Genomic DNA, 107,612 nt, shown 5'->3' with positions numbered 1-107,612 from the left:
AGCTCGCCTGATTTTTTTGCACGCGATCGTGGCCCAACGCCCTTCCCCTCCTCCCTCACCACAGGCACGCCGCCAGGCTCATGTCCTGTCCCTGCGTCAGGCCCTCGCTCAGCGGGATCGCTTGGGGGTTGATGGGCTGCTCGGGCAGTGGGTCCATCGCCATGGTGTCGATGGCCTCGAGCCATTGCTTCAAGAGCTAGAGCAGGACGATCCCGAAGGCCTGAGCTGGTGGCGTCTTGGTGAGCCGAAGCCGGAGCCAGAGCCCAAACCTGAACCGGCATCGGAACCTGAGCCTCTGGTCACGGCGGACCCTGCGCCTGCGCAGCTTGATCCCATTCCTCTGGTCGTTGCCGAGAGGGAGCTCGTGCCAGAGGAGAGCGCTCCAGAGCCCATCCCTGAACCGGTGTCAGAACCTGAGCCTGCGGTGACGGCGGCCCCTGCGCCCATCGCCAAGGAGGCGCTGAAGCGCTCCGTGCGTCGTCGCCCTGGCACACCCCGTCCTGCTCCTGCCCCGAGTCATCCAGCCCTCGCTGAGTTGCGCTCTTGGCTCCCGAGCTCGGAAGACTCCCGTGCTGCCTGATTCCTCCCAGCTTCGGGCTGGCCTGATCGTTTCTGTGCAGGCTCCTGAGGGTTCGCCGATGCGCGATCCGCAGGTCATAGCGGCCATGGCCGAGGCCAGTCTGAACAACGGCGCGGTGGGTGTTCGCTTGGAGAGCCCAGAGCACATTGGGGCGGTTCGCCGCCGCTGCCCAGAGGCCTTGATCATTGGGCTTTGGAAGCGCACGTTCCCCGATAGCTCCGTCTACATCACCCCAGGCTGGAAGGAGATTCAGGCCGTCTGGGCAGCTGGTGCCGATGTCATCGCCCTCGATGCCACGGAACGGCGTCGTCCTGATGGAGCGCAGTTGTCCGTGTTGCTTCAGCGGGCCAAGCAGGAGCTCGGTGCATGCTTGATGGCTGATGTCGACAGCTTGGACAACGGTTTGCGAGCCGCAGAGCTCGGCTGCGATTGGGTTGGCACCACTCTCTACGGCTACACCGAGGCCACGGCTTCTCTTCGCCCTCCGGCCTGGTCAGTGCTTCGCCCCTTGCGGGAGCGTTTGCCAGCGGAGGTGATGTTGATCTGTGAGGGGGGGATCGCCTCGGCCCAGCAAGCTCGTCAGGCCCTCGATGGGGGCGCCGATGCTGTCGTTGTAGGCACGGCAATCACCGGCGTGGATCTGCAGGTGGCGGCCTATCGCCGCACCCTGGAGTCCTAGCCACCAAAAAGCTTTCTGAAGGAGCGAGACCTGGGGCCCAGGCTGAGACAAGCTGAGCATGTCTCAGTGGTCTCAAGTGGGAGGAAGGCTGATGGGCTCCCAGCGTGCGCTGCCGATTTTTTCTGTGGTGGTGGGCGTGACGCTATTGGCCACGCCCATGGCGGGCTTGCCCATCGTTGAGCTTGAAGCGCTGAATCGGGAGTTGGGTCGCCTCTGCAGCAACCCGCCCCGAGAAGCCCTGGCCGTTTGCCGGATTCACGCCCGCTTGATTCGGGCGATGTAGGCCGGCATCACATCATGCCGGGCATGCCCATGCCACCCATGCCGCCCATACCACCCATTCCGCCCATGCCACCCATGGGATCCATGCCACCGCCACCCGGTGCGGCAGCAGCAGGCTCGGGTTTGTCGGCGATCACCGCTTCGGTGGTGAGCAGCAGCGATGCGACTGAGACGGCATCCTGCAGGGCCAAACGGACCACCTTGGCGGCATCGAGAATGCCTGCGGTTAGAAGGTTTTCGTAGGTACCGGTGGCCGCGTTGAAGCCGTTGCCGCTCGAGGCGACTTGATCGGCCACCACGTTGGGGTCGTAGCCCGCGTTGGCAGCGATCTGATGCAGAGGGGCAGAGAGGGCGCGCTGCACAATCTCAACGCCTGTGCGCTCATCGCCTTCGAGTTGGGCTGCAAGGCCGTCCAGGTTGGCGGCGAGCTGGACCAGGGTGCTGCCGCCGCCAGCGACGATCCCCTCTTCCACGGCGGCGCGGGTGGCGTTTAGGGCGTCTTCGATGCGCAGTTTTCGGTTGCGCAGTTCCGTCTCGGTGGGGGCGCCCACCTTGATCACGGCCACGCCGCCGGCCAGCTTGGCGATGCGCTCGGTGAGCTTCTCGCGGTCGTACTCCGAGTCGGTGTTGTCCAGTTCACGCTTGATCGCAGCGACCCGGTCTCGCACGGCGGACTGGTGGGCGTCGCTGGCCACGATGGTGGTGTCGTCCTTGCTGATCGTGATCCGGCGCACGCTGCCCAGATCCTCCAGCCCCACTTGCTCCAGCGCCATGGCGCGGTCTTCGCTGATCAAGGTGGCACCGGTCAGGATGGCGATGTCCTGGAGCATGGCCTTGCGGCGATCACCAAAGCCCGGGGCTCGCACGGCGGCCACCTGAAGGACACCGCGGTTCTTGTTGACCACCAGGGTGGCCAGGGCTTCGCCTTCGACTTCCTCCGAGAGGATCACCAGCGGTTTACCGGCTTTTGAGACGGCCTCGAGCACGGGGACGAGGTCGTTGATCGCACTGATCTTGCGGTCGGTGACCAGCAGGAGCGCGTCCTCGAATTCGCAGACGCGACGGTCGTTGTCGGTCACGAAGTAGGGGGAGCTGTAGCCCCGATCGAAGGCCATGCCTTCGGTGATTTCCAGCTCGGTCGCGAGGCTCTTGCTCTCTTCAACGGTGATGACGCCATCGACGCTCACCTTGTCCATGGCTTCGCTGACCATCCGGCCAACTTCCTCATCGCCACCGGAGCTAACGGTGGCCACCTGGCGTATGGAGTCGCCCGCCACAGGGGTGGAGCGTTCTTGGATGCCCGCGACGACTTGGGCGGTGGCTTTCTCCATGCCCCGGCGCAGGCTCACGGGGCTAGCGCCAGCGGCGACGTTCCGTAGCCCTTCGCGGGTCATGGCCTGGGCGAGGACGGTGGCGGTCGTCGTGCCGTCACCAGCCTGATCCTTGGTCTTGGTGGCCACTTGCAGGAGCAGCTTGGCGCCGAGGTTCTCGAAGGGATCTTCCAGCTCGATGTCCCGGGCGATGGTCACGCCGTCATTCACGACATCGGGGGCCCCGAATTTCTTCTCGAGAACCACGTTGCGGCCCTTGGGCCCGATGGTGACCTTCACCGCATCGGCAAGGGCGTTTACGCCGCGCTCCAGGTAGGCGCGGGATTCATCGGAGAAGGAGAGCAGCTTGGCCATCGCGGAGGCTGATCGCGCTGTAGTGGCCACAGGCTCCCATGGGGAGGTGGCCATTGGCTTGTGGGGAAAGCCGAATGGATCGGAGCTCACCCCTGTCGCTGGCCGTTGCTGCTCGATAGGGTTCCGCCCATGGAGGACAGCATCAGCGACGCCCTGGTCGAGGGGCTGAATGGGCCCTTGACCGAGGCCTTGGCCGACCCAAGCGCCGGCAGCAACGTGATGGCCTTCCTGATCGTGGCCGGCTTGGGCCTGGGGATGGCCTTGATCTACGTCCCCCTGCGGATCTTTCTCACGGCCACGGCACGCAGTCGCCGGTTACGCCTGTTGCAGCGCATCCGGCGCTTGCGTGAGGAGCTCACCCAACCCGTCGAGAGTTAGGGCTCAGCGCATCACCATGCCGCCATCCACCTGCAGGACCTGACCGGTCATGTACGCGGCTGCGGGGTCAGCAGCCAAGAACCGAACGGCACCGGCGACTTCAGCCGGTTGGCCCATCCGCCCCAGGGGGATGGCTTTGAGGATCGGCTCCTTGTCGAGTTCCGCGGTCATGTCGCTTTCGATAAACCCAGGGGCCACCGCATTCACGGTGACCCCGCGGCTGGCGAATTCCGCGGCGCTGCTGCGGGTTAGGCCAATCACGCCTGCTTTTGCGGCGCTGTAGTTGGCCTGGCCAGGGTTGCCCATGAGTCCCACCACCGAGGTGATGTTGATGATTCGGCCGCTGCGGGCTTTCAACATCGCTCGGCTCACCGCGCGGGTGCAGAGGAAGACGCCGCTGAGGTTCAGGTCGATCACGCTTTGCCAGTCGGCGCTCTTCATGCGCATCAGCAGTCCATCACGGGTGATACCCGCGTTATTGACCAGCACATCGAGGCGACCTTCCTTCTCCAGGACGGCCTTCACTAGGGCCTCAACCTGCTCTTCATCGGCCACGTTGGCCTGGTGGGACCAGGCCTGTCCGCCAGCCGCCTGAATGTCAGCCACCACCGCTTCGGCCGCGGCGGGAGAGCTGGCGTAGTTCACCACCACGGTTGCCCCGGCTTGCGCCAGTTCGCGGGCAATCGAGGCCCCGATGCCTCGGCTGGCCCCGGTGACCAGCGCAACCTGACCGGCAAGGGGGGTGCTGTCCGCCATGGAGAACGCAGAAAAGTCGGCCCAGGCTAGGCGGGCATGTTTTTCACGTCGGCCAGGGCTGGGCCCAGAAGGTCACCAAAGCGCTGCAATTGGTGTTTGCTGCCCATCACCACCAGCAATTGGCCGGGGCCGAGGCGGACATCACCGCCAGGATTGGCGATCAGTGGTTCCGGGGCCCCAGTGCTGAGTTGACTGGCAGCTGGGTTGCGGATCGCCAAGACCAGGGCCCCACTCCGGCGTCCCAACTGCAATTCCGAGAGGCTGGCGCCGTTGAGGTCCCCGAGGTCGTCGGGCCGCTCACTCAGCAGAAATTCATCCACCTCGCAATCGCTGCCAGCCAGAAGGTCCATGAAGGTCACTGCCAGGGGCCTGAGGGCGGTGGCCGCCATGGCACGGCCTCCGGCAACGTAGGGACTGACCACCTGGTCGGCCCCGGCTAAGCGCAATTTGCCTTCGGCTTCTTCGCTGTCGGAGCGAGCAATCAGGCGAGCGCCCGGCGCCAACCCCCGCGCGCTGAGGATGACGTAGAGGTTGGAGGCGTTGCTGGGGAGTGCGGCCACCAGCGCCCGGCAGCGATGGATACCGGCTTCCTCAAGGGTTTCATCGAGCGTCGCGTCGCCCTGGAGGACCATCAGGCCTCGTTGCTGGGCTTCTTCGATGCGATCGCTGTCGTTCTCAACCACCAACAGCCGGATGTTCTCTCCAATGAGTTGGTCCGCGATTTCGCGGCCCATCCGGCCGTAGCCGCAGAGGATGACGTGCTGATTCATCGATCGCTGCAGCTGTTCGCGGTAACGCCGCTGGCGGATGCGGCGAAAGTAGCCGGAGTTGGTTAATTCCAGCAGTTTTTGGATGGTTTGCTGGACCACCACCAGGCCGCCGACCAGGAGCAGCGCCGTCACGATGCGGCCACCGGTGTGGATCAGCTGGGTGTGCTCATCGCTAAACCCCAACGTGCTGAGGGTGATTAGCACCATCCAGTAGCAATCACCCCAGTCCCAGCCTTCGGCGAGCCGGTAGCCAACCGCGCCGGCATTCACCACCGTGGCCAAGGCCAGGATCGGACCGGCCCAAGGGCGCTGGGCCACGTGCGAGCGAATGGGGCTGAAGAGGCCGCGTCCGCGGGGCAGTGAACGGGGTCGCTGCCGCATTGGAGTCATCCCAAACCGAGGGCTTGTAAGACCTCGGTGACGCTGAGGTTGTGTAGAGCTCCTGCCTGGCCCACCACTTGAACCCCAGAACGTTGCGGCAGGGAAGTCGGGTCCTGGCCTAAGGCCACCAGAGGCATCCCGCTGAGCAGGGCCAGTTGGGTCGTGATGGGATCACTGCTGAGGACCACGTCACAGCTGGCCAGTTGCGCGGCCCGCTGCAGCAAATTGGCTCCACCGGCCTGGATGACCCGCAGGTCAGGCAGCTTGCCGCGGATGGCCTCCGGCAGGGCTCTCCAGTGTTCGTCAGGCCAGTCCTGACGGTCGCCTGAGGGGGCCAGCAGGAGAGCAGGACCCTGACCGTTTGGCATGGAGGCCGCGGCTTGCTCCAGCGCTCCTTTGGGCAAGGACAGGCGAAATTGGCTCGCCTCCAATTCCACTCCCAGTTGGCGCAGGAAGGGGGCGAGCGCTTGTGCTCCCCATCCAGTTTCCGGGGTCACGGTCGAGGTCGCCGAGAACCCTGAGGCGGCCACGCGATTGGGGATGTGACTCATCGACAGCATTAGATCGACCTGCCGTCCGCTGGCGAGGTTGATGCAGGCTTGGAAGTCGGGCTCGCGCACATTGCCGAGCAGGTTGGCCCAATCGGCCAGGCTGGGGCCGTCATCAAAGGCGAACGGAATCACCTTTTCCACTGCCGGAAGCAGGGACCAGGCGGCCGCAGCAGCAGGGGCACAAGCGACTTGCACCTGGGCCTTGAGGTCTTGTGCGACCTGGGCTGCCGCTGGAATGGTTTGCAGCTGCGCACTGACACCACCCGGCACCAAAAAGAGGACTCGCATGGACGCGCGGGTGTGAAGCGGATCGCTGGCTGATTGTATGTAGGTCGGATTACTTAGTCCTCAGGAGCGCGCCATGCATCTGCTGATTGCCTGTGCCGGGAGCGGTCGGCGGATGGGGGCGGAGCGCAACAAGCTGCTGCTTGAGGTCAGTGGGCGGCCCGTCTTGGCGTGGACCTTGGACGCAGCTCTGGCCTCAAGCAGCGTGCGCTGGATCGGCGTGGTGGGCCAAGAGATTGACCGTCCCGACATTGAAGCCCTGGTGAAAGCAGCGAAGCCCGACCGGCCTGTGCAGTGGATTCAAGGAGGAGACACCCGTCAAGATTCGGTCTGCAACGGCCTGGCGGCGCTGCCTTCGCAGGCCCGCTCGGTGTTGATCCATGACGGCGCCCGTTGCTTGGTGGATCCAGCCTTGATTGACCGTTGTTCCGCCGCGGTCGACTCCGGTGCTGCCGTCATTGCTGCGGCGCCGGTGACCGACACGATCAAGCGGGTCGATGCCGATGGGGTGATTCAGGACACCCCCGATCGCTCCGTCCTCTGGGGCGCGCAAACCCCCCAGGGTTTTCCGGTGGAGCAGTTGCGCCAGGCCCATGCTCAGGCGCGACAGGAAGGTTGGAGCGTGACCGATGACGCCTCATTGTTTGAACGCCTGGGATGGCCCGTGCGGGTGATGGAGTCATCCCCCTCGAACATCAAGATCACCACCCCCTTTGATCTGACGATCGCTGAAGCGGTTCTCTCGTCCCGCTAGAGCAGCTGCAGCTCTCCCGTCGTCCCGTCCAGATGCCCCATGCGTCCGATGGGGATTGCGGCGTTGCCGCAGCGATGACCAAACGGCAGGTCGGCGATCACTGGGATTCCGAGGTCACCGCAGCGCTCCTGCAGCACTGCGTTGAGACCAAAGGACCGTTGGGGGTCGCGGGCGTCCTCCTCATCCGCCTCACAGTCGCTGAAGCTGCCAAAACCAATGCCTGCGACTTGCTGGAGGGCTCCACTGAGGCGCCAGTGGGAGAGCATCCGATCGATTCGATAGGGAGCCTCACCGACGTCTTCGAGGAGCAAGATCGCTCCGCGCAGCTCCGGCAGGTGGGGTGTGCCCAGCAGGTGCGTGGCCACGGTGAGATTGCCGACCAGGCAGGGGCCCCTCGCCTGACCTTCGCTCCAGCTCGTCCCCTTCAGAGCAGGAAGAGGCTCCCCAAAGAGCAGGGCCCGCAGACGCTCTTGGCTCCACTCGGGTTCTGCGCCCAAGGTGGTGAGCATCGGTCCATGGACGCCGCCTGGAATGCCTGCAGCCTGACGGGCCCAGAGCAGGGAGGTCACATCGGAGAAGCCCAGCAGCCAGTGGGAGGAGGCTGCCCCCAGCAGGTCATCCATCAGCGGATGCTCCAGCAGTCGAGCCGAGCCCCAGCCGCCTCGAATGCACGCCACCAAAGGAGCGCAGGCCTGCAGGTCAGCCAGGCGTTCCTGGTCCGTGCCGGCGTAGTAGCCCCAGTGCCGCTCAAGGTTGTGATGGCTGCTGACCTCGAGGCCCCAGTGCTGAAGCACGGCGATCCCCGCTTCCAGACGGCTGATGGCCTCGCCCTGGAGGGCGGAACTGGCGGCGGCAAGCTGAACGCGATCCCCAGACTGAAGCGGCTGGGGCCAGGGGCGCTCGTTCATGCCCAGATCCGCCCAGCGACCAGGCCGAGAAGCAAGAGCGCACCCAGGAGCACTTGGTGTTTGAAGTGCCGGCCGTAGGCCGAACGCGGCAGTTGCGGCTGCTGCAACGCGAGGGCCTCCTTGAGCTGACCGAGGACAACGACGATCCAGAACAGCCAGAAGAAGGGCTGAACGCCCTGCAGGCCTGAGGCGATCGCTAACAAAACACCAGCGCCTGCGTAGCAAAGGGCCACAGCCAGGGGGGCCCGCTCGCCCAGGCTCAGAGCGCTGCTGCGGACCCCGACAGTGCGGTCATCCTCCCGATCTGACATGGCGTAAACCGTGTCAAAGCCGAAGGTCCAGAGCAGGGTTGCGAGCCAGAGACAGAGCAGGGGCCAGCCTCCCTGGAGGCTGCCTCGGGCGGCGGCCCAGGGGATCAAAACCGCAAAGCCCCAGCAGAGGGCCAGGACCGCCTGTGGGTAGGCAAACCAGCGTTTAGCGGATGGGTACAGCAGCACTGGAGGGAGTGCCGCGATCGCCAGCTGCAGACACAGGGTCCGGTGGGCCGCAGGGAGGCCCCAAAGCACCACGGCTAAGGCGGCGATTAAACAGATGAGCAGTAGGACCACGGCTCCCATGACACCGATCTGCCCACTGGCGAGGGGGCGTTGGCGGGTCCGCTCCACCTGAGGATCGATCCGCCGATCCCAGAGGTCATTGGCGACACAACCGGCGCCACTGACGGCCAAGCCCCCGATCACGATGGCCGCCACCAAGTTGATGCTGGGAGGGCTCTGGCCTTGAAGCCACAGGCTCCATCCGGCGGGGATCAACAAAATCAACCGTCCGCTGGGCTTGTCCCAGCGCAGCAGACCCAGCCAAGCCCGGAGCAACGATCCAAGGCCCTTGCTGTCGGCAGGCACGTTCAGCAGGGGAAAGATTCTTTGCACCCTAGGGCTGAAGGGCAGTGCCAAAGTGGCTCAGCTCCAGAGATTGGACTGTGAGTGAGCCCCGCATTGGTGCCCTACGCCCCGTGGCAGGCATCGACATCGGCACCAACTCGATCCACCTGTTGATCGCCAGCGTCGATCCCGACTTGCGTAGCTTTTCGGTGGTCCTGACTGAAAAATCAACGACTCGCCTGGGCGAGCGTGATCCAGTCAGCGGCGACCTTTCCCCGGAAGCGATTGAGCGGGCCTTCACGACCCTTCGCCATTGCAGTGAACTAGCTGCTAGCCATGGTGTCGCCCCTGGGGATGTCGTCACGGCCGCCACCAGCGCGGTTCGTGAAGCACCCAATGGCCGGGAGTTCCTGCAGTCGATCCAAGAGCAATTGGGTCTGGCGGTCGACCTGGTCAGCGGTCCGGAAGAGGCTCGCTTGATTTATCTGGGCGTGCTCTCGGGCATGTCCTTTGGGGATCAGCCCCACGTGATCATCGACATCGGGGGCGGCTCCACCGAGTTGGTGCTTGCCGATGGCTCCGACTCCCACGCCCTGACCAGTACCCGCATTGGTGCAGTCCGTCTGCAGCGGGATTTCGTTCAGGACGACCCGATGCCTGCCAAGCGGGTCACCTTCCTGCGGGCCTTTATCCAGGGGGCGCTTGAGCCTGCGGTGCTGAAGGTCCGTGAAGGACTCAAGCGTTTGGGTCATCAGCCGGTGTTGGTCGCCACCAGCGGAACGGCCATGGCGGTTGCGGCGATGGCGGCAGCGGAGGATTCACGTCCGCCCTTGCGAATGCAGGGTTACCGCGTCTCCCGGCAAAAACTGGATCAGATTGTCGATCGCCTGTTGGCGATGACCCCGGCCGAGCGGAGGGCACACCCTGCGCTGAATGAACGACGGGCTGAAATCATCGTCCCCGGCGCGTTGATTCTGCAGACGGCGATGGGGATGATCGGCGCTGAGGAATTAGTGATCAGCGAACGAGCCCTCAGAGAAGGCCTGATTGTTGATTGGATGCTGCGCAACGATTTGATCGTTGATCGCTTTGCTTTTCAAAGCAGCATTCGTCAACGGACGGTGTTGCATCAAGCCCAGCGCTATGGCGTGGATGTCCCCCGGGCCGAGCGGGTCGCTTCCCTAGCGATTCGCCTCTACGACCAAAGCCAAGGCCTGCTGCATCAAGACGATGGTCTGGGGCGTCAGTTGTTGTGGGCCGCGGCGATGCTGCATAGCTGCGGTCAGCACATCAATGTCGGTGCGTATCACAAACACACCTGGTATTTGATTCGCCACGGCGATCTCTTGGGCTATTCCCAAAGCGAGCATTTAATGGTCGCTGCAATCGCTCGCTATCACCGCCGCTCCCTGCCGAAAAAACGCCACGAGTCCTGGCAGCTGATTGAAGCTCGTGACCAACGCCGCACGGTGTCCGCGATGGCTCTGCTCTTGCGTCTGGCAGTAGCGATGGATCGTCGCCCCCAGAAGGTGATTGCCGATTGTGTTCTGAAAGGCCATGGCGATGGTGGCCTTGCGATCCAGCTCATGCCGCTCACCGCAGAGGTGGACCTGAACTTGGAGCGCTGGAGTTTGCAGGCCTGCCAGAGCTATGTCGAAGAGGCCGTTGGTTTGACCTTGAGCGTCAGCTAAGGATCTCCACGCAAAATTCAGGGTTCCAACAACAAAAAGCCCCCACCTTTCGGTGGGGGCTTCTGATTCAACCGTCCTCGAGGTTCGAGAAGAAGCTGAATCGTTGGTTGGGTTCAGCCTCAGCCGATGGCGGGAGCTTGCAGAGCCACAGGAGTGGACTCAGCAGCAGCCAGGTCGAGGGGGAAGTTGTGAGCGTTGCGCTCGTGCATCACTTCCATACCGAGGTTGGCGCGGTTCAGCACGTCAGCCCAGGTGTTCAGCACACGACCCTGGGAATCCAGGATCGACTGGTTGAAGTTGAAGCCGTTCAGGTTGAACGCCATGGTGCTCACGCCCAGGGCGGTGAACCAGATGCCAACCACAGGCCAGGCAGCCAGGAAGAAGTGCAGGCTGCGGCTGTTGTTGAAGGAGGCGTATTGGAAGATCAGGCGACCGAAGTAACCGTGGGCAGCCACGATGTTGTAGGTCTCTTCCTCTTGGCCGAACTTGTAGCCGTAGTTCTGGGACTCGCTCTCGGTGGTTTCACGCACCAGGGAGGAGGTCACCAGGGAGCCGTGCATGGCGGAGAACAGGGAACCACCGAAGACACCAGCCACACCAAGCATGTGGAAGGGGTGCATCAGGATGTTGTGCTCAGCCTGGAACACCAACATGTAGTTGAAGGTGCCGGAGATGCCGAGGGGCATGGCGTCCGAGAAGGAGCCCTGACCGAAGGGATACACCAGGAACACAGCGGAAGCAGCAGCCACGGGTGCGCTGTAAGCAACGCAGATCCAGGGGCGCATGCCGAGGCGGTAGGAGAGTTCCCACTCACGACCCATGTAGGCGTAGATGCCGATGAGGAAGTGGAAAACAACCAGCTGGAAAGGACCGCCGTTGTACAGCCACTCGTCGAGGCTGGCAGCTTCCCAGATGGGATAGAAGTGCAGACCAATGGCGTTGCTGCTGGGGATGACAGCGCCAGAGATGATGTTGTTGCCGTAGATCAGGGAGCCGGCAACAGGCTCACGGATGCCGTCGATGTCGACGGGGGGTGCTGCCACGAAGGCAACGATGAAGCAGATGGTGGCGGCCAGCAGGCAGGGAATCATCAGAACGCCGAACCAACCCACATAGAGGCGGTTGTCGGTGCTGGTGACCCACTCGCAGAACTGGTTCCACGCAGAAGCGCCTTGGCGCTGCTGGATGGTGGTCGTCATGAGTACGGGTAAGAGATGCCTTGCGCGAGCGCTTGGCGGTTTATGAAGAGCTGGAAATGTCCAGCAATGAAACTTTAGGCGTTTTTCGCTGCACCGAAGGCGTTCTGGGATCTAAGCCGCTGATGACCTCGATCAGCCAGGCTTATGACCCGTTGCTACTGGCTTGGACCATCAAAAAGCCGGACGCAAAGAAGCGCCCGGCCAAGGGAATCAAATAAGTGGGCGATACTGGATTCGAACCAGTGACCCCTTCCGTGTGAAGGAAGTGCGCTACCGCTGTGCTAATCGCCCGCGTGCGCTCTTCGCTCGCGCTAGCTGAGCTTAGATCATGGCCTGCGCGGCAGAGCTACTCGGCACCCCCGCGGAACAAGTGGTTGTGGCTCAACGAATAGAGCTTGGATCGGGCCTCCCCAGGGGCAGCAAGCGCCGGGCTCACCACATAGAGGGTGGTTCGAATCAGCTCCCGTTCACGGCTGACCCGATCCATCTCTTTCAGAGGAACCACGCTGATCCACTCATCAGGCCAGCTGACGCGATAGCCAATCGCCACAGGGGTCTCCGGTGGGTAGTGCAGGAGCAGTTCCCGTTGAACCTCCTCCACGTGGCGAGCGCTGAGATACAGGCAGAGCGAAGCCTTCAATGACGCCAGTCGCTCAAGGGCTTCGGTCTCAGGGACTCCGGTTCGACCGCCAGCGCGGCCAATCACGATCGTCTGAACCAGGCCCGGAATGGTGAGCTCACTTTTTAACCGAGCGGCAGTTGCTTGATAGGCGCTCAGTCCGGGGACGACCTCCACCTCCACTTCGGCATCGAGCAAGCGGCAGAGCTGCTCGTTGAGAGCGCTGTACAGGCAGGTGTCCCCATCGTGGAGTCGCACGACCCGCTTGCCTTCTTTGACTCGGGCGAGCATCACACCCATCACCTCTTCCAAGGTCAGGGTGCTTGTGCGGATCCGCTCGCAGCTCTCAGGAGCCATGCTGGCCAGCTGCGGATTCACCAGCGAATCGGTCCAGATCAAGACCTCGGCTTGCTCAATCGTTCGCGCTGCCCGCAGGGTCAGCAGATCGGGAGCGCCTGGGCCAGCTCCCACGATCCAGACTTTGCCCTTCATCTCGCTCATGGGGTCACTCCGCTTGGATCCGGTAGGGGGCGCTTACGGCCGTACAGCCAATAGAGGCCAAGGCCGCCAAGGGCGATCAAGGCCAAGCTGATCAGCTGTGCCATCCGCAATCCACCTGCGCAGTAGGGCGGGGTTCCCATCAGGCAGAGCGGATCGATGCGTAACCCTTCAATCCAGAGGCGGCCGCAGCTGTAGCTAATGAGATAGACGCAGCTCAAGGCGCCTGCAGGGAGCCTGATTTGTCCGTTGATCCCCTTTCGAAACAGCCAGAGCAGCAGCAGCAGAACCCCCAGGTTCCAGATTGATTCGTAGAGAAAGGTGGGGTGAAAGGTCGATTGATCGATGAATTCAACCGGCCGGTTCGAAAAGGGGATGGTCAATCTCCAAGGCAGGTCAGTTGGAAGACCGAAGGCCTCGGAGTTGAAGAAGTTTCCCCAGCGCCCGATGGCCTGGCCCAGGGCTACCGATGGCAACAGGACATCCAGCAGGTTCCAGAAGGCAATCTTGCGCCAGCGGGTGTAGAGGATGACCGCGAAGGTCCCTCCGATGAGGGCGCCGTGGATCGCGATTCCCCCACGCCAGATCGCTAGGGCATCGAGCCAGTTGAAGCGGTACTGACGCCATTCAAAACTGACGTAGTAGATCCGTGCTCCGACCACGGCCGCCAGGACCAGCAGCGGTAGGAGATCGGCAATCAGCGTCGAATCGATCCCTCTTTCCTTGCCGAGACGTGTGGCCAGAGCAAGGCCGCAGAGCACCGCAATGGCGATCAGCAGTCCGTACCAACGCAAAGAAAAGGGCCCCAGCTGAAAGAGCAAGGGGCCCGGAGAGGTAAACACAGCGAGGGACATCAAACGCCTTCGGCGGCCTGCACCTTTTCGATTTGCCTCTTCTTGAGAACCAGCATGATCTGGGCGAGGGCCACGGCGGCGAAGAAGGCCAGCAAGCCGTAGATGCGCACGGGGTTCTGCAGGACGACTTCAGCGTCGAGCTGTCCGAAACCACCGACATTGGGATCGTTGGTCAGGGCAGCACCAGCGGCCACCACATCACCGACCTGGGCGATCACGGTCGGACCAGCGGGAATTGTGTCGCTCACGCTGTTGCCGTCGGCGGTTTTGATGACCACCACTGAGGCTCCGGCGTCACCAGCGTTGATGGATTCAACGGTGCCAGCGGCAGAAGCGTTGTAGACGCTGTTGTTGCTCTTCTCACCGGTGGGATACACCTGACCGCGGCCGCGGTTGCCGCCTACGTGCAGCTGGAACTTGCCGAAGTGGATGTTGCTGTCGGCAGCGGGGTCAGGGGAAAGGATCGGGAAGACGATTTTCTGGTGGTCATCACCGGGCAGAGGACCCACCAACAGGATGTTGGGATTCTCTTCATCCCAGGTGGTCACATAGACACCTTCGGTTTCTTCCTTGAGCTCGTCGCTGAGGCGATCAGCGGGAGCCAGTTGGAAACCATCGGGGAGCATGACGACAGCACCGACGTTCAGGCCTGTGGGAGAGCCATCGCCAGAGACCTGCTGGACGTCAGTGTCGTAGGGGATTTCAACCTCGACTTTGAACACCTCATCGGGGAAAACCGCCTGAGGCAGCTCGACATGGGTGGGCTTTTTCGCCAAGTGGCAGTTGGCGCAGGCCAGTTTTCCGGTGGCTTCCCGTGGGTAGTCGTATTGCTGTTGAGCCCAGAAGGGATAAGCCCAGCTGGCCTGTGGGGCAAAGAACAGGGCGCCGAGAACCAGAACCGAACTCAGCAGCAGGGAGAAGGAGCGACGCATGGGGCGTATTGGCGAGAGGGGAACGGTTGGGGAGGAGATCAGACCCACCAGGGCTTCTCGCCGGTGCGGAAATCGGTTTCGGTCCACTGGCTCAGGAACACGTTGTCGTTTTCAACCGAGACGTGTGCCAGGGCCAAGGAGAGGGGTGCGGGGCCGCGAACCACCTTGCCGGTGGCGTCGTACTGCGAGCCGTGGCAGGGGCACATGAATTTGTCAGCCGCGGCGTTCCAGGGCACAACGCAGCCCAGGTGGGTGCAGATGGCGTTGATGCCGTAGCTACCAATGGCGTCACTGCCTTCGACCACCAGGTAGGTGGGATCGCCTTTGAGGCCCTGAACCAGGTTGCGGTCACCTTCGCGGTGCTCGCTCAGCCAACCGCTGGCGGTGACAGCGTTGCCGAGTTCGTCTTTGGCGGCAGTACCACCACCGGAGCCTGCAGCCTTCGGGGGGATGAAGTAGTTGGCAACCGGGTAGAGGGCGCCAAGGGCAACTCCGGTCACCGAGCCGAAGGTCAGCAAGTTCATGAACTGCCGGCGACCCATTCCGGGGACATCACTGTTCGAGGCGCTCGCTGGAATTTGGGTCATACGGGGCGGCCGGCTGCCACAACGACGTGGGGGCCATTATGGACCTTGTCGTTCCCACAACGGGCCCGAACTGCAGGCAGGTGGTTGAAGCCTGCAACATGCTGTTGCGCGGTTCGTCTGTCTGCCTTCCTGTGACTGAGTCACCAGCTGCTCCTCTGGCTAGCGCAGAGATCCTCGAGACCCTCCGCAGCCGTTGGCAGGCCTCCTATGACCTGCAGCTGACCTCCCGTCGGGGCCGTCTCTACCTCCAGGTGATGTGGGCCTATCTGGAGCAGCAATCCTTTCCCCTGGATGCTGACCAGTACGTCGCCAAGTTGGATGAGCTCGTGGCCACCTTGAACGGTCTGGGGGTGGCAGGGCAGGTTCGTGAATGGCTCACCACCACTCACGACAAACCTCGCTTGGGTAAGGCGATGACTCTGCCGCTGGAGCTTCCCGAAGGCCGAGCTAGCGAGTTTCTCCTTTAGATCAGGCAGGACGCTGGACGACCCGAGCGAGCCCAACGCCAACGAAATAGAGGGCCGTGATAGCTCCGCTCAGCAACAGCATCGTGATGGGGTCCGTTGAAGGCGTCAGCACGGCCCCAGCCAAAGCCGAAGCCATCACCACAAACCGCCAGGCCGAGAGCATGGCTTCGGAACGCACCAGCCCCAGGGCTGCCAGCAGCATCTGCAGGACTGGGAGCTGGAACGCCAAGGCCGTGGCCACCATCAAGAGCAGCACGAAGTCGAGATAGCGCTCGATGGACCAGAGCGGTTCAACAACATCCGCTCCGTAATTCACCAGGAAGTTCAGGGCGGCTGGAACCAGCGCCCACCAGGCAAAGGCCAGTCCCGCCATAAACAGCACGGCTGAGCCGGCCACCGCCGGTGCCACCAGCTTTTGTTCTCTGCGGGTCAGTCCCGGTAGAACGAAGGCCAGGCCCTCGTAGAGGACGTAGGGGAGCGCCAGGGTGAGCCCCGCATATCCCGCCACCTTTAAGGAGACCAGCAGGAATTCCCCCGGGGCGAGCTGCAGAAAGTGGATGCCATGGGCGGGCACCTCCAGCATCCGCACCAGCGGACGCACGAAGAGCAGGCAGGCCGCTGCCCCGATCACTACCGCAAGCAGGCTTCGCAGGACGCGGCTACGCAATTCCTCGAGGTGGCCCACCAGGGTCATTTCCACCTCGGAGGGGAAGTCCTCTTGGGTCTCAGCAGCCTCGGTCTCAAGCGAGGCCGCAGGAATTTTGATGGGCGGAGGCGGCGCTAACCCGGCAGGGCTTTGGGTGCCGTCCGAAGTGGAGCGATCGCCTTGGCCCGGGGGTTGATCGCTCATGGCTCTAGATCCCCGTTGAGGCTAAGGGGTTCTCCGCGCAGTAGCGCGTCAGCGCTCTCAGGATTGGCCCAGAGGACTTCCCCTCCGCGGTGCCTGACGGTTCCCGGACCCGCTCCAGGGATCCGTTGCAGCTGCTCACACGGGGTCATGACCACCGCAACTTGGCGATTGCCGCGGGCACGGCTGAAGTGGGCCGCCAGGCTGGCCGCCGCCTGGAGATCGCTGTCCTCCGCCGGGGCGACTGAACTCTTCAGCACCACATGGCTACCGGGACACTCCTGGGCGTGAAACCAGAGGTCACCTTTACGGGCTTGCTGAAGGCTGATCCATTCGTTTTGGCGGTGGTTGCGTCCGACCTGGATCGTCAGGCCACGCGGGCTGCTCAAGGTCAAGGGTGTGGGATCCCCTTGCTGGCGTCTGCGTTCTTTGCGGTTACCGAGTTGGCGCTGCCAGAGCCGTTCGCTGTCCTCCTCGAGGGCCTGCAGTTGCTGGAGCCCGCTTTGGGGGTTCCATTGGTATTCGAGTTGGATGAGCTCCAAGAAGGTCAGGCTTCCTTCCAGCTGCTCGATCTGTTGCTGGTGCTGGGCCAGCCTGGGGGTGATGGCGGCAACGGAGCGCCGCAGGCGCCTGGCCTTTTTGTAGAGCTTTTGCGCCTCACTGATCGTGTCCCGGCTGGGGTTGGCTTGGCAGAGCAGCGTGTCGGCCTGCTCCTGCAGTCCATCGCTGTTCTCGACTTGATCCAGGAGCCCTTGTTGGTGCTGCTGTTGTTGGCGTTCGCGCTCGAGGGCTCGCTCCAGCCGCTGTTTGAGGGCCTGTTGCCGCTGGTTGAAGGTCCTGGCTTGCAGCCGGCTGTGGTGGTACGACGCCAGTTGGGCGTTGAGGCTGGTGGATGGGGCGTTGCTCGAGGCGTCAGCCCAGCAGCAGTAGCCCCCGTCCTCGTCCAGACGGAAACCAAAGCGTTCCTCCTCTAGGGCTTCCAGCCACTGCTGCCAGCGCTGCCAGAGCTGTTGCCAGCTCGCCCCGCTGAGCTCCTGGGCGGGTTGGTTGAGCAGGTCATCAGCGAGCCCCTCCACCAAGTGGCGCGCCAGGGCTGGGCTGACGCCTTGATAGGCGCTCGGCAGGGCGCGTTTGAGCGGGAGGGGGAGTAGTTGAAGCTCCCCTTTCCAGTGCTCGAAGCTTTCCGTGCGGCTGGGACCACGGCCGCCCATGGGCGGCGGGGGGACGTAGATGTCGCCCGTGCTGATGGGGCGCAGGCGCGATTGGCTCTCCCGGACCTGCCTGGCCACCGCCACCACCCTGCGGTCTTGATCCAGCAAGAACAAATTGCTGTGGCGGCCCATCAACTCCAAGACCAGGCTCCGTTGGGGAGGCTCTCCAGGTCGGGGGGCGAACTCCAGCTCCACCAACCGCTCCCATCCCTCTTGCCGGAGTCCAGTCAGAGCGAGACCGCTGAGTCCGTGTTGAAGCTGTTGGGCCAGGGTGCTGCCATCGCCCAGTTTGGGCGGCGCTGGAATTTCCAGCAGCCGGGGTGCTTCAGCAAGCCAGCTCAGCTCAATCCATAGCCGCCGCTCCAGCGTGCGGAACCCCAGATGGATGGTTTGCCCGTCAGCCTGCTGCGCTTTTTCAAAGCGACTGGGAACGAGTTGCGGTCTTAGTTCAGCCAGGACCGCGCGAAGGCTGGTGAGATCCATGGCCTGGAGGTGCTGGGCGGCCATGGTCTGCGCGGGTTCGCTGCGGAGGCACTCTTACTCTGCAGGTCCATGGTTGAGTCCCAATGGCGGAAGAGCCCTCCTCCAGCGGCAGGTTGTTTCTGATCACAGGTCCCAGTGGAGTGGGCAAGGGGACCCTGGTCAGTGCGCTCTTGGAGCGTCATCCGGACATCTGGCTCTCGATTTCAGCAACAACCCGTGCCCCCCGCAGCGGTGAAGTCGACGGCACGAGCTACTTCTTCCTGGAGCGATCTGAGTTCGAGGCCAAGGTGGCCCAGGGCGGCTTGCTCGAGTGGGCTGAGTTCGCCGGCAACTGCTATGGCACCCCTCGCGAGCCCGTTGAAGAGCAGCTTCAAGCGGGCCGGCCGGTCCTTCTCGAGATTGAGCTGGAAGGGGCTCGTCAGGTGCGCCGCACCTTTCCCAGCGGCTTTCAGATCTTTATCGAGCCCCCGTCCTTTGAGGAACTGGAGCGCCGGATCCGCGGCCGGGGCACCGATAGCGAGGAGGCCATTGCCAGGCGCTTGGAGCGGGCCAAGGTGGAATTGCAGGCCGCCTCTGAATTTGACGCCGTGATCGTCAATGGCGAGTTGGCTGAAGCGTTGACGCAACTGGAGCAGTTGATGGGCCTCAGCTGAAGCGCCCGATGGGTGGACATCAAAAAAGGCCCCTTTCGGGGCCTTTTCTTTGGCGACTGCCGATCACATCGGGTGGAAGAGGAGATCGGGGTAGAAGCGGTTGAATTCGATCAGGATGCCAGCAGTGACGGTGAACCAGATCGCGGCGAAGACCGGTGCAGTGGTCAGGAACTTTTTCATCGGAAAAGCGTTGAAAGAGTGGAAGTAACCCGCCGCGATCAGCGAGGGGAAATGGTGATCTTGTCGTCGGATTCGGTCAGCTTGCCGCCGCTCAATTCAGCGAAAGCCGCGATGGGCCAGGTGGCAGCAGCCAGGGTGCTCTTGAAGGCCAGAGACAGATCGATCTGGATTTCCTTCATGGCGGCATCCTTGCTGCCGCGGATCGCCATCAGGTAGTTGCGACCGGCCCAGCCGATGCAACCAGCGATGTAGAGGAAGGCGATGCCGGGGATGATGAAGTCACCAGCGTGGCTGAGGCGACCATCCACGATCAGGTGGGGAAGGCCATCAGCGCCACAGGAGGCCTGGCTGTACATCTCGAAGCGCGCCTTGGCCTGGGGGGTGGAGGCGGCGGCGGCACGGGATTGGAAGCGTGCGCTTTCAGCGCAGGGGGTCAGACCTGCGACATCAGCCTTCGCCACGGGGGCGAAGCCGAAGATCAGCAGGGCAGAAATGAGAACTGCAAAAAGGCGGCGCATCGTCAGGTCCAGCTGCTGCACGGCAGGATGTCACAAACGGACAGTAAGAGAGTCCTCAAGACCTGATGCCCACGTTGCTGGCCCTCGAAACAAGTTGTGACGAGTCAGCAGCCGCTGTTGTGCGTGATCAAACGGTCCTCGCAAGCGCTGTAGCGACACAAATTGAGGAGCACGCCCGTTGGGGTGGAGTGGTCCCCGAAATTGCATCCAGGCGCCATGTCGAGGCCCTGCCCCATCTGATTGAACAGGTGATGGCTGAAAGCGGCGTGGGCTACTCCGAGCTCGATGCCATTGCGGCCACCGCCGCTCCTGGTTTGGTCGGTGCGCTCTTGGTGGGATCGGTGACTGGGCGAAGTTTGGCCCGTCTCCATGGCAAACCCTTTGTGGGTGTCCATCACCTCGAGGGTCACCTCTGCTCTGTGCAACTGGGTGAACCCTTGCCCCCAGGGCCTTATCTGGTCTTGCTCGTCAGTGGCGGGCACACCGAGATGATTCGTGTGGATGGTCCTGGCTCCTATTGCCGTTTGGCCCGCAGCCGCGATGACGCCGCAGGGGAGGCCTTTGACAAGGTGGCCCGGCTTCTTGGTCTGGGGTATCCCGGAGGCCCCGCCGTCCAGGCTGCCGCGGTCAGTGGTGATCCCAAGCGTTTCAACTTGCCGAAGGGCCGGGTGTCTCTGCCCCAGGGGGGCTTCCATCCCTATGACTTCAGTTTCAGCGGGCTGAAGACAGCTGTGCTGCGTCTGGTGAATCAGTTGCGGGCGGACGAGGCGGCTGGCGGGGAGCCGTTCCCTTTGGCCGATGTGGCGGCCAGTTTTGAGCAGGTGGTGGCGGATGTGCTGGTGGAGCGCACCACCCGCTGCGCCCGCGACCAGGGCTTGGCCACCATCGTGATGGTCGGTGGTGTCGCGGCCAATCGTCGCTTGCGGGCTCGGCTGGAGGAGCGTTGCCAGGCCCTTCAACTGGAGTGGCGGGTTGCGCCTTTGGCCTATTGCACGGATAACGCGGCCATGATCGGCGTCGCGGCGGCGCAGCGCTTCAGTGCTGGCGGTCAAAGTTCGATCCGACTGGCTGTTACCCCCCGTTTACCCCTTGAGGAGGCCCCGGTTCTCTACGAACCCCAGCCACCCTTCTGAGGTTCGTAGGCTGGACTCAGTTAGAGGGCAGAGGCGATGGCCACTGCAGACCCCACTCCCACCCCCGACCAGGTGGTCGAAGCCGCTCCTGAAGAGCTGAACGAGTGGAAGCGTGGATTCACGCCTCAGGCTGAGATCTGGAACGGCCGGATGGCGATGGTCGGCCTCTCCGTCGGTTTGAGCGTGCTTTTGATCGCTCGCCTTGCCGGCAAGGTTTGAGGTTTCGCCGCTAATTGGAGTCCTTGCCACGCAGGGCCTGGGCGAGTTCGTTGGCTTTGAGGCTCTGGGCCAGAGCGGCCTCGCCTGTGGCCCTGCCCTGTTCGACCAGGGCGATTAAGGCTTGATTGACGGTCTGCATGCCATCAAAACCGCTGCGGGCCATGATCGATTCGATTTCTTCGAGCTCACCGCGCTCGAGGTAGTCCTTGCAGGCATCGGTGTTGATCAGGATGTCGTGGAAGGCGGCTCGTTTCCCGTCGGTGGTTTTGATCAACCCCTGGGCAATGACCCCAAGCAGGCTTTCTGCCAGGGAGCGTCGCAGGCTGCCTTGGTCTTGGGCCGGGACCATGCCCAGAACACGTTCAACGGTTTTGACTGCTGAGATGGTGTGCAGGGTGCCAAAGACCAGGTGACCGGTCTGCGAGGCCTCCAGGGCGGTGGTGAGGGTCTCGCCGTCGCGAATCTCCCCGATCAGGATCACGTCGGGGTCTTCCCGCAGGGCCGCTCTGAGGGCGTTGTGAAAGTGCTTGGTGTGCTGCCCGACTTCGCGGTGGCGAATCAAGGACTGCTGGCTGTGGTGCACGAATTCCACCGGGTCCTCAATCGTGAGGATGTGACAGGACCGGTTGCGATTGATCCAGTCGATCATCGCGGCGAGGGTGGTGCTTTTCCCTGATCCAGTGGGGCCTGTGATCAGGACGAGACCTTTGGGTTTGGAGGCGAGCTCCTGCAGTACGGGGGGGAGCTGGAGCTCTTCGAGGCTGGCGATGGTTTGAGGAATGAGCCGGAGCACCATCGCTGGTCCCCGCAGGCAATCCATCAGGTTGATCCGCACCCTGACAAAGGGAAAGGAGTGGGACCCGTCGAACTCTTTTTCCCGCTGGAAGGCATCCACCTGGGCGGGGCTCAGCAGTTCCCGGAGCCAGCTCTGGAACCCCGCGGCGTCGGTGACGGGCCAACCGGTGCGGAGCATCTCGCCGCGGTCGCGGTAGCGGGGTTCTTCGCCAACGCCGAGATGGACATCGGAGAAGCCCTGCTCAGCGGCGAGTTTGACGATGCCCTGAAGCGAACTGGGTTGGCTGCCCTGCAGTGAGCCATCCAGCGGTTGCGGTTGGGAGATGGGAGTGGCTTGGGCGGCTTTCCCTTGCTGCGGGAATAGCCCGATTGGGAAGGGCGAACTGTTGCTCACTGCCCCGCAGCCTCGCTGCCGCCACTGTTGCGGCAAAGCGAATCAAGAGCAGCTTTTCTGCCCGCCATCTTTAGGATCCAATCGACTGCCCGTGGCCCCTCGAGTGAGCGCTCCCCACAACGTCTGCATCGTGTTGGGAACTCGTCCGGAGGCGATCAAGCTCGCTCCGGTGATCCAGGCGTTCCAGCAGTCCGATGACTTCAAGACTCGGGTGGTGCTCACCGGTCAACACCGGGAGATGGTGACCCAGGTGATGGACCTGTTTGACCTGGAGGCCGATCACGACTTGGCCTTGATGGCCCCCAAGCAGACCCTGACCCACATCACCTGTGCGGCATTGCAGGGATTGAAGGCGGAGTTCGAGCAGTTCCCCCCCGATTTGGTCTTGGTCCAGGGGGACACCACCACGGCCTTTGCTTCCGCCTTAGCGGCCTTCTACGAGCAGATCCCAGTCGGTCATGTGGAGGCGGGCCTGCGCACCGACAACATCTTTGATCCCTATCCGGAGGAGGCCAATCGCCGTCTGATTTCCCAGGTGGCCTTGTTGCACTTTGCCCCGACCCACGTGTCGGCCCGCAATCTCGCGGCCTCCGGGGTGGTCGGCCAAACCATCACCACCGGCAACACCGTGATTGATGCCCTGTTGCTCATGGCGAAAAAGGCTCCGCCCTTTGAGCTGCCGGGTCTGGACTTTGAGACGCAGCGGGTGATCCTGGCGACGGTCCATCGCCGTGAGAACTGGGGCGAGCGCCTTCAGGAGATCGGTAAGGGCTTCTTGGCCGTTCTGGAGCGCTACCCCGATACGGCGCTGCTGCTGCCTCTGCATCGCAATCCAACGGTGCGCGAGCCCCTGCAGGCGCTGCTGGGCGATCACCCCCGGGCTTTCTTGACGGAGCCTCTGGACTACGACCGTTTGGTGGCAGCCATGCGTGGCTCGACGCTTCTCTTGACCGACTCAGGCGGACTCCAAGAGGAGGCCCCTGCCTTGGGTAAACCCGTCCTGGTGCTGCGGCGCACCACAGAGCGACCGGAGGCCGTGGATGCGGGCACCGCCAAGCTGATCGGGACTGACTCGGCCGACATCCTTCGGGAGGCCTCGCTGTTGCTGGACAACGCTGAGGCCTATGAGGAGATGTCCAGAGCGCACAATCCCTTTGGGGATGGCCAAGCCAGCAGCCGAATCTTGGATGCCTGTCGCAGTTTCCTCAACGAGCGCCGCCACGCGGCAGAGCAGCTCTAGTTCCCATCACTCTTGCGCTTGGCCCAGGGGGGGAGGTCGATGAAGACCTGAGTCCCGGGTTTGAGGCCGTCGAGAATTTGGGTATTGCGGCCGCTACTGGCTCCCAGGGTTACGGCTTGGAATTTGGGTTGGTTGCCTGGACCCACCAGGAGCACACCTGGCTTGCCCCGCTCGGTGACGACAGCCACCGTGGGCACCAGGGTGCGTGGGGGTAAATCTCCAGTGTTGAAGTCAATGTCAGCGGTCATGCCAATACGCAGCTCAGGCGCTGGCTCGACGAACTTCAAGGTGACCTCAAAGGAGGTGACGTTGTTGAGCTTGGCCGCCCGCGGCGCGATCTGACGCACCTGGGCTTTGAAGCGTCGATCGGGGAAGGCGTCGACACGAACCGAGCCGGTTTGCCCGAGCTTGATCCGGCCGATGTCGCTTTCAGGAACCTTGGCGACCGCTTCGAGTCCTTGGGCGAGCTCGACGATGGAGGAACTGCTGGCGCCGGCGGAGGCTGACGCCGAGGTGGTGGGGGTCACGTAGGCCCCGGGGTCGGCGAACCGTGCGGTGATGATCCCGGCGAAGGGGGCGCGAACGATCAATTCACTGCGCTCCATCTCGCGCTGCTCGAGGCGTTGCTGGGCGGCATCCACGGCGGCGCGGTCCACCAAATAGGTCGCCTTGGCGCTGTTGTAGTTGTCCTGGCTGATGGCGCCGTTGCGGACCAGGTTCTCCCGGCGTTGCAGTTCGCTCTGGCTGCGGGCCAGTTGGGCTTTGGCCGATTGCAGTTGAGCGGCCAGCTCTTCCAGCCGGTCCGTCAGGTCTCCGCCATCCATCAAGGCCAGGGCCTGCCCGGCCTGAACACTGTCGCCCTCTTCGACATAGAGGGTCTTGAGGACCCCTTGGCGCTTGGGGCTGACGTTGACGAGCCTGAAGGCTTCCAGTTCACCGCTGGCGGTGACGAGACCCGGCAGCGATCCCTCTTGGGCGACTGCGGTGTAAGTGCTGAGGCTGCGGGCCTGCTTGGCGCTGCGGCTGAGGTTGAGCGCTGTGGCTCCACCGGCAACCGCGACCGTCCCGGCTAGGGCTGCGGCCCAGAAGCGACGACGGCCCAGCCATGGCCGATCGGCCGCAAGACGTTTGAGGCTCAAGGTGTTGCCTTGTAGCCAGGTGACAACAGGTTGTTTGCGACGGGGTGGTTGGAGCATCGCGCTGACCTGTCTGGCTCCTGGTATCTACCCAGTCTTCATTGCTGCGGGGAGCTGGCGGGTGTTCGGTCAGGGACGGATCACCGTCATCGAGGGCAAACCGTAGATTCCATCGATGCTTAAAGCCGGAATCGTGGGGCTGCCCAATGTGGGCAAGTCGACCCTCTTCAACGCACTGGTGGCCAATGCCCAGGCCGAAGCCGCCAACTACCCCTTCTGCACCATTGAGCCGAACTCCGGTGTGGTGGCGGTTCCGGATCCCCGCTTGCAGCAGCTCTCTGATCTGAGCAGCAGCAAGGAGCTGATTCCCACTCGGGTTGAGTTTGTGGATATCGCCGGTCTGGTCAAGGGTGCCAGCCAAGGGGAAGGGCTGGGCAACAAATTTCTGGCCAACATTCGCGAGGTGGATGCCATCGTCCACGTCGTCCGGTGCTTTGAAAACGACGACGTGATCCACGTGAGCGGATCCGTCGGTCCGGCCCGCGATGCCGAGGTGATCAATCTGGAGCTCGGTTTGGCGGACCTCTCCCAGCTGGAGAAACGCCGCGAGCGTTTGAAAAAGCAAGTGCGCACCAGCAAGGAAGCCCAGGTGGAATACGCAGCCCTGGAGCGGATCCAGGCGGTGCTGGAGCAGGGCGGTGCGGCCCGCAGCGTCAGCCTCACCGATGAAGAGGCCGCGATGATCAAGCCCCTGGGTTTGCTGACGGCCAAGCCGATCATCTATGCGACCAACGTCAGCGAAGACGACCTCTCCAGTGGCAATGCCTACTGCGAAGAAGTCGCCGTCTTGGCTGAGAAAGAGGGTGCTGGAACGGTGCGAATCTCAGCGCAGGTCGAGGCTGAGCTGATTGAACTGCCCGAAGAGGATCGGGCCGAATTCCTGGAAGGATTGGGTGTTGAAGAGGGTGGTCTTCAAAGCCTGATTCGTGCCACCTATAGCCTTCTCGGCCTGCGTACCTATTTCACGACAGGTGAGAAAGAAACCCGTGCTTGGACGATCAAGGCGGGCATGACCGCTCCCCAGGCTGCTGGTGTCATTCACACCGACTTTGAACGCGGCTTTATTCGCGCGCAGACCATTGGCTACAAGCAGCTGCTTGAGGCGGGATCACTGGCAGAAGCGCGCAATAAAGGTTGGCTGCGCGCTGAAGGAAAAGAATATGTCGTTGAAGAGGGGGATGTGATGGAGTTCCTCTTCAACGTGTAACGACTACCCACAGCTGACTTTTTATCCTGAGGCAACTTCTATTCAGTGCCCTTATGGGTCTGTCATCAGGTTGCGTTGATGACGACAGTGCCAGGTATTGGATGCTGATTTGCTGGCTTCTTGGTGTGACTGAAGAAATAAAAAGCCCCTGCGGTTACAGGGGCTTTGGGCGTTGGGTGGTTAGGCTCACCCTACATTAGGGCGTAATCGTGACACACACAGACTTCCCGTCTCCAGGGGTAGTTACTAATATTCCCGGTTCCCCGCCTGGGGTATTACACCAGGTCGTATCGTGCACCCGTACATCCCTATTCTTCACGCTCTCAGTTAATGCCTTAATCGTTGGCTTCTCCCACGCTTTCTTCTGCTTCTCGCTTTGCGAAATTCCTGCCGTATTGAACCGCCACTTAATGTCAGCTGAGAAGCGTGACTTAAACGCGCTGTCATAAGACAGATTGGTGCCAACCGTTACTCCCTCATTGATGCTGTAAGCCAGTCGCCCCAGCACGCCTGAGCTATCAGCTGTATTGAGGTCGCCATTCTGGTAGTAATAGCCAACACTCAGCTTCCACTCTGGCGTGATGCTGTAGCCCGCATCAAACCCATACGTATCCAGTGCTCCCCCGTTGTAAGCACTATTCAACCTGTATTCCGTTGTTCCAGTTGGTATTAATCCATAGGCATTGAAGCTCCAGTCATCATTCACTGCCTCCAAGCCAAACGCTGCCTGCTGGAAAAAGACTGTCCGCTGACCAGAGACCGCAACACCTGTATCGGCATCACCCGTTGCCATCGGTCGGGTGTCATACCCACCGTTGACACCAAACATCCAACTGCGGTCACCATTCAGCCAGCGATACCCAAGCCTGGATGACGTGCTGATGGTGGGACCCGCCACCTTGGTATTGATGATGCTGCTGCTGTTGCCCCAGTCCGCGAAGTTCGCATTCGCCAGCACATCAGCAAAGAAGACGCTGTTCTCTCCCACCACCAGCGGCATAAAACCGCCAATGCCTGCCTCATTCGGGGTGCCAGCCGCTTGGGTTTGACCTTGAACACCAACCTGCGGTTTCACCACATCCTTGAGGCGGATGCTCATCACTCCAAGGTCTTCCGCGCTCCCTTGCGCCACCACTGCAGGCTTTGCGCTCACCTGCGGCATTGATGCCAGTGCCAAAGCAGCTGCACCAGTGAGGGAGAGGCTCAGGCGAATGGACTGCTGCATTGCGCTCGCGCTGAACTTCTAACTGGAGTCTCGCCAGGAAATGTCGCATTGCCACTGGGCTTAGAGCAGTTGATTGGTCGTCAGCAGGATGAAGGCAGACGAGACTCCAACGAAGATTCCTGCTGCGTCACCGAGTCCAATGAACTGGAGCATTGGCGGCGTCCCATGTGCTCTGGATTAGTGCAGCCCGGCGGAAGTCCAGACAGTGGAGAGTGTGAGCTGAATCAGGTTAGACAAGATACTTTGTCTACTGGTTTGGCGGCTTGAAAAGTCTACGAAAAGTCTACGAAAAGTCTACTGCCGCTTTTCGGCTAAGATCTATTGCTATGACTAGAACCTATGGAATTTCTCTTCAACGTCTGAGGTCTGCCGGCCTCTACTGAACTAAATCTATCAAGTAAGTGTTGATTTATCGGCTTGTTGTTGTGACTGGCTAAGGGACAAAACTTGTGAACCCAAGGCTTTTGTAGGTTGAATTATTGTTCTGGGAATTTGCAAGCCAAGTATTTCCGCCGACAGAATTGTGTTCCCGAGTATCCCTGTTGCCTAGCGTTGATGTTAGGGCAGTAACGGCAGCATTGGCTCTCGCTTGATTTCAGCGGGGAAGCGCGACCTTGAAGGAGCTGTTAGAGGAAAGATTTGTGCCAATGGTTAAGTCGTTTTTGCTGGCATAAGTAAGCCAGGCGAAACAAGATGGCAGATCCGACCGCTGCACCTGTGTCACCGTTTTGGCAGTGGTAGCCAACAGAAGTTATGAGGGCACTGAGGTTGTACCCCGCATCTAAGCCAAAGGTGTCTAGTGCTCTGCTTGCTGAGATGAATAAGCCATAGTCAAGGTTTGGAAGTGGGCTTCCCTCGCCGCAAGCAGTCAGGCAGCAACCACTCGCTCAAGAGTAACCATGGGTTCACTACCCGAAGATGCAAGCCAGCCTGAACCTGTGGAAGACGAGCAAAATTGAGAGCATCAGAATCACCCAGCTGCATTATGCGATGGCCAATCAAGGTAAAGGCGGCAGTCGTGCTTGCTTATGGATTAGAGCGGGAGGATTGACTTTCCAGATTTGTATGAGGAGAAAGAGGCTTATCAGCTACTTAGATGCTATTGGACTTGGCGCTAGCTGTCGTTAGTGAGTCGCCATGAACGCCAGCCTTTACGAACAACCAGAAGACGTAATGAAAACATTGAAAGCCAAGCCACTAATATCGGCATTAGGATCAAAGCGTCCCTGCCAAAAAGTTGATTTTGCAAGAACCAAAGAATAGTCAATAAAAAGCCACCCCCATATGCAATTTCCTCATAAGGTTCACCCGTGAAAACCTTTGGCTCATGTGCCGTTATCACATCCATAAGTATCCCGCCACCAGTGCAAGTCAGAGCGGCTGAAATGGGCCACCAATACCATGGGAGTTCAGCTAATAAAGCGACTCTCGTTCCTATCACTGCAAAAGTAGCTAGTCCGATCGAATCGGCAACTATTAGCAGCTTGGAAGGCCATTTTGGTCGCACAGATACGCCAACGAAAAGTACCGCTAGGATAGCTATTAAGTATGAAGGGTCATTAAAGATAAATAGCGGCAGTCGTTCTCCACCAATGAGAAGATCGCGCACGACTCCACCTCCAACTGCGGGAAGCAAAGTCAAGATAAAAGCACCCCATAAACCATATTGCAGTCTCTTGGCTGTTAGGAAGCCATAAACAGCATAAGCAATGGTGCCAATCAGATCCCAGGGCTTAAGGCGAGACGATGTAAAGACTGACTCCAGCTGGGCTCGGCCATCATCGGTAAGAACTAATGGGTTGACACGTTGTATCCAGATTGCTAAGACAATAAAGGCTATGAGAATTAATGCCGACATCAAGCCCAATCGGGATTTGGCGACCTGCCCGCAGGCATTCGTTGGCTTGGGATAAATGAGGTTATTAGACTCGCGATGCTGCATTTTAAGAAAATCTTGAGGGCCAATAGGAATTAGATCGATAAGCGCAAGAAGGCAACGCGCGCCCCTCTACATCCGGCCAAGTCCTCCGAGCCTGTTGTTCTGCATGGGCCGTCAAGCTGTTTTGAGGCTTTTGCTTGGTGGAATGAAGATCGTGATCGCTAGCGCTAATGATGGGAAAAGCACCACCATTGCTCCGGTCTTGATGCCGATGATCAGGCTGATGGCGATGAGAACAGGTAGGACAAAGCAGCGACGCTTGAGCAGAATCCGGTTTAGTGAGAGCTGCTGTCTTCTCGACTTCTCCGCGTCCGTCGAATCACCAGGTTGACGGAGTTCGGTGTTCGCAAGATTCAGCAGAATAGAGTAAATCAGCAAAAGCAGGAAGAGTGCTGAGGATCGGATGGCCAACAGGATGCCAATGTCAGGGTCTTGGATCTCTCCAATCAGCGCCCCCAGAGAGAGATCTTGTACAAAATGTTCAAGCAGAAAGAACATCGGTGGGATGAGTGTTGATAGCCATAGGGTGCCCAGGGTGGATATTGAGCAGAGCTTAGATGGTCTGATATTTTGAACAAGGCTTTTATGAATCGACCAGATGTCGTAAATGACAATGGCGATTAGGAGGTATCCAGCCAGCTGCTGAATCACGATGAAGGCGACGCGGTCTGCTCTGAGCTCATGTGTAGACGCTTTTTCGATGATGTTGATGATGAGATCAGGCATCTCGAGCACCAGAAGCGTCAGGACAATGGCCTGAACCCCATCGATTAAGCCTGCATAGGCTTCGCCGCTCATTCCTTCCTTGATGACCTTGGATAAGTGCATGGCGACGCTTGCTTTTCACAGGATCAGAGAGACTCTGATCCTTCTTGTTTCGATATGGGAATGGTTGTTACCTTGTTTAAGGTTGTTGATTTCTGTATGTCTATTTCTTTGGTTGCTTCGCTGGGACCTGCATTGTTGGCCTAGCGAATCAGGTTCATTCCCAGGAATCCACGGCCCAGCCCTGAGCTGCGCTCGTTGAGATAGGTCAAGGCGATTTCGAAATCCATCAGGCCGGCCTCCTCAATGGCCTCTCTGCTGAGCTTGCCTTCACTTTGTGCGGCGTAGTTGGCGTAGATCTCTTCTTTGCGCGCGCCGAGGAAGCTCACCACTTCCTGGACAACAAAGTTTGCCCACTCGCTTTTGTCTTTCGCGCTGATGGCAGGACCTGGCATGGAGTGAGGGACGGGCGGTCGCACCAGTTTGGGGCGCTCAGCGCTGTCCCAGGAGCTCATCCCAACTCAGCCCATGGTTCTGGAGCGTTCGAGCAGGAATGGTGAAGCTGCGCTCCGGCCATTCCGGCCAGAGGGGGCGAGAGCCAAGGGTCTCGTGGTCGGGGGTGACCACCACGGGGACGGTGGTTTCCATTCAGGTCGAGATGGCATTTGCTAACCCCGTCAGCCTGCCTGCAATGACAGGATTGCGCTGCACACCAGACCACCGGCGGCTGTGCTCAAGGCAACAGCTCCTAGCCTGCGTACATGGCGTTTGAGCAGGTACAGCAGTTTTTTGCGCGGGTTCATGCTGAGCCCGCCCTACGGCAAGCGCTGGAAGATGCCATGACGGCCGATGACGTGGCTCGCTTGGCCCAGGAGCTCGGCTTTGAGGTCTCAGGCAGTGACCTTCTTCGCTTTTCGGGGCGAACGGCGTCCGGTGTGACGGTCACCCGGATTGATCATCCAGGCGAATATCCCGGCCGATACGTCTAGAGCTCAGTCCTCCAGCCGCGGTCGTTGCTGCCGGTTGCGTTTGACATCGCCGCGCAGTTTTTTGCCTTCTAGGCGCCTCCGTGTGGAGGCTTTTGAAGGCTTGGTGGCGCGCCGTGGTTTCGGGTCTGGTTTCAAGCCGTCCCGCAGAGCCTCAGCCATTTTCTCCAGGGCCAGACAGCGGTTTTGGTATTGCGAACGGTGCTCCGACGCGCGGATGCGGAGCACACTTGATCCCCTCAACTGCGTGAGACGTGATTGCAGCCGTTGTTTCTGAAAGGGGCCCAGAACCTTGCAGGCTTCGATGTCAAAGCTGAGCTCGACAGCGGTTTCCAGCTTGTTGACATTTTGTCCTCCAGGGCCTGCACTGCGACTAAACGACCACTGCAAATCCGCCGCTGGGATCACCAGCCTTGGATGAATCACAAGGTCAAGGTTTTGCGCCATGGAGAAGCTGAGGAACGGACGCGATCAGTCCTCTTCCAGCCAGGCTCGAAAGGTCAGGACGCGTAAGCGCTGGACCTGACGCAGGCGCCGAACGCGATCCATCACGTAATAGGCCAAGCCGATGGCAAGGGCCGTGCGGATGAAATACCAGCTCAAGCCCCAGATGAAGACCCTGGCGAGGCTGAGGAAAGCAACCACCCCGAGCAAAATCCAGAGCGTCGAGAGAAGGAGCCGAATCAGTCCGCTGTTGCGTCGCGTCATTGGTTCTTTGCTTTCTCGATTTCCCTCCGTAGGGTTTTTAGCAGAGTTCATTGGAGTGAATGCCTTCGAAACCGCGCAATCGCATTGGTGAGGTGTATGGGCAACTCACCGTTGTGCGTGCGTCGGAGAAACGTTCCAAGGCAGGGAATGCCTACTGGTGGTGTCGCTGCAGCTGCGGCCAAGAGCGGGAGGTGCCAAGCGACAAGCTCTCCCACAACGTGGAGCGGAAGAAGCCCACGGTTCAGGCCTGCGCTGCTTGTTCCCGCGAGCTTCAGGTGGAGGCGGTCTGCGCGAAGAACGATCGAGAGGAGCGTCAGCGTCGGCGTGAGGCCTTGGCCAATCGCGAGGCCCTCAAGGGCACCGTTCCAGAAAGCTGGCTGGCCTTGCCCCTGACGGATGCCCATGCCCGCGAGCAGGGGCAGGTGTTGTTTTTTCGGGGTACCCGCTGCTTAAGGGATCACTTGGCTCCTTATCGCATTAATGGTGGTTGCTTGGCCTGCGCCGGCCAGCGGCCCTCGGCGACTATTCACTGAACTCCCGTTGGTCTGCTTGCCAGCGGCGCTCAAGGGAAGCGCGAACCTGCTCTGTGCTCGGTTCAGCCAGTTGCCGCCGGAAGGGTCGCGTTAGTCGCCAGAACTTGACCCCCGCAGCCAGGGCGAAGACTGCCCAGGGAACCAGCAGCCAAAGCTGATGCATGAGGGGGCCAGGGCGATCGGTCACGATCAGTCTCGCGGAGATTGGACCTGATCTGGTGCAAGAGGAACTGCGTTTTGTGATCACGCTGTTGTTGCTCGCGATCCTTCCGGTTGGGTTGCTGTTTTGGGCTTGGTTGCGTCTGCTCCCCTCCAAATCCAGGTAGCTGTTTCAGAATGGCGCCAGCTCCAGATTTGCCATGACGGCTCAGCGCTCTCCTGAAAGCACCGGTGAAGGTCGTCAGGCACACGATTTCGACAGTCAGAAGGAGCTGCACAAGCAGATCCGCAACGATCCTGACTACGACGACTGGGAGTACGGGACTGAGCCCCTGCCCCATGAGGCCTGGGCCAAAAAAAAGGCTGAAGAGAAGGCTTAAGCCGAGCGCCGCTTCGAACGCCTCTGGATCGGCCCAATCAGCAGCAAGCTGAGGCCGCAGGCCAGGGCGGTTGCCATCCAGAGGCTCATGCCATGGCCATGCTCATCCAGGAGCACCCCTGCCAGCAGGGGGGCAGCAAAGGCGCTCAGGGCAAAGCATTGAGAGAACAGCGCCATCGCTAAGCCGCCGTGCCCTTGGGGACTGAGCTCAACCACCGCCTCAGTCGCCGTTGGCAGAAAGGCCGCTTCGCCAAGGGCCACCACGGCGAGCGCCACCACCACCAGGAGAATGCCGTGACTGCTCAGGGCTGAGGCGGCCAGGATCAGCGTCCCGGTGCTGAAGCAGACCAGGCTCAGCCCGAGGCCCACACCCACCGGGCGCAGGGCCAATGCTCTGCCGACGGGCCACTGAATCAGCACCAGGAGACCCAGCTTCAGCCCGATCAGCAGCGCGCTCCAACTCTCAGGCTGACCGGCTCGGTTGAGTCCGCCGCGCACGAGGTCCAAGGGCAGCGCGCTCTGCATCAGGGCTGGGATGGAGGTGGCGATGACCGAAATGCCGAGCATCGGCAACAGGGCTGGAAGCCATTGGCGCAGGGGGAGTTGTCCCTCTGCGCTCTCGCCGGCCCTGCCGGCCCTGGGCAGGGGCTTGAGTAACAGCAGCGCTGCCAAGCCAAGTACCGCAGCGATGTCGATCCAGTAGACCCCTCGCAACCGTCCAGCGGCCGCCAGAAGTGAGCCTGTGAGTGTTCCGCTGGCCACACCTAAGGCATCGGCGCTGCGCACAAGCGCGTAGCCCTGGGCGGAGGGCAATGGGCTGGCACATTGCGGCACGGCAAGCTCAACCGCCGGCCAGTAGAGACCGCCGGCCATGCCAATACAGAGTTGGCCAGCGACGTAGCCCGCCATGGTGCTGGCCTGAAGCAAGAAGCCATCCCCCACGAAGCCACAGGCCGCTGCCATCAGCACCGGCGTTCCGCAACTGCGGCCTTGATCGAGCAGGGCACCGCTGATGAAACGCCCCACGGTGCCGGCCAGGGCGGCCAGGGCTAAGCCCAGTCCAATCGAGGAGGCGCTGAAGTCCTGTTGGTGAAACACCATCGGGGTGAGATACAAGATCCCACCGGCCCCAAAACTGGCGACCAGGCGAACACTGGCCAGTTCCCGCAGTGCCGGGGGAAACTGGTGCCACCAGCTCCAGCCTGTTGCCTGCATCCGTGGTTGAGCCAACCCGCTTGCGTCGCCGCCGTGCACTGTCCAGCAGTCTGCTGGCTGGAGTCCTCTCGCTGGGATCGCTGCTGGCCCTGCCACTGCGGGCCGCTGAACAACTGGACATCCACCTCGATGGGCTGGATCTCCCCCTCAACCTTGCGGAGCTCGAACGTTGGAGCCGTGATCCACAGGCACGCTCCGGAGAGCTGACGGTCTGGCTCAACCTGCTGGATCCTCAGAGCCAACAGCAGTTGCACCGGCTGCTGAATGTCTCCCTGGTGCAACAGCGCAGCTTCACCCAACAGATGATGCGCAGTTGGGCCGGTCAGCGGGTCGCCGAAGAATTGGGTGTGTTGCTCAGCACGGAGAACGGCAATGCCGGTCCGCTGGTCCTCAGCACCCTCAACACCCTGCTCAAAGACCAGCAGCAGGTGACGGTGATGGAGCTGATGCGGGCACTCCCGGCCCGGCAGCTCACCATCAATCTCGATGGCCTCCAACAGCTCGCTAGAGGCTGGCGGCAACAGTTGTCTGATCAGGAAGCGGCCCTGCAGGCCCTGCAAACCCTGCCGCTGCCGCAGGGGACTCCGCTGTTACCCCTTTCCGATGGGGTTTTGTTGGAGCGGCAGCCCTCGCCGGCGGATCGGGCGCTGCAGCGCTGGCGTCTGCCGGTCCCCCATCGCCAGCAGCCCCTGGAGCTCGAGCTCTGGCCTGTGCAAGGCGCCAAAACCTGGGTGCTGCTGATGCCCGGCTTAGGGGGCAGCACCGATCAGTTGCGCTGGTTGGCCCAGGCACTGCATGAGCGGAACTGGCCCGTGGTGTTGCTCGATCACCCCGGCAGCAATGAGTTGGCCGTGCGCGAGCTTGTTCAGGGGCGTCGCTTACCCCCTGGAGCGGAGACCCTTCCCGGTCGGGTGCAAGACCTACAGGCTGTGGTGGCTGCTGCTCAGGCCGGTGGATTGCCCAAGTTGGGTCAGCGCGTTGTCCTGATGGGCCACTCCCTGGGGGGGCTGACGAGCTTGTTGGCGGCTGGCCTGCGTCCGGAACCGGGACTGCAGCGCCGTTGCAAGCGGTCGCTTGCCGATCTGCCGTTAATCAATCTCTCGCGTCTCCTGCAGTGCCAGCTCCCTGAAGTGGCCCTGCCGCCGGTGCAACCGCTGGCCCAGCCGATTGCAGGGGTGGTGACCTTCAACGGCTTTGGCAGCTTGCTCTTTCCCCATCGCGGCCTGCGGGACCTGGATGTTCCCGTCTTCATGCTGGGGGGAAGTCTGGACTTGATTACGCCGCCCCTCAGTGAGCAGCTACGACTGTTCCTGCCAGATCCCAATCCCCGTAGCCGTCTGGTGCTGCTGGAGGGGGCGAGCCATTTCTCCCCTGTGCGGATGCAGGCTGGCGGTGAGGCTCCCCTGTTCAAGTTCGGCGAGGAGTGGGTTGGTGTGGATCCCACCCGGGTTCAGAACTTGATTTTGAGCTTGAGCAGTGAGTTTCTGTGGGGGCTGGATCAACGTGGGCTCAGGCGGGACTTGCCTCCCCAGCGGCGCGATCTGGGCGGGGTGAGTGCCTACGTGCTCGACCACGACCTGGCGAAGCTTTGGCAGACCCGCATCGAGGTCAGAACTTCACGCGCGGATCCAACAGCGCCACCAGCAGGTCCACCAGAACGCTGACCGCCACGACGAGGCTGGCCACGACCACCACGATCCCTTGGACGACGGGGTAGTTGCGTTGGCTGATTGCTTCTTGAAGACGGAAAGCCACCCCAGGCCAGGAATAGGTCACCTCGATCAGCAGGGCCCCGCCGATCAAGGAGGCCACAGTGATGCCGGCAATGGTCAACACCGGCAGTAGGGCATTGGGTAGGGCATGGCGGAGTACGACGCGGCGTTCACTGAGGCCGCGGCTGCGGGCTGCCTCCACGTAGTCGGAATCCAAGGCCCGCCGCAGATTGAGGCGCAGGGCGTTGGCAAAGATGCCGCTCAGCAGGATGCCCAAGGTGCTGGCCGGCAGCACCAGATGTCGGATCGTTCCCCAAAACTGCTGGCCATTGCCCTGCAGCAGGCTGTCGAGCAGGTAAAAGCCACTGCCCTCAGGAGGAATCAAGGTGGCCGGGAAGCGTCCGCCCACTGGGAGCCAGCCCAGCCAGACCGCAAACACCAGTTGGACCATCATCGCGGCCCAAAACGGAGGCATGGCGTAGGTGCCAATCCCATAGAGCCGGGCCGAGAGGTCGAGCTTTCCCTCCGGTCGGGCGATGCCGCTGAAGCCCACGGCGAGTCCAACGACCGCCGCGATCAGCAGGGCCGTTAGGCCCAGCTCCAGGCTGGCGGGAAGGCTGCGGGCAATCACCGCCGTCACGGGCTCCTGGTTGGTCAGGGAGGTGCCTAACTGGCCGTGCAGGAGGTCATTGAGGTACTGGCCGTACTGCACCGGGAGGCTTTGATCGAGGCCCAGTTGCTGCCTGAGGGCCTCCCGTGCGGCCTGCGGCGCCCGTGGACCGAGCAGGGCATCGATGGGATCGCCAGGCGCTACTCGAAGCAGGAGGAACACCAGGCTGGCGATCAGCCAGAGCATCACGGGCACGAGGGCCAGACGGCTCAGCAGGTAGCCCCAGAGGTGATGGCGGCGGCTCATCGCTTGACCTGCTCCAGCTGCTGCAGGATCACCCGCCCAGAGCCATCAAATTGGGGCGCACGCAAGCTCCGTTGGCCCCAGGCGCGGGCATTGACCTGCCAGAGGGGAACAAACGAGGCCCCGATTGCGGTCTCCCGTTGGATCCTCAACAAGGTGGACCGGCGTGCCTGTCCAGAGCGGCTTTCACTGGCCTGGAGCTGTTGTTGCAGGCCGGGCTTGGTCCAGAAGCTTCCCGAATCAACGCTGCTGCCTGAGAGGCAATGGTCGCCTTCGCTTTTGCGGCAGCCCAGCAAGGGAGCCAGGTAGGTGTCGGGATCGGGGTAATCGCCAATCCAGTCGTAGATGATCATCGGAAAGACCCCCTGCGCCAGCTGCCGGTAGGCACTTGTGGACTCCACCCCGGTGATCTCCAGCCGGACGCAATCCCCCAGGTCCCGTCGCAATTGGGCCTGCCAGGTGAGGGCAAAAAGCCGATCGGAGGCATGGTTCGAGCGGAAGGTCAGTGGCAGGGTCAGTTGTTTCCCTGCGCAGAAGCCCTCCTTGGCGTACAGCGCTCGAGCAGCTTTGGGGTCGTAGGCCGGCCAGCTCGGGGGGCGCGAGCCTGCGAGCGGCGGTGGCACAAGGGAACGGAGGGGTTCACTCATGCCAAAACTCACCCGTTGGCTGATCAGCCGGCGATCCAGGCTCAGGGCCACCGCTTGACGCAGCGTTCTGCGGTTGAAGGGCGGGCGTTGACTGTTGAGGGCCATCAAGGCGATCTCGATCGCCGGACCTTCTCCGCTGACTAGCTCACCGCGGGCAACGCGGGCATCGAGGGCCTGCTGCTGGTCGCTCTCGAGGCCACTAGAAATCAAGAGGTCCACTTCGCCGCTGACGAGAGAACCAAACAGCGCCGTGGAGTTGCTCAGGGTGATCAGGTTGATTCCAGCGTTCTTGGCGGGCTCACCCCAGTAGCCCGCAAACGGCAGCAACTGCTGTTTGCGCGGGCTGTAGCTCACCAAGCGGTAGGGACCGGTGCCGACAAAGCGCCCCGTCAAGGAGCGCTCGCTGTAGTCCTGGTAGGCCGTTGGTGAAACAGGGGTGAAGGTGATCGAACTCAGTAGGGCCGCCAGGGCGCGGTAGGGGCGTGTCAGACGGACTTCAATCGTGTACGGCCCCACGCTGCGAACCGAGCGGATTCGGTCATCCAGCAGGTAGCTGAGTTTTCCCAGTCGCCGAAAGCGATTGAGGTTGAACACCATCGCCTCGGCGTCGAAGCGGGTCCCGTCGTGGAAGCGAACGCCCTGGCGTAGGGGGATGCGAGCGCTGAGGCCGTCCGCGCTGAATTGCGGTAGAGCTGTGGCAAGCCTTGGCTGGAGTTGGCCTTGCCGATCGGCTGCGTAGAGCGGGTCGCCGACGGCGCTGAGCAACTGCGTTCCGGCCAACAAGTAGACATCCACCGGATCGACGGATTCGAGGCTGCTCTTGTTGGCCACCACCAGCTGGCCGGCGGGATGGGGTGGTTGGCAGCCCATCAACAGCTGCAGGGCCGGCAGCATGGCCACTAGGCCGGCAACAGCAGGAAGGCGAGTGATGGGGCGCTTGGGCTAAGCGACCCCATTCAAGCCCCAAGACTTCAATTTGCGGGGCTGAGCGCTTGGCGGCCCGCGAGCTGTTGCAGAGAAATTTCAAAGACCGGGCAGCCGTGGCGGGCCAGGGGCCAACGCCGCACCCAGCAGCGGTCATGGCTGTCATCGATTCCCACCACTTGATAGGTGTGGGAATCACTGAACAGGGTGACGCAATCGCCCTGATGGACGTGGCGAGAGGGGCTTACTGAGGTCATGGCCAACGCAATAGTGAGGCCGAGGCTCAAACCAGCTGACCCGCCCAGGATTCCGCGTCGTTTGCCCTCAAAACGTTTGAAGAGCTACAAAACTGCGGTTGGGTCAGGGGAACGGCATCAACCGATCCCAAGACTCTGGCCCAGGTGCCCGGTCCGCTGCCACTACAACGTCGGCAGGCAGGCGGCGACGGCCTTCACCTCGGGAAGCGCCTTGATTGCCGCCAGGGCATTGGCAAAATGCTGTTGCTTCACCTCATGGGTGATCACCACGATTTCGGCGTCGGTGGCCTCTCCGGAGGTTTCGAATTGGACGATGGAGCGGATGGAGACGCCCTGGTCGCCAAAGCAGCTTCCAATCCGCCCAATCACGCCTGCTTCATCACCGGTTTGCAGACGCACGTAGTGCCGCTGCAGGGTTTCACCGGCATCCACCAAGGCGCAGTTCCGCCAGCGGCTGGCCGCCAGCAGGGGGTCGAGTCCGCCGTTGTTACCGGTGGCAGCCCGGATGCCGGCGATGTTCAAGATGTCAGCCACCACAGCGGAAGCGGTGGGGCCGGACCCTGCTCCTGGGCCGTAGAACATCACCCGGCCGACGGGGTCGCCTTCCACCAGGATCGCGTTGTTCACGCCGTGGACACCGGCCAAGGGGTGATCCTTGGGCAGAAGGGTGGGGCTGACCCGCACATCCAGTTGCACGGTGCCATCGCTGGCGGTGCCCAGATTTTTCGCTTGGGCCACGAGCTTCACGACATAGCCCAGTTGGTCGGCGTAGTTCACATCGCAGCCATCCAGACGATCGATGCCTTCGGTCGGAATCGCGGCGCGCTCGATCGGGCCTCCATAGGCCAGGCCCGAGAGGATGGCGATCTTGTCGGCGGCATCACCACCGCCCACATCGGCGGCGGGATCGGCTTCGGCATAGCCCAGCCGTTGGGCATCGGCGAGCACCTCGGCATAGGCCGCGCCCTCATCCGCCATCCGGCTGAGGATGTAGTTGGTGGTGCCGTTGATGATCCCGCTCACCCGTTGGATCCGGTTGCCGCCCAGGGATTGCTTGAGGGGCTCGATGATCGGGATTCCGCCGCCAACGGCGGCTTCGATCAGGACATAGACGCCTTTGTCGGCGGCGGCAGCAGCAATCTCTTCGCCGTGGCGGGCGATCACGGCCTTGTTGGCCGTGACGACTGGCTTTCCTGCCGCAATCGCCGCCAGAATCAAGCTGCGGGCGGGCTCGAGGCCACCCATGACTTCCACGACGATGTCCACCGCGGGGTCCTGAACGACCGCTTGGGGATCGGTGCAGAGAATCTCGCCGGGCAGTTCAATCGGCCGAGGGCGGTTGAGATCCCGCACGGCCACGCGTTTGAGCTCCAGATCTGCCACGAGCGGGTGGCGACCGTCTGGGGTCTGCAGGATTTCCGCAACGCCTGCTCCCACAGTGCCGAGCCCGAGCAAGCCGATGCCGATGGTCATCCTGACGCCGATCTGAAAGGAATGATCCTAGAAATTGGCCTTCCCGCTTTTAAGCCGCGGGGTTGAGGGCGCTGGCTTGGGCTTGCATCATCTTGAAGATGTTGAGAAAGCCATTGGCCCGAGACGGGGTCAGGCTTGCCTGCAGGCCGGTCTCACTCAAGAAGGCCGGATCAATGCCAGCCAGGGCGGCGGGATCGAGGCCCTCGGTGCCCTCGATTAAGAGGGCCAGTAGTCCTTTGGTAATGGCGGCGTCAGAGTCACCCTGCCAATGGAGTTTTCCGTCCACCAGCTGCCCCACGACGTAGACCTGAGAGACGCAGCCCTTGACCTTGAAGACGTCGTTGCGGAATTCCTCCGGCAGGGGCTCCAACTTCTTGGCGAGCCAGAGCACGTACTCGTAGCGCCGTTTGGGATCAGCGGTCCCTTTGAGGCGGTCCACGATTTGGTCGAGCTTCTGGCTGCCGGTGGCCATTAACGGTTGCGTCGAGTGCGCTGAAGTCCAAGCAGCATGGCAGTTGCACCGAAGGCACTGAGCCACAGCAGAGGTCGTGTCTGGGGACCAGTGCTGATTTGATCGACCTGGACTTGACCGGCCTGAACCGGCATCTCGAGGTAGTCGCGGTGGCCTGGGCCGCCATCCACCTGCAGTTCCCAGGCGCCTTGGCTGCCCATGGGCAGGGCGAAGCTCAGTCGCCCTGCTGCATCGGTCCGACCCAGGTCGTGCTGGCTGCCATCCGGGGCAATCAGGCGCACGACGGCATCGCTGGTCGGCTCTCCAGTGGAGAACTGGCTTTGGAGCACCAGTTGTCTATTGAGGCTCTCGAGCTGGCTGATGCTGCTCTCAATCCCATGGGCCTTGGCCGAATGGGCTGTTGCCCAGATCAGGACGGGAGTGAAGGCGCAGAGAACGAAGGTGGGTCGCATCTGCAATCAGGGCTGCTGCTCAGGACTTAAGCGGACCAGTGGCCGTCTGTCTTGGTTTGGCCGGCTTGAACCATGTGCACCATGGAGCTCACCATCATCGAGAGGGCGTTGCTGCTCTCATTGCGCCCCTTCAGCTCCGCCGCCGCGGATGGACGACCAGCATTGATGGCGGAGGGGATTGCGTCGTTGCCTGTGAAATCCACTGGTTCCGCCGTGAACTGAATCGATCCTGCCAAATTCAGTGCGTCGCTGCGCCCTGGCTTCAAGGTTGCTCAACAGGTTGCAACTCAGGCCGCCAGTGCACACCCTGCTCATCCAACCAGCCGGGGAAGGGCACATCCCAGGGGTCTGCGGGTAGTTGCTCCACCAGACATCCGCTTGGAACGACGGCCAGCGCTGGCACCTGGTCCCAAGGGGGCGTTTGCCGGAGTCGATCGAACCAGCCGCCGCCATAGCCCAGGCGGACCCCCGCTTGATCGAAGGCCAGGGCTGGGGCGAGTAGGAGACCGATCTGTCTGGCCTCGAGGTTGGCCGCAGCAGAGGTGGGTGCGGGAATACCCGTCTCGTCGGGTGAGGTGGGATCGCCAGGGCTCCAGTGGCGATAGGTCAACCGCCCTCCGGCGATGCAGGGCAATGCAATCCGGCCCGCCAGGACGGGCAGCTTGGCGAGACAGCGCAGATCCACTTCCCCGCTCAAGGGCCAGTAGAGCCCGAGGGCGCGGTCTGGAGGCAGCAGGCCGGGGAGCCCTTGGATCGCCTGGGCACGAAGGCTTGGGGCGCAGGCTGCGTGAAGCGTCAGCCGGCGCTGCTTGAACGCCTGGCGCAGTTGTGCTTTTTGTCCATCCATCAGCGCTGGAACCAGCCGGTGAGCGCAACCGCCAGGGCATCCGCGGCGTCATCGGGCCGCGGCGGGGTGTCGAGGTTGAGCTCCCTCATCACCGCGTCGAGCACATCGTCCTTATCGGCATGGCCATGGCCGGCTAAGGCCAGCTTGATCTGCATGGGCGGGAACTCCACCACCGGGATGGCAAAGCGCGCCAAGGTCATCATCAGGACCCCCCGGGCTTGAACCACCGAGATGGTGGTGCTGGAGCGGTAGAAGAAAAACTTCTCGACAGCCGCTAGCTGAGGCCTCCAGGTGCGGATCAGGACCCGTAGGTCCTTGGCGATCTCGACCATCCGCTCGCCATCGCTGCGGCCGGGGTCGGTGCGGATGATGCCGCAATCAAGCATGGTTTGAGCCCCGCCGGGACCCTCCTCGACATCAATCACGCCATAGCCCACGCGAGCGAGGCCGGGATCGATGCCGAGGATCCGCAACGGCTTTTAGGCGGCGAGGGCCAATTCGAAGGCGGCCTTGTCGCCGCTTTCTGGACGCTCAAACACCTTGCAAAAGACCTTGACCACACGATCGCCCGAGTCGATCTGCTCGAGGGGGTCCTTGCGCAGGCGGTGACGCAGGCAGCAGGCGGCCACGCGTGCCACGTCGTCTTCGGTGACCTCGGTGCGGCCTTCGAAGGCGGCCAGGGCCCGGGCGGCCCGATTGGTCACGATGTCGCCCCGCAGGCCATCGACATCCAGCTCGCCGCAGATCGCGGAGATGCGCACCCGCAGGTCGTCGTCGATCTGAACATGGGGCAGGCGGTTCTGGGCCTCGACCACCCGGGCCTGCAGGCCGTCTTGGGTGCCTTGGACGGCGGTGTTGAAGCCGTCGGGGTCGTTGTCAAAGGCGGTGCGCTGGTCCACCACCTGTACCCGCAGTTCGGGGTCGCGGACGGTCCGCACCTCGACGCTCATGCCGAAACGGTCGAGCAATTGGGGACGCAGTTCGCCTTCCTCGGGGTTCCCCGAGCCGATCAGCACGAAGCGGGCGGGGTGGCGGACGCTGACGCCTTCGCGTTCCACGGTGTTCCACCCGGAGGCAGCCGAGTCGAGCAGCACGTCGACGAGGTGGTCGTCCAGCAGGTTCACCTCATCGACGTAGAGCAGGCCCCGGTTGGCCTTGGCCAGCAGGCCGGGCTCAAAGGCGCGGACACCCTCGCTGAGGGCCTTCTCGATATCGATGGTTCCGCAGAGGCGGTCTTCGGTGGCCCCCAGGGGCAGGTCCACCATCGGCACCTGGCGCTTCTCGGTGGGGAGTTGCTCACCCTGCTCGGCCCGCTGACGCACCTCGCTGCTCTGCAGATCGGGGTCGCTCTCGGAACTGTTGTAGGGGTCGCCGGCCACCACGTCGATCTCGGGCAGGAGATCAGCCAAGGCACGAATCGTGGTGCTCTTGCCGGTGCCGCGGTCTCCCATGATCATCACGCCGCCAATGCGGGGATCGATCACGTTCAACAGCAGGGCCAGCTTCATCTCCTCCTGACCCACGATGGCGGTGAAGGGAAAGACCCTGCGCTTGCGGGCTTGCGTCACGGCTGGAGGCTGTCTGGCGGTGCTGGCGATTGTTTCACAGGCAGCAGGCTGAGGACCTGGGGCGGTGTGGCATCGGCGGGGTAGATCAGGCGCACGCGCAGATCCCGGCGGCCCCCTGCAGGCACGTTGATGCGGCCGAGTTCAGGTCCTTGCTGACCGGCCCGTTGGACCAGATGAAAGCTCTGGCGGCTGGATTCACCGTCGAGTCCGCTGAGTTCGACCGTGCCTCGAAACATCACGGAGCGCGACGGGGTGCTGTTGAAGCGCAGTCCCCCGATGGCTTTGTCGGTTTTTAGCGGTGACTCCAGAGCGACGGCGAGTTCAGTGCTGCTTTTGGAGCGGTTGCAGAGCGGGATGCGGATGTCGTAGGCCACGCCGTAGTTCCCATGGGCCGCCCAGGCGGTACCGGGGTAGTGGGCCTTGAGTTCTGCGGTCTGCACCTGAGCGGTCCCCAGCGTGCCGCGCTCCAGTGAGGCAATCGGCCAGGAGATGGGAGCTGATGCACTCGAGAGGCAAGGTTGGCCAGGATCCGTGATCACGGCGCTCCAGGTGCTGCCGACTTGCACGCCGCTGACACGGGAATAGACCATGCGCCCTCGGGCGCCCCGCGGGGTGGGTTTGTGCTCCTTGGGGCTCAGGACGCCGGAGGCCAGGAGCTGTTGCAGAGCGGCCTTGCTTGGAGGCTTTTCCCCCTCTCCAAAGGCGGCCAGGGTGGCCACGCTGATGGCTCCGCTGGCCTGCAGCCGGAGCTGCAGATTGCGGCCATTGAGTAAGGGATCCAGTCCCTGCACCGGAATCGGCAGCAGCAGCAGGGTGGTGGGTGCGCCGGGACGTAACTCCCAGCGTTTGGGTAAGCGAGGGTTGCGTTGGCGCAGCAGCAGTTCTGTGGCGACCCGACTTCCAGGTCCGGCGTAGGTGGAGCCGTCTTGGCGCATCCGCTCGGGTAGCGGAAGGAAAGGCGCCTGGGGTTCGCGGTCGTCGGTGGCCTGGGAGAGGGCGGTTGAGCCGCTCAAGAGCGTGAGCTGGACCGGTTGATCACCCCGGGGTTGGGCCACAACCGCTAACCAGATGGTCGAGTCCTGTTTCTCCGGGGTACCGGCGTAAACGTGGTGGCTAAACAGATCGAAGCGACCGCTGAGCGGCAGGTCCAGCTGGCCGGCTCCCGCAAAGGTGGAGAGCAGGATCCCCGGTCCGCTGATCAACTCGGGGTTGTTGTCGTTGAGCATCAACACCCCATCGAGGCTTCCCGGCAGAGGACGGACCTGTTGCGGGCGCAGGACGGGCGCGGCGGCGGGGCTTGAAGCCAGGAGGACAGGAAGCATCGACGGAGTCCCTAGGCGGTGGGTTTCTTGGGCTTTGCGGGAGCGGGGGCGGGTTTGCGCACCAGGCTCTTCGCGATCTCGCCAGCCATGGCCCGGATCAAGTTCGTGGAGCGCGGATCGTTGAAGGGTCCCTTGACCATGAAGGCCGCCACGGCCCGTTTGCCGTCGGGCAATTCGATCAGGCCGGCATCGGCGTAGGCAATGCCGATATCTCCCGTTTTGTTGTAGACGGTCACCCCGTGGGCCATCAGTTCGCTGTCGGGGTTCGCCGAATCACCGCCTAGACCCATCAACATGCCGAGGGGCAGGAGGGTGTTGGTGCGGGATCGGCCCATGACCTCCCGGAAGAGATCGCGGGCCCGTGGGCTCAGCTTCTCGCCCGTATCGACCAGGGCGATGGAGCGGGCGAGGTCGTAGGCGCTGGTGGTGTTGGTGCCGTCCAGATCCGGCAGCCAGTTGTTCACCGCGGTGCTGGTGAGACCCAAGGCTTGGAATCGAGCGTTGAGGACCGTTTTGCCGCCCACCCGTTTGATCAGGAGGTTGGTGGCGGTGTTGTCGCTGACCCGAATCATCTCGTTGGCCGCTTCCCAGAAGGGGAAAGTGGTCCCGACGGGCTTGTTGGCCATCCAGCCCGCTCCCCCACCAACGACCTCCTTGGTCATCGCCAGGCGTTCGTTCCAGCGCAGCTTTCCGGCATCGAGATCCTCCAGGCCCACCAGCAAGATCGGTGTCTTGATCGAGCTGGCGGCAGGTAAGGGGCGTTGGGGGGCTAGTTCCGCAAAGCGGCCGTCATCGAGCACCAGCAGATAGCCGCTGACGGTCAGATCCTTGTAGCGAGCGGCGAGTTGGGCCCAGCGTTTGCTCAGGGCGGTGAGCTCCAGCCGTGGCTCGAAGCGGCCCAGATCCAGGCCGCGGGGGAGCGGCCGTCCGGGGGGCGCCAGAAGCGATTGGGGTTTGGCGGCTTGGGCGGCCCCTTGCCCCAGTTTTGGGGCGAGCAACTTCAGGCCGGTTCCAGCAATGACCCCAAGCCCCAGTCCCATGACCAGCAGCCGCAGCACCAATCGGACCGGTGCCCCCCAGCTGGAGCGGTTTGAACGTTGTGACCGACCTGCGCCCACGGAAGCGATCGAAGCTTGGGCTCAGACGTTAGGGGCAGTCTCGCTGTGATGCCCAGCGCAGCTGACGCACCATTCCTCGCAGCAGGGCGACTTCCTCATCGCGGATCTCGGCCCGTTGGAGCAGGGCCCGCACTTTGCCCATCCGCGCCTGGGCGGTATGGGGATAGAGAAAGCCCACCTCCAGCAGGAGTTGCTCAGCATCCGCCAGCGCGGCCTCCAGCTGCTCCCGCTGGCAGGGTTCAGGCTGGTGCTCCGCCTTGGGCCGGGTGCAGCGCCGCAGTTCATGCAGGCAGACCGAGACGGCATGGGACAGGTTCATTGAGGCGTAGGCCTCGCTGGTGTCCAGCCGCAGGATTCGTCCAGCCTGGAGTAGTTCTCCATTGCTCAGTCCGCGGTCTTCTCGGCCGAACACCAGGGCCGCTGGGGCTCCTGCTGAGGTGCCCCCCTGCAACCAGGAGAGGGCTTCCTCAGGACCGTTGAGCGGTAAGGCTTCCTCCTCGATCCGACCGCTGGTGGCCACCACGCGCCTGCAATCGGCCAGGGCGGCCTCCAGGTTTGGAAAGAGTTGCGCTTGCTCGAGCAGCGCTTCCCCGTGCACGGCCATGAGCCGGGCCTCGTCCCCGAGGTGATCGCAGCGGGGTGCCACGAGGCGGAGTTCGTCCACTGCGAAGTTCGCGCAGAGCCTGGCCACGCTGCCCACATTCAGGGGGCCGGCGGGCTCCACCAGCACCACCGCGAGTCTCACGAGAGGCTGTGGAGGTAGGCCAAGAGATCAGCCATGGCCTGAGGTTCCGGTTGGAAGCGCGGCATGGGCGGGGTGCGTCCGCTGACCACCTGTTGAATCAACTGGCGATTGTTCTTGCGGTTGTCCACCTTGTGGAGGTTGGGCCCCACCAACCCTTGGGCGGCAATGCCATGACAGCCGGCGCAGTTCAACAGGAACAGCTGTTCCCCGTGCTCGGCGGAGCCGCTCAGCTGCAGGGTGGTCCGGGTGTAGGGATCGCTGCGAGCGGCAGGGATGACGACGACCAGCATCACGATCGTGACGCAGATCGATGTCAGGAGCACGAGCGCCGAGATCAGGCCCCGCTGGGGTTGTTGCGCGGGGGAGGGGGGCTGTGCAGTCACGGTTGATGCAGATCGATCACGAACCCAGCCATGGGCGTGGGAGAATTGTGCAACCAAAGCTGGCTGCTCCTTCCATGATCGAACCCCTGCTCTGCGGCATCGTGCTCGGTCTGATTCCCGTGACTTTGCTTGGCCTGTTTGTGGCGGCCTGGAACCAGTACCGCCGTGGTAGCGCCCTGGGCGGCTGATCTCAACAGCGCGAGAGCATCACGAGGCTGCAGCTTCCGTAGCGCTTTTGCTTCTCCAATTCCCAACCCGCTGGAATCTCCGGCGGGTTTTTTGTTGCATGCTCCAGCAGCACGAGGGCTTGGGGCCTGAGCCAATCCCCTGCGGCGAGCGCCTCGAGCAGCGACCCATAGAGGCCAGCGGCATAGGGAGGATCCGCGTAGACCAGATCAAAGCCCTCGCCGTGGGGCGAGCTCAGCCAGCGGATCGCCTCCTGTTGGACAACGCGGAAGGAGGGGTGCGGCTGAAGGCTGGCGGCCACCGTCTCCAGATTGCTTTGGGCGATGGCGCCGATGCGCCGGTCCTGCTCCACGGCCACCACCTGAGCCGCGCCACGCAGTAGGGCTTCGCAGCCCATTACCCCACTGCCGCAGAAGAGATCAAGCCAGTGGGCCCCGGGCAGTTCTGCCGCCAGCATGTTCATGACCGCCAGACGCACCCGAGAGGCGGTTGGGCGGGCGATCTCTCCAGGAGGACTAAGCAGTTTGCGACCCCCGCTGAGCCGCAGGCTCATGCTTGCCCCTCGACCCAGCTCAGCCAGCGCCGAAGCAGTTGCTCTCCAGCTTCCGAGGATTTTTCAGGGTGAAATTGGCAGGCTCCGACGCTGCCTTGCCAGACGGCTGCGGTGACGGGCTGCTCCGCAAACGACACCGAGGCGGTGACGCAGCTGGGATCCCTGGGTTGAGCGGCAAAGGAGTGGACGAAGTACACCCAGCTCTCCTCAGATCCCTCTGGCAGTAACGGTGACGGAGTTCCAGGAATGAGCGCTTCCCAGCCCATGTGGGGAATCGGATGCCCTGGGACCTTGGGAAGCGCCGCAATATGCCCAGCCAGCAGTCCCAGTCCAGCGGCGGATCCTTCATCACTGCTTTCAAAGAGCAGTTGCAAGCCCAGGCAGATGCCCAGCAATGGGCGCCCCGCGTTGCACCAGGCTTTGATCGCTGGCACCAGGCCAGAGGCGTTCAGACGCTCCATGGCCGGGTCAAAGGCCCCAACACCGGGCAGCACCAGCGCTTGGCAGTCCTCCATGGCCTCGGCCTGCTGCAGGATCCGCACCTCACACCCCAACCGTTCAAAGGCCCGCTGCACTGAATGCAGGTTGCCCATCCCGTAGTCGATTAGGCCGATGCGCGTCATGGGGTGGGCGGTAGGGAGCAGACACGTTGTCCAGGTTGCTCGATCGAGGGAGGAACCTCGATGGGTAGGCCATTCAGGACATCGATCAATTGGTAAAGCAGTCCCACCCTGCGGCGATCCAGGTGAAAGCGCAGGCAGGGCCGCAGGATGCCGTGATGGTCACAGCTCTCGCCTTGGCTGATGCTGCCCTCATCCACCAGGGCGTCAAAACGTTGGTTGAGCTCAGCCACCGTTTCGGCAGGCAGGGGGGAGTGCATCAATAACTCCATCTGCTCTTCCGCAAACTGAGCGGTGTGGAAGACCCGGTAGAAGTGGCTGATGTGCCCTAAGGCCTCAGCGGCACTGCTGGCTTGTTTGAGCAGGGAGGTGTCCTCTGCGGAGATCAAGGCACGCCCCAGCAGGGTGTTGTCGATGGTCGCGAGCCAATCGCTCCAGAAGTCATCTCCCTCTGGAGCCAGAAGGACCACGGGGATTGGAGGTGTGCGTCCGGTCTGGATCAGTGTGAGCGATTCGAACAGCTCATCAAAGGTCCCAAACCCGCCGGGCATGACCACCAAGGCATCGCTCTCTCGCAGGAAGAAGAGTTTGCGAGTGAAGAAGTAGCGGAAGTGCAGCAGGCGCCCGTCGCAGGCGTTGACGTAGCGATTGGCGTGCTGCTCAAACGGCAGATCGACATTGAGGCCGATGCTGTTTTCGCAACCGGCTCCTCGGTTGGCGGCCTCCATCACGCCGCCGCCAGCTCCAGTCATGATTTCGAAGCCGCATCGTGCCGCCTCGCGCGCAAGCTCTTCGGCCAGCGGGTAGGGAGCCTCTTCTGACGTGGTTCGTGCAGAACCAAACACCGTCACCTTGCGGGTCTGGCGATGGGGGGCAAAGACGTTGAAGCCGTCGCGGATGTCCGCCAGTGCTCCTGTGATCAGCCGCCATTCATCGGCATCGCTGCTGTTGCGTGCGATCTCCAGCAGCCGTACGACACTGCGCTCGATCGAGCGGCGTTGCGGATGTCCGTCCAGGGCATCGGCCAACGCATCCAGAGGACTTCTCTCGATGGCCATCGTTTGGGATCAGGACAGAAAAGCCCGGCCATTGGCCGGGCTTGAGCTGAGGTCTTCGGCTGTGCCGCTGACGCTCAGAGGTACTTGGAGATGGTGCCGGACAGGGTGGTCTTGGGCACAGCGCCCACAACGGTGTCCACCTTCTGGCCGTCCTTGAAGACCATCAGGGTGGGGATGCTGCGGATGCCGTACTGGCTGGCGACGTTGGGGTTTTCGTCGGTGTTGAGCTTGAAGACCTTGATCTTGCCTTCGAACTCTTTCGAAATCTCATCAACGATGGGCGCGACCATGCGGCAGGGGCCGCACCAGGGAGCCCAGAAATCCACAAGAACGGGTACATCGCTCTTGAGCACGTCTTGCTCGAAGGAAGCGTCGGTGACGGCTGCGGCGCTGGACATCCGTTCAGGGATCAGTGTTTTCGGAATTTAGCAACGAGTTTTGGGCTTCGGCAGAGGCCTGGAGGAACTCGTAACTGGGTGGCGTAGTGCTGGCGGCTTGAGCCGCCGAGCCCTGGCAAAGAGTGAAAGCTCGGACGCGCCGAGCCGGGGGGTGTGAGGAGTGTGAGGGCTTTGGACCCACACACTCCGGAGGCTACCGCGATCGCTTACTTGCCCATGCCCAATTGCTGGGCCTTCTGATAAACCTTGCCCTCGGTCAGCAGGGACGGGGCGACGACGACCTCCACCTGCTGCATTTCCTTGAGGGTGCGAGCGCCGAGGGTTCCCATTGAGGTCTTGATGCAGCCCAGCAGGTTCTGAGTGCCGTCGTCGAGGGAGGCTGGTCCGCGCAGGATTTTCTCCAGGCTGCCGGTGGTGCCCACCTTGATGCGGGTGCCGCGGGGCAGGACGGGACTGGGCGTGGCCATGCCCCAGTGGAAGCCGCGACCCGGAGCTTCGGCAGAGCGGGCAATCGGTGATCCGATCATCACGGCATCGGCGCCGCAGGCCAGGCACTTGCAGATGTCACCGCCAGTGACGATGCCGCCATCGGCAACGATCGGGACGTAGCGGCCGCTTTCCTTCATGTAGTCATCGCGGGCTGCAGCGCAGTCGGCAACGGAGGTGGCCTGAGGAATGCCGATGCCCAGCACGCCGCGGGAGGTGCAAGCGGCGCCAGGGCCGATGCCCACCATCACCCCAGCGGCGCCGGCGCGCATCAGTTTCAAGGCGACGTCATAGGTGACGCAGTTGCCGATGATCACGGGAACACCGAAATCACGGCAGAGGGCCTCAAGGTCCAGGCTCTCTTGGCCTGCAGGGCCGATGTGTTCGGTGCTGACCACGGTGGCCTGCACAAAGAACAGATCTGCGCCGGCCTCGGCGATGGCCTTGCCGAACTTCAGGGCGGCAACGGGGGTGCCGCTCACCGCTGCAATGCCGCCGCGCTCTTTGATTTCACCGATCCGCTTGCGGATGAGGTCTTCCCGCACGGGTTGGCTGTAGAGCTCCTGCATGAGGGGCACGAACTCTTCTTTGCCCACCGAAGCGATGCGATCGAGGGCCGGGTTGGGGTCGTCGTAGCGGCACTGGACGCCCTCCAGATTCAGCACGCCGAGGGCGCCTTGCTTGGCCAGCTCAACGCACATGCCCACATCCACCACACCGTCCATGGCGCTGGCGATGATTGGGATCTCGCGGGTGATGCCGCCCAGGGTCCAGCTGCTGTCGGTGACGGCCGGATCGACCGTGCGACCGCCAGGCACCAAGGCGATTTCATCGATGCCGTAGGCGCGGCGCACATTACGGGAACGGCCGAGCTGAATGTCCACCTGAGACCTTTTGAAGCAATCAAGCCAAGCTATCAACCGACCTGACGGCTTCTGGCCTCAGCCCATCTGCTACCGATTGCCCCGGAAGTTGCTCCAGCGCTGCTTCAGACCATCGATCACCTCATGGCGGTCGTCGCTTTTCACCAGGCGAGTGAGGCTGAAACGGACCACGCTGATCACCCCCACCAGCTCCAACAGTCCAGGGAGTAGAGGCAGGCTTTCCAGCACGCCGAGCAGTGAGCTGTAAATCCGCAGAACCAGCAGGACTGCGATCAGGCCAGCCAGCAGGGTGATTGGGGTGCGAGCCGTTTCCCACTGCTGCTGAAGTTGGCCGCTGGCGATCCACTGTTTGACCTTCTGGACCAGCAACTCCCATTCGCCGCCCTCGCCTTCGGGGGGCGCTGCTGCAGTGCTGGCCGGTACATCGGTGGTGCTGGCCACCTGAGGGGCCAAGGCATTGACCGGTTCTGGTTCGGGCGCAGGCTCCGGCTCCGGTTCCGGTGCAGCGGCCGTCTCGGCGACTTCAGTGACTTCAGGTGCAACGTCAGCCGCTTCTGTGGGTTCAGCGTCAGCCGCGGTCTCGATCGGCGCAGTGACGGTGCTTTCCGCAGCGTTGGTCTCCAAAGCCTCGAGTCCAGGTTGCTGCTCGGCGTCCGGCTGCGGGGCAGGAGCATCAGCCATGGTTTCGGTTCTGGATCGATGAAGCCGGGAGCATACGGCCGTTCTTGAACGTTGTCGGTTTGGGCGTGGTTAGTTCAGTGCCCGTACAGCCCGCTCGCTGGGCAGTGGGGCAAGGGGCAGGCGCAGCGGGAATGCGCCGCTGAGAAGCATCTGCTCGAGTTGGGCTCCCGCCTCCGCCGCCAGCCTGGGGCTATGGGCCGGTGCGGCAGAGAGGTGCCTCTCACCGAGACGGATGGAGCCGTTGAGCAATTCCCCATAGGTTGCGCTGGCCGGACAGGGCCGAACCCGCCTCGGGACCCCGTAGTCCAGGAGCGGTGCGGACAGTTCCTCGGCCGTAGCCGTCAGACGCTGAGCGGTGCTGAGGTTCAACAGAGGGATAGGAGCGGCGATGGCTACAAGCAGCCCGCTGCTGCCATCGGGAAGGCGGGTGGCACGGATCCCTGAGGGCTGCAGTCCATGGAGGTCCACTTGCAGGGCGCAACAGGCCCCGGGGCCCAGGGCATGACCGTTGCGGCTGCGTTTGGCGCCAGGGTTGTGACCGCTTCCCGGTCCGCTGACCCAGCCGATGGTTCCGCCTACCAGGACGGGAGATCCCGCTCCGAGGCCATCCAGGCCCGGCATGCTCAAACCAATGCTTCCAGGGCCGCGGCAGCTGTAGAGCGCGCTGGTCCATGGTCCCAGGACCGGTCCCCAAGGGGTTGGGGTCAGCCCTTCTCGGCTGCTGACGGCCACCACGCCGTTTTCGCTGATCCCGCGATGCAGGAGCAGGCGGCCGCATGGGATGTCTTCGAGTCCCAGTTCGGTCTCCAGTTCGACCTTGGGTTGCTGCTGACTGGGGGTTCCGCCGATGGAAAGGGGGAGGCGTTGACCGTCGAGGAGTGCGCTGAGCAGTGCTGCGCCACCCGCCCCCATCGGAATCACGAGTTCGGTATTGCCATGGCCGCCATGGCCTTCTGCTGGGCCAAAACGGAATTGGCGAACACGGATGGGTGGGTCGCTTGGACCCAGATGCAGCACTAAGGTGGCCTGCTGCGTCAGTTCGGCATCGCTGGCGACGACGACATGGGTCTTCCGGTAGGCCGTCTCCAGCCCCCGCTCCTCAGCAAGGTCACGGAAGCCTGTAGCGCTGCGGACCTTGAGTCGTCCTTCGCGCTGCCATTGCTGCAGTTCGGTCTCGCTCCGATTGGGGAGGTTCCCAGGGGAGGAAGACACAGGCACAAGTACCGATAAAATGCGTTCTAATCAAAGCTGTCTCGAATGGCGGATCCAACCGAACCCCGTGAATTGCCCGCGGGGGACGGAGAAGGACCAGGCGGATCCGACGGTCGGGTGATTCAGGCCGACCTTCGCAACGAGATGTCGCGCTCCTACTTGGAGTACGCGATGAGTGTGATCGTGGGACGGGCTTTGCCCGATGCCCGCGACGGTTTGAAACCCGTGCATCGGCGGATCCTGTACGCGATGTACGAACTGGGCCTGACCAGCGATCGGCCCTACAGAAAGTGCGCCCGTGTGGTGGGTGAGGTGCTGGGTAAGTACCACCCGCACGGCGATACCGCCGTCTACGACGCGCTGGTGCGCATGGCGCAGGACTTCTCCATGCGCATGCCGTTGATCGATGGTCACGGCAACTTCGGTTCGGTGGATAACGATCCGCCGGCCGCCATGCGATACACCGAATCGCGGCTCAGGGCCCTCACGACCGACAGCTTGCTTGAGGACATCGAGAGCGAGACCGTCGATTTCATCGATAACTTCGACGGGTCGCAGCAAGAACCAACGGTGATGCCTGCGCGCATCCCCCAGTTGCTGCTGAATGGATCGACGGGAATCGCGGTGGGCATGGCCACCAACATTCCCCCCCACAACCTCACCGAGCTGATTGACGGTTTGTTGGCCTTAATCGCCAACCCTGAGGTCACCGACCGTGAGCTGACCTCCATCATCACCGGGCCGGACTTCCCAACCGGCGGACAGATCCTTGGCCGGCGGGGGATCCGTGAGATGTACGAAACGGGCCGAGGCTCCGTCACCATGCGCGGCGTGGCGGCCATCGAGACGATCGAGGCCAAGGGGCGTCCTGATCGCGACGCCGTGATCATCACCGAGCTGCCTTACCAGACCAATAAAGCGGCGCTGATTGAGCGCATCGCTGAGCTGGTGAATGACAAGAAGCTCGAAGGCATTTCCGATATCCGTGACGAATCCGATCGCGACGGGATGCGGATCGTTATCGAATTGCGTCGCGATGCCTATCCCCAGGTTGTCCTGAACAACCTGTTCAAGCTGACGCCGCTCCAGAGCAACTTCAGCGCCTACATGCTGGCGCTGGTGAAGGGGGAGCCCATCCTGCTCACGCTTCGCAAGATGCTCGAGGTCTTCCTCGAGTTCCGGGTCGAGACGATTGAGCGCCGGACGCGTTATCTGCTCCGCAAGGCCGAAGAGCGCGACCACATCCTTCTTGGCCTCCTGATTGCGCTCGACAACCTCGACGCGATCATTGCCCTGATTCGTGGTGCAGCCGATAGCGCCACCGCGCGATCGGAGCTGGTTGAGCAGTTTGGGCTGAGTGAGATTCAGGCCGACGCCATCCTGCAGATGCAGTTGCGGCGTCTCACTGCGCTCGAGGCCGACAAGATTCGCCTCGAGCACGAGGATCTGCTCGCCAAGATCACTGACTACAAGGACATCCTGGCCCGCAAAGAGCGGGTTTACAGCCTGATCACTGAGGAGCTGGGAGTGATTCGCTCCCGCTATGACTCCCCGCGTCGCACCGAAATCCTCGATGTCGAAGGCGGCCTCGAAGACATCGATCTGATCGCCAATGAGCGCTCGGTCGTTCTCCTGACCGAAAACGGCTACCTCAAGCGGATGCCAGTCAGCGAGTTCGAAGCCACCAGCCGCGGCACCCGCGGTAAGGCCGGCACCAAAGCCCAGGCTGAAGAGGCGGTTCGTCTCTTTATCAGCTGCAACGACCACGATTCCCTGCTGCTGTTCTCCGACCGCGGCGTGGTCTATACCGTTCCCGCTTATCGGGTTCCCCTGTGTAGCCGCGCTGCCAAGGGCACGCCGATCGTCCAGCTGCTTCCGATCCCCCGTGAGGAGCAGATCACCTCATTGCTCGCGGTTAGTGAGTTCACCGAAGATGCCGTTCTGGTGATGCTCACCAGTGGCGGTTACATCAAGCGCACCCGTCTCTCGGCCTTCGCCAACATCCGCTCCAATGGCTTGATCGCCATTTCTCTGGAGGAGGGGGATGCCCTGACCTGGGTGCGTCTGGCTCAGCCCGGCGACAGCGTGCTGATTGGTTCCCGGAACGGGATGACCATCCACTTCCGCCTCAGTGACGACGAGCTCCGGCCTTTGGGCCGCACCGCCCGCGGGGTTCGGGCGATGAATCTTCGTCCTGGCGACGAGCTGGTGAGCATGGATGTGCTTCCTGTGGAACTCGCTGATCGCGTTGAGGGCAGCAGTGCCAGTGCCGATGACGACGAAGCCGAGGACGTCGCTCCGAGTGACGGCCCCTGGGTTCTGGTCGCGTCCGCCAGCGGCTTGGGTAAGCGGGTTCCTGTGGATCAGTTCCGCCTTCAGAAGCGGGCCGGCATGGGCCTGAGGGCGATGAAATTCCGCCGGGACGGCGACGTTCTGGTTGGCCTGAGGGTGCTCGGCTCGGGTGAGGAGTTGCTGCTCGTCAGTGAGCGTGGGGTGATCGTGCGGATGCAAGCCGATGCGGTGCCGCAGCAGTCGCGGGCGGCCACCGGCGTGAAGCTGCAACGCCTCGACAGTGGCGATCGCCTTTCTGAGGTGGTCCTGGTGCCCCCGGCACTCGAGGAAGAGGAGGAAGGCGAGGGCGCTTCGGGTGAGACCGAAAGCGCAGAGGCCTGATCGTTAGCTCGGTGAGACACCTCCCTTCCAGGTCGATCACCGCGTTGTGATCTTGAACCCCGAGGTCCTGGTGATCGGCGCTGGTCCAGCGGCGCTCTGCATCGCTGCAGCCCTTCTGGAGCGTGGTGTGAGGGTCGCGGGTGTCGCTCCCTCCTCACCGGAGGCCCCCTGGCAGAACACCTACGGCATCTGGGGGCCGGAGGTGGATGCCTTGGGGATGGCCCATTTGTTGGGCCACCGCTGGAGCCAGACCAGCAGCTATTTCGGAGAAGAGCTGGGGACTGAGCCCCTGGCCCATGGCATCGATTACGGGCTCTTTGACAAGGCGGCGCTGCAGCGTCACTGGCTGTCCCCTTGCCAAGCGGCTGGTGTTCCCTGGACCTGCGCTGCGGTGGTGTCGATCGAGCACCACGACCAGGGCTCGATCGTGATGACGGATCAAGGAGAGCGGTTGGAGGCCCGGTTGGTGATCGATTGCAGCGGGCATCAGACCCCGTTTCTCAATCGCCCGGATGAAGGTCCGGTGGCGGGTCAGGCGGCCTACGGGATTGTCGGTCGCTTCTCCAAGCCCCCTGTGGAGCCCGGCCAATTTGTGTTGATGGATTACCGCTGCGATCACCTCAGTGAGGCTGAGCTGCGCTGTGGTCCGCCAACTTTCCTCTACGCGATGGACTTCGGCGAAGGGCGCTTTTTTGTCGAGGAAACCTCCTTGGCCTTGGCCCCGGCAGTTCCCTACGACGTGCTGAAAGCGCGTCTGCTGAAACGGCTCGCCCACCGAGGCGTTGAGGTGCTGGCGGTGGAGGAGGAGGAGTTTTGTCTCTTCCCGATGAACATGCCCCTACCGGATTTGGATCAGCAGTTGCTGGCCTTCGGTGGCGGCGCCACCTTGGTTCACCCCGCCTCCGGCTACATGGTCGGCTCCCTGCTGCGTCGGGCACCCGCGCTGGCCCAGGCCATCGCCGATGGACTGGCCGATGCCAACCTCCCTTCGCCGTCCCTGGCCCGGGCGGCTTGGCAAGCGCTTTGGCCGTTGGAGCTGCAACGCAAACATGCCCTGTATCGCTTTGGCCTCGAGAAACTGATGCGCTATCCCGAAGGGGAGCTCAGGCAGTTTTTCGCCACTTTTTTTGCCCTGCCTCGGGAGCAGTGGTACGGCTTCTTGACCAATACCTTGTCCCTGCCGGCCTTGGTTGGCGCGATGCTCCGTCTGTTCTCTGTTGCCCCCTGGAGTGTCCGCTGGGGCTTGATGCAGCAGCAGGGGCGCGAGTTGCCGTTGCTGCTGCGGCTGGTTAAGCCGTAGCGCCAGCGCAGGAGCTCCCTTGGCCTGCGGTGCAGCCGAAGCAGTGGTTTCCCCAACGGATCGGTTGGAGCATCCATTGCTTCAGGTTGATCGAGCGAATCGTGGCTCCCCCGCGCAGCGGTAGATCCAACATCTGATTGAAGTCGCAGTCGTAGAGGGAGCCATCGGCGGCGACCGAGAGGGTGTCGCGGCACATCAATCCGGAGAGTGCGCCGGGATTGAAGGCACCCTGCAGCAGCTTTAGATAACAGTGGACATGTCCGTCGGCCTGCAGCTGCTGCAGGAATCGGGCGATCGGCATGTTGTTGAGCCCAATCAGTCGATCGAAGGTGACACCGGCTTTCTCTTGCAGGTCCTGTTTCCAGCGCGCCTCGTCGCAGGGGGTGAGCTGTTGCAATTGGGTGCCGCAGGGATTGCTCATCAAGGTGAGCTGCCGCTCAGGTTGCCCTTGGCCGTAGCCGTTGGCATTCAGACGTTTCAGGGCTTCGATGGAGGCCTCCCAGGTGCCATCTCCCCGTTGGGCATCGGTGCTGCTCTCCTCCGGCTGGGGAAGGCTGGCGACAATTTCGACCTGGTGCTCCGCCAGAAAGCTCACGAGATCGGACAGGGCCGGCAGAAGCAAGACCGTCAGGTTGCAGCGGTCGATCACATGGCAACCCCGTTGGCGGGCGGCACGGATCAAATCACGAAAGCGGGGGTGCAGTTCGGGGGCACCACCGGTGAGGTCCAGCACCTCGGGTTCCAGTCTTTCGATGGCTTCGATGCAGGCCTCGACGACCGCATCGCCCATTTGAGTGTGGCCTTGGTGGGGGCCGGCATCGACATGGCAGTGGGAGCACTGCATGTTGCAGAGCTTCCCCAGATTCAGTTGCAGCACCCGCAACCGGCTGCGCTCGGGCGTGGCGGCTTCGTGGCTGCTCAAGGTGGGCAGGAAGGCCAGCTCTTGCGGGAGCGCAGTGTTGAGCAAATCCTGCTGGGCCTTGGGCTCCAGCAGGGATGGACGGGGATCGCTCATGGGGTGGGAAGCCGGGCCCAGTCGGCGGCGTTGATCAGGGGGAACAGGCCGTCTTCCTGTTGGACGGCCACCAGCCAACCCTCGGGCAGGGGCGTATTGGTGTTGATGGCTTCGATCAGGCGCCAGAAGCGCTCGAGATGGCGCTCAATCCGTTCCTTGGCCAGTTCTGTCGTGGTCCCGGCCCGGAGGATGAAGCTCCAGTCTGAGCTTTGGGCGAGCAGCAATTCCCGGCCTGCCTGCTGCAGCCATTCCCTGGCCTGTTCGCTGCCGACCCCGCGGCTGACGCGATCCACCATCGCCCTGGAAGCCCGGTTCCACTCGGGGATCACCCAGGCATTGCTCTCGTTGAGCCAATAGGTGTGATAACCCCCTTGCCCCCAGCTGGAGGGGGAGGGTTGGCAGAGCTGCAGGGCATCGCCTCGGCTGAGGGTCTCCCGCAGGGTGGCCAGACCGACGCCCTGGTGTCGCGCTTGCCGGAACAGCTCCGCAAGGAACTGGGGGCCTTCGAACCACCAATGGCCGAAGAGCTCGGCATCAAAGGGAGCCACGAGGAGGGGACGGCGTTCCATCGAGCTGCTGAGCTCCTGCAGCTGCTGTGCCCGGCCTTCCAGAAAGTGCTGCACATCCCGCCGCACAGTTTGTGCCGCTCGCTCGGGTTCGTAGGCCTGCTTGCCTTCGAGGCTGCAGTCCCGACCGGTGACGCGATGGAGCTTCAGCCCCAGGGGGCGCGGGCTGGTGATTCCCTGTTGTTGGAGTTCGTCCTGGGGCAGATCCCAGCCAAGATCTCTGTGGAATTCCCGGTAGCTGGGATCGCCGGGATAGCCCTCCCTGGCACTCCAAACGGGCAGGGTGGATTCGCTGTCACGGCCAAAGAAGGCCATCCCACCGGGGCTGCAGATCGGTGCATAGACCCCATAGCGCGGCCGCGGTTGTCCGTGCAGCAGTCCGTGGGCATCCAGGATCGCGTAGCGCAAGCCACAGCTGACCAGCAGCCGATCGAGTCCTTCGTAGTAAGCGCACTCCGGAAGCCAGATCCCCAGTGGCCGCACGCCGAGCAGGCGTTCGTGCTCGCGCACGGCGGTGAGTAGCTGAGCGCGAACGGCTTCTGGGCAATCCCGCAGCAGCGGGAGGTAGCCGTGGGTGGCCCCGCAGGTGAGCAGATCGAGAACCCCTCGCTGCTGTAACGCCTGAAACCGAGGCAGAAGGTTGCCTTTCGCCTCGCTCCAGGCCTGCTGCGCCCGCTGGAGTTGCAGCTTTAAACCGGCAGCTGCCGCGGCATGGCCAGCTGGTGCCTGTCGCAGGAGTTCTTGACGCACCTCGAGCCAGGGGCCAAAGCGCTGGCTCAGGACCGGATTGCTCAGTAGGGAGAGCAGTGTGGGCGAGAGCCCCATGGTCAGTCGCGGCCGCTGCGTGGGGTCAGCGGCCGCGGTCTCCAGGGTGTCCAGCAGAGGCAGGTAGCACTCGAGAAGGGCCTGGAAATACCAGTCCTCCTCCAGCGAGCCCGGTGCGCTGGAGTGCACGTAGGGCAGATGCGCGTGGAGAACCAGCGCTAGATCGCCAGCGTTAGCGGGTCCTGCGGCCAACGCATCTGCTCAGAGTGTGGGGACTTTAGGTGCAACTTCTAGGCTCAACGGAACGAAGGGGTGCCCATGCAGCTGGCTCTGGCGGTGGATGGCCACAGCATGTTTTACGTGCAGCAAAAACTTGGTTGGTTTTTTGATCCCCGTCGGCTGCTGGAGTACGCCACGGCGCAATCCGATGTGGAGTTGGGTGCAGCCTTTTGGTACACGGGCCTGAAGGACGCGACGGACCAGCGGCCGTTCCGTGATGCCCTGACCAGCTTGGGCTTCACGGTTCGCACCAAGCCCCTGCGGGAGGTTGGCCATGACTCGGATCAGCGCCAGTTCGCGCGCGCCAATTTGGACGTGGAGATCGCCATTGACCTGATGGCGGTGGCCCATCGCATTGATGAGGTCTGGGTGATGAGCGGGAGCCGGGATCTGGAGCGTCTGCTCGAGGTGTTGCGATTCCGGGGCTTGAAGGTGGTGTTGATGAGCACCGAGGGCATGGTCCCCCGGGAATTGCGCAATGCGGCCGATCGCTTCGTCGACCTCTCCAGCCTGAAGCCGCAGCTGGAGAAGACCGACGCTCACTGAAGCGGCTGAGCCGCATCCCGGCCCTCCCGACTAGAGTGGGGGCTAACTCATAACCATTCCGACTTGTAGCCGCCATGGCCCGCGATCCCGGCCGGGTATTGATCTTCGACACCACCCTGCGTGATGGGGAGCAGTCCCCTGGGGCCAGCCTCAACCTGGAGGAGAAGCTGGCGATCGCCCAGCAGTTGTCCCGGCTTGGCGTCGACATCATCGAGGCCGGTTTCCCTTTTGCGAGTCCAGGTGACTTCAATGCGGTGCAGCGCATTGCCCAGACGGTGGGAACCCCCGAGGGCCCGGTGATCTGTGGGCTGGCCCGGGCGGCCAAGGGGGACATCAAGGCCTGCGCCGATGCGGTCGCGCCGGCTGCCCATCGCCGGATCCACACCTTTATTGCGACCAGCGACATCCACCTGGAGCACAAGCTCCGTAAAAGTCGCGCTGAGGTCCTGAGCATTGCCGGGGAGATGGTGGCCTATGCCCGCTCCCTGGTGGATGACATTGAGTTCTCCTGCGAGGACGCCGGCCGCTCTGACCCGGAGTTCATGTATCAGGTGATCGAGGCGGCGATCGCCGCTGGGGCCACCACGATCAATATTCCCGACACCGTCGGCTACACCACGCCCTCGGAATTTGGCGCCTTGATCGATGGGATCAACCGCAATGTCCCGAACATCGATCAGGCGGTGATCTCGGTCCACGGCCACAACGATCTGGGCTTGGCTGTTGCCAACTTCCTCGAGGCAGTGAAAAACGGAGCCCGCCAGCTCGAGTGCACGATTAACGGCATTGGGGAACGGGCCGGCAACGCGTCTCTCGAAGAGCTGGTGATGGCGATGCACGTGCGCCGCAGCTACTTCAATCCCTTCCTTGGCCGCGAGGCCAGCAGCAGCGAACCCCTCACCGGCATCCGCACCGAGGAGATCTACAAAACCTCCCGGCTGGTGAGCAACCTCACCGGCATGGCGGTGCAGCCCAACAAAGCCATCGTTGGTGCCAACGCCTTCGCCCACGAGAGCGGCATCCACCAGGACGGGGTTCTCAAGAACCGTCTGACCTACGAAATCATCGACGCCCGCACCATCGGTCTGGCCGATAACCGCATTTCCCTGGGCAAGCTCAGCGGCCGCAGTGCGTTCCGCGCACGGCTAGAGGAGCTCGGCTACAACCTCGAGCGCGAGGACCTCGACGATGCCTTTGCCCGCTTTAAGGAGCTGGCGGACCGCAAGCGTGAGATTTCCGACCGCGATCTCGAAGCGATCGTCAGTGAGCAGGTTCAGCAGCAAGACCAGGCGACCTACAGCTTGAAGTTGGTGCAGGTCAGCACCGGCACCAGCCTGCAACCCACGGCCACGGTCACCCTGGTGAACAGTGATGGTGCGGAGCTCACCGAAGCCGCCATTGGCACGGGCCCGGTGGATGCGGTCTGTCAGGCCCTCAATCAGTTGGCACGGGTCCCGAATGAACTGGTGGAGTTCTCCGTGAAGTCCGTCACCGAAGGGATCGATGCCATGGGGGAGGTCACCATTCGTTTGCGCGCCGAAGGCGTGCTGTATTCCGGCCATGCAGCGGATACCGACATCGTCGTGGCGTCCGCTCAGGCCTTCGTGAATGCCCTCAATCGTCTGGTGGCCGGTCACCAGCGCTCACCTCTCCATCCCCAGAAAGCCCCCTTGCCGGTGGGTGATATGGCTCCAGCCGATCGCCCTCGCCTCTAATGGCTCAGCCCATCAGCGGCCGTAGGCGGCCTGTCCTGCTGCATGGCCTGCAGTTGATCACATTGCTGCTGATTGCGGTGACGATGCTGGTGCCCCTGCTCTGGCTGGTCAGCACCTCCTTGAAGGGACCGGCGGAAGATATTTTCACCAGTCCTCCGGCGCTCTTCCCGAGCCAACCCAGCCTGGAGGCCTACCTGAGGTTGTTTGAGGACAACCCGATGTGGGGCTACATCCTCAACAGCACGATCGTCAGCGGTTGCGCGGTCTTCGCCAACCTGCTGTTCTGCTCACTGGCGGCCTATCCCTTGGCGCGGATGCGCTTCGCCGGGCGGGGATTGGTGCTGGCCCTTGTGGTGGCCACGATCCTGATTCCCTTTCAGGTGGTGATGATTCCGCTCTATCTGCTGATGGTGCAGCTGGGGCTGCGCAACACCCTCTGGGCCTTGATCATTCCCCAGGCCGCCACAGCCTTTGGAATCTTTCTGCTGCGGCAGAGTTTTGCAGGGGTGCCAGTGGAGCTCGAGGAAGCGGCTCGGATCGATGGCTGCAGTCGCCTCGGCGAGTGGTGGAACGTCATGATTCCGGCGGCCAAGGCCGATTTGGTCACCCTGGCGATGTTTGTGTTCATCGGCACCTGGAGTGATTTCCTCTGGCCGCTGGTGATCCTGGATGACCGGAACCTCTACACCCTGCCCTTGGGCCTGCAGCAATTGGCCAGCAGCTTCTCCTTGGATTGGCGCCTGGTTGCCGCCGGGGCCGTCGTGTCAATCGTGCCCGTCTTGGTGCTGTTTATCGGGCTCCAACGCTTCATCCTCCCGAGTGCCACTGGGGATGCGGTCAAGGGCTGACTAGGCCAAGGCCAAGAGCCCGCGTTGGAGGCGCTGGAGTGCCTCGGCGAGGTCTTCGCCGCTGAGCATGCCGTAGCTCAGGCGCAGGCAGGCGCCCTTCAGTCCAAAGCTGCTGCCGCTGGCCAGGGCCACTTGGTGCTCGCGGATGAGGCGCTCCATCAGTTGGTCTGCGCTCAGGGCGCACTGCACCTGGACCAGGGCGTAGAAGGCTCCTTCCGGTCGGCAGAGCAGACGGCCGGGCTGCTGCCCGTTGAAGGCTTGGAGGACCTGCTCCCGCCGTTCGGCCAGCCCCCCGATCTGTTCTTTGCACCACTGCGCTCCTGCGCCCAAAGCAGCCCGGGCGGCCCATTGGTTCAGCTTGGGCGGACCGATCAGGGAGGTGTCTTGAACTTTGGTCAGCGCTGACATCAGCCCTGGCGGGACCACCGCCCAGCCGATGCGATAGCCCGCCATGCCATGGCTTTTGGAGAGGGAACCCAGGCTGATGGTGTGACTGCCGCTGCCGCTGGCGGCACCGGGACTCCAGGGACGCTCGCCGCCGTAGTGGAACAGGCCATAGGCCTCGTCACTGATGTGGATCAGACCGCGGCGGGCGCAGAGCTGGTTGATGGCCTCCAGCACGGGCCTTGGAAAGATGGCCCCGCTGGGATTGTTGGGTGAGACCGTCACGATCGCCCGAGTGCGCTCGGTGATGGCTTGCTCCAGCTGATCAGGATCGGGGATCACCCCGGCTTCAATCGCCTTTGGAATCCCGCCGGCGATGCGGACCGCCATCTCGTGATTGAAGTAGTAGGGGATGGGAAGAATGACCTCGTCCCCTGGATCACAGAGGGCCTGCACCACCGCCTGAAAGGCCATGTTGCTGCCGGCGGTGATCAGGATCTCGCTCGCGCTGCAGTCGATCTGGTGCTGTTGCTCGAGCCAGTGCTGCAGCTCGATCCGCAGCTCCGGGTCACCGGCAACCGGTCCATAGCGGTGCAGGTCGGGATCGCTGCAAAGCGCAGCCTGAATGGCCTCCATGACCTCCGCTGGCGGTGCCCATGGAGCGACCCCTTGCCCAAGGGACAGGGTGCCGGGGTTGGCCGCGATCAGTTTGGCCATCACGGGGATGACCGGCGTCTGGATCTGATCGAAGCGCTTGGCGCTGGTCATCCCTGCGTTTAGGGCAGTTGGGGGAGTGCCGGCAGGGGCCGCGAGGGCCTCAGCCCAGGCTCGCCGGATTCATAGGGAAACAGCGATGGACGGGCGCGCTGCAGATCTCTCAGGGTCTGCACTTGGCTGCTGAGGCTTTGGACCTTCTGCTCAATGCCCTCCAGCGCTTGCAGGCGCTCCACCGTGGAGCGGAGCTGCTCTTCGAGGGCGTTGGTGCGTTCCAGGTCATTGGCGTTTTCGATGGTTTGCACCTTGTCCTGCAGCTGCTGAACCCGTTGGCCCTGTTCACGGGTCTGCTGCAGCACCACCACAAACAGCACGGCCAGGAGACCCGTCAGCCCTGCACCAAGCAGGCGCATCCATTGGGGGAGGGGGGTAGCCATGCCAGTGCACGCGTCTTGGGCAAGTTTGCTGCTCGATGCGCCCTTTGACGAGGGCTGGCTTCCGTTAGACCGGTTGCAGGACTTCCCGGAACGAAGAGTCTTGTCGCTACAGCAGTTTGATGCCTTTTTGGAGTTCGCCCGCTCGAAGCCGGAATGGGCCGCACGGCTGAAGGCGCCCATGGATCTCAGCGAGCTGCTCCGCTGGGCGGCGGAGTGCCAATTTGAGGTCGAAGAGTCCGATGTGATCGCGGCCATGGTGCGCGAGGACGATCAGCTCAGCGATGCCGAGCTTCAGCAGCGCGCTGGCGTGGAGGCAAGGAAATTACGCAACTTCATCCCTGGTTGAGTTGAGCGGCCATGCATTCCACTCCTGAGCGAGTTTGCGATTACCCCAGGCCTCCAGCCCTGCAGGCCTCAAGCGAGCACATCGTGGTGCGGGCCTTCGGGACGCTCTTGGCGGAGACCCAGGCGAGTTATCGCGTCCTGGAAACCTTTCACCCACCGACCTATTACTTGCCCCCTGAGGCTTTTGCTAAGGGGGCTTTGGTGCCGGCCGGGGGGCGCAGCTTTTGCGAGTGGAAGGGGATCGCGCACTACTTCGACATCGTCCTGGGTGATCGCTGTTTGCCCAAGGCGGCCTGGAGCTATGCCCAGCCTTCCCCCAGCTTTGCCCCCGTCGCCAATTGGATTGCGCTCTACCCCGCCTTGATGGAGGGTTGTTGGGTTGACGGGGAGTTGGTGACTCCTCAGCCCGGCGGGTTCTACGGCGGCTGGATCACTTCAAGGGTGGAAGGCCCGTTCAAGGGGGACCCAAGCCATCCCGAGTTGATTTAGGCCGAGCAGGCGTGGTCGCCGAGCATCCGGCAGCCGATTTGGATCACGCCTTCATCGAGCAGACGACCGAGCTTGAGGGCCATGGCTTCCTCTTGCCTGTCGAATTGACTTTGTTTGGTCGCGATCCAGGCGATTTCCTCAGCGGTGATCACACCGGTCGAGACACTCTCCAGGAAAACTTCGCCAACGATCATGGTGAACGCCTTTCTCTGGCTTGACGCTAGGGAGCTGGATTGATGTTGCCTGAGTGTGCAATGTCTCTTCATGCACACCATCCCCCTTGGTGAGTGTGGTTTCGCCCGCTATCTTTTTTGCAACCGAATCTCTATTCAATGCTCACCGGATCTGATCTTCTCTCCAAGGTCAAAGAGCTGGGTGATGTCAGCAAGTCTGATCTTGTGCGCTCCTGTGGGTATGTGAGCAACAAGAAGGATGGTTCTGAGCGTCTGAACTTCACTGCCTTCTATGAGGCACTTCTGGAGGCCAAGGGTCTAAGCATTGGCGGTGGCAGCGGCGGCGGCACCGGTAAGGGCGGTCGCAAGCTCAGCTATGTCGCCACGGTCCAGGGCAATGGCAACCTGCTGGTTGGCAAGGCGTACACCGCTCTGCTGGGCTTGGAGCCCGGTGATGAGTTTGAGATCAAGCTCGGCCGAAAGCAAATCAAATTGAGCCCCGCCGGTGCTGAAGCTGAAGAGGAGTGATCGCTCTCTTCATCGCTTGGATTCCAGGCTGGACCGCTTCTGTGGTCCAGCTTTTTTTGTGCGCGTTTATTCGTAGGCTCAGCGCATCTGAGCGCCCGTGGCTGTGACCTTTTTTGAGTTGCTCTGGAAGGGAGAAAACTGCGGTGATGCCGGTGATCTAGAGGAGGCGCTGGTCAATTTCCAAGAGTTCAGGCCGAAGCATCTGAGCTGGCAGGAGGTGTGCGCTGATCCCGCGATCAACCCCACCATTTGTCGCTATCGCTCCTTTGAGGCCTTCCTCGACAACGAAGACGCCCTGGAGACGATTCATCCCACGGCAGACATGCTCGAGCGGTTCCGTCCACAGGAGGAGCCCGAACCGCCTGAAGGCGAGACCTAAATGGCACCGAGGCGTTGATGGACCCTTTTCTTCCTCAATCTGAGCAGGGCGCTCCGGGCTGGGGCCCGGAGGTGATCGTGATCCATCCGCCCAGTTTTGATGCCGTTCAAGAGGCGATTACAGCCTTGCGGGATCAGGCCACGGTGGTGGTCAACTTAAGCACCTTGCCCGAAAACCAATTGCAGCGTGCCGTTGATTTTTTGGCGGGAGCAGCCGTGGCCCTGGATGCCCAGCAGGTTCGACTTGGCGAGCGGGTCTTTCTCTATGCCCCCCACTACGTCCAGTTGAACCGGGCTTGACCCGAGTCCGCTCGCCGGCAGACAGTGAGTTGATGCAGGTGTTCGACCTCGATCTCTCTGGCTTTGAGCCGGTCAATCATCTTTGGCCCCGGTTGGTGGAGCGACTTGGCAGCGACAGTTCCGCCCGTGCTGTCCGCCAGGCGTTGGATCTGTTTGGGATGCGCGGCTCCCCAGGCTTGATGCCAGCGCTGCTGGTGGAAACCTGCGGTGTGGCCTTGGTGGATCGCCAACAATTGCGCCGGGTGACGGGCCTGCCTGTGGCTGTCGATGGGGATCAACTGGTGCTGATTAGTCGACGTGCCAACGAGCTGCAGCTGCTCCAGTGGAGCGCTTGAGCCTCAGAAGCTGCAGGTGGGCTTGAGTCCCGGCACGGTGAATTCCATGAACCAGAGGTACTCGCGGCTGCGCCAGCCGAGATCAAAGGGTTCTGTGCTTTTCCACTCCTCTGGGGTGAGGTTGTAGGCCGCCTCGAGAAATCCAGGGACCAGCGCTTCGACGGCCTCTTGGCCCTCTTCACCCTCCTCAAACAGGCGATCGGTGTAGATCACGGCGAAGATCTCGTGCTCTTCATCGCAGATCACGACCTCAAAGCCGCTGCCGCCGTAGCTGGGGAGGGTGTTTAGCTCGAAGTATTCGTCGCGCTCGAGGGGATCCTCGGGGGCCTGCTCGAGCAGGGCGGCCAGCGCCTGTTTGAACGGATCGAGTGCCATGGCCCGGCTAGTACTAGGGCCAGTGTGGCCAGGGTCGAGCGTTCGTGCCTCCGTTGTTCGATCCCGCTTGGCTGGTGCATGCCGACCCGGCGCTGCTGGTGCTGGAGAAGCCCAGCGGTCTGTTGTCTCAGCCTGGCCTCGGCCCCGGCTTGTCCGACTCCTTCATCACGGCGGTGCAGTCCCAGTGGCCTGAAGCACGCCTGGTTCATCGCCTCGATCGAGACACCTCCGGCCTGATGGTGGTGGCCCGATCGGCCGTGGTCCATCGGCACTTGAGCGTGGCCTTTGCCGATCGCCTGGTGGAGAAGCGCTATGTGGCCGATGTCTCTGGCGTGCCAGCCCATCAGGAGGGGTGGATCGATCATCCCATTGCCAAACGGCAACACAGGCCGCCGCTCTACGGCATCGATCCTTCTGGAAAACCCTGCCGGACGGGATGGCAGCTGTTGGATCAGCATCCGGGCTGCAGTCGACTGGCGTTGCAGCCGCTGACGGGACGCTCCCATCAGCTTCGCGTGCACCTTCAGGCTTTAGGGCATCCGATCCTTGGTGATCCCCTCTATGGCGTCATGCCGGCGCCGCGGTTGCATTTGCACGCCTGCAGCCTGGGGTTCAGTCATCCCGGCGATGGCCGCTGGATGGCCTTCGAATCCTCGGTTCCGTTTGCTTTGCCCTAGCGGTTGCGAGGCGGGAGACCCGTTCCGAAGCGCAGCAGCTGGCGCCATCTCCGAATGCGCCAGGCCCCTAGGGCGAGGGCGATGCCCACCCCCAGCGCGATGCTCCCCGCGAAGCCAGGACCACTCCAGGCCGCGGTTAGCCCGGCAGCCGCCACCAGGATCCAGCAGATCGGTTGCAGGCGTCTCAGCCGTTGATCGGCGCCGGAGCAACTGCGGCAATGGCGGGTGTGCGCCTCAAATCGCTCCATCAGGGCCTGGCGGTTTTGCCGCGCTGGTAGCGGTTGGCCAGGGAACGGCTCACCGCCGTAGCGATTCACCCAGTCGTGGAGGGCCCTGACATAGAGATCGGCCTGGGTGGGCAGGTGGTATTGCCGCAGAGCGTCATGCCTGCCGCCCCGCTGCTCGATCACCCGTTCCTGCCAATGCAAGAACAGTTGGTCGTCCTCCAGCACCGTGTGGTTGCCGATGTGCTGGAGCCATTGGGGGCGCAGGCGCAGGAGGCGTCCTGGCCAGGGGGAGCTGAATTGAAAGGGGAAGCGGGCGATCAAGCGGCACTCCCCAGCTCGAGTGGGCACGGCATAGACGACCGTCAGGATGCGGGCAAAGCCTTTGGCCGTGAGGTCATGCCACATCAGGCCTGGGGCCAAGAAGCGGGTGTGCTGGCTTCCGAGCTTTCCCCGCCTGGGGCCCTCCTCCCAGAGGCCGCTAAAGCCATCGCGATCGAATCCCGTCAAGGCGAGGTTGACTGGGGCAGCGTTCTCCCTGCGGCCCACGGTGGCGTGGTGCGTGAAGGGGACATGGCTGGCATCCAGCACGTTCTCCAGCAGGGTGAGGGCATCCATGGGCAGGTCCCGGAAGGTGTCCTGCACGACCCAGCCCGGCTCATCCAGAACCGGGACCAGTGGTAGGGGCTGCTCGCTCGCCTCGGCGCTGGGTCCGCTGAAGACGAACAGCAATCCCTGGGCGGAGGCCGTCGCGTAGGCGCGGCAGCTGCTGCGTCCACTGACGCTGCTGCCGGAGTCAGTCTGGGGCTGTGCTGTGCAACGGCCTGAGCCATCAAAACTCCACCCGTGATACGGACACTCCAGCTCTCCGGAGGCATTGAGGCGTCCGTCTGAGAGGGGAACGAGCCGGTGGGGGCAGACATCGGCAAAGGCCCGCCACTCGCCTGCCTGGCGGTCGAACCACAGCACCAGGTCTTGACCCACCAGGGTGAAGGGGTTGGGCTGGTCCCGGTTGAGGTCGCGCAGAAACGCCACCGGGAACCAGGCGTTGTGCCAGCGGTTGGAGGTCATCAGGCGCTGAAACTCTTGCGGGCGGGAATCGGATAGGGGATGCGGCGATGGCGCATCCGCCGCCACACCCGTACAAAGGCGCGGACCAACAGTTCCAACTCTGCAGGGGTCAGCCCGCTGCCTGTGAGCTGGCCATCACGCCAGCGGGCTTCGATGATGCTGCGCACGACATCGCGGGCTTGGGCTTCGCTGGTGTCGGGCGGGAGCGAGCGCAGGGCGGCTTCGCAGCCATCGGCCATCATCAAGACAGCCGTTTCTCGGCTTCGTGGGGTTGGGCCGCGGTAGCGGAAGTCCTCCTCACGGGTGTTGGGGTCGCGCCGGCGGGCCTCATGCAGGAAGTAGCCCATCTTCAAGGTGCCCTGGTGCTCCGGGATGAAGTCCGCCAGGGGTTTCGGCAGCCGGTAGCGCTTGGCGAGCTTGAGGCCTTCATCGACGTGGGCCTGCAGGATCCCAGCACTCAGTTGGGGGTCATCGAGTTGATCGTGGGGGTTGTCACCCCCCTCCTGGTTTTCGATGAACCACTGGGGGCCGTGGAGCTTGCCCACGTCGTGATACAGCGCCCCAGTGCGGGTTAAGTCGATATCGGCGCCGATCGAGCGGGCCCCCTCTTCGGCCAGGCCGCAGATCATCAGGGTGTGCTCGAAGGTGCCTGGGGCTTCGCAGGACAGCCGACGCAGCAGAGGCCGCTCGAGATCGGCCAATTCCATCAGGCGGCTGCGGGTGAGCAGATCAAAAAAGCTCTCGACCATCGGGCCGATCAGGATGACCCCCAGCAGCAGCCCCCCCAGGACGAGGGCTTCACCGGTGAGGTCCGAGCCGATTGGCAGGCCCCCCTCGCGAACGCCCCGGAAGAGCTCCAGCTGCAACAGCAGCCATTCCGCCAGTAGCGCCCCGAGGGGCACCAGCAGCGCGAGTTGCAGAAGCTGAGCGCGGTTGCGTTGGCGATCCGCCAGGACGGCGGTGATCGCGGCCACGGCCGCTGCGATCAAGATCCGTTGGTCAAAGAATGGAGACAGGGGGAGCGGCCAGAGCAGGCTGGCCATCGCCAGCCAGGCCAGTCCGGCGGTAGTCCCCAGTCCCTGGGCCAGCAGCAGCGTGGGTGGAACCAACAGCGCCAGGGGGCTGGCGGCAGCGCCGAGCCAGAGCTTGAGGCCTTGGACCAGAGCCAGCAGGCCTAGGGCAAGCAGGGCCTGACGGGGCTCCAGGCTGACCCGGCGGTTGCGGATCAGCAGCACCATCACGCTGGAGGCGGCCAAGGCTTCTGCGAAGTGAAGCAACCAGGCGCCAATCAGGGGTCGACGGTTCACCAGCCCGAAGTAATCGAGCACCGCATAGCCCTGTTGGCTGATCGGCTCTCCCTGCCGGGCGATCAGGTCCCCTTTGCTCACTTGGATCGTGGGGATCCCCTGCTGGGTCAGGAGATCCTCCAACATCCGTTGGCTCAGGGCCGCATCAATGCGGAGGTTGGTGCGCCCTTGCAGCGAATTGGCCATGAGGCGTGCCCCCAGGCCTAGCTCCGGCTCGGGCATGCCCTCCAGTTGATGGCGGGCTGCTTTCACCAGCTGCTGGCGTGCCACGTTGCCCACCACCCCTTGGCGCAACATCCGGGATTGGGCTTGGCGCAGCTTCTCTTCCCAGCGCAGCAGCTGACGACGACTCGAACGCTTCAGCCAAGCGCGCTCCGCCGGGAGGATATCGATGGGAGCCAACTGCTCCTGGTCACTCTGAGCCAGGCGGCTGATGGCCTCGAGTTGGCGATCCAACCGAGCCTGGAGCTCCCGGCTTTGCCGCTCATCCACCACCTGGACGTAGGTCCGTAGTCCCAGCTGGGAGCGGCGTTGCTCCAGGGCCTCGGAGTCGACCACCGTGGCCGCTTTTGGCGCCTTGGCCGTGAACGGTGCGGGGATTCCCGGCCGCAGGCTCGGCTCCACCAACCAGGGCCAACTGGAGACCAGCGCCACCACGAGGGCCATCAGAACAACCCCCGCGCTGGCGCCACGCTTCCAAGGGGTGAGGACCTGACGCGGCATCTCCAGCCGCAACAGTTGCTTCCAGAGCCGCTGGAGCCGTTGCCAGAGCTGGTGCACGGTGCTCAGGCGAGTCACGGCGAGGGCATGACAGATCCCCACGCTAGCCCTGCCGTTGCATGCTGAGAGGAGATTGCCTGCCCCTCGCCATGGCTCAGCGTCTCGACGGTCGTCAGTTGGCTGCTGCGTTGGAGGAGCGCCTTGAGCGGGTGGTCACCGAGCGCATCGCCCAGGCGGGCCGTCCCCCGGGCTTGGCGGTGCTTCGGGTGGGGGATGACCCGGCGAGCGGTGTCTATGTCGCCAATAAAGAGAAGGCCTGCAGCCGCATTGGTATCACCAACCTGGGCGCCCATCTGCCCGCAGGCACCCCCGCAGCGGAGGTGTTGAGCACCATCCAACGCCTCAATGCCGATCCCGCCGTCGATGGAATCCTGCTGCAGCTCCCCCTCCCGGAGGGGTTGGATGAACGGCCGCTGTTGGCTGCGATCGATCCAGAGAAGGATGCCGATGGGCTGCACACCATGAACCTGGGGCGACTGCTTAAAGGGGAACCCGGACCCCGCAGCTGCACCCCTGCTGGCGTCATGGCTCTGTTGGCGGCCACTGGTGTGGAGCTGGCCGGCAAGCGGGCCGTGGTGGTGGGCCGCAGCATCCTGGTGGGCCAGCCCATGGCCCTGATGCTGCAGGCCGCCAACGCCACGGTGAGCATTGGCCATTCCCGCACCCAGGACTTGGCGGAACTCACGCGCCAGGCCGATGTCTTGGTGGTGGCTGCGGGTCGTCCTCGGATGATTGGCGCGGAACACGTCAAACCCGGTGCCGTCGTCGTTGATGTCGGCATTCACCGCTTGCCCAGTGAGCCGGGTGCGAAGGCCAAGTTGTGTGGCGATGTGCGCTTTGAAGAGGTGGAGCCGATCGCCAGCGCCATCAGTCCGGTGCCCGGCGGCGTCGGTCCGATGACCGTGACCCTGTTGCTGGTCAACACCGTCGCGAGCTGGTGTCAACGCTGCGGTTTGGATCAGCCCTTGGCTGATTTGCTCCCATAGCGGGGCGCGGCCTGAGAGAATCCGCCCGAGCGATGGCCCTGGGCCCTGATCTCCCATGAGCGCGGCGGTGACGACGACTGACAGCACCTCCACGGGGGAGCCTGGCCACTTTGATTTCGCCTCCTACCTGGAGAGATCCCGGAAGCAGGTGGAACAAGCCCTCGATGGTTCCCTAGGACCTGAGCGGCCCGAGAGCCTCCGGGAAGCCATGCGTTATTCACTCCTGGCCGGGGGGAAGCGCCTCCGTCCGATCCTCTGCCTGGCGGCCTGTGAGCTTGCCGGCGGTGATACGGCCTTGGCGATGCCGACAGCGGTGGCCCTGGAGATGATCCACACCATGTCGCTGATCCATGACGACCTGCCGGCCATGGACAACGACGACCTGCGACGCGGGCGGCCCACAAACCACAAGGTCTATGGCGAGGCCAACGCCATCCTTGCCGGTGATGCCCTGCTGACTCGGGCCTTCGAGATGGTGGCTCTGCGCAGCCCTGGCGTGCCCGCTGAGCAGTTGCTCAAGGTGGTTGGAGAGCTGTCGTTGGCCTCCGGTGCCCCGGGACTGGTGGGCGGCCAGGTGGTGGATCTGGAATGCGAAGGCAAGGACGTTGACCTTGAGACCCTTGAGTACATCCATCTGCACAAAACCGGAGCGCTGCTGCGCTCCTGCGTGCTGACCGGTGCCTTGATTGCCGGCGCCTCCGACGAACTCCTGGCGGCCCTGACCACCTATGCCCGCGGGATCGGCCTGGCCTTCCAAATCATTGATGACATCCTTGATGTCACCGCCAGCAGTGAGGTGCTGGGTAAGACCGCTGGCAAAGACCTGACTGCAGATAAGACCACGTATCCAAAACTTCTGGGCCTGGAGGAGTCGCGCCAGCGGGCTGATGCGTTGGTGGCGGAAGCCAAGCAAGCGCTGGAGCCGTTCAATCGCAACGGATCGGCTGCCCCCTTGCTGGCCCTGGCGGACTACATCACCAGCCGGGATCGATGAGCGCTCCCTTGGTGGCTCTGTTGGATAACGGGGCCCTCTGGTGGGGACTGGCGGCCTGCGGCACAGCCCAGTTCTCCAAATTATTGATTGAGCTGGTGGTCCATCGCCGCTGGAACCCCAAGGTGTTGGTGGAGACCGGGGGAATGCCCTCGAGCCATTCAGCGTTGCTCACCGGTACAGCCGCTGGGCTGGGCTGGCAGCAGGGGTTTGATTCCGGACTGTTCGCCCTGGCGGCAACGATGTGCTTCGTGGTCCTCTACGACGCGTCCCATGTCCGCTACTCCGCGGGCTTAACCGCAGCTCGGGTGAATGCCTTGAGTGATTCCACTGAGGCGCTGCCCCCGTTGAAGGAAAAGCTTGGTCACACCCCCTTGGAGGTGCTGATCGGCAGCCTGATGGGCCCCCTGGTCTCCCTGCCTGGGCTGGTGCTGGTGGGCTCTCCCTTAACGCTGGCCCACCACTGGGGCTTAATGGCGATTGGCTGAGGGATCAGGCCAGGGGCTGACCAGAGGCCAGACCGCGGCGGCCGAGGCCTTTGAGCGTTGGCTCAAGGCTCCTTACGACGGCACTCCGTTTGTCCTCAGTGGCTTTGCCGGAACGGGGAAGACCTTCCTCTCCTGTCACCTGCTCGCTTTGGTGGAGCAGAGGGACTGGTGCTGGACCGTGGTGGCGCCGACCCACAAAGCGGTCGGCGTCTTGCGTCAGCAGCTCTCCTGGGCCGACCTTCAGCCCACTTGGTATCCGAGCACGATCCATCGCTTGCTGCGGCTGAAGCTCAAACGCCAAGGGGATCTGGAGCGTTGCGAGGAAACCGAGCAGACCGCTGGATCCCTCGAGAACCTCTCCTTGGTGCTGATCGATGAGGCGTCGATGGTCGATAGCGCGCTGCTTGAGATTGCCCTGCGCTGCGCCCACCCCTTCAAGACCCGTTTGGTGTTTGTTGGGGATCCAGCCCAGCTCCCCCCCGTGGGGGAACCAGAGAGCCCCGTGTTTTCGATGGGCCGCTCCGTCCAGGCCAGCTTGAGCGAGGTGGTGCGCCATCAAGGACCGGTCTTGCAGCTCGCCACTGGATTGCGCAGCGGTGATCTTCCTTGCCGTCAGCCGCCAGCCCTAGGCCTGGTTCGAGATCTCCAGGGTCAAGTGGCGGTTTTGCCCCGTTCCCAGTGGCTGGAGGCAGCCCAGGTCGCTCTCAAGCGGGGGGCGGAGCTCGATAACCCTGATCACGCCAGGATCCTCTGCTACACCAACCGCGCCCTCGAGCAGTTGGTCCCGCTGGCACGGCGTGCCATCCATGGCGAGATGGCCGATCAACTTCCCGTGCTCCCTGGTGAGGTGTTGATGACCCGCTCGGCGGTGATGGCACCGGCCTGCCGGGCTGGGGAAGAGGCCGCGGAGGAGCCCGACATGCTGCTGGGCTCCAACCGCGAATTGGTGGTCCGCGATGTCACTCCTGAGCGTTGCGATCTGGCGGACTTTGGGGTCGGCGTCGGCGATGGTTTAACCCCAGCCGTCATCGACACCCTCAATGCCGAGGTGGAGGCCGGTGAAACCAGGCTGACCCTGCGCCTGCTGCCGCCAGTGGGTAGCGCGGGCCGTCAAATCCTTGATGGCGTGCTCCGCTCCCTGCGCCTCCAGGCCCGGGAGGCAGGAAAGCAGCAGGGCCGCAGCCTCTGGCGTCGCTACTTCCTCGTGCGCGATGCCTTTGCGTCCCTGGGGCCCGCTGCGGTGCTGACGGTGCACCGCAGCCAGGGCAGCACCTTTGGGGAGGTCTTTGTCGCCGGTGACGTCTTCTGGCCCAGTGATGACACCCTGCGGCGCCAGTTGGTTTACGTGGCGGTCAGTCGCGCCTCCCAGGCGGTTTGGCTGAGTGCCGACAACCGTCTGGGGAGCACCGGAGCGGCCCAGGATCGCGAGCGCTGGAGCCGTTGGCTGAAGCCCGCTAGCTGAGCTGCAGTCCTTCGATACCCTGCCAGCCGAGGTATCCCGCCAGAACCAAACTCAGTCCGCCCACCAGCAGATCCCCTTTGTTGAACAGCAGGGTCTTGACCCGCTCCAGCAGGGGGAGCACCTGCTCGCGGCCAATCAGCACCGCCAGGAATGGCAGCAGCAGTGCGGTGCTGCAGGCCAGGGTGAAGGCGCCGGTGTACAGCGTCTCTTGCAAGCGGGTTAGGCCTGAGGCCAACAGGGCCGAGGCGGTCTTGGCAAAGAGGAAGAGGTCGTCGGGGCTAATCACCTCTAGAGCGGAGCTCACCCCCAGCAGCAGGGGCAAGGGCATGGCGCAGAAGCGATCGAGCTGCCGGGTCCAGCCGGGGGCCTCAGAACCCTCCTCCTTGCTCTCCAGTAACTCCTTGAGACCGAGGGCCAATAAGGCCCCTGCTGCAAGTAAATCCAGGCCTGTTCTATGGCTGGTGCCTTTCTCCATCGTGAGCAGGAGGCCATGACCCACGGTCAGCATGAGCACCACGAGGGCGGTCACGGTGAGCATCCAGCCCAGCACCAAAAGCCCCCCGCGCCGCAGCGGGTTGGGTCCCAGCAGCAGCAGGAGCAGCAGGCCGATATGGAGAGGGCTGAGGGCGATCCCACTGCCATAGGCCAGTAATTCGGCCCAGAGGGTCCCGTTGGTCATCGGCCGGCGCTAGCGGCGAATTTCGAACCAGTCTTCCTTGAGTGGAGTGAGTTGGCTTTGGCTCACGCTCAGCACCTCGGCACCCCTGGGTCCCCGCTCGCACCAGAGGCGTAACTCGGTGAGTTGATAGGGCTGACCCTCGGCTTGCACCTCCACCGACCCATCGGGGCAATTCCTCACCCATCCGCTGAGGTCGAGGTCCTTGGCCTTGCGGCTACAGCTCTCACGGAAGCCGACGCCCTGGACGCGTCCGCGGACCTGCAGCTGCCAGCGCTCGATGCGCAGTGCGCTCTGGCTGGGGTGACGTTGTTCCTGGCGCACCCACTGCCGCACTTTCGCGGTGCGGTTCCCTCGGTTGAGGGGCCGCGTATCGGCGATCAGCCAGCCCGGTGGACCTGACCGACGGCTTGAGCTGTCCTCCTGATTCATCCACCCCCATGCGAAGGCTTGATGTCTTCAAGGTGGCACGGGTTTGGGCTTTCGGCTACAGCGGTCTTCAGGCCAGCAGCACCGGAGCATTCCAGTGGATCAGGGCTCGCTTTTGCCTTTCGTACCCCAGGACGCAGAAGCTGCCTGTCCCAAGGACCAGCTGGGCTCCTCCGGCGGGGCCTTGGCCCAGCCAGCAGCCTGCAAGGCTGCGCAGGATGTGGCCATGGGCGAAGAGCGCCACATTGCAGCTCTCTGCTTGGGCGCTGCTGGCGTACTGGCTGGCGCGTTCAATCACCCGTTCGCAGCGCTGCTGCACCTGATCGCTGCTCTCGCCACCGGGACAGGGGTGGCTGAAGACAGTCCATCCGGGGACATGGACTCGGATTTCGGGGGTGGTCAGCCCTTCATAGTCGCCGTAATCCCATTCCTTTAGATCCGGTTCGATCTGCGCCTGATGGCTCAGCCCGGCTAGCTCGCAGGTGCGTCTGGCCCGTTGCAGCGGGCTGCTCAACACAGCGGCAAAGGTCTGCTTGGCCAGGATCGGTGCGAGTGCGCGTGCTTCCGTTTCGCCTTGGGGCAACAGGGGCAGATCGGTGCTGCCGGTATGGCGTCCATTGATAGCCCATTCGGTGGCGCCGTGGCGCAGCAGCCAAAGGTGCAGAGAGGCCATCGTTAATCAGCGACCAGGGGTGAGGCTCGGCGGGCGGCGGCGGCAAAGCGCTCTGGGATCGCCGGGCAGCCGCCCCAATGCAGGTGTAGCCAGCTGGCATGGAGCTGGCCATCACCCCAGCCTTCGCTGCGCGACGGACTGCCCCAGCCCTCCAGATCCCAGAGGCTGGTCTCCCTTGGGTTGTCACGATCGAGTTGCCAACGGTGAAACTCGTGGCCCCAGAGCGTCTCGCCCTGGCGAACCACCAAGCCATCGCAACGGGGGGAGGCTTGGCGATAGCCCAGGCTCAGGCTTCCTCGCCGGGCTTGAAAGGGCAGTAGCCCCGCCATCCTGTGCTGGACGCCCTGTTGATCCTCCAGGTCGCTACCGAGCAGCAACAAGCCACCGCATTCGGCGTAGATCGGGAGACCTGCATCCCGTGCCTGCTGCAGGGCCGCGAGGCTCCGGCTGCTGCTGCTCAGGGTTTTCGCATGCAGTTCTGGATAGCCCCCGGGGAGGATGACGCCATGGCAATCCGGTGGTAGAGGTTCATCGGCTAACGGCGACCAGGTCTCGACGACCAATCCGTTCTGCTCCAGCAGCTCGATCGCCTCGGGGTAGCGGAAGTGAAAGGCGGCGTCGCTGGCCAGAGCAACCTTGACGGGGGTGCCTGCTCGAGCCGGTGTTGCTGGTGTTGGATCGCCTGGGGCAGGCGCGTTCAGTAGCGGCCAGAGCCGTTCGAGATCGAGATGGTTTTGGGCCAGCTCCGCCCAGGCCTCCAGGCGCTTCTGGACATCCTCGAGTTCATGGGCCGGCAGGAGCCCCAGGTGCCTGGAGGGCAGCTCCAGGCTGGTGTGCCTTGGCAGGGCCCCGAGAACTGGCATGGCAATCGAGGCCAGGGCCTCCCGCAGCAACGCCTCGTGGCGGGGACTCCCCACCCCGTTGAGGACCACCCCAGCGATGGTCAAGCTCGGGTCGTGGTCCCGGAAGCCCCGCACCAAAGCGGCCAAGGATCCTGCTTGCCTGCTGGCCTCCACCACCAGCACAACGGGCAGTTGCAGCATTGAGGCCACGTGGGCCGAGCTGCCCTCGCTTGAGGGCCCCTTGCCATCGAAGAGCCCCATCACCCCCTCGACGAGGCAGAGGTCGCTTTGACTGCCATGACGCTGGAAGGTTTGCTGCAGCCAGGGGCCTCCACAGAGCAAGGCGTCGAGGTTCCGGCACGCCCGGCCACTGGCCAGGGACAACAGTTGGGGGTCCAGGTAGTCCGGCCCCACCTTGAAGGTCTGCAGGCTGAGGCCGCGGCGGCGCGCCAGGGCGGCGAGGGCGAGGCTCACCAGGGTCTTGCCGCTGCCGCTGGCAGGAGCGGCAATCAGGCAGGGCATGGGGCTTCCTAACTGGGCAGCAGCTTGGCAGCTAGGGCGACGGCCGCAGCCATCAGCGGGTTGGTGCTGTCATGGCCCCCCCCCAGCAAGCGCGCCATTTCCATCTCCTCGCTTTCATTGGGCAGAGGAACGACATCCTCGGCCAGTTCCATCGAGGCGACACCACCGGCCTCAAGGCGCATGCAGCCTCCCGATTCCGAGCAGAGGATCACGCAGAGGGGCGAGCGATTGGGCGGGGCACAGATCAACCGCAGGCCGACCAGGGCCCCGGGATGGACCTTGCTCACCCCGACGGGGACCGGCATCAACCGGAATTGAACGCTTTGACCATCGGAGCGCTGGAATTCAGCACCGATTCCACGCTCTTCTGGGCCTGTGCCCTCAACCCAGAAGCTGCTGACGAGATGCCATCCGAGTCGATCGGCAATCCAGGCGGCCAGCAGGAGGCCTTTCACTGGATGCTGGCCTTCGACATCAATGTCGAGTTGAACCACTTGGTCGAGGGCTTTTTGGCGGCTCGGGGGGTCGAAGACCATCGCCAACGACTCCCTCCAGGTCCGCAGCCGTAACCAGTTCAGGTCATTGACTGCTTGTCCCAGGGCAATGCGCTGGGCGAGCAGATCAATGCAGCGTCTGGGCTCGCCGATGGAGCTGTCCACCACCAAACGGCGTGGCACCGTCGCGAGGCCCTCCAGCAGCTCAGGCGATTCATCCATGCTCCCGTTCCACCAGACCCAGCAGGGCAGGTCGGAGGGGATGAGCTCCTGGAGCATCGACAGGCCTTGGGACATGGCGCCCATGCCCCCGCGCAGGACCACAACATCACCGCAGGCATCGTTGTTCGTGCCGCGCTCTTCTGCCAGAGGGCAATACGCCGCCACCATGGATTGCAACTGTTGATCCTCGGCCAAGGTGGGGGCCAGGGTGATCAGGCGTCTGGGTTGGTGGGCGCTGATGGCGCGGTCGACGAATTGCCCACGCAGATCCTCAAAGCGGTGCGCACCGGGCTGTTGTCCCAGGGCCCAGGCCAACTGGGGAGCAGTCGGTGCCGTGCCAGTGGGAAGACCCAGCTCACTGCTGGCCCGCCGGGCGGCCTCGAGCAGCTCATCATTGAGGAGTCCGCTCAGGGGGCCGTCCGCACGGCCGGTGCGAATCAGTTGCTGCTGCAGCCAGGAGGGCTCCCAAACCACCAGGGTGAAGGTGGAGGCACCGTTGGAGTCCTGGAGGTGGTCACTCCAGAGCCGGTTGAGATAGGCCGGGACCTCCTGGGGAGACATTTCGATCGGGGCCTGGAGGGTGAGTTGGGGAGCCATGGGGATCGCTGAAGAACAGAACGTCGAAGAGCGCTGGGATTACGGGCGTCGCCACATCAGTCCGTCCTCGGCCAGCAGTGAATCGGAGGCGGCAGGGCCCCAGGTCCGGGCTTCATAGGGATAGACCGGAAGGCGGGCTGGGGCGTCCTCGATGAGTTCCAGCAGAGGGGTGTAGAGCCTCCAAGCTGCCTCCACCTCGTCGCTGCGGGTAAAGAGCGTTGGATCGCCGAGCATCGCGTCGGCGAGTAGGCGGACATAGCCCTCATCGGAGGGTTCACCAAAGCTTTCGTCGTAGCTGAAGTGCATGTCGACGGGCCGGCTGCGCATTCCCGATCCGGGCGCTTTGACGTCAAAGACAAAGCCAGCCCCTTCATCCGGTTGGATCCGCAGCACCAGTTGATTGGCGGTTGGGGTGCCTCCCGCCGCATCAAAGAGCTGAACCGGGGCCTTGCGGAAGGTCAGCACGACTTCGGAGAGTCGTTTCGGGAGACGTTTGCCTGTGCGGAGGTAGAAGGGCACCCCTTGCCAGCGCCAGTTGTCGATGAAGAGCTTCATCGCCACATAGGTCTCGGTGGTGCTCTCTGGGTTCACCCCCGGCTCCTGGCGGTAGCCGGCTAACGGGCTGGCGGGGCTGCCGCCGCGGCTGTACTGACCGCGCACGCAGCATTTCCAGGGTTCGTCCTCATTGGCAAGCCTGGCGGCTTGGAGCACCTTCGCCTTTTCGTTGCGGATGGCCTCCGGGTCGAAACGGCCCGGTGCCTCCATGGTGGTCAGGGCGAGCATCTGGGTGAGGTGGTTTTGAACCATGTCCCGAAGGGCCCCACTGGTTTCGTAGTAGCCGGCCCGCTCCTCGACGCCGACGGTTTCCGCCGCCGTGATCTGAACGCTGGAGATGTAGTTCCGGTTCCAGATCGGCTCGAAGATGGCGTTGGCAAAGCGCAAGACCAGGATGTTCTGAACGGTCTCTTTGCCCAGGTAGTGGTCGATGCGGAAGATCTGGGACTCTTGGCCGCAGCTTTGAACGACCCGGTTCAGACTTTGTGCACTGCTGTAGTCGGTCCCGAACGGTTTTTCGATCACCACCCGGCTGCGGCTGGGGTCCTGGAGCAGGCCAGCATTGGCGAGGGCCCGGCAACCACTGCCGTAGAAGGCTGGTGAAACCGAGAGATAGAAGGTGCGGTTGCCGCGGGTTGCCTTGAGCCGATCGAGGGTCTCCAGTCGTGACCCCAACTTCACGACGTCCTCGTCCTTTTGCAGGTCGACTGGCTCGTAGAACAGGCAACCGCTGAATTGTTCCCAGGCGCTTTGGTGTTGCTGGATCTCGCTGGCCATCGCCTCGGCCATGCGCGCTCGAAAGTCCTCATCACTCCAGGGCCGTCGCGCGCAGCCGAGGATCGCGAATTCACTCGGCAGTCGACGTTGCCTGAAGAGCTCGAACAGTGCTGGGATCAATTTGCGATGGGTGAGGTCACCGCTCGCGCCGAAGATCACCAGGCACTGGGGTGAGATGACGCGCTCTTGTCGAAGGCCTACCCGCAGAGGGTTTGTTTGTTGGGCCGGCATGGGCAATGCGCGCGTGCCCATGGTTTAACGGCGGTTCTTGGGCTACGCATCGAGAAGTCACAAAAAAAGCCCGCCGAGGCGGGCTTTTGAGCAAAGGCTGACCTGAGGTTTTGGCTCAGTAGGTCTCGACGTGCCAGCGCTCGGCTTTCTTGAGCTTGGGACGCAGTTCGGACCAGTCCAGGCCCTTGGCGGCCGCAGCGGTGGTCATCGCTTCGTCGATACCGGGTTCCATGCCACGCAGACCACACATGTAGACGTGGGTCTTGGGGTCTTCGATCATGGCGAAGATCTCATCAGCGTTCTCGCTGACGCGGTCTTGGATGTACATCCGGCCGCCGTTGGCGTTCTGTTGCTCGCGGCTGATCGCCTTGGTGTAGCGGAAGTTCTCGGGGAACTCACGCTCGTAGCGGTTGAAATCGTCGTCGTAGAGCAGGTTGGCGGTGGTGGGAGCACCCATGAACAGCCAGGCCTTGCCGCGGAAGTTCCAACCGTTCTTCTCTCGCTCATTGGCTTCGAACATGCGCCGCAGGTAGGTGCGCATCGGTGCGATGCCAGTGCCGGTGGCCAACATGATGATGTTGGCGTCCTCGTCTTCCGGCAGAAGCATTTCCTTGCCCACCGGTCCGGTGATCTTCACCTTGGAGCCCGGTTCGATGTCGCAGAGGAAGGTGGAGCAGACACCGTTGATGGTTTCGCCGTCCTTCTCGTACTGCAGCTGGCGCACGCAGAGGGAGACGGTGTCATCAGCCAGGTTGTCGCCGTGGCGAGTACTGGCGATGGAATAGAGGCGCAGCTTGTGGGGCTTGCCGTTGGCATCTTCACCATCGGGAATGATGCCGATGGACTGGCCTTCGACGTAGTGCAGCTGTGGATCGCCACCCTTGAGGTCGAAGGTGATGTGGTTCACCCGACCGATGGCACCTTCACCCAGCAGGCTGTAGTTCTCGGTAACGGTTCCCAGGAAAGGGGTCTTGGGCTTGTAGAGATTGACCGGAACGGCAGCGTGTGTCACAGAAGCAGCTTTTTTAGCGGGGGCTTTTTTGGCCGCGGCGGCAGGGGCAGGCTTGGCCGCGGGCGTTGGGGCAGAGGCAACAGGGGCGTCGCCGGAGGGGGTGACCGAAACGATCGTTCCACCGATCTGACTGATGCATTGCATCAGTGCCTGCAGGCGAGAGAAGGGAACGTTGATGGTTCGATTGGTCCTGCGGGAGCGGGCACTGCCGAACCCCTGCAGGACCACCGTGAACATGCGTGAGTCGCTGAGGCTGGATGTAGCGGTCGAAACACGCATGGATCTCTTCTGCCCTGAGGACGCGCGCGATCATAGGTAATCCTCTGGTTTTCGAGCGGCCTCCGTTGCATTCCGGAGCGAGTTAGGTTGACGCTTCTTGAGCGTGAGCCACCCCCGGCGCAACCCTTGACCCAGTTGTCGGTGCCACCGGATTCGACCTTTGCGCTGAGCGAAACGCTGGATGCAGCGTCCTCAGGGCAGGGGGCCTGCTCGCTTGACACCATTCAGCAGGACATGGAGCGTTTGCCGGGGGGGACCCGCCGGCTTGCGGTTCAGCTTCGACTCGCCATCGATCCGAGCTGGATCTGGGCGGTCTTGACCGATTACGACCGGCTTAGTCAATTCATTCCCAATCTCCAAATCTCCCGTTTGCTGTGGCGACGGGGTGCTGTGGTCGGTCTGGAGCAGGAGGGAGCTCAGCGGTTCATGGGGATGCAATTCAAAGCTCGAGTGCAGCTTGAACTCACAGAGCATCCTGAGGACCGTCAGCTCACCTTCACACTGTTGAAGGGAGATTTTCGCCGCTTTGATGGTGCCTGGACCATTGGATCGGACGGCCAGACCACGACCTTGCTCTATGAGCTCACGGTTCAGGGCTGCGTCGGCATGCCGATCGGACTGATTGAGCAACGCCTGCAGGAAGATCTGGCTGCCAATTTGCGTGCGGTTCAAGCTGAAGCGCAGCGCCGAGAAGCCTTGGCTTGATCGGCCATTGAGACTGCGGTCTCTCCGTCTTTGGACCGTTCGATTGCACGGCAGTTCCGCGCAAAAGTAGTCACAAAAAAAGCGGCCGAAGCCGCTCTTCTCTGGATACCCCCAAGGGGATTCGAACCCCTGTCGCCTCCGTGAAAGGGAGGTGTCCTAGGCCTCTAGACGATGGGGGCTAGGACTCGGATAACAAGGAAAAACGTTTCCCCTTGCAGCGCTTGCCGTTTGAGAGGCGCGCCCGATGGAAAGAAATTACGGGTCAGAGGGGCCCTTCGTCAATCAAGGTCATGTCCTGCAACTCAACTGGCCCCTTGGCCGTCCCAGACGGGCACGGTGAAGTAGAAGCAGGCCCCTTCGTCCGGCTCTGAAACCACCCAGATCCGGCCGCCATGCACTTCGGTGATGCGCCGGCAGACCGATAGCCCGACCCCGAACCCCGAGGTGGTTGAGGAGGTCTGCGGCAGCCGCACGCGATCTTGAAAAATTCGTTCCTGTTCATCGACGGGAATCCCTGGTCCGGAATCGCAAACGCTGACCTCAAGCCACTGGCTGGTCCGGTGAAAGATCGCCATTCGGACCTGGCCCCCGTCTGGGGTGTACTTGAAGGCGTTCTCCAGCAGGTTCAGGAAGACCTGACGCATCCGCCGTTGGTCGGCGTAGACATCCGGCAGGTCGCTTGGGATATCGGTGATCAGCTCGAGACCTCGGCCAACCCAGCGTTTCTCCAGTTCAAGGATGGCCTCGGCGGCCAGGGGGCCCATGGCAATGCGCTGCGGATTGAACAGGGCTTCCCAGCGCGTCGTTCCGACTTCCAGTAGGTCTTTGGACAACTGTTCGATGTCATCGAGCCGGCGATCGAGGACATCTCGGAAGCGGGTCTGATCGATTTGTCCGAGGTTGAGGCTTTGGAGAGCCAGCTTTGATGCCGTCAGAGGTGTCCGCAGTTCGTGGGCCACCATCCGCAGCAGACGCTCCTGCCCCCGAAGGCGCTCGATCAGCGTTTCGTTCTCTTGGCGTAGCACCAAGACCTGGTCTTCCAGTTGCAGTTCCCGTTGGGTGCGGCTGCCGTCGCTTTCCGCGGGCCTAAGGCTCATGCCCAGTCCGCTCACCACCTCCAACTGCTGCCAGCGGGGCAGCCAATTGCGCAGCTGTTGCAGGAGCATGTTTCCGGCAAACACCTGCTTGGGTGCTGGCTCCAGCTTGATCAGCGCTGGGGTGGCCACCAGTCGATGAAGCTCCAGTAGCTCAGGCCGCTGGGCAGGGTCCGCCAGCTCAAGGCTGACTTCAAAGCCAAAGTCCTCCTTCTCGAGGAATGCCACCAGGCTGCGTACATCAGCACTGGCCCGGTGACGGGTGCCGGCCACCAGTAGCAACTTCAGATGTGGCCGCCGGGGGGAGTCCTCGTCGTCGAGCTCCAGCGGGTCTGTTTCCTTCGGATCTGCAGGCACAAGAAGGCCTTCCGTAGGGGGCCTACGGATTAGCTCGTTTCCGTCGGGGATTGGGTCCCCAGCAGAGTGCACCGGCGGGTGAAACCTGGAGAAATTGTGGTTTCACGATATGGGGGTTTTTCAAGTGCTGCTGGCCTCGCTATGACGACTGTGACGAGTCGTTGTCTGGTTAGTCCCAGTGGTCCATCATCGGGAACTATCGACTCGAGTCCATCCGGTCTCGTGGGTGCCTTCCGCTTCAAGGACCGGGCGTATTCAATTTGATACGACCTTGCGGCGATGGTTCAACCGCAACTTGGGTCTATGGCGTTCGCGTCGCCAATATTTTTTCCCGGATGATGAGATCCTCAGGGCAGACATGTTCCTGCGGGTTGAAACCTTTGAAGATCAGGCTGAATCTGAACCGCGTTATCGCTTCTCCTGGTGGCCAGAAAAGGAATACGACTTCTTTGAAATCAAGCCGCGCTATGTCCGCGAGGGCTCCATGGACGCCACCCTGTGCGGCCATCAGCTGCGTCGCAGTCGCGGCTACCTCTGCGGCTCACCAACGAAAAGCCAGATCCGCCAGGTGGATGAGCACGAGGTCGTTTTTGAGTCGCACTATCGGGAGTGGGACATCCTTGAGCACATCCGTCTTGTGAATCAAGACCAGTTCCGGGCGCGTTCCATTTATTCCTGGTGTGACGGGAACCTCGAACTGGTGGAAACCCACCATGAAATTCGGGTTGAAGAGGCGGGGCCCCCGTTACGTAGCGATAGCTAGAGGCAGGGCGCCTTGATGCAGCAGGATTGAACAACGAATGCTGCTTCCGCCAGTGCGAGTGACTCGAAGCCGTCTCGGTCTGTTGATCCTGCCTGTGGTCCTGTGGTTCGCACCGCTCTCGGTTCAAGCCGCCCCTGCATCCGAGGCGGAGATGAACCTCTACACGCGCATTGCCGCACTCAACGTCTGCATTGCTCGCGCGGCGGGAACGGACTTCGATAAGGCCGTTGCGATTGCTGGGGAAACGATCGCCCAGGTGATCCAGGGCGGGCACCAGTCGCAGATCGCTCAAGTGGGCACCAAGCCCCTTTCGATTGAAGAACTGCGCCGTGGGTCGATCAATTCAGCCGTGCTGGGTGCTGTGGAGGTCTGCCCCAATGAGGTCCCGGCCGATGTGAAGACCAAGGTGGATGAAGCGGTGAAGGCTCGAGCTCCCCAACCCAAGGTCCCAGTCAAAAAGCCTTGAGTCGCATCTGGTTGTAGGTCCGAGCGCTGGCCTGCGCCGTGACATCCCCCGTGCTGATCCTGCTGCCCGCTCCCGCTTTGGCTCATGCGGATCGTTGGCTCTGCCATGGGCGGCTTGAGCGGGAGGGCGGCGGCCTATGCGCTCTCTCGCCAGGATGGTTGGGCATGGGCGATCCCCCTTGGTGCTCTGCTCGGCTCTCAGATGGGCTGCAGCGTGGCGCCTTGGAGGGTCCCGTTCCTTGGTGATTGTTCCCCCGCATGGCCACCGTTCGTCTCGCTGACTACCGCCCGGCCCCGTTCACGATCGAGCAGACCCAGCTGTTGTTCCAGCTGCATGCCGATCACACCATTGTTGATGCGGAGTTTCAGCTGCTTCCCGTAGGAGCTGCATCCGATGCGGCTCCCTGGGAGTTTTTGGGGGAGCAACTGGAGCTGCTCTCGATTGAGCTCGATGGCCAGCCTCTCGCTGCCGAGGCCTACCGCCTGGAGAGCAGCAAGTTGGTGTTGCTCGCACCACCGGCAGCGGCCTGCCGCCTGCGTACCCGGGTCAAGATTCAGCCCCAGACCAACACCAGCCTGGAGGGTCTCTACGTCAGCGGTGGCCTCTTCACGACGCAATGCGAGGCCGAGGGGTTCCGGCGGATCACTTTCCATCCGGATCGCCCTGATCTCCTGAGTCGTTTCCGGGTGCGCATCGAAGCGGATCAAGCCAGCTGCCCGGTGCTGCTCTCCAACGGCAACTGCTTGGAGACGGGCTTGCTTCCTGGGGATGCCGGCCGTCACTACGCCGTCTGGGACGACCCCTTCCCCAAGCCCTCCTATCTGTTCGCCTTGGTCGCGGGCGCCCTGGAGGAGGTGCGCGATCAATTCGTGACCTGCAGCGGCCGGACGGTTCAGCTGCGGATTCATGTTGAGCCTGGGGATGCTCCCTTCACGGCCCATGCGATGGCTTCGCTGAAGCGCTCGATGGCCTGGGACGAGAGTCGCTACGGCCTCGAGTACGACCTCGACGAGTTCAACCTCGTTGCGGTGCGCCACTTCAACATGGGCGCGATGGAGAACAAGAGTCTCAATATCTTTAACTCGAAGTTGGTCCTGGCGGATGCTGAGACGGCCACCGATGCCGAGTTGGAGCGCATCGAAAGCGTCATCGGCCACGAGTACTTCCACAACTGGACGGGCAACCGCATCACCTGCCGGGACTGGTTCCAGCTCTCCTTGAAAGAGGGACTGACGGTGTTCCGTGATGCCAGTTTCACGGCGGATTTGCATTCACCGGAGGTGAAGCGCATCGAGGATGTGGCGCTGCTGCGCAACACCCAGTTCCGCGAAGATGCCGGCCCGACTGCCCATCCGATTCAGCCGGATCACTACCAGGCGATCGACAACTTCTACACAACGACGATTTATGAGAAGGGGTCTGAAGTCATCCGCGTCTTGCACACCCTGCTGGGAGAGGAGACGTTCATGCGGGGCATGGCTCTCTATGTGAGCCGTCATGACGGCACCGCTGCCACATGCCAGGACTTCGTTCAGGCGATGGAGGATGCAGCCCAGCAGGCCTGGGCGGCCGGCGCGGCGTTGCCCCGCTTTGATTTTCAGCAGTTTCGCCGCTGGTACAGCCAGGCGGGCACGCCCCAGCTGCAGATTGAGCGTCACTGGGATGGCGACGCCGGCACCCTGCAGCTGACGATCCGTCAGAGCACTTCGGCCACACCTGGTCAACCCCAGAAAGAACCGGTGGTGATCCCCCTGGTGCTGGGCCTGGTGGGGCAAGGCGGAGATCCATTGCCGCTCCAGTTGCCCGGGGAGCACGCCCAAGACGTTGCAGCAGCAGGCCTCTCTGCTGAGTGGGGCAGTGCCAGTCGCTTGTTCGTGATCGACCGCGAGGAGCAGCAACTGCTGTTCGTGGGGCTCGAGGCCCATTCCCACCCACCGGCGGTGTCCTTGCCCCGCGGATTCTCCGCCCCGGTGCGGGTCGAGATGGAGCGCCCCAGCAACGAGCTGCTGCACCTGCTGGCCTGCGATAGCGAATCCTTTGCCCGCTGGGATGCCGGCCAGGTTCTGCTGCGTCAGGCCCTGCTCGAGCGAGCTGCAGGCTCGATCAATGATGAGCTGGAAGAAGGCTTGGTGGCCGCCTTTGAGCGGATCCTGCTGGAAGGGGACCTGGGGGATTCGTACCGCAGTGCGCTGATGGCCTTCCCCGGATTGCCGGAGCTGGAGGATGCGGCCTTGGCCCAGAGCGGGACGGTCGACCCACCGGCCTTGTTTGAGGCGGTCTTGGCCCTGCGCAGCCGGTTGGGTGAGGAGCTGAAGGATCCCCTCGAATCGGTCTTGGCCTCCTGCCGCAGTCAATGGCAGCAGAGCTGGCCTGAAGGGGTGGGTGACCGGGACCTCACGGCCACCGTTTGGAGTTGGCGGGTGGCCGCCGGCGATGCGGGGGTTCGTGCCGAGGCGGCTGCGGCGGTGTCGGGCCCTTCGATGACCCTCTCCCGCGCTGGTTTGCGGGCCCTGCAGTCCATGGAGAGTGCTGAGCGCACCGCGGCCCTGCAGGCCTTCCACGACCGTTGGCAGGACAAGCCCGTGATCCTCGATGCCTGGTTTGGCCTGGAGGCCGCCACTCCCTTCGGCGATGGGGTCAGGCGCGTGCGGGAGTTGATGGATCACCCGCGCTTTGATCCGGCAGCGCCGAATTCCCTGCGGGCGGTTCTTGGGGGATTTGCCAGCAATGTCAGCCAATTCCATGCGCTCGATGGCCGTGGCTATCGCTTCATGGCTGAGCAGGTCGCCGCCTTGGATCAGCGCAATCCGATCACGGCCTCGCGGATGGCCAAGGTGTTTAGCCGTTGGCAGAGCTATGGCGCTGAGCGTTCCGAACGGATGTTGGAGGCGCTGAAGCAGTTGTCCGCGGCGCCCCTCTCCCCGAACAGCCGGGAAGTGGTGGATCAGTGCCTGCAGTTGGCCTAGGGCAGGGCCTGGTGGAGCTGCTTCAGGCCTTCGCGCCGTAGGGCGGCTCCCTCCGGACCGGCATGGGCCCCCCATAGGCCCTCCCAGTAGAAATAAATGACTCCGTGGCCGCGGGCGGCGGCCAACTTGACCCGTTCACTCAGGTCCGGCAACGGCGTGGTGCGTCCGCCAAAGCCCGCCAGGATGCCGATCTCAACTGGGATGCCCCAACTGCTGGACTTGGTCAGCGCGGGCTGCTGCAGATCCTTTTCAAAGCCGGCGAGGGAATAGGCATAGTTCTGCACCACCAGCTCATCGATCAGTCCCCCCAGGGCCCAGATCTCCCAGTCCTGTAGCCAGTGGTTGTAGGCAAAGCGGAACGGTCCCGGAGAGAGGCTGACGTAGGGACTGCCCTGGCCGCTTTCCTTCAGCGTGCGGCGCAGCTCCCGCAGTAGGCCTGTCAGTTGCCGGCGTCTCCAGTTCATCCAGGCCCGGTCGGTGTGGAGCTCGGGAGGGTCTTGTCCTGTGTCCTGGCGGTAGAGCTGGCGGGTGTAGGGGTCGTACCCCAGTTCAACGGGCCAGGCGAAGTGGTCATCGAGCTGAATGCCATCGACCTTGCAGCGCTGCACGATCTCGCCGATCAGCCCGAGAAAGCGCTTCCGTACCCCAGGGTGGGCGGGGTTGAGCCAGACCATGTCCTTGCCGTGCATCGAAACGCTGCTGCGGCCGGCTCTGTTCTGCAGAACCCATTCCGGATGCTGGCCGACAACCGCCGCATCCGCCGGCTCCATGAGGCCGTACTCAAACCAGGGGATGACCCGCAGGCCGCGCCGGTGGGCGGCTTCGGTGAAACGGCAGATCGGATCGTGGTTGGGGTCGCTCTGGAACAGGGCTGGTTCCATCGGCGCCCAGCGGCTCCGGTGGAAGGTCGTGCCGCGGCTCCAGACGTTGGGGTAGAGGGTGTTGAAGCCAGCTGCACTGAGCTCGTCAACGGCCGCGTTGATCCGTTGCTTCGTGTAATAGAGCGGGCTTGGGCTGTTGGTGAGCCAGACCCCGATGCGCCTGGGCTCGGGGTCCTTCGCCAGGGCGGTCAGGGGGGCCAGCAGCCCTGAGAGCAACAGACTGGCCCCGATGGCCAGACTGCGCTTCAGGCCTGATCTCAACGGAACATCGAGCTCACCGAGCTCTCATCGTGGATGCGCCAGATCGCTTCACCGAGCATGTTGGCCACCGAGAGCACCTGAAGCTGGGGGAAGCGGCGGTCATCGCTCAGGGGGATGGAGTTGGTGACGATCACCTCCTCAAACAGCCCGGGTTCTGACAGCCGTTCCACCGCTGGAGGGGAGAAGACGGCGTGGGTGGCGCAGGCCAGCACCTGGGTGGCTCCGTTTTGGCGCAGCAGGCGAGCACCGGCACAGATCGTGCCGCCGGTGTCGATCATGTCGTCGATCACGATCGCGGTCTTGCCGGCCACATCACCGATCACCGTGAGGCTCTCGGCCACGTTGTGACCGGAGCGTCGCTTGTCGATGATCGCCAGGGGCGCGTCATTGAGCTGCTTGGCGAAGGCCCGGGCCCGGGCCACGCCACCGACGTCCGGGGAGACCACCACCACATCCCCCAGGTCCCTGCCGGAGAGATAGTCCACCAGCACCGGGGAGCCGTAGATGTGGTCGCAGGGAATATCGAAATAGCCCTGGATCTGGGCCGAGTGCAGGTCCATGGCCAGGACCCGATCCACGCCGGACTTGGCCAGCAGGTTGGCCACCAACTTGGCGGTAATCGACTCGCGCCCAGCGGTCTTGCGATCCGCCCGGGCATAGCCGTAGTAGGGGATCACAGCGGTGATCTGCCGGGCGGAGGCCCGTTTGCAGGCATCAACCATCACCAGAAGCTCCATCAGGTGATCGTTCACCGGAGCGCAGGTGGGTTGGATCAGGAAGACATCGCAGCCCCGGATCGATTCCTGGATCTGGATGTAGAGCTCCCCATCGGCAAAGCGTTTGATTACCCGGGGACCGTCCGGGACGCCCAGGTAGGCCCCGATCTCACGGGAGAGGGCTTGGTTTGAGGTGCCGCTGAATAGCCGCAGACGCTTGGTGTCGTGGCCCATGCTCGCCTGATCGACCCGTTCTGCGGTCAGGAAACTGGTCACGGGGCCGCTGGCTGGACGGTAGAACTCCGATCGTAGAAGCCGCTCGGTTCGCGGTCAGCACCCTGGAGCCCCAACCGTTGATGAATCGCTCCCACTCCAGTGCCGCTTCAGGGGTGTTTTTGGTGGCTCCGGGGGGGCGCATGGGTGCGGCTGCCACCGCGTTGGCTGAGCTCTGTCAGTTGCGGCTTCTGCCAGCCTGGGAGGGCGATCTCCTGGATCGCAACCCGTCGTTTCAAGCATTGACGGCGGAGCCCCCAGGCTGGATCCAACCCTTGGCCTTGGACCCCGGTCAGACCCTGTCTGGATTCGATTGCTGGGCGGAGGCATTGGGGGCCTGGCGTATTCCAAGCTGTCTGGTCTGCAGCGAGGCGGACCGCGCCGCCGGCTTGGCCCGCAGCCACTGGGCGCTGCTGCGCCACTACCGGGTTCCCCTCTTGGGGTTGATCCAAGTGGGTGGGGACTGGCGGCCGGCGGAGCGACGCGCCGAGGGACTCCCCTGGCTGGGGCATTTGCCCACCTCTTCCGGCGATCAGGAAGCCTTGGCGGAGCTGCGGTTGCGTTTTATTGCGGCCAGCGGGGCTGCAGCCGCTGCTCCTCCAGCTCCCGCATCGAAGCCTTCCCATTGAGGGCCGGCCGCAGGCTGAGGCTGTTGAACTGCACGGTTTGCCCGGGTTGCAGCGCCACCGCCAGAAGGCTCAGCGCCTCCTGGGGACTGAGGTTGGTGTCCACCTGGGGGCGGAGCTCTGCCACCAGTGACGGAAGCCGCTTGAGCTGGGCCCCCTGACGCATCTGCCTCAGCAGTGTGGCGAGGGTTTGCTCTTGGCGATCGCGCCGGCGCTCCTCACCATTGAGCGTGTCACGGAAGCGCAGATACTGCTCCACCTGGGCGCCGTTGAGCCGTTGCAGGCCCCCTTGAAGGGCGATGGTCAGCTTCTGGCTCTGATCCGAATAGGCCATGGTCCGATCGGGTGCCAGCTCCAGGCGTCCCAACCCATCCACGAGCTCCCGCAGGGCGGTGCGGGGAATCACGGCGTAACGCTGCGGCTCCCCGTCTGAGAGTCCCAGCAGTTCAGCACTGGCGCTGGCGACCAGGGCGGCGCCACCGCGCCTGTAGAGGCTGCCGAGGGGAACGGGCGTCGCATCACCGGGGAGGCGCACCGCTCCTTCGATCGGCAGATTCATTACCTGCACGGGGCCTGCAGGGTCGATGTGGACCAGCAGCAGGGCATCGCTGTTGGCGGGTCCAGCGGGGGCGGCTCCGTTGGCGATGGCGCCTTGACGGTCCGCATCGGAGCCGATCAGCAGCACATTCAAGGCTTGGTTGGGACGTTCTGCCAGGGCATCGGCGCTGGGCGGGCCGTCCTCTTTGGCGGAGTGGTCCTGCAGGGGCCAGACCAGGCTCAGGGCGCCCAGGCCAGCCACGATTCCCGCTCCGGCGGCCAAAAGGCGGATGGACGCCCGTTGGCGAGCACTGCGCTGCTGGCGATTCCCAGCGGTGGCCATGGACGGGCAGCAAACAAGGACGCACCACTTTGACGTAGGTCGCCTGGGGCTGACGCCGTTGTTGCAGTCATGCCCGATAGGTTGTGCCTTCGCCCGGCCAAGTCCTTGTCAGTCGCCGCCTCATCTCCAGGCTCATCGCTGCCCCATGAGAGGGCCAGGCCCCTGGCCAAGGGCAGCACCTATCCGGCCAGGGATCTCTGCAGCCAGTGTGGCCTCTGCGACAGCCGCTGGGTGGCCTACGTCAAGGACAGCTGTGCCTTTTTGAACCAGCGCTTCGAGGCCATGGAAACCGCGGCCCATGGCCGCAGCCGCGATCTCGAGAACGAAGACGAGCTCTATTTCGGGGTGCAGCAGAAGATGCTCACCGCCCGCCTGCAGCAACCCATCGCGGGTGCCCAGTGGACGGGCATTGCCAGCCGCATTGGCGTCCTGGCCCTGGAGAGCGGCCTGGTGGATGCCGTGCTCTGTGTGGGGCAAAGCGAGGACGATCGCTTCACTCCTGTTCCCCGTTTGGCCCGTACCCCTGAGGAGGTGCTGAGCGCCCGGGTGAACAAACCCACCCTCTCCCCCAACCTGGAGGTGCTGGAGCAGCTGCCGGGCAGTGGCATCCGCAACCTCCTGGCCATCGGCGTGGGCTGCCAGATCCAGGCCCTGCGGGCGGTGGAGTCCACCCTGCCCCTCGATCAGCTCTACGTGCTGGGCCTGCCCTGCACCGACAACGTTTCTCGCGAGGGCCTGCAGACGTTTCTGGAGACCACCGTGAGCTCCCCGGAGACCGTGGTCCATTACGAGTTCATGCAGGACTTCCGGATCCATTTCCGCCACAGCGATGGCCGTGAGGAGACGGTTCCTTTCTTTGGCCTGGATACCCCCAAGCTCAAAAACGTCTTCGCGCCGAGCTGTCTGAGCTGCTTTGACTACACCAATGCCGGCGCTGACCTGGTGGTTGGCTACATGGGGGCGACGTTTGGCCGTCAATGGCTCACGGTGCGCAACCCCCGCGGCCAGCAACTGCTTGATCTCGTTGAGGCTGAGCTCGACGTCGCACCGGTGACCAGCCGCGGACAGCGCCAGGCGGCGGTGCAACAGGGCATTGAGGCCTATGACAAGGCGCTCAAGCTGCCGATCTGGCTGGCCAACATCATTGGCTGCTTTGTGGGGCGCTTCGGTCCCCAGGGCCTGGAGTACGGCCGTTTCTCCATCGACTCCCACTTCACCCGCAACGCCCTCTGGTTGCGGCGCAATCACCCCGAGAAGGTGGACGCCCACATTCCAGCGTTCGCTAAGCGGATCATTAGCCGCTACAAGCTCCCCAACCCATGAGAGGTGCTGGGGTTCTGCTGCACGTCACGGCCCTGCCGGGAACACCGGCCTGCGGGACCTTTGGCGCCGCTGCCCACCAGTGGGTCGATGCGCTCGCCAGCCACGGCATCCAGGCTTGGCAGGTGTTGCCCCTGGCGCCCACCGACGGCCTGGGCTCCCCCTACAGCGCCCCCAGTGCGTTTGCGCTGAATCCCTGGTTTCTCGATGCAGAGGCATTGGTGGCTGCCGGGCTGCTCAGCCAAGGGGACCTGAGCGACCTTCCCACCGCCGAGCAGCAAGCATCGCTGGACTTCGATCTGGCCCATCGCCGCTCCGCCGGTTTGGCTGATGCGCTGCTGCAGCGCTACCCGAGCTGGGATGAGGGGGTTCGCCAGGCTTTTGATGCATGGCGAGGGCAGGAAGACCACTGGCTCAGGGACCACTGCCGCTTTGTCGTGCTGAAACAACTCCAGGGCGGCCTGCCCTGGTGGTCTTGGCCCGCTCCTCTGGCTCGCCGTCAGCGCTCAACCCTGAAGGCCTTTGATCAGGCGCAACAGCAGGCGTTGCTGCGGGAAGCCCTGCTCCAGTGGCAGCTGCAAGTGCAGTGGCAGCAGCTGCTCGATCACGCCCGCCGCGCCGGCGTGCAGGTGATCGGCGACATTCCTTTTTATGTCGCCCATGACAGTGCCGATGTCTGGAGCCATCGCCGCCTCTTCTCGGTGGATCGCTTGGGACGTCTCAAGCAGCAGAGCGGTGTGCCGCCGGATTACTTCTCAGAGACCGGTCAGCTCTGGGGCACGCCCGTCTACCGCTGGTCCCTGCATCGCTTGAGCCGTTTCCGCTGGTGGAAGCGCCGCCTGCGCCGTCAGCTCGAGGTGTTTGATCTGCTGCGCATTGATCACTTCCGGGCTCTGGAGGCGGCCTGGATCGTTCCCGGCGCTGATGCAACCGCCGAGCGGGGCCGCTGGGTCCCTACGCCCGGAGCCAGCCTCTTGCGCCAGTTGCAGCGGCGTCTGCCCTCTCCCTTGCCCTTGATCGCCGAAGACCTTGGGGTGATCACGCCTGAGGTGGAGGCTCTGCGGGATCGCTTTGCCCTGCCGGGAATGAAGATCCTGCAATTCGCCTTCGACGGCAACCCAGACAATCCCTATCTCCCAAGCAACATTGAGGGAGAGCATTGGGTCGTGTACACCGGCACCCATGACAACGCCACCTGCATCGGTTGGTGGCAGCAGCTCAGCCCTGAGCAGCGCGCGCAAGTGGAGGCCCTGACCGGTCCTGTTCACGCCCCGGGTTGGCAGTTGCTGGAGTTAGCCCTGCGCTCCAGCGCCGGTTGGGCCCTGGTCCCCCTGCAGGACCTGCTGCATCTGGGGGATGAGGCCCGTTTCAACACTCCTGGGACGACGGAGGGCAACTGGCGCTGGCGTCTGCCCCAGTCCATTGCTTCGCTGGCTGGTCCGCTTCAGGGCTACGGGGAGCTGGCTCGTCGCTACGGGCGCTGCGGCTGAGGGGCCGGCACTTGGAACTGTTCCGGCTGCTCGGGAAGGGCGGCTAGGGGCTTGCCGTTCCAGATCACCTCGCCGGTTTTGGGGGCTGGCGCGATCGAGAGTTGTAGGGGCGGTTGCAGCTGCAGCACCAGTTGCCCCTTGCTGCCGCTGAGGCGGGTGCGCTGGCCCCCATCACTGCTGAGGTTCAGCGCACTGGCCTGGCTCAGGTTCAGTTCCAGCACCCCTTGTCCTTCTTGCTTCGGGTCCTGGAGTTGTAGGCGCAGGGCGGTTTGGCCAGTGCCGCGCTTGGCGCGCTCCAGCGGCCGCAGATCTGGGTAGGCCATCAGCAGGTTGTCCCCGGCTTGGACCGGTTTGGACTGCTCGCTGGGCTTCAGGGCTGGAATGGGCTGGTACGTGAGCAGGTTGGCCGCGGCGAGTTGGCGCTGCTGCAGGTTCAGGCCGTAGATCAGGCCCAGGGTGATGGCCCCATAGAGGACGGTGCCCTGCCAGCTGTTGAAGACATCGATCGAGCCCGGGGTGAAGCGTTGCACCATGCCCGGCTTCGAGCTGGCCTCGCTTTGCTTGGGGAGTGCTGCGGCAAGGCTGCCGCTGGGCAGATTCAGGTACCCCTCCAGCAGCGGGATCATGGACTTGAGGTAGGCCCCCTCCGGCAGTCGATCGCGCCAGCCCCGCTCCAGGGCTTCGAGCACTGGGGTGCTTATCTTGGTCTCAAGGGCCATCTGCCGGAGGTTCAGACCTCGGGATTCCCGCTCAAGCTTCAGGCGCCGGCCGACCTCCAGCAAGGGGTCTTCGGGTTCAGGGCTGTCCGTGCCTGAACTCGCCGCACTGTTCCCTCGGCCCAGCAAACGGGCCAGACCTGGGATGGGCAGGGCGAACCGAGGCATTCCGGCCGATCAGCTTGTTAGTCCCATTCTTGGGCGTTTATTCGTCTCCAGCGACCCTCTGGCAGTGCTCCGAGATGAATGGGGCCGATGGCGATCCGCTGCAAATCGACAACACGGTGACCCAAAAGCTCTGCGGTGCGGCGAATCTGGCGATTTTTGCCCTCGCTCATGACCAGCTCCAGCACGGTGTGATCTGGCTCTGTTTCGGCGACGCTGACCTGCACGGCTTGGGAGGGCACCCCATCGAGGCTGACCCCGCGGGCCCACTGATCCAGGACCCGTTGGCTTGGTCGGCCTTGGACGCGGACCCGGTACGTCTTCCTGTGGGCGAAGCGCGGGTGGGTCAGCTCCAGGGTGAGGGCTCCGTCGTTGCTGAGCAAGAGGGCCCCTCGGCTTTCAAAGTCCAGGCGCCCCACTGGGTGCAGTCCCTGGCCTCGGGCTAACTCCGCTGGCAGCAGGTCCAGCACGATCGGCCGGCCTTCTGGGTCAAAGCAGCTGCTAAGGACCCCCGCTGGCTTGTTCAGCAGCAGCACCATCGATTCGGCTGAAGCGCCCAGGGGTTGGCCATCGAGGGCGATGGCATCGCTGTTGGGATCGGCCTTGTCCCCAAGCTGGGCCCGCTGGCCATTGACCGTGACACGGCCGTTCCTGAGGAGTTCCTCAGCGCGGCGCCTGGAGCAGACCCCCGCCTGGGCGATCAGCTTTTGCAGTCGTTCGGCGGCCATCTCAGCGCTGTGCCCATAAGCATTTTGCTCTCCAGAAAAAAGTGATACGGTTCAGCAACAGCTTTACGAAACACATGGGTTTCGTAAGTCGTTTTTGCTGATGCCCTCCGTTCCGATTCTTCGTGCTGACCGCGACACCGCGCTGGCCGGTGGAACGGATCTGGTGCGCTCGTATCTGCGGGACATCGGCCGGGTGCCGCTGCTGACCCACGAGCAGGAGATCACCCTGGGCCGTCAGGTCCAGGAATTGGTGGCGCTAGAGGTGCTGGAGCAGGAGCTGGCCAGCCGCGAGGGGGTGGAGAAGCCCTCGGCTGCTGTCTTGGCGAAGGAGGCCGGCCTGACCCCCGTGCAACTCAAGAAAAGGCTCCGTAGTGGTCAGCGCGCCAAGGAGCGGATGGTGGCCGCCAACTTGCGCTTGGTGGTGAGCGTGGCCAAGAAGTACACCAAGCGGAACATGGAGCTCCTGGACTTGATCCAGGAGGGAACCATCGGCCTGGTGCGGGGCGTCGAGAAGTTCGACCCGACCCGGGGCTACAAGTTCAGTACCTATGCGTATTGGTGGATCCGCCAGGGGATCACGCGGGCGATTGCGGAGAAGAGCAGAACGATCCGTCTGCCGATCCACATCACCGAGACGCTGAACAAGCTCAAGAAGGGCCAGCGGGAGCTCAGCCAAGAGCTGGGCCGCACCCCGACCGTGACGGAGCTGGCGGAATTTGTGGACCTGCCGGAGGAGGAGGTGAAGGACCTGCTCTGCCGCGCGCGTCAGCCCGTGAGCCTGGAGACCAAGGTTGGCGATGGGGATGACACGGAGCTGCTGGACCTGCTGGCGGCCGATGGCACTCAGCCGTCAGAGCTGGTGGATGGGGAGTGCCTGCGGATGGACATGCGTGGTCTGCTGGACCAACTGCCGGACCTGCAGGGGCGCGTCCTGAAGATGCGTTACGGCATCGATTGCGAGGAGCCGATGAGCCTGAGCTCCATCGCGCGCTCCCTGGAGATGAGCCGTGACCGTGCCCGCAGCCTCGAGCGCAAGGCCCATGAAGAGCTGCGCCGGCGCTCAGAAGCGATGCACGCCTATCTCGCTGCTTAAAAGAACTCGTCGAAGTTGTCGAAGTCCACGGCGCTGAAGGTGCCGTTCTCCACCTGGCTCATCAGCCGCTCCAGCTGAACCCAAAGGGCGCCGGCGGTGGCCATGGAGAGCACGAAGGCCACCAGCAGCGCTGCTCCGGAGGCAAAGCCGAAGATCTGGAGGCTGCCGCCGATGAACAGGGTGATGCCGATGATGATCCCGCTGTAGGGGAGATTGGTCTCGAAGTTCCCCAGGGGCAGTAAGGCCAGACGGTCCTGCTTCCAGCCGTCCAGCTTGTTCTGCACGAGCTTGGCGAAGGTCAGCCCGCAGAGGATGCCCATCGCCAGACCTATGCCCGCCACCACGTACGGCGGCTGGAACATCGGGGCAAACTCCAGCAGGATGTCGCCAGGCTCCAGGTCACCGAAGTCCCCTGTCGCGAAGTCCAGGGCGGCTTCGCTCAGGTTGATCGGGGCCAGGGACATTGGTGGTCTGCAAATCGCGCTGACCCTAAGCGGCCAGCGGGTTCAGCCGGGTGAGCAGTCGGCCCGCCACGCGGCGCGGGGAGAAGGTGCGGCCCAGCAGCTCCATCAGCCCCCGCAGGTCATCGGTGTTCAGGCGGTTGTCCCGCACCAGGGTCAGCAGCAGCCGCTGCCGCAGGCTTTTGCCCCCTTCCCCCACCAGCAGTTTCAGGCCAGCGCCGGCCACGGGCAGCAGGTCCGTCGCGCCGCCACCGCCGTCGTCGTTCTCAACCACCTGAAGCAGGTTCTCCAGCCGCTCCAGCTGCAGCCGGCCCTCCTGGTCGAAGAGCACCTCCAGCAACTTCTCGCGCATCTCCGCCGTATCCCCCGCCAGCAGGCGCCGGGCCACGTAGGGGTAGGCCACGTTGATGATCCGGAAGCTGGGATCCAGACGCATCGCCAGCCCCTCCTGGCTGACCACCGCCCGAATGATCAAGGCGAAGCGCGCCGGCACCCGGAAGGGGTAGGCGTACATCAGTTCCGAGAAGCGATCGGTGATCGCCTTGAAGTTGAACGAGCCCACGTTCTCCCCCAGGGCGCCGCCCAGCACTTCCTCGAGGGCGGGCACAATCGGTGCCAGGTCCGTTTTGGCGTTCAGGAAGCCCAACTCGACGAAATCTTGCGCTAAGCCTTCGAAGTCGCGGTTGATCAGGTGCACCACCGCCCCGGTCAGCGTCAGGCGATCGCTGTTGCTGATCGAATCCATCATTCCGAAGTCCACGTAGGCCACATGGCCCATGGCTCCGGTCTTGCCCGGCAGGGCAAAGAGGTTGCCGGGGTGGGGGTCGGCGTGGAAGTAGCCGAACTCCAGCAGCTGCTGCAGTCCGGAGATCACGCCCGTGCGGATCAGGGCCGCCGGATCGAGGTGTTGGGCTTCCAGCTCTTGGCGCTGCTGCAATTTCGTGCCGTTGATCCAGGTCGTGGTCAGCACCCGCTCTCCCGAGAGGCTGCGGTCCACCCGCGGCACGACCACCGCGGCGTTCTTCTCAAACATCCGAGCGAAGCGCTCGGCGTTGTCGGCCTCCTTGCGGTAGTCGATCTCTTCGAACAGGGAGCGACCGAACTCATCAATGATTTCCCCCAGGCCAAAGCCCAGGTTCAACGGCAGCAGGGGAGCGGCCATCACCCCCAGCAGACGGATCAGCACCAGATCGCGGCGCAGCTGTTGCTCCAGTTGGGGGCGTTGCACCTTGACCGCCACCCAGTGGCCGCCGACGGGCTTGGCCCGGTAGACCTGGCCGAGGCTGGCCGCCGCCACCGGGTAGTCCGGGAAGTCTTCAAAGAGTTGGTTGACCGGTGCTCCCAGGTCGGCCTCGATCGTCTTCAGGGCGATGGCGTGGGGGAAGGCCGGCAGGTTGTCCTGCAGTTGGGTCAGCTGATCCAGCCAGTCCCGCCGCACCAAATCCGGCCTTGTGGAGAGGGCCTGGCCCACCTTGATGAAACAGGGCCCTAGGCCCGTCAGGGTGGTGAAGATCTTTTGCCCAAGGCGCTGCTGCACCTTGGGATCGGGGTTGTTGGCCTGCAAGACCAGCACCAGCGCCAGGCTCAGCAGGCTGCTGAGCACCACCACCAGCCGGCCGATCAAAACCCAGGGCCGCAGCAGCAGCCAACGCAGATCTCGCCCCGGGTTGTAGGTGGCCATGGAACCGGGGGAAGGGGCTGCTGGTTGCAAACTCTAGGAATGGTGTTGCTCAAGCAGCTGTTTCAGGCCCGCCGGGCTCGCCTGCCGCTGCATCTCCCCGCCCACGGCCGCGGGCGCGGCCTGGCTCCGGCATTGGCGCAATTGCTGCGGCAACCACCGGGGAGCTGGGATCTGCCGGAGCTTCCCGAGATCGGTGGTCCCTTGGAGTCAGGCGGGGCCGTGGCTGAAAGCCAAGCGGCGATCGCGCAGCTGCTCGCTGCCCAGCGCTGCTGGTTTGGTGTTAATGGCGCCAGCGGCCTGCTTCAAGCCGCCCTACTGGCTTTGGCAAGCCCGGGTGAGCGGGTCTTGCTGCCGCGCAACCTGCACCGCTCCTTGCTGCATGGCTGTCTGCTGGGGCAGCTGGAGCCCGTCCTCTTTGATTTGCCCTTTGATCCAGCCTCGGGTCTCTGGTTGCCGCCAAGTCCGGAGCACCTGGCGGCAGTGATTCGCGCGGCCCTGGCGCAAGGGCCCCTGGCGGCGGTGGTGCTCGTCTCCCCGAGCTACCAGGGCTGCGTGGGAGATCTCGCGGGTTTGGTGGCGGTGGCCCAGCGACAGGGATTGCCGGTGCTACTCGATGAGGCCCACGGCGCCCATCTGGGCTTGGATCCGCGCCTGCCTGCCTCGGGACTGAGCGCCGGAGCCGATCTGGTGGTGCAGTCCCTGCAGAAGGCCGCCGGTGGCCTGGCCCAAAGCGCTGTCTTGCTCCAAGGCATTACCAGTGGCGTCGATCCGGCGCGGATCGAGCGGGCGCTCCTCTGGCTGCAGACCTCCAGCCCCAGTGCCCTGCTGTTGGCTTCTGCAGAAGCGGCGTTGCTGCATCTCCATAGCCCCAAGGGGCGGCGGCAGTTGGCCCGGGCCATTAGCCGCGGCGAGCAGTTGCGCCAGCGCCTGGTGGACCGCGGCTTTCAGTTGTTGGAGACCCAGGATCCGTTGCGCCTGAGCTGGATCTGCGGCGCCGCTGGCATCAATGGGCTGGAGGCTGATGACTGGTTGATGGAGCGGGGGGTGATTGCTGAGCTTCCCGAGCCCGGCTGCCTGACCTTTTGTTTGGGCCTGGAACCTCCGCGCCGGCTGCTTCGGCTGTTGCCGGCGGTGCTGGAGCCGCTGCGGCTGGAGCTGGGTGGTGCAGGCGCGCGCTCCTTCCGCCGGCCGCCGTTGCCCCTGGTGGCCAGCCCGGAGCTGGCCCTAGGCGAGGCCTGGCGGGCCCAGAGCGAAGCCATTCCCCTCGAGCAGGCCGCGGGGCACCTGTCGGCGGAACCGCTCTGCCCCTATCCCCCTGGGATTCCGCTGTTGATTCCCGGTGAGCGCATCGACGGCCCCAGGGCCGCCTGGTTGCAGGAGCAGCGGCGGCTTTGGCCCGATCAGATCGCTGATACGGTGAAGGTGGTGATTGCTTGAGGCGGAGCATGCCCGCGGCAGGGAAGGGCTCCTTCCAATGGGATTTCGTCACCCCTGGGCTGCCGGATGCGGCCTTCGCCGATGCCCCCGGGTTCAGCCCCACACCGATGGAGCAGCGGGTGATGCTGCTTTCGCACCTGCGGCCCAAGAGCGATTCCCTGGTCTGGGATGTGGGCGGCGGCACCGGTGCCCTGGCCCTCGAGATCGCGCGTTTGATGCCCGCCGGAGCGGTGCACACGCTGGAGCGGGACCCGGATGGCATCGAGCTGCTGGAGCGCAATCGCCGCCGTTTTGGCATTGAGAACCTCCACATCCATCAAGGTGAAGCCCCAGATGGATTGGCACAGTTGCCGCCGCGCCCCGATCGGGTCCTGCTGGAGGTGGGGCGTCCCCTGCGGGATGTGCTCCATCAGGTTTGGGAGGCCCTGGTCCCCGCGGGCCGCCTGGTGATCAGCACCGCCAGCCTGGAGGGGTTGGTGGACGCCACCGATACCTTGGGGCAACTGGCCGCCGTCGATCTGCAGGTGGTGCAAGCCACGGTCCACCGGATGCAGCGCCGCGGCAGCCAGGCCCGCTTGGCGGCTGCAGAACCTCTGTTTTTGATCGCTGCGGAACGCCCTTGATTCCTCCCCCGCGCACCCGAACCTCCCCCCAGCGCCTGCTGAGCGGCTACGCCGCCGGTGCCTTTGGCCTGCTGGTGGTGGGCCTGGGGGGCTGGTGGTTCACCATCGCCTTGGGGGTGATGGTCCACCTGGGGCTGCTGGAGTACTTCGATCTCGCCCGTGCCAAGGGCATCCGCCCGGCCAGCAAGACCACCTTGGTGCTGGTGCAGCTGCTGCTGATCACCACCCAGTGGGCCCACGGCGGTGATGTGGCGGGCGTCGGCTTTGCCGCGGAGCTTTCGGCGGCGGTCCTGCCGGTGGCCGGGGCGGTCATCTGCGGCTGGCTGCTGCTGCAGCCCGTGACTGGGACGATCGCGGATATCGCCTCATCGATCTTTGCCCTCTTTTATCTCGGCTACCTGCCGAGCTACTGGATTCGCCTGCGGGATCTGACCGATCCGCTCTTGGCCCCGAGCCTGCAGCACTGGCCTTGGCCGCTGACCTCGGGGATGGTGCTGATGCTGATGGCCTGCTTGCAGATCGTGGCAACGGACATCGGCAGCTACATGATTGGCCGCCGCTATGGCCGCACGCCGCTTTCCCCCACTTCACCGGGGAAAACCGTCGAGGGAGCTCTGGGCGGGCTGGTCTGCTCAATGCTGCTCGGCGCCCTCTTTGGGGTGCTCCTGGGCTGGAGCTGGGGCTGGGCCATTGGCGCCCTGCTCGGTGTGATGGTCACGGTCTTTGCCCTGGTGGGGGACCTGACTGAATCGATGATGAAGCGCGACGCCGGGGTGAAGGATTCGGGCGATTTCCTGCCCGGCCATGGCGGCATCCTCGATCGCATCGACAGCTATCTGTTTATCCCGGCGGTGTTTTTCACCGTGGTGACGTTCCTGGCCTAGGGCTGCACCATTGCCGTGCCGCTCACCAGCAGCCGCCCGGACTGCAGTTCGGCCTGCTCGATGGTGATGTTGGGGTCCCCGGGCAGGGCGTAGCGCTGGGGGCCATTGTTCTGCTGCAGCACCACACAGCCGTCTTCGGCAAGCGGTTGGGTGGCCATCTCCCGGCCCTGGGCGCGCACCAGCAGCTGCTCGTTCTCGATCGTTAATTCCTGCAGCGGCGTCAGTCCCAGCAGCGCCTCGCTGATTTGATCCCCCAGGCCGCGCCAGTGGGCGCCACTGAAGGATCGGCTCAGGCCCGCGCCACTGAATTCAGCGCTCCCCTGCACCGCAAAGGGCTGCTCCAGCTGCAGGGACTGGCCTTTCATCAGCTTGCCGATCTGAACATTGATGGCGCCGCTGCGCAGCTCCACCCGTTCAATCTCCAGGGCGCTGAAGACCGCCTTGCGGGCCACCAGGCTTACCCCCTCGAGGCGGCCCCGCAAGAGCGCCAGGGTGGATCCGTGCAGCTGCAGCTCCAGGTGCTCAACGGATTCACATTGCTGGCGAATCCAGAACTGCAGTCCACTGGCCAGCAGTTGCAGAACGGGATCAGCCATGCCAGGTGCGCACCACGGTGCCGGGCTGATCGATGTGGGGCAGGTGCCCGCAATCGCTGAGCTCAGTGATCCGCTCTCCAAGCAGAACGGCCGCGTCGGCTTTGGGTTTGCCTTGAAGGATTCGGTCATTGGCCCCCCAGAGCACTTCGAGCGGTTGGCTCGGCAGCGGCAGCCCGCAGCCCCCGAAGCCACCACTGCCGGCGAAGGCCGCCAGGGCTGGTGCCCAGTTGGGGCAGCGCAGATGGATTGAGGCGATCTCCAGTTCGGCGGGCCCGACATCACGGTCGGGTTGGGCAAAGGCACTACGGCAGAGCCCGCGCCGAATCGCCGGCAGGGCTAAAAAGCGCGCGCCCAGCTGATTGAGCAGTGGTGGGACCGGCATCGGTTTGCCCGTCAGACCAGCTGGGGCAAGCAGCAGCAGGCGCTCGATCTGATCTGGGCGACGGCGTGCCAATTCCACGGCAACCGATCCCCCCATGGAGGCGCCAATCAGGCCGACCTTTTGGGCTCCACTGCGCTCGAGCACCGCATCCAGCACGGCTTCGAGGTGGCGCAGCACGCCGGCGGGGCTGTAGTCGCCGCCCTGGGGCCTGGGGCAGAAGCCAAAGCCGTAGAGATCGGGGATGAACAACTGGGCGTGGGCCGCAAGCAGGGGGCTCAGGCGCCGGAACTCCAGATGGGAGCTGTCAAAGCCATGCAGCAGCAGCAGCGGCGGGCCGGACCCCAAGACGGCGACAGGCCAGGGCTCGCTGGTCTGGCTGCAGGCGTTGGGGAGGTCCCACCACTGCACCGCCTGGGAGATGACTTGTCCTTTGGGATCCAGCAGGGTTTTGGCGGCGCGCTCCAGCAGCTGCCGCTGATCCAGGTGCTCAGGCATCAACGGTGCTCAAGGCGGCGGTGGTGCTGACCAGGGCCGCTAGGACATCGGCCGGGCCGACGCTGAAGGGCAGGTGATGCAGGTCGGATCCGGGGCGGCAGGCAAAGTCCGCCACCTGCTGCAGCTCCGCGAGGCTGGCCTGGACGAGCCCCAGGTCCTCCAGGCTGACCGGCAGGTTCAGGCGCTGGAAGAAGGGCAGCAGTTGGCGCCTGGCCTGGGCCGCCAGTTGGCTGCCGCCGACGCTTTCCTCGAGGCGCAGTTGCACCAGGATTCCGAAGCCCACCTTCTCCCCATGGAGTTGTCCATGGCTGGCCTCCAGTTGGGTTAGGCCGTTATGGACCGCATGGGCGGCGACGGTGCGGCAGCGGGCGCCGCCAATGCCGCCAATCAGTCCGGCTGTTAGGCCGCTGGCTTCCGCGACGCGGACCCAGGCTTCACCGCCGACCTCGCTGAGGGCCTGCTCGGCTTCCAGAAGGAGTTGGTCCCGCAGGACGCGGGCCTGCTGCACGGCCTGTTGCACCAGGCCATCGCGGCTGGTGCCGCTGCTAACCGAGGCCTCGTACCACTTGGCCATCGCATCGGCGATGCCGCTGGCGAGGGTGCGGTTGGGGGCTGAGGCCACCAGGGCGTGGTCAAACACCAGCAGCTCGGGGCAGTGATCGAGGGCCTCATCCCCCTCGAAAGCTCCCTGGGGGCTATAGAGATTGGCCAGGGCTGTCCAGCCCGCGCAGGTGGCCGCGCTGGTGGGAACGGTGATGCAGGGGAGCCCGAGGCGATGGGCCAGCAATTTGCCGGCATCGAGCACCTTGCCGCCGCCGCAGGCCAGGACTCCATCACAGCCTTGGCTATGGCTCAGCTGCGCCAAGCGGCGGAGATCCTCTTCGCAGCAGTCGAACTCCAGTTCAGCGCCCAGAACCTGCAGACCTTGCTGGCGGAGATCGGCTTCCAGCCCGCGGCGCAGCTCCCGGGTGGCGGCAGAGCGGCCCAGCAGCAGCGGCGCCCGGGTTAATCCAGCGATGAGCGGCAAGGCTTCAGCCCAGGCTCTCTCGCCGCGGAGTACGCAGGCCGGCGCAATGGCGTGTTGCTGAACGGCGGATTCGGCCATGGCCTTGATTCCAGGGCATCACTTTAAAAGTGGTGCGGTTGCCGCTGCTCTGTCGTGATGGGCATTCGGTTTTCCGCTACCCATTTCAGGCCTGCACCATCAGATTGGAGGAAGGTCGAACTGGAGGGGAATGGCAAGACGGAGCTGGAGACGGCGTCTGGGGAATGTCCTGATTCGTTGGGGGCAGGCCCTAAAACCCGCTGCAGCGATTCGTCCGGCCCCCACGCCGCTGAAGCGCTCGGCCGTGAGTCAGATGCCTGGCCTCCGCTCACCGCTGACGATTGATCAGGCGGTGCGTGAAAGGGACCTGAGCCTTTTGAAGCGCGAGGCCAGCGATGCCTTGGCGGCCCTGGGTGCCGCCCATGCGGTGGTCAGCTCAGCGCGTCTCGCCCAGATCCAGACCATCCGCTCGGAGGTGGATCGCGGAACGGTCGAGCAGGACGCCTTGATCGAGGTCGCTGGTGATTACCAGGCCTGGCAAAACGATCAGGTACGTCTGTTTGATGCCTTGGCCTTGGTGCTCGGCATCACGGTCCCGGACGGCTCTGCTTTCGATCAGATCGAGGAGGAGATGGTGGCTGCTGCTGGTGAGCACCTCAACGCTTTGACCGCGGAATACCAGCGGCGATTGCTGACCGATCAATTTGAAGCGGGACCCAAAGAAGGCTGATCGGCGGCTCGTTTGATCCAGGTCTGCTGTTTTTTCGTAGACAGAACCAGAACACGGGCTGTATTAGGGACCGGCATTCGGGGCCTCTTCCCTTGACCATCCGGATCGGCATCAATGGTTTTGGTCGGATTGGTCGCTTGGCCTTCCGGCGTGCGATGGCAACCCCCGGCGTCGAGGTCGCCGGCATCAATGACCTCATTGATGTGGAGTACCTGGCTTACCTGCTTCGCTACGACTCCACCCACGGCCGCTTTAAGGGCGAGGTCAAGGTTGAGAACGGTCAGCTGGTGGTGAATGGAAGCGCCATCCGGATCACGGCGGAGCGGGACCCCAGCAACCTCCAGTGGGATGCCATTGGTGTGGACACGGTGCTGGAGAGCACCGGATTTTTTCTGACGGACCCTCTGGCACGCACCCACATCACTGCAGGTGCGAGACGGGTGGTGATGAGTGCCCCCTCCAAGGACGAGACCCCGATGTTCGTGATGGGGGTGAATCACAGCAGCTATGGCGGCCAGGACATCGTGTCCAACGCCAGCTGCACCACCAACTGCCTGGCCCCCCTGGCCAAGGTGGTCCACGACAACTTCGGGATTGTCAGTGGCTTGATGAGCACGGTTCATGCCACGACCGCCACGCAAAAACCAGTGGACAGCCCATCTCTGAAGGACTGGCGTGGAGGCCGGGGGGCCGGCCAGAGCATCATCCCCAGCTCCACCGGGGCGGCGAAGGCTGTGGGCCGGGTGATCCCAGAGCTCAACGGCAAGCTCACGGGTATGGCTTTCCGCGTCCCGACTCCGGACGTCTCGGTGGTGGATCTGACCGTCAACCTGGCCAGGCCCGCAAGCTATGAGCAGGTCAAAGCGGCGATGAAGGCCGCTTCAGAAGGGGAGCTCAAGGGAATCCTGGGCTACACGGAGGACCAGGTCGTCTCCAATGACTTCTTGGGGGAGAGCTGCACCTCGGTGTTTGATGCCGGTGCGGGGATGGCCCTGAGCGACACCTTCATGAAACTGGTGTCCTGGTACGACAACGAGTGGGCCTACAGCTGCAAGTGCATCGATCTGATCTGTCACATGGCCGCTGTCAGTTGAAACCAGAGCGGGAGGCTGAGCACAGCCGCCCCACTGCTCCAGAGAACCAGGCGGGCGGCGGGGATGGTTTCCTCGCCGCCTTTGTTTTGGGCATCGGCGGCTTCCGCCAATAGCAGGACAGACATGGCGGTGGGGGCAGCAGCTTGCAGGACCAGCGCTTGTTGCATCAGCGCCGGCAGCTGCAGCAGCACGCTCACCAGCCACATCACGCCCGGCAGCACCAGGAGCTTGATGGCGAGGGCTGCGGTGAGTGAGGGACTGCTTCTTTTCTCGGCCTGATCGATCCTCTGGAGCACCAACCCCAAGCGCATGCCCACCAGGAGCAGGAGCAGCCAGAGCACAACCCGGGCTGGGAGCCAGAGCCACTGCCCCAGGAGCGATCCCCAAGGGCTCATCCCGAGGGGGAGGGCGATGAGCAGGGCCTGAACGACCGGCGTCTTGAACAAGCTCAGTGCGCTTGCTCGGCTTTGGCCCGGGGAGAGCAGTAGGGGGCCGGCGCTCCAGGTGATCAGGGAGCCAATCAGGTCATAGATGACGCTGAATCCAAGGGCCTCGCTGGGCAACAGGGCAATGGCAACCGGTAGTCCGAAG

122 protein-coding genes and 2 tRNA genes (2 of these 124 cut by a window edge) are annotated in these 107,612 nt (G+C 63.4%); 48 read left to right on the top strand and 76 right to left on the bottom strand.

Features of this window, described 5'->3' with window-relative positions; all coding sequences use genetic code 11:
• The 4 genes from MY494_RS04730 to MY494_RS04715 all read left to right on the top strand — a co-directional run.
• Positions 1 to 11, top strand: the end of a protein-coding gene (locus tag MY494_RS04730) for an ABC transporter permease (RefSeq protein WP_247911575.1). It extends 856 nt beyond the left edge of the window; only the last 11 of its 867 coding nucleotides appear in the window; the start codon falls outside the window, past its left edge; its stop codon occupies positions 9 to 11.
• A gap of 17 nt (positions 12 to 28) precedes the next feature.
• On the top strand, positions 29 to 580 hold the full coding sequence (locus MY494_RS04725; RefSeq protein WP_247911574.1) for a hypothetical protein: 552 nt from the start codon (positions 29 to 31) through the stop codon (positions 578 to 580).
• Positions 570 to 1,259 carry an N-acetylmannosamine-6-phosphate 2-epimerase gene (locus MY494_RS04720; RefSeq protein ID WP_247911573.1) on the top strand — a complete coding sequence of 230 codons (690 nt, stop codon included), beginning with the start codon at positions 570 to 572 and terminating at the stop codon, positions 1,257 to 1,259. The genes MY494_RS04725 and MY494_RS04720 overlap by 11 nt, the downstream gene beginning before the upstream one ends.
• A gap of 91 nt (positions 1,260 to 1,350) precedes the next feature.
• A complete protein-coding gene (locus MY494_RS04715; RefSeq protein WP_247911572.1) occupies positions 1,351 to 1,542 on the top strand; it encodes a hypothetical protein in 192 nt (63 codons plus the stop codon).
• Between the two features lie 7 nt (positions 1,543 to 1,549).
• On the opposite strand, the gene groL is transcribed toward MY494_RS04715, so the two are convergent.
• Positions 1,550 to 3,226, bottom strand: coding sequence for a chaperonin GroEL (groL, locus tag MY494_RS04710; protein ID WP_247911571.1), 1,677 nt, complete (start codon positions 3,224 to 3,226; stop codon positions 1,550 to 1,552).
• A 129-nt stretch (positions 3,227 to 3,355) separates the two neighbouring features.
• Between groL and MY494_RS04705 the strand changes: the two genes are divergently transcribed.
• A complete protein-coding gene (locus tag MY494_RS04705) occupies positions 3,356 to 3,604 on the top strand; it encodes a hypothetical protein (protein ID WP_247912099.1) in 249 nt (82 codons plus the stop codon).
• A 3-nt stretch (positions 3,605 to 3,607) separates the two neighbouring features.
• Here the strand turns inward: MY494_RS04705 and fabG are convergent, their stop codons facing one another.
• From fabG to MY494_RS04690, 3 genes are read right to left on the bottom strand one after another with little or no spacing between them, the layout of a single operon-like run.
• Entirely contained in the window at positions 3,608 to 4,360 is a 753-nt protein-coding gene (gene fabG, locus MY494_RS04700; protein ID WP_247911570.1) for a 3-oxoacyl-[acyl-carrier-protein] reductase, read from the bottom strand.
• A 26-nt stretch (positions 4,361 to 4,386) separates the two neighbouring features.
• A complete protein-coding gene (locus MY494_RS04695; protein ID WP_371820680.1) occupies positions 4,387 to 5,520 on the bottom strand; it encodes a TrkA family potassium uptake protein in 1,134 nt (377 codons plus the stop codon).
• Entirely contained in the window at positions 5,517 to 6,350 is an 834-nt protein-coding gene (locus MY494_RS04690) for a glycosyltransferase family 9 protein (protein WP_247911568.1), read from the bottom strand. The genes MY494_RS04695 and MY494_RS04690 overlap by 4 nt, the downstream gene beginning before the upstream one ends.
• 73 nt (positions 6,351 to 6,423) lie before the next feature.
• Here MY494_RS04690 and ispD point away from each other — a divergent pair, with 73 nt between their 5' ends.
• A complete protein-coding gene (gene ispD, locus MY494_RS04685; RefSeq protein WP_247911566.1) occupies positions 6,424 to 7,101 on the top strand; it encodes a 2-C-methyl-D-erythritol 4-phosphate cytidylyltransferase in 678 nt (225 codons plus the stop codon).
• Here the strand turns inward: ispD and MY494_RS04680 are convergent.
• Positions 7,098 to 8,009, bottom strand: coding sequence for an LD-carboxypeptidase (locus MY494_RS04680; protein ID WP_247911564.1), 912 nt, complete (start codon positions 8,007 to 8,009; stop codon positions 7,098 to 7,100). The genes ispD and MY494_RS04680 overlap by 4 nt on opposite strands.
• Complete coding sequence (locus MY494_RS04675; RefSeq protein WP_247911958.1) at positions 8,006 to 8,929, bottom strand: 4-hydroxybenzoate polyprenyltransferase; 924 nt, start codon at positions 8,927 to 8,929, stop codon at positions 8,006 to 8,008. The genes MY494_RS04680 and MY494_RS04675 overlap by 4 nt, the downstream gene beginning before the upstream one ends.
• Positions 8,930 to 8,988: 59 nt before the next feature.
• Here MY494_RS04675 and MY494_RS04670 point away from each other — a divergent pair, with 59 nt between their 5' ends.
• The gene (locus MY494_RS04670; RefSeq protein WP_247911563.1) at positions 8,989 to 10,581 is read left to right on the top strand and encodes a Ppx/GppA phosphatase family protein; all 1,593 of its coding nucleotides are present in this window, start codon (positions 8,989 to 8,991) and stop codon (positions 10,579 to 10,581) included.
• Positions 10,582 to 10,700: 119 nt separating this feature from the next.
• Here the strand turns inward: MY494_RS04670 and psbA are convergent, their stop codons facing one another.
• Positions 10,701 to 11,780, bottom strand: coding sequence for a photosystem II q(b) protein (gene psbA / locus MY494_RS04665; RefSeq protein ID WP_247909500.1), 1,080 nt, complete (start codon positions 11,778 to 11,780; stop codon positions 10,701 to 10,703).
• A gap of 20 nt (positions 11,781 to 11,800) precedes the next feature.
• Here psbA and MY494_RS04660 point away from each other — a divergent pair, with 20 nt between their 5' ends.
• Positions 11,801 to 11,998, top strand: a complete 198-nt coding sequence (locus tag MY494_RS04660; RefSeq protein WP_247911562.1) for a hypothetical protein — start codon at positions 11,801 to 11,803, stop codon at positions 11,996 to 11,998.
• A gap of 1 nt (position 11,999) precedes the next feature.
• Here the strand turns inward: MY494_RS04660 and MY494_RS04655 are convergent.
• The 5 genes from MY494_RS04655 to petC all read right to left on the bottom strand — a co-directional run bounded on the left by MY494_RS04655 (position 12,000) and on the right by petC (position 15,270).
• Positions 12,000 to 12,071, bottom strand: a tRNA-Val gene (locus MY494_RS04655).
• Between the two features lie 55 nt (positions 12,072 to 12,126).
• Positions 12,127 to 12,891 carry a precorrin-4 C(11)-methyltransferase gene (cobM, locus tag MY494_RS04650; protein ID WP_371820710.1) on the bottom strand — a complete coding sequence of 255 codons (765 nt, stop codon included), beginning with the start codon at positions 12,889 to 12,891 and terminating at the stop codon, positions 12,127 to 12,129.
• Positions 12,892 to 12,896: 5 nt separating this feature from the next.
• A complete protein-coding gene (gene lgt, locus MY494_RS04645; RefSeq protein ID WP_247911560.1) occupies positions 12,897 to 13,751 on the bottom strand; it encodes a prolipoprotein diacylglyceryl transferase in 855 nt (284 codons plus the stop codon).
• Positions 13,751 to 14,683: a cytochrome f gene (petA, locus tag MY494_RS04640; RefSeq protein WP_247911957.1), complete on the bottom strand. Its 933-nt coding sequence runs from the start codon at positions 14,681 to 14,683 to the stop codon at positions 13,751 to 13,753. The genes lgt and petA overlap by 1 nt, the downstream gene beginning before the upstream one ends.
• A 38-nt stretch (positions 14,684 to 14,721) precedes the next feature.
• Positions 14,722 to 15,270 carry a cytochrome b6-f complex iron-sulfur subunit gene (gene petC / locus MY494_RS04635; protein WP_247911559.1) on the bottom strand — a complete coding sequence of 183 codons (549 nt, stop codon included), beginning with the start codon at positions 15,268 to 15,270 and terminating at the stop codon, positions 14,722 to 14,724.
• A 98-nt stretch (positions 15,271 to 15,368) separates the two neighbouring features.
• Here petC and MY494_RS04630 point away from each other — a divergent pair, with 98 nt between their 5' ends.
• Positions 15,369 to 15,737: a DUF3067 family protein gene (locus MY494_RS04630; RefSeq protein ID WP_247911558.1), complete on the top strand. Its 369-nt coding sequence runs from the start codon at positions 15,369 to 15,371 to the stop codon at positions 15,735 to 15,737.
• A gap of 1 nt (position 15,738) precedes the next feature.
• On the opposite strand, the gene tatC is transcribed toward MY494_RS04630, so the two are convergent.
• Positions 15,739 to 16,587 (bottom strand): twin-arginine translocase subunit TatC, encoded by an 849-nt coding sequence (gene tatC / locus MY494_RS04625; protein ID WP_371820679.1) that lies wholly within the window; start codon positions 16,585 to 16,587, stop codon positions 15,739 to 15,741.
• Positions 16,584 to 18,302 (bottom strand): NFACT family protein, encoded by a 1,719-nt coding sequence (locus MY494_RS04620; protein WP_247911557.1) that lies wholly within the window; start codon positions 18,300 to 18,302, stop codon positions 16,584 to 16,586. The genes tatC and MY494_RS04620 overlap by 4 nt, the downstream gene beginning before the upstream one ends.
• A 59-nt stretch (positions 18,303 to 18,361) precedes the next feature.
• On the opposite strand from MY494_RS04620, the gene gmk reads away from it, so the two are divergent.
• A complete protein-coding gene (gene gmk / locus MY494_RS04615) occupies positions 18,362 to 18,931 on the top strand; it encodes a guanylate kinase (protein WP_247911556.1) in 570 nt (189 codons plus the stop codon).
• 63 nt (positions 18,932 to 18,994) lie between these two features.
• Here the strand turns inward: gmk and psaJ are convergent, their stop codons facing one another.
• Both psaJ and MY494_RS04605 read right to left on the bottom strand, forming a co-directional pair.
• Positions 18,995 to 19,111 carry a photosystem I reaction center subunit IX gene (gene psaJ, locus MY494_RS04610; protein ID WP_010303754.1) on the bottom strand — a complete coding sequence of 39 codons (117 nt, stop codon included), beginning with the start codon at positions 19,109 to 19,111 and terminating at the stop codon, positions 18,995 to 18,997.
• A 38-nt stretch (positions 19,112 to 19,149) separates the two neighbouring features.
• Positions 19,150 to 19,629: a Photosystem I reaction center subunit III gene (locus tag MY494_RS04605; protein WP_247911955.1), complete on the bottom strand. Its 480-nt coding sequence runs from the start codon at positions 19,627 to 19,629 to the stop codon at positions 19,150 to 19,152.
• A 65-nt stretch (positions 19,630 to 19,694) separates the two neighbouring features.
• On the opposite strand from MY494_RS04605, the gene tsaD reads away from it, so the two are divergent.
• Positions 19,695 to 20,762, top strand: a complete 1,068-nt coding sequence (tsaD, locus tag MY494_RS04600) for a tRNA (adenosine(37)-N6)-threonylcarbamoyltransferase complex transferase subunit TsaD (protein WP_247911555.1) — start codon at positions 19,695 to 19,697, stop codon at positions 20,760 to 20,762.
• Positions 20,763 to 20,798: 36 nt separating this feature from the next.
• Positions 20,799 to 20,981: a high light inducible protein gene (locus MY494_RS04595; protein ID WP_247911554.1), complete on the top strand. Its 183-nt coding sequence runs from the start codon at positions 20,799 to 20,801 to the stop codon at positions 20,979 to 20,981.
• 10 nt (positions 20,982 to 20,991) lie between these two features.
• Here MY494_RS04595 and MY494_RS04590 read toward each other — a convergent pair whose 3' ends face one another.
• A complete protein-coding gene (locus MY494_RS04590; RefSeq protein ID WP_371820678.1) occupies positions 20,992 to 22,170 on the bottom strand; it encodes a type IV pilus twitching motility protein PilT in 1,179 nt (392 codons plus the stop codon).
• A 103-nt stretch (positions 22,171 to 22,273) separates the two neighbouring features.
• Here MY494_RS04590 and wecB point away from each other — a divergent pair, with 103 nt between their 5' ends.
• On the top strand, positions 22,274 to 23,410 hold the full coding sequence (gene wecB, locus MY494_RS04585; protein WP_247911553.1) for a non-hydrolyzing UDP-N-acetylglucosamine 2-epimerase: 1,137 nt from the start codon (positions 22,274 to 22,276) through the stop codon (positions 23,408 to 23,410).
• On the opposite strand, the gene MY494_RS04580 is transcribed toward wecB, so the two are convergent.
• Complete coding sequence (locus tag MY494_RS04580; protein ID WP_247911552.1) at positions 23,407 to 24,606, bottom strand: efflux RND transporter periplasmic adaptor subunit; 1,200 nt, start codon at positions 24,604 to 24,606, stop codon at positions 23,407 to 23,409. The genes wecB and MY494_RS04580 overlap by 4 nt on opposite strands.
• 115 nt (positions 24,607 to 24,721) lie before the next feature.
• On the opposite strand from MY494_RS04580, the gene ychF reads away from it, so the two are divergent.
• Positions 24,722 to 25,813: a redox-regulated ATPase YchF gene (ychF, locus tag MY494_RS04575; RefSeq protein WP_247911551.1), complete on the top strand. Its 1,092-nt coding sequence runs from the start codon at positions 24,722 to 24,724 to the stop codon at positions 25,811 to 25,813.
• A 196-nt stretch (positions 25,814 to 26,009) separates the two neighbouring features.
• Here ychF and MY494_RS04570 read toward each other — a convergent pair whose 3' ends face one another.
• The 5 genes from MY494_RS04570 to MY494_RS04550 form a co-directional block, all read right to left on the bottom strand.
• Positions 26,010 to 27,038 carry a carbamoyl-phosphate synthase L chain gene (locus MY494_RS04570; RefSeq protein WP_247911550.1) on the bottom strand — a complete coding sequence of 343 codons (1,029 nt, stop codon included), beginning with the start codon at positions 27,036 to 27,038 and terminating at the stop codon, positions 26,010 to 26,012.
• A 1,114-nt stretch (positions 27,039 to 28,152) separates the two neighbouring features.
• A complete protein-coding gene (locus tag MY494_RS04565; protein WP_247911549.1) occupies positions 28,153 to 28,896 on the bottom strand; it encodes a trimeric intracellular cation channel family protein in 744 nt (247 codons plus the stop codon).
• Positions 28,897 to 29,091: 195 nt separating this feature from the next.
• On the bottom strand, positions 29,092 to 29,805 hold the full coding sequence (locus MY494_RS04560; RefSeq protein ID WP_247911548.1) for a TMEM175 family protein: 714 nt from the start codon (positions 29,803 to 29,805) through the stop codon (positions 29,092 to 29,094).
• A gap of 140 nt (positions 29,806 to 29,945) precedes the next feature.
• Positions 29,946 to 30,197 (bottom strand): hypothetical protein, encoded by a 252-nt coding sequence (locus MY494_RS04555; protein WP_247911547.1) that lies wholly within the window; start codon positions 30,195 to 30,197, stop codon positions 29,946 to 29,948.
• Positions 30,198 to 30,234: 37 nt separating this feature from the next.
• Positions 30,235 to 30,390, bottom strand: coding sequence for a hypothetical protein (locus MY494_RS04550; protein WP_247911546.1), 156 nt, complete (start codon positions 30,388 to 30,390; stop codon positions 30,235 to 30,237).
• Between the two features lie 113 nt (positions 30,391 to 30,503).
• Between MY494_RS04550 and MY494_RS04545 the strand changes: the two genes are divergently transcribed.
• On the top strand, positions 30,504 to 30,731 hold the full coding sequence (locus MY494_RS04545; RefSeq protein ID WP_247911545.1) for a Nif11-like leader peptide family natural product precursor: 228 nt from the start codon (positions 30,504 to 30,506) through the stop codon (positions 30,729 to 30,731).
• Positions 30,732 to 30,734: 3 nt separating this feature from the next.
• Here MY494_RS04545 and arfB read toward each other — a convergent pair whose 3' ends face one another.
• Positions 30,735 to 31,175: an alternative ribosome rescue aminoacyl-tRNA hydrolase ArfB gene (gene arfB / locus MY494_RS04540; RefSeq protein ID WP_247911544.1), complete on the bottom strand. Its 441-nt coding sequence runs from the start codon at positions 31,173 to 31,175 to the stop codon at positions 30,735 to 30,737.
• A 24-nt stretch (positions 31,176 to 31,199) separates the two neighbouring features.
• Positions 31,200 to 31,436, bottom strand: a complete 237-nt coding sequence (locus MY494_RS04535; protein ID WP_247911543.1) for a hypothetical protein — start codon at positions 31,434 to 31,436, stop codon at positions 31,200 to 31,202.
• Positions 31,437 to 31,495: 59 nt separating this feature from the next.
• Between MY494_RS04535 and MY494_RS04530 the strand changes: the two genes are divergently transcribed.
• A complete protein-coding gene (locus tag MY494_RS04530) occupies positions 31,496 to 31,969 on the top strand; it encodes an early protein (E6) (protein WP_247911542.1) in 474 nt (157 codons plus the stop codon).
• Here MY494_RS04530 and MY494_RS04525 read toward each other — a convergent pair.
• Entirely contained in the window at positions 31,959 to 32,156 is a 198-nt protein-coding gene (locus MY494_RS04525; protein ID WP_247911541.1) for a hypothetical protein, read from the bottom strand. The two genes, MY494_RS04530 and MY494_RS04525, sit on opposite strands and share 11 nt — an antisense overlap.
• A gap of 172 nt (positions 32,157 to 32,328) precedes the next feature.
• Here MY494_RS04525 and MY494_RS04520 point away from each other — a divergent pair, with 172 nt between their 5' ends.
• Positions 32,329 to 32,508 carry a hypothetical protein gene (locus tag MY494_RS04520; protein ID WP_247911540.1) on the top strand — a complete coding sequence of 60 codons (180 nt, stop codon included), beginning with the start codon at positions 32,329 to 32,331 and terminating at the stop codon, positions 32,506 to 32,508.
• Here MY494_RS04520 and MY494_RS04515 read toward each other — a convergent pair.
• The gene (locus MY494_RS04515) at positions 32,505 to 33,722 is read right to left on the bottom strand and encodes an MFS transporter (protein ID WP_247911539.1); all 1,218 of its coding nucleotides are present in this window, start codon (positions 33,720 to 33,722) and stop codon (positions 32,505 to 32,507) included. The genes MY494_RS04520 and MY494_RS04515 overlap by 4 nt on opposite strands.
• A 2-nt stretch (positions 33,723 to 33,724) precedes the next feature.
• Between MY494_RS04515 and MY494_RS04510 the strand changes: the two genes are divergently transcribed.
• Entirely contained in the window at positions 33,725 to 35,386 is a 1,662-nt protein-coding gene (locus MY494_RS04510; protein WP_247911538.1) for an alpha/beta hydrolase, read from the top strand.
• On the opposite strand, the gene MY494_RS04505 is transcribed toward MY494_RS04510, so the two are convergent.
• The 14 genes from MY494_RS04505 to MY494_RS04440 form a co-directional block, all read right to left on the bottom strand.
• The gene (locus tag MY494_RS04505) at positions 35,331 to 36,350 is read right to left on the bottom strand and encodes an ABC transporter permease (RefSeq protein WP_247911537.1); all 1,020 of its coding nucleotides are present in this window, start codon (positions 36,348 to 36,350) and stop codon (positions 35,331 to 35,333) included. The two genes, MY494_RS04510 and MY494_RS04505, sit on opposite strands and share 56 nt — an antisense overlap.
• The gene (locus MY494_RS04500) at positions 36,347 to 37,888 is read right to left on the bottom strand and encodes an ABC transporter substrate-binding protein (RefSeq protein WP_247911536.1); all 1,542 of its coding nucleotides are present in this window, start codon (positions 37,886 to 37,888) and stop codon (positions 36,347 to 36,349) included. The genes MY494_RS04505 and MY494_RS04500 overlap by 4 nt, the downstream gene beginning before the upstream one ends.
• Positions 37,889 to 37,965: 77 nt before the next feature.
• Positions 37,966 to 38,175 (bottom strand): hypothetical protein, encoded by a 210-nt coding sequence (locus MY494_RS04495; protein ID WP_247911535.1) that lies wholly within the window; start codon positions 38,173 to 38,175, stop codon positions 37,966 to 37,968.
• 162 nt (positions 38,176 to 38,337) lie between these two features.
• Entirely contained in the window at positions 38,338 to 39,648 is a 1,311-nt protein-coding gene (locus MY494_RS04490; RefSeq protein WP_247911534.1) for a homoserine dehydrogenase, read from the bottom strand.
• 49 nt (positions 39,649 to 39,697) lie between these two features.
• Positions 39,698 to 40,120, bottom strand: a complete 423-nt coding sequence (locus MY494_RS04485; RefSeq protein WP_247911533.1) for a SufE family protein — start codon at positions 40,118 to 40,120, stop codon at positions 39,698 to 39,700.
• Positions 40,120 to 40,572 carry a hypothetical protein gene (locus tag MY494_RS04480; protein WP_247911532.1) on the bottom strand — a complete coding sequence of 151 codons (453 nt, stop codon included), beginning with the start codon at positions 40,570 to 40,572 and terminating at the stop codon, positions 40,120 to 40,122. Before MY494_RS04480 ends, MY494_RS04485 begins: the two co-directional genes overlap by 1 nt.
• Positions 40,573 to 40,598: 26 nt before the next feature.
• Positions 40,599 to 40,808 (bottom strand): hypothetical protein, encoded by a 210-nt coding sequence (locus tag MY494_RS04475; protein WP_247911531.1) that lies wholly within the window; start codon positions 40,806 to 40,808, stop codon positions 40,599 to 40,601.
• Positions 40,809 to 40,834: 26 nt separating this feature from the next.
• On the bottom strand, positions 40,835 to 41,419 hold the full coding sequence (locus MY494_RS04470) for a 5-formyltetrahydrofolate cyclo-ligase (protein ID WP_247911530.1): 585 nt from the start codon (positions 41,417 to 41,419) through the stop codon (positions 40,835 to 40,837).
• On the bottom strand, positions 41,419 to 41,892 hold the full coding sequence (ruvC, locus tag MY494_RS04465; protein WP_247911529.1) for a crossover junction endodeoxyribonuclease RuvC: 474 nt from the start codon (positions 41,890 to 41,892) through the stop codon (positions 41,419 to 41,421). The genes MY494_RS04470 and ruvC overlap by 1 nt, the downstream gene beginning before the upstream one ends.
• Before the next feature lie 6 nt (positions 41,893 to 41,898).
• On the bottom strand, positions 41,899 to 42,987 hold the full coding sequence (bchI, locus tag MY494_RS04460; protein ID WP_247911528.1) for a magnesium chelatase ATPase subunit I: 1,089 nt from the start codon (positions 42,985 to 42,987) through the stop codon (positions 41,899 to 41,901).
• On the bottom strand, positions 42,984 to 44,309 hold the full coding sequence (locus tag MY494_RS04455; RefSeq protein ID WP_247911527.1) for a DUF3370 domain-containing protein: 1,326 nt from the start codon (positions 44,307 to 44,309) through the stop codon (positions 42,984 to 42,986). The genes bchI and MY494_RS04455 overlap by 4 nt, the downstream gene beginning before the upstream one ends.
• An 11-nt stretch (positions 44,310 to 44,320) precedes the next feature.
• Positions 44,321 to 45,427, bottom strand: a complete 1,107-nt coding sequence (locus tag MY494_RS04450) for a serine hydrolase (protein WP_247911526.1) — start codon at positions 45,425 to 45,427, stop codon at positions 44,321 to 44,323.
• A gap of 28 nt (positions 45,428 to 45,455) precedes the next feature.
• Positions 45,456 to 46,172 (bottom strand): RNA methyltransferase, encoded by a 717-nt coding sequence (locus MY494_RS04445; RefSeq protein WP_247911525.1) that lies wholly within the window; start codon positions 46,170 to 46,172, stop codon positions 45,456 to 45,458.
• The gene (locus MY494_RS04440; protein WP_247911524.1) at positions 46,169 to 46,555 is read right to left on the bottom strand and encodes a cytochrome c; all 387 of its coding nucleotides are present in this window, start codon (positions 46,553 to 46,555) and stop codon (positions 46,169 to 46,171) included. The genes MY494_RS04445 and MY494_RS04440 overlap by 4 nt, the downstream gene beginning before the upstream one ends.
• Positions 46,556 to 46,629: 74 nt before the next feature.
• Between MY494_RS04440 and petG the strand changes: the two genes are divergently transcribed.
• Entirely contained in the window at positions 46,630 to 46,743 is a 114-nt protein-coding gene (petG, locus tag MY494_RS04435) for a cytochrome b6-f complex subunit V (protein ID WP_006041770.1), read from the top strand.
• Positions 46,744 to 46,745: 2 nt separating this feature from the next.
• Here petG and rsmD read toward each other — a convergent pair whose 3' ends face one another.
• The 7 genes from rsmD to MY494_RS04400 form a co-directional block, all read right to left on the bottom strand.
• Positions 46,746 to 47,294, bottom strand: a complete 549-nt coding sequence (gene rsmD, locus MY494_RS04430; RefSeq protein WP_247911523.1) for a 16S rRNA (guanine(966)-N(2))-methyltransferase RsmD — start codon at positions 47,292 to 47,294, stop codon at positions 46,746 to 46,748.
• Positions 47,291 to 47,917, bottom strand: coding sequence for an imidazole glycerol phosphate synthase subunit HisH (gene hisH / locus MY494_RS04425; RefSeq protein ID WP_247911522.1), 627 nt, complete (start codon positions 47,915 to 47,917; stop codon positions 47,291 to 47,293). The genes rsmD and hisH overlap by 4 nt, the downstream gene beginning before the upstream one ends.
• Complete coding sequence (locus tag MY494_RS04420; RefSeq protein WP_247911521.1) at positions 47,914 to 48,972, bottom strand: TIGR00730 family Rossman fold protein; 1,059 nt, start codon at positions 48,970 to 48,972, stop codon at positions 47,914 to 47,916. The genes hisH and MY494_RS04420 overlap by 4 nt, the downstream gene beginning before the upstream one ends.
• Positions 48,973 to 49,046: 74 nt before the next feature.
• Entirely contained in the window at positions 49,047 to 49,370 is a 324-nt protein-coding gene (gene trxA / locus MY494_RS04415; RefSeq protein WP_185188072.1) for a thioredoxin, read from the bottom strand.
• 206 nt (positions 49,371 to 49,576) lie between these two features.
• Positions 49,577 to 50,740 (bottom strand): GuaB3 family IMP dehydrogenase-related protein, encoded by a 1,164-nt coding sequence (locus MY494_RS04410; RefSeq protein ID WP_247911520.1) that lies wholly within the window; start codon positions 50,738 to 50,740, stop codon positions 49,577 to 49,579.
• A gap of 69 nt (positions 50,741 to 50,809) precedes the next feature.
• Positions 50,810 to 51,421: a CAAD domain-containing protein gene (locus MY494_RS04405; RefSeq protein ID WP_247911519.1), complete on the bottom strand. Its 612-nt coding sequence runs from the start codon at positions 51,419 to 51,421 to the stop codon at positions 50,810 to 50,812.
• A 69-nt stretch (positions 51,422 to 51,490) separates the two neighbouring features.
• Entirely contained in the window at positions 51,491 to 52,633 is a 1,143-nt protein-coding gene (locus MY494_RS04400) for a homocysteine biosynthesis protein (protein WP_247911518.1), read from the bottom strand.
• Positions 52,634 to 52,678: 45 nt separating this feature from the next.
• Between MY494_RS04400 and gyrA the strand changes: the two genes are divergently transcribed.
• Together gyrA and crtL are read left to right on the top strand one after the other, a co-directional pair.
• Positions 52,679 to 55,306 (top strand): DNA gyrase subunit A, encoded by a 2,628-nt coding sequence (gyrA, locus tag MY494_RS04395; RefSeq protein ID WP_256463428.1) that lies wholly within the window; start codon positions 52,679 to 52,681, stop codon positions 55,304 to 55,306.
• 52 nt (positions 55,307 to 55,358) lie between these two features.
• Positions 55,359 to 56,606, top strand: coding sequence for a lycopene beta cyclase (gene crtL, locus MY494_RS04390; protein WP_247911952.1), 1,248 nt, complete (start codon positions 55,359 to 55,361; stop codon positions 56,604 to 56,606).
• Here crtL and arsS read toward each other — a convergent pair.
• Positions 56,596 to 57,621, bottom strand: a complete 1,026-nt coding sequence (gene arsS / locus MY494_RS04385; RefSeq protein ID WP_247911517.1) for an arsenosugar biosynthesis radical SAM (seleno)protein ArsS — start codon at positions 57,619 to 57,621, stop codon at positions 56,596 to 56,598. The two genes, crtL and arsS, sit on opposite strands and share 11 nt — an antisense overlap.
• The gene (locus MY494_RS04380) at positions 57,618 to 59,204 is read right to left on the bottom strand and encodes a glycoside hydrolase family 57 protein (RefSeq protein WP_247911516.1); all 1,587 of its coding nucleotides are present in this window, start codon (positions 59,202 to 59,204) and stop codon (positions 57,618 to 57,620) included. Before MY494_RS04380 ends, arsS begins: the two co-directional genes overlap by 4 nt.
• Before the next feature lie 66 nt (positions 59,205 to 59,270).
• Between MY494_RS04380 and MY494_RS04375 the strand changes: the two genes are divergently transcribed.
• From MY494_RS04375 to MY494_RS04365, 3 genes are all read left to right on the top strand, one after another.
• Positions 59,271 to 59,777, top strand: coding sequence for an NYN domain-containing protein (locus MY494_RS04375; RefSeq protein ID WP_247911515.1), 507 nt, complete (start codon positions 59,271 to 59,273; stop codon positions 59,775 to 59,777).
• A gap of 74 nt (positions 59,778 to 59,851) precedes the next feature.
• Positions 59,852 to 61,492, top strand: a complete 1,641-nt coding sequence (locus MY494_RS04370; RefSeq protein ID WP_247911514.1) for a 2-isopropylmalate synthase — start codon at positions 59,852 to 59,854, stop codon at positions 61,490 to 61,492.
• On the top strand, positions 61,492 to 62,340 hold the full coding sequence (locus MY494_RS04365) for a carbohydrate ABC transporter permease (protein ID WP_247911513.1): 849 nt from the start codon (positions 61,492 to 61,494) through the stop codon (positions 62,338 to 62,340). Before MY494_RS04370 ends, MY494_RS04365 begins: the two co-directional genes overlap by 1 nt.
• Here the strand turns inward: MY494_RS04365 and MY494_RS04360 are convergent, their stop codons facing one another.
• Entirely contained in the window at positions 62,341 to 63,492 is a 1,152-nt protein-coding gene (locus MY494_RS04360) for an aminotransferase class I/II-fold pyridoxal phosphate-dependent enzyme (protein WP_247911512.1), read from the bottom strand.
• Positions 63,493 to 63,500: 8 nt separating this feature from the next.
• Positions 63,501 to 63,875, bottom strand: coding sequence for a hypothetical protein (locus MY494_RS04355; protein WP_247911511.1), 375 nt, complete (start codon positions 63,873 to 63,875; stop codon positions 63,501 to 63,503).
• 100 nt (positions 63,876 to 63,975) lie between these two features.
• On the opposite strand from MY494_RS04355, the gene MY494_RS04350 reads away from it, so the two are divergent.
• Positions 63,976 to 64,221, top strand: coding sequence for a Nif11-like leader peptide family RiPP precursor (locus MY494_RS04350; RefSeq protein WP_247911510.1), 246 nt, complete (start codon positions 63,976 to 63,978; stop codon positions 64,219 to 64,221).
• An 11-nt stretch (positions 64,222 to 64,232) separates the two neighbouring features.
• On the top strand, positions 64,233 to 64,709 hold the full coding sequence (locus MY494_RS04345) for a DUF427 domain-containing protein (RefSeq protein WP_247911509.1): 477 nt from the start codon (positions 64,233 to 64,235) through the stop codon (positions 64,707 to 64,709).
• Here the strand turns inward: MY494_RS04345 and MY494_RS04340 are convergent.
• A complete protein-coding gene (locus MY494_RS04340; RefSeq protein ID WP_247911508.1) occupies positions 64,706 to 64,903 on the bottom strand; it encodes a hypothetical protein in 198 nt (65 codons plus the stop codon). The genes MY494_RS04345 and MY494_RS04340 overlap by 4 nt on opposite strands.
• A 138-nt stretch (positions 64,904 to 65,041) precedes the next feature.
• On the opposite strand from MY494_RS04340, the gene MY494_RS04335 reads away from it, so the two are divergent.
• The 4 genes from MY494_RS04335 to MY494_RS04320 all read left to right on the top strand — a co-directional run bounded on the left by MY494_RS04335 (position 65,042) and on the right by MY494_RS04320 (position 66,423).
• Positions 65,042 to 65,410 carry an AbrB family transcriptional regulator gene (locus MY494_RS04335; protein ID WP_247911507.1) on the top strand — a complete coding sequence of 123 codons (369 nt, stop codon included), beginning with the start codon at positions 65,042 to 65,044 and terminating at the stop codon, positions 65,408 to 65,410.
• A 97-nt stretch (positions 65,411 to 65,507) separates the two neighbouring features.
• On the top strand, positions 65,508 to 65,789 hold the full coding sequence (locus MY494_RS04330; protein WP_371820675.1) for a hypothetical protein: 282 nt from the start codon (positions 65,508 to 65,510) through the stop codon (positions 65,787 to 65,789).
• A 17-nt stretch (positions 65,790 to 65,806) separates the two neighbouring features.
• Positions 65,807 to 66,088: a cell division protein SepF gene (locus tag MY494_RS04325; protein ID WP_247911506.1), complete on the top strand. Its 282-nt coding sequence runs from the start codon at positions 65,807 to 65,809 to the stop codon at positions 66,086 to 66,088.
• A 32-nt stretch (positions 66,089 to 66,120) separates the two neighbouring features.
• Positions 66,121 to 66,423, top strand: coding sequence for a hypothetical protein (locus MY494_RS04320; RefSeq protein WP_247911505.1), 303 nt, complete (start codon positions 66,121 to 66,123; stop codon positions 66,421 to 66,423).
• A 3-nt stretch (positions 66,424 to 66,426) separates the two neighbouring features.
• Here the strand turns inward: MY494_RS04320 and MY494_RS04315 are convergent, their stop codons facing one another.
• The gene (locus MY494_RS04315; RefSeq protein ID WP_247911504.1) at positions 66,427 to 66,798 is read right to left on the bottom strand and encodes a hypothetical protein; all 372 of its coding nucleotides are present in this window, start codon (positions 66,796 to 66,798) and stop codon (positions 66,427 to 66,429) included.
• Between the two features lie 44 nt (positions 66,799 to 66,842).
• Between MY494_RS04315 and MY494_RS04310 the strand changes: the two genes are divergently transcribed.
• The gene (locus tag MY494_RS04310; RefSeq protein ID WP_371820674.1) at positions 66,843 to 67,475 is read left to right on the top strand and encodes an RluA family pseudouridine synthase; all 633 of its coding nucleotides are present in this window, start codon (positions 66,843 to 66,845) and stop codon (positions 67,473 to 67,475) included.
• On the opposite strand, the gene MY494_RS04305 is transcribed toward MY494_RS04310, so the two are convergent.
• Entirely contained in the window at positions 67,472 to 68,770 is a 1,299-nt protein-coding gene (locus MY494_RS04305) for a Rieske 2Fe-2S domain-containing protein (protein ID WP_247911503.1), read from the bottom strand. The genes MY494_RS04310 and MY494_RS04305 overlap by 4 nt on opposite strands.
• Positions 68,770 to 70,800: an HDIG domain-containing metalloprotein gene (locus MY494_RS04300; RefSeq protein ID WP_247911949.1), complete on the bottom strand. Its 2,031-nt coding sequence runs from the start codon at positions 70,798 to 70,800 to the stop codon at positions 68,770 to 68,772. Before MY494_RS04300 ends, MY494_RS04305 begins: the two co-directional genes overlap by 1 nt.
• 146 nt (positions 70,801 to 70,946) lie before the next feature.
• Here MY494_RS04300 and folD point away from each other — a divergent pair, with 146 nt between their 5' ends.
• From folD to MY494_RS04280, 4 genes are read left to right on the top strand one after another with little or no spacing between them, the layout of a single operon-like run.
• Positions 70,947 to 71,843 carry a bifunctional methylenetetrahydrofolate dehydrogenase/methenyltetrahydrofolate cyclohydrolase FolD gene (gene folD / locus MY494_RS04295; protein WP_247911502.1) on the top strand — a complete coding sequence of 299 codons (897 nt, stop codon included), beginning with the start codon at positions 70,947 to 70,949 and terminating at the stop codon, positions 71,841 to 71,843.
• A gap of 55 nt (positions 71,844 to 71,898) precedes the next feature.
• Complete coding sequence (gene crtE, locus MY494_RS04290) at positions 71,899 to 72,837, top strand: geranylgeranyl diphosphate synthase CrtE (RefSeq protein ID WP_247911501.1); 939 nt, start codon at positions 71,899 to 71,901, stop codon at positions 72,835 to 72,837.
• The gene (locus tag MY494_RS04285; protein ID WP_247911500.1) at positions 72,834 to 73,322 is read left to right on the top strand and encodes a divergent PAP2 family protein; all 489 of its coding nucleotides are present in this window, start codon (positions 72,834 to 72,836) and stop codon (positions 73,320 to 73,322) included. Before crtE ends, MY494_RS04285 begins: the two co-directional genes overlap by 4 nt.
• Positions 73,315 to 74,784: an ATP-dependent RecD-like DNA helicase gene (locus MY494_RS04280; RefSeq protein WP_247911499.1), complete on the top strand. Its 1,470-nt coding sequence runs from the start codon at positions 73,315 to 73,317 to the stop codon at positions 74,782 to 74,784. The genes MY494_RS04285 and MY494_RS04280 overlap by 8 nt, the downstream gene beginning before the upstream one ends.
• Here MY494_RS04280 and MY494_RS04275 read toward each other — a convergent pair.
• The 7 genes from MY494_RS04275 to MY494_RS04245 form a co-directional block, all read right to left on the bottom strand.
• Complete coding sequence (locus tag MY494_RS04275; protein WP_247911498.1) at positions 74,777 to 75,463, bottom strand: GAP family protein; 687 nt, start codon at positions 75,461 to 75,463, stop codon at positions 74,777 to 74,779. The genes MY494_RS04280 and MY494_RS04275 overlap by 8 nt on opposite strands.
• A 9-nt stretch (positions 75,464 to 75,472) precedes the next feature.
• Positions 75,473 to 75,892, bottom strand: coding sequence for an acylphosphatase (locus MY494_RS04270; RefSeq protein WP_247911497.1), 420 nt, complete (start codon positions 75,890 to 75,892; stop codon positions 75,473 to 75,475).
• 67 nt (positions 75,893 to 75,959) lie between these two features.
• Positions 75,960 to 76,562: a histidine phosphatase family protein gene (locus MY494_RS04265; protein ID WP_247911496.1), complete on the bottom strand. Its 603-nt coding sequence runs from the start codon at positions 76,560 to 76,562 to the stop codon at positions 75,960 to 75,962.
• 2 nt (positions 76,563 to 76,564) lie between these two features.
• Positions 76,565 to 77,926 (bottom strand): cobyrinate a,c-diamide synthase, encoded by a 1,362-nt coding sequence (locus MY494_RS04260; RefSeq protein ID WP_247911495.1) that lies wholly within the window; start codon positions 77,924 to 77,926, stop codon positions 76,565 to 76,567.
• A gap of 8 nt (positions 77,927 to 77,934) precedes the next feature.
• On the bottom strand, positions 77,935 to 79,239 hold the full coding sequence (locus tag MY494_RS04255; RefSeq protein WP_247911494.1) for a glucose-6-phosphate dehydrogenase assembly protein OpcA: 1,305 nt from the start codon (positions 79,237 to 79,239) through the stop codon (positions 77,935 to 77,937).
• Between the two features lie 39 nt (positions 79,240 to 79,278).
• A complete protein-coding gene (zwf, locus tag MY494_RS04250) occupies positions 79,279 to 80,802 on the bottom strand; it encodes a glucose-6-phosphate dehydrogenase (protein ID WP_247911948.1) in 1,524 nt (507 codons plus the stop codon).
• Positions 80,803 to 80,917: 115 nt separating this feature from the next.
• Positions 80,918 to 82,093: a phycobilisome linker polypeptide gene (locus MY494_RS04245; protein ID WP_247911493.1), complete on the bottom strand. Its 1,176-nt coding sequence runs from the start codon at positions 82,091 to 82,093 to the stop codon at positions 80,918 to 80,920.
• 234 nt (positions 82,094 to 82,327) lie between these two features.
• Between MY494_RS04245 and MY494_RS04240 the strand changes: the two genes are divergently transcribed.
• Positions 82,328 to 82,798, top strand: a complete 471-nt coding sequence (locus tag MY494_RS04240) for an SRPBCC family protein (protein WP_247911947.1) — start codon at positions 82,328 to 82,330, stop codon at positions 82,796 to 82,798.
• A 106-nt stretch (positions 82,799 to 82,904) separates the two neighbouring features.
• On the opposite strand, the gene MY494_RS04235 is transcribed toward MY494_RS04240, so the two are convergent.
• Positions 82,905 to 82,977, bottom strand: a tRNA-Glu gene (locus MY494_RS04235).
• A 123-nt stretch (positions 82,978 to 83,100) separates the two neighbouring features.
• On the bottom strand, positions 83,101 to 84,219 hold the full coding sequence (locus MY494_RS04230; RefSeq protein WP_247911946.1) for a histidine kinase: 1,119 nt from the start codon (positions 84,217 to 84,219) through the stop codon (positions 83,101 to 83,103).
• A gap of 256 nt (positions 84,220 to 84,475) precedes the next feature.
• Between MY494_RS04230 and MY494_RS04225 the strand changes: the two genes are divergently transcribed.
• From MY494_RS04225 to pepN, 3 genes are all read left to right on the top strand, one after another.
• Complete coding sequence (locus MY494_RS04225; protein WP_247911492.1) at positions 84,476 to 85,012, top strand: hypothetical protein; 537 nt, start codon at positions 84,476 to 84,478, stop codon at positions 85,010 to 85,012.
• Positions 85,013 to 85,070: 58 nt separating this feature from the next.
• Positions 85,071 to 85,478 carry a cAMP phosphodiesterase gene (locus MY494_RS04220; RefSeq protein ID WP_247911491.1) on the top strand — a complete coding sequence of 136 codons (408 nt, stop codon included), beginning with the start codon at positions 85,071 to 85,073 and terminating at the stop codon, positions 85,476 to 85,478.
• A gap of 257 nt (positions 85,479 to 85,735) precedes the next feature.
• The gene (gene pepN / locus MY494_RS04215) at positions 85,736 to 88,444 is read left to right on the top strand and encodes an aminopeptidase N (RefSeq protein WP_247911490.1); all 2,709 of its coding nucleotides are present in this window, start codon (positions 85,736 to 85,738) and stop codon (positions 88,442 to 88,444) included.
• Here pepN and MY494_RS04210 read toward each other — a convergent pair.
• On the bottom strand, positions 88,441 to 89,586 hold the full coding sequence (locus MY494_RS04210) for a glycoside hydrolase family 10 protein (protein WP_247911489.1): 1,146 nt from the start codon (positions 89,584 to 89,586) through the stop codon (positions 88,441 to 88,443). The genes pepN and MY494_RS04210 overlap by 4 nt on opposite strands.
• Positions 89,583 to 90,578, bottom strand: coding sequence for a ribose-phosphate pyrophosphokinase (locus MY494_RS04205; RefSeq protein WP_247911488.1), 996 nt, complete (start codon positions 90,576 to 90,578; stop codon positions 89,583 to 89,585). Before MY494_RS04205 ends, MY494_RS04210 begins: the two co-directional genes overlap by 4 nt.
• A gap of 80 nt (positions 90,579 to 90,658) precedes the next feature.
• On the opposite strand from MY494_RS04205, the gene MY494_RS04200 reads away from it, so the two are divergent.
• A complete protein-coding gene (locus tag MY494_RS04200) occupies positions 90,659 to 91,204 on the top strand; it encodes a hypothetical protein (protein ID WP_247911487.1) in 546 nt (181 codons plus the stop codon).
• Here the strand turns inward: MY494_RS04200 and MY494_RS04195 are convergent.
• A complete protein-coding gene (locus tag MY494_RS04195) occupies positions 91,140 to 92,081 on the bottom strand; it encodes an LCP family protein (protein WP_247911486.1) in 942 nt (313 codons plus the stop codon). The genes MY494_RS04200 and MY494_RS04195 overlap by 65 nt on opposite strands.
• A 105-nt stretch (positions 92,082 to 92,186) precedes the next feature.
• Between MY494_RS04195 and MY494_RS04190 the strand changes: the two genes are divergently transcribed.
• Both MY494_RS04190 and malQ read left to right on the top strand, forming a co-directional pair.
• A complete protein-coding gene (locus MY494_RS04190) occupies positions 92,187 to 93,404 on the top strand; it encodes a Coenzyme F420 hydrogenase/dehydrogenase, beta subunit C-terminal domain (RefSeq protein ID WP_247911485.1) in 1,218 nt (405 codons plus the stop codon).
• Complete coding sequence (malQ, locus tag MY494_RS04185) at positions 93,401 to 94,891, top strand: 4-alpha-glucanotransferase (RefSeq protein ID WP_247911484.1); 1,491 nt, start codon at positions 93,401 to 93,403, stop codon at positions 94,889 to 94,891. The genes MY494_RS04190 and malQ overlap by 4 nt, the downstream gene beginning before the upstream one ends.
• Here the strand turns inward: malQ and MY494_RS04180 are convergent.
• Together MY494_RS04180 and MY494_RS04175 are read right to left on the bottom strand one after the other, a co-directional pair.
• Positions 94,873 to 95,775: a RodZ family helix-turn-helix domain-containing protein gene (locus MY494_RS04180; protein WP_247911483.1), complete on the bottom strand. Its 903-nt coding sequence runs from the start codon at positions 95,773 to 95,775 to the stop codon at positions 94,873 to 94,875. The genes malQ and MY494_RS04180 overlap by 19 nt on opposite strands.
• Before the next feature lie 17 nt (positions 95,776 to 95,792).
• Positions 95,793 to 96,500, bottom strand: a complete 708-nt coding sequence (locus tag MY494_RS04175; protein WP_247911482.1) for a pseudouridine synthase — start codon at positions 96,498 to 96,500, stop codon at positions 95,793 to 95,795.
• Positions 96,501 to 96,600: 100 nt separating this feature from the next.
• Between MY494_RS04175 and MY494_RS04170 the strand changes: the two genes are divergently transcribed.
• The gene (locus MY494_RS04170) at positions 96,601 to 97,593 is read left to right on the top strand and encodes an RpoD/SigA family RNA polymerase sigma factor (RefSeq protein WP_247911481.1); all 993 of its coding nucleotides are present in this window, start codon (positions 96,601 to 96,603) and stop codon (positions 97,591 to 97,593) included.
• Here MY494_RS04170 and MY494_RS04165 read toward each other — a convergent pair.
• Both MY494_RS04165 and MY494_RS04160 read right to left on the bottom strand, forming a co-directional pair.
• Positions 97,590 to 98,057 carry a hypothetical protein gene (locus tag MY494_RS04165; RefSeq protein ID WP_247911480.1) on the bottom strand — a complete coding sequence of 156 codons (468 nt, stop codon included), beginning with the start codon at positions 98,055 to 98,057 and terminating at the stop codon, positions 97,590 to 97,592. The two genes, MY494_RS04170 and MY494_RS04165, sit on opposite strands and share 4 nt — an antisense overlap.
• 25 nt (positions 98,058 to 98,082) lie before the next feature.
• Positions 98,083 to 99,735, bottom strand: a complete 1,653-nt coding sequence (locus tag MY494_RS04160) for an AarF/ABC1/UbiB kinase family protein (RefSeq protein WP_247911479.1) — start codon at positions 99,733 to 99,735, stop codon at positions 98,083 to 98,085.
• Positions 99,736 to 99,774: 39 nt separating this feature from the next.
• On the opposite strand from MY494_RS04160, the gene MY494_RS04155 reads away from it, so the two are divergent.
• From MY494_RS04155 to MY494_RS04145, 3 genes are read left to right on the top strand one after another with little or no spacing between them, the layout of a single operon-like run.
• Positions 99,775 to 101,172, top strand: coding sequence for an aminotransferase class I/II-fold pyridoxal phosphate-dependent enzyme (locus MY494_RS04155; protein WP_247911478.1), 1,398 nt, complete (start codon positions 99,775 to 99,777; stop codon positions 101,170 to 101,172).
• Between the two features lie 8 nt (positions 101,173 to 101,180).
• Positions 101,181 to 101,795, top strand: coding sequence for a precorrin-6Y C5,15-methyltransferase subunit CbiT (gene cbiT / locus MY494_RS04150; RefSeq protein ID WP_247479082.1), 615 nt, complete (start codon positions 101,181 to 101,183; stop codon positions 101,793 to 101,795).
• Positions 101,792 to 102,679, top strand: a complete 888-nt coding sequence (locus MY494_RS04145; RefSeq protein ID WP_247911477.1) for a phosphatidate cytidylyltransferase — start codon at positions 101,792 to 101,794, stop codon at positions 102,677 to 102,679. The genes cbiT and MY494_RS04145 overlap by 4 nt, the downstream gene beginning before the upstream one ends.
• On the opposite strand, the gene MY494_RS04140 is transcribed toward MY494_RS04145, so the two are convergent.
• The 3 genes from MY494_RS04140 to MY494_RS04130 are packed head-to-tail and all read right to left on the bottom strand — an operon-like array spanning position 102,676 to position 105,257.
• Entirely contained in the window at positions 102,676 to 103,275 is a 600-nt protein-coding gene (locus tag MY494_RS04140; protein WP_247911476.1) for a DUF2993 domain-containing protein, read from the bottom strand. The two genes, MY494_RS04145 and MY494_RS04140, sit on opposite strands and share 4 nt — an antisense overlap.
• Complete coding sequence (locus MY494_RS04135; protein WP_247911475.1) at positions 103,268 to 104,152, bottom strand: alpha/beta fold hydrolase; 885 nt, start codon at positions 104,150 to 104,152, stop codon at positions 103,268 to 103,270. The genes MY494_RS04140 and MY494_RS04135 overlap by 8 nt, the downstream gene beginning before the upstream one ends.
• A complete protein-coding gene (locus MY494_RS04130) occupies positions 104,145 to 105,257 on the bottom strand; it encodes an iron-containing alcohol dehydrogenase family protein (RefSeq protein WP_247911474.1) in 1,113 nt (370 codons plus the stop codon). The genes MY494_RS04135 and MY494_RS04130 overlap by 8 nt, the downstream gene beginning before the upstream one ends.
• A gap of 130 nt (positions 105,258 to 105,387) precedes the next feature.
• On the opposite strand from MY494_RS04130, the gene MY494_RS04125 reads away from it, so the two are divergent.
• Complete coding sequence (locus MY494_RS04125; protein WP_247911473.1) at positions 105,388 to 105,927, top strand: hypothetical protein; 540 nt, start codon at positions 105,388 to 105,390, stop codon at positions 105,925 to 105,927.
• A gap of 92 nt (positions 105,928 to 106,019) precedes the next feature.
• A complete protein-coding gene (gap, locus tag MY494_RS04120) occupies positions 106,020 to 107,021 on the top strand; it encodes a type I glyceraldehyde-3-phosphate dehydrogenase (protein ID WP_247911472.1) in 1,002 nt (333 codons plus the stop codon).
• Here the strand turns inward: gap and MY494_RS04115 are convergent.
• A protein-coding gene (locus MY494_RS04115) for an AEC family transporter (protein WP_247911471.1) crosses the window boundary here: on the bottom strand, positions 107,000 to 107,612 show its 3' portion. The gene runs 287 nt beyond the window's last position; 613 of the gene's 900 nt are visible here — the last part of the coding sequence; its start codon lies off the right edge, out of view; it ends in the stop codon at positions 107,000 to 107,002. The genes gap and MY494_RS04115 overlap by 22 nt on opposite strands.

The sequence above is a fragment of the Synechococcus sp. A10-1-5-1 genome (genome assembly GCF_023115425.1).
Classification (GTDB): domain Bacteria; phylum Cyanobacteriota; class Cyanobacteriia; order PCC-6307; family Cyanobiaceae; genus Vulcanococcus.
This window is presented reverse-complemented; position numbering and strand designations above follow the sequence as displayed.

What these genes read in the sequence shown, in the direction of transcription:
- MY494_RS04335 (WP_247911507.1), top strand. Translation starts at nt 65,042, where the DNA reads ATGCTCACCGGATCTGATCTTCTCTCCAAGGTCAAAGAGCTGGGTGAT.
- MY494_RS04560 (WP_247911548.1), bottom strand. Translation starts at nt 29,805, where the DNA reads ATGCACTTATCCAAGGTCATCAAGGAAGGAATGAGCGGCGAAGCCTAT.
- MY494_RS04285 (WP_247911500.1), top strand. Translation starts at nt 72,834, where the DNA reads ATGAGCGCTCCCTTGGTGGCTCTGTTGGATAACGGGGCCCTCTGGTGG.
- MY494_RS04485 (WP_247911533.1), bottom strand. Translation starts at nt 40,120, where the DNA reads ATGGCCACCGGCAGCCAGAAGCTCGACCAAATCGTGGACCGCCTCAAA.
- MY494_RS04195 (WP_247911486.1), bottom strand. Translation starts at nt 92,081, where the DNA reads ATGGCCACCGCTGGGAATCGCCAGCAGCGCAGTGCTCGCCAACGGGCG.
- MY494_RS04495 (WP_247911535.1), bottom strand. Translation starts at nt 38,175, where the DNA reads ATGACCTCAGTAAGCCCCTCTCGCCACGTCCATCAGGGCGATTGCGTC.
- MY494_RS04680 (WP_247911564.1), bottom strand. Translation starts at nt 8,009, where the DNA reads ATGAACGAGCGCCCCTGGCCCCAGCCGCTTCAGTCTGGGGATCGCGTT.
- MY494_RS04695 (WP_371820680.1), bottom strand. Translation starts at nt 5,520, where the DNA reads ATGACTCCAATGCGGCAGCGACCCCGTTCACTGCCCCGCGGACGCGGC.
- MY494_RS04360 (WP_247911512.1), bottom strand. Translation starts at nt 63,492, where the DNA reads ATGACCAGCGCCAAGCGCTTCGATCAGATCCAGACGCCGGTCATCCCC.
- MY494_RS04305 (WP_247911503.1), bottom strand. Translation starts at nt 68,770, where the DNA reads ATGACCTCCAACCGCTGGCACAACGCCTGGTTCCCGGTGGCGTTTCTG.
- MY494_RS04260 (WP_247911495.1), bottom strand. Translation starts at nt 77,926, where the DNA reads ATGCCCTGCCTGATTGCCGCTCCTGCCAGCGGCAGCGGCAAGACCCTG.
- MY494_RS04690 (WP_247911568.1), bottom strand. Translation starts at nt 6,350, where the DNA reads ATGCGAGTCCTCTTTTTGGTGCCGGGTGGTGTCAGTGCGCAGCTGCAA.
- MY494_RS04265 (WP_247911496.1), bottom strand. Translation starts at nt 76,562, where the DNA reads ATGGCCTCTCTGCACCTTTGGCTGCTGCGCCACGGCGCCACCGAATGG.
- MY494_RS04320 (WP_247911505.1), top strand. Translation starts at nt 66,121, where the DNA reads ATGCAGGTGTTCGACCTCGATCTCTCTGGCTTTGAGCCGGTCAATCAT.
- folD (WP_247911502.1), top strand. Translation starts at nt 70,947, where the DNA reads ATGGCTCAGCGTCTCGACGGTCGTCAGTTGGCTGCTGCGTTGGAGGAG.
- MY494_RS04375 (WP_247911515.1), top strand. Translation starts at nt 59,271, where the DNA reads ATGCAGCTGGCTCTGGCGGTGGATGGCCACAGCATGTTTTACGTGCAG.
- MY494_RS04470 (WP_247911530.1), bottom strand. Translation starts at nt 41,419, where the DNA reads ATGGATGGACAAAAAGCACAACTGCGCCAGGCGTTCAAGCAGCGCCGG.
- MY494_RS04200 (WP_247911487.1), top strand. Translation starts at nt 90,659, where the DNA reads ATGAATCGCTCCCACTCCAGTGCCGCTTCAGGGGTGTTTTTGGTGGCT.
- MY494_RS04530 (WP_247911542.1), top strand. Translation starts at nt 31,496, where the DNA reads ATGCCTTCGAAACCGCGCAATCGCATTGGTGAGGTGTATGGGCAACTC.
- gyrA (WP_256463428.1), top strand. Translation starts at nt 52,679, where the DNA reads ATGGCGGATCCAACCGAACCCCGTGAATTGCCCGCGGGGGACGGAGAA.
- crtE (WP_247911501.1), top strand. Translation starts at nt 71,899, where the DNA reads ATGAGCGCGGCGGTGACGACGACTGACAGCACCTCCACGGGGGAGCCT.
- MY494_RS04705 (WP_247912099.1), top strand. Translation starts at nt 3,356, where the DNA reads ATGGAGGACAGCATCAGCGACGCCCTGGTCGAGGGGCTGAATGGGCCC.
- arsS (WP_247911517.1), bottom strand. Translation starts at nt 57,621, where the DNA reads ATGAGCGATCCCCGTCCATCCCTGCTGGAGCCCAAGGCCCAGCAGGAT.
- MY494_RS04550 (WP_247911546.1), bottom strand. Translation starts at nt 30,390, where the DNA reads ATGGAAACCACCGTCCCCGTGGTGGTCACCCCCGACCACGAGACCCTT.
- fabG (WP_247911570.1), bottom strand. Translation starts at nt 4,360, where the DNA reads ATGGCGGACAGCACCCCCCTTGCCGGTCAGGTTGCGCTGGTCACCGGG.
- MY494_RS04130 (WP_247911474.1), bottom strand. Translation starts at nt 105,257, where the DNA reads ATGGCCGAATCCGCCGTTCAGCAACACGCCATTGCGCCGGCCTGCGTA.
- MY494_RS04175 (WP_247911482.1), bottom strand. Translation starts at nt 96,500, where the DNA reads ATGGCCGCCGAACGACTGCAAAAGCTGATCGCCCAGGCGGGGGTCTGC.
- lgt (WP_247911560.1), bottom strand. Translation starts at nt 13,751, where the DNA reads ATGTCCCTCGCTGTGTTTACCTCTCCGGGCCCCTTGCTCTTTCAGCTG.
- pepN (WP_247911490.1), top strand. Translation starts at nt 85,736, where the DNA reads ATGGCCACCGTTCGTCTCGCTGACTACCGCCCGGCCCCGTTCACGATC.
- arfB (WP_247911544.1), bottom strand. Translation starts at nt 31,175, where the DNA reads ATGGCGCAAAACCTTGACCTTGTGATTCATCCAAGGCTGGTGATCCCA.
- MY494_RS04595 (WP_247911554.1), top strand. Translation starts at nt 20,799, where the DNA reads ATGGCCACTGCAGACCCCACTCCCACCCCCGACCAGGTGGTCGAAGCC.
- MY494_RS04715 (WP_247911572.1), top strand. Translation starts at nt 1,351, where the DNA reads ATGGGCTCCCAGCGTGCGCTGCCGATTTTTTCTGTGGTGGTGGGCGTG.
- tsaD (WP_247911555.1), top strand. Translation starts at nt 19,695, where the DNA reads ATGCCCACGTTGCTGGCCCTCGAAACAAGTTGTGACGAGTCAGCAGCC.
- MY494_RS04340 (WP_247911508.1), bottom strand. Translation starts at nt 64,903, where the DNA reads ATGATCGTTGGCGAAGTTTTCCTGGAGAGTGTCTCGACCGGTGTGATC.
- MY494_RS04520 (WP_247911540.1), top strand. Translation starts at nt 32,329, where the DNA reads ATGACGGCTCAGCGCTCTCCTGAAAGCACCGGTGAAGGTCGTCAGGCA.
- MY494_RS04125 (WP_247911473.1), top strand. Translation starts at nt 105,388, where the DNA reads ATGGCAAGACGGAGCTGGAGACGGCGTCTGGGGAATGTCCTGATTCGT.
- MY494_RS04515 (WP_247911539.1), bottom strand. Translation starts at nt 33,722, where the DNA reads ATGCAGGCAACAGGCTGGAGCTGGTGGCACCAGTTTCCCCCGGCACTG.
- MY494_RS04270 (WP_247911497.1), bottom strand. Translation starts at nt 75,892, where the DNA reads ATGAATCAGGAGGACAGCTCAAGCCGTCGGTCAGGTCCACCGGGCTGG.
- MY494_RS04345 (WP_247911509.1), top strand. Translation starts at nt 64,233, where the DNA reads ATGCATTCCACTCCTGAGCGAGTTTGCGATTACCCCAGGCCTCCAGCC.
- MY494_RS04480 (WP_247911532.1), bottom strand. Translation starts at nt 40,572, where the DNA reads ATGCGACCCACCTTCGTTCTCTGCGCCTTCACTCCCGTCCTGATCTGG.
- MY494_RS04580 (WP_247911552.1), bottom strand. Translation starts at nt 24,606, where the DNA reads ATGCTCCAACCACCCCGTCGCAAACAACCTGTTGTCACCTGGCTACAA.
- MY494_RS04545 (WP_247911545.1), top strand. Translation starts at nt 30,504, where the DNA reads ATGGCGTTTGAGCAGGTACAGCAGTTTTTTGCGCGGGTTCATGCTGAG.
- petG (WP_006041770.1), top strand. Translation starts at nt 46,630, where the DNA reads ATGATCGAACCCCTGCTCTGCGGCATCGTGCTCGGTCTGATTCCCGTG.
- MY494_RS04170 (WP_247911481.1), top strand. Translation starts at nt 96,601, where the DNA reads ATGCCCTCCGTTCCGATTCTTCGTGCTGACCGCGACACCGCGCTGGCC.
- MY494_RS04605 (WP_247911955.1), bottom strand. Translation starts at nt 19,629, where the DNA reads ATGCGCCGCCTTTTTGCAGTTCTCATTTCTGCCCTGCTGATCTTCGGC.
- MY494_RS04180 (WP_247911483.1), bottom strand. Translation starts at nt 95,775, where the DNA reads ATGCCTCGGTTCGCCCTGCCCATCCCAGGTCTGGCCCGTTTGCTGGGC.
- MY494_RS04535 (WP_247911543.1), bottom strand. Translation starts at nt 31,436, where the DNA reads ATGACGCGACGCAACAGCGGACTGATTCGGCTCCTTCTCTCGACGCTC.
- MY494_RS04300 (WP_247911949.1), bottom strand. Translation starts at nt 70,800, where the DNA reads ATGCCGCGTCAGGTCCTCACCCCTTGGAAGCGTGGCGCCAGCGCGGGG.
- petA (WP_247911957.1), bottom strand. Translation starts at nt 14,683, where the DNA reads ATGCGTCGCTCCTTCTCCCTGCTGCTGAGTTCGGTTCTGGTTCTCGGC.
- MY494_RS04370 (WP_247911514.1), top strand. Translation starts at nt 59,852, where the DNA reads ATGGCCCGCGATCCCGGCCGGGTATTGATCTTCGACACCACCCTGCGT.
- MY494_RS04165 (WP_247911480.1), bottom strand. Translation starts at nt 98,057, where the DNA reads ATGTCCCTGGCCCCGATCAACCTGAGCGAAGCCGCCCTGGACTTCGCG.
- MY494_RS04365 (WP_247911513.1), top strand. Translation starts at nt 61,492, where the DNA reads ATGGCTCAGCCCATCAGCGGCCGTAGGCGGCCTGTCCTGCTGCATGGC.
- MY494_RS04505 (WP_247911537.1), bottom strand. Translation starts at nt 36,350, where the DNA reads ATGAGCCGCCGCCATCACCTCTGGGGCTACCTGCTGAGCCGTCTGGCC.
- MY494_RS04405 (WP_247911519.1), bottom strand. Translation starts at nt 51,421, where the DNA reads ATGGCTGATGCTCCTGCCCCGCAGCCGGACGCCGAGCAGCAACCTGGA.
- MY494_RS04630 (WP_247911558.1), top strand. Translation starts at nt 15,369, where the DNA reads ATGCTGTTGCGCGGTTCGTCTGTCTGCCTTCCTGTGACTGAGTCACCA.
- MY494_RS04155 (WP_247911478.1), top strand. Translation starts at nt 99,775, where the DNA reads ATGGTGTTGCTCAAGCAGCTGTTTCAGGCCCGCCGGGCTCGCCTGCCG.
- groL (WP_247911571.1), bottom strand. Translation starts at nt 3,226, where the DNA reads ATGGCCAAGCTGCTCTCCTTCTCCGATGAATCCCGCGCCTACCTGGAG.
- petC (WP_247911559.1), bottom strand. Translation starts at nt 15,270, where the DNA reads ATGACCCAAATTCCAGCGAGCGCCTCGAACAGTGATGTCCCCGGAATG.
- zwf (WP_247911948.1), bottom strand. Translation starts at nt 80,802, where the DNA reads ATGCCGGCCCAACAAACAAACCCTCTGCGGGTAGGCCTTCGACAAGAG.
- rsmD (WP_247911523.1), bottom strand. Translation starts at nt 47,294, where the DNA reads ATGAGCCTGCGGCTCAGCGGGGGTCGCAAACTGCTTAGTCCTCCTGGA.
- tatC (WP_371820679.1), bottom strand. Translation starts at nt 16,587, where the DNA reads ATGAGCGATCAACCCCCGGGCCAAGGCGATCGCTCCACTTCGGACGGC.
- MY494_RS04565 (WP_247911549.1), bottom strand. Translation starts at nt 28,896, where the DNA reads ATGTCGGCATTAATTCTCATAGCCTTTATTGTCTTAGCAATCTGGATA.
- ychF (WP_247911551.1), top strand. Translation starts at nt 24,722, where the DNA reads ATGCTTAAAGCCGGAATCGTGGGGCTGCCCAATGTGGGCAAGTCGACC.
- MY494_RS04160 (WP_247911479.1), bottom strand. Translation starts at nt 99,735, where the DNA reads ATGGCCACCTACAACCCGGGGCGAGATCTGCGTTGGCTGCTGCTGCGG.
- malQ (WP_247911484.1), top strand. Translation starts at nt 93,401, where the DNA reads ATGAGAGGTGCTGGGGTTCTGCTGCACGTCACGGCCCTGCCGGGAACA.
- MY494_RS04240 (WP_247911947.1), top strand. Translation starts at nt 82,328, where the DNA reads ATGGAGCGTTTGCCGGGGGGGACCCGCCGGCTTGCGGTTCAGCTTCGA.
- cbiT (WP_247479082.1), top strand. Translation starts at nt 101,181, where the DNA reads ATGCCCGCGGCAGGGAAGGGCTCCTTCCAATGGGATTTCGTCACCCCT.
- MY494_RS04135 (WP_247911475.1), bottom strand. Translation starts at nt 104,152, where the DNA reads ATGCCTGAGCACCTGGATCAGCGGCAGCTGCTGGAGCGCGCCGCCAAA.
- MY494_RS04140 (WP_247911476.1), bottom strand. Translation starts at nt 103,275, where the DNA reads ATGGCTGATCCCGTTCTGCAACTGCTGGCCAGTGGACTGCAGTTCTGG.
- MY494_RS04315 (WP_247911504.1), bottom strand. Translation starts at nt 66,798, where the DNA reads ATGGCACTCGATCCGTTCAAACAGGCGCTGGCCGCCCTGCTCGAGCAG.
- MY494_RS04355 (WP_247911511.1), bottom strand. Translation starts at nt 63,875, where the DNA reads ATGGCTACCCCCCTCCCCCAATGGATGCGCCTGCTTGGTGCAGGGCTG.
- MY494_RS04500 (WP_247911536.1), bottom strand. Translation starts at nt 37,888, where the DNA reads ATGCTGCCGGCCCTGCAGCTGTTGATGGGCTGCCAACCACCCCATCCC.
- ispD (WP_247911566.1), top strand. Translation starts at nt 6,424, where the DNA reads ATGCATCTGCTGATTGCCTGTGCCGGGAGCGGTCGGCGGATGGGGGCG.
- MY494_RS04245 (WP_247911493.1), bottom strand. Translation starts at nt 82,093, where the DNA reads ATGCGTGTTTCGACCGCTACATCCAGCCTCAGCGACTCACGCATGTTC.
- psbA (WP_247909500.1), bottom strand. Translation starts at nt 11,780, where the DNA reads ATGACGACCACCATCCAGCAGCGCCAAGGCGCTTCTGCGTGGAACCAG.
- cobM (WP_371820710.1), bottom strand. Translation starts at nt 12,891, where the DNA reads ATGAAGGGCAAAGTCTGGATCGTGGGAGCTGGCCCAGGCGCTCCCGAT.
- psaJ (WP_010303754.1), bottom strand. Translation starts at nt 19,111, where the DNA reads ATGAAAAAGTTCCTGACCACTGCACCGGTCTTCGCCGCGATCTGGTTC.
- hisH (WP_247911522.1), bottom strand. Translation starts at nt 47,917, where the DNA reads ATGACGCGCATCGGCCTAATCGACTACGGGATGGGCAACCTGCATTCA.
- trxA (WP_185188072.1), bottom strand. Translation starts at nt 49,370, where the DNA reads ATGTCCAGCGCCGCAGCCGTCACCGACGCTTCCTTCGAGCAAGACGTG.
- MY494_RS04255 (WP_247911494.1), bottom strand. Translation starts at nt 79,239, where the DNA reads ATGGCTCCCCAACTCACCCTCCAGGCCCCGATCGAAATGTCTCCCCAG.
- MY494_RS04325 (WP_247911506.1), top strand. Translation starts at nt 65,807, where the DNA reads ATGGACCCTTTTCTTCCTCAATCTGAGCAGGGCGCTCCGGGCTGGGGC.
- gmk (WP_247911556.1), top strand. Translation starts at nt 18,362, where the DNA reads ATGGCGGAAGAGCCCTCCTCCAGCGGCAGGTTGTTTCTGATCACAGGT.
- MY494_RS04555 (WP_247911547.1), bottom strand. Translation starts at nt 30,197, where the DNA reads ATGCCAGGTCCTGCCATCAGCGCGAAAGACAAAAGCGAGTGGGCAAAC.
- MY494_RS04570 (WP_247911550.1), bottom strand. Translation starts at nt 27,038, where the DNA reads ATGCAGCAGTCCATTCGCCTGAGCCTCTCCCTCACTGGTGCAGCTGCT.
- MY494_RS04275 (WP_247911498.1), bottom strand. Translation starts at nt 75,463, where the DNA reads ATGACCAACGGGACCCTCTGGGCCGAATTACTGGCCTATGGCAGTGGG.
- MY494_RS04420 (WP_247911521.1), bottom strand. Translation starts at nt 48,972, where the DNA reads ATGGCCATCGAGAGAAGTCCTCTGGATGCGTTGGCCGATGCCCTGGAC.
- MY494_RS04490 (WP_247911534.1), bottom strand. Translation starts at nt 39,648, where the DNA reads ATGACCATCGGCATCGGCTTGCTCGGGCTCGGCACTGTGGGAGCAGGC.
- MY494_RS04455 (WP_247911527.1), bottom strand. Translation starts at nt 44,309, where the DNA reads ATGCTTCCTGTCCTCCTGGCTTCAAGCCCCGCCGCCGCGCCCGTCCTG.
- MY494_RS04620 (WP_247911557.1), bottom strand. Translation starts at nt 18,302, where the DNA reads ATGGCCGCCCAGCACCTCCAGGCCATGGATCTCACCAGCCTTCGCGCG.